General features: G+C 72.2%; 91 protein-coding genes. 38 read left to right on the top strand and 53 right to left on the bottom strand.

Annotated features, from left to right (window positions below):
* Positions 1 to 451: 451 nt before the first annotated feature.
* A complete protein-coding gene (locus AC5L35_RS30660) occupies positions 452 to 790 on the bottom strand; it encodes an ABC transporter permease subunit (RefSeq protein ID WP_495063255.1) in 339 nt (112 codons plus the stop codon).
* A 56-nt stretch (positions 791 to 846) separates the two neighbouring features.
* Here AC5L35_RS30660 and AC5L35_RS30655 point away from each other — a divergent pair, with 56 nt between their 5' ends.
* Both AC5L35_RS30655 and AC5L35_RS30650 read left to right on the top strand, forming a co-directional pair.
* Positions 847 to 1,200: an SDR family NAD(P)-dependent oxidoreductase gene (locus tag AC5L35_RS30655; protein ID WP_495063211.1), complete on the top strand. Its 354-nt coding sequence runs from the start codon at positions 847 to 849 to the stop codon at positions 1,198 to 1,200.
* Positions 1,161 to 1,601, top strand: a complete 441-nt coding sequence (locus tag AC5L35_RS30650) for an SDR family NAD(P)-dependent oxidoreductase (RefSeq protein WP_495063210.1) — start codon at positions 1,161 to 1,163, stop codon at positions 1,599 to 1,601. The genes AC5L35_RS30655 and AC5L35_RS30650 overlap by 40 nt, the downstream gene beginning before the upstream one ends.
* Before the next feature lie 15 nt (positions 1,602 to 1,616).
* Here the strand turns inward: AC5L35_RS30650 and AC5L35_RS30645 are convergent, their stop codons facing one another.
* Complete coding sequence (locus AC5L35_RS30645; protein ID WP_495063209.1) at positions 1,617 to 3,302, bottom strand: bifunctional metallophosphatase/5'-nucleotidase; 1,686 nt, start codon at positions 3,300 to 3,302, stop codon at positions 1,617 to 1,619.
* A 254-nt stretch (positions 3,303 to 3,556) separates the two neighbouring features.
* Between AC5L35_RS30645 and AC5L35_RS30640 the strand changes: the two genes are divergently transcribed.
* Complete coding sequence (locus tag AC5L35_RS30640; protein WP_495063208.1) at positions 3,557 to 4,183, top strand: superoxide dismutase; 627 nt, start codon at positions 3,557 to 3,559, stop codon at positions 4,181 to 4,183.
* A gap of 43 nt (positions 4,184 to 4,226) precedes the next feature.
* On the opposite strand, the gene AC5L35_RS30635 is transcribed toward AC5L35_RS30640, so the two are convergent.
* The 5 genes from AC5L35_RS30635 to AC5L35_RS30615 all read right to left on the bottom strand — a co-directional run bounded on the left by AC5L35_RS30635 (position 4,227) and on the right by AC5L35_RS30615 (position 9,164).
* A complete protein-coding gene (locus AC5L35_RS30635) occupies positions 4,227 to 5,540 on the bottom strand; it encodes a hypothetical protein (protein ID WP_495063207.1) in 1,314 nt (437 codons plus the stop codon).
* Positions 5,541 to 5,575: 35 nt separating this feature from the next.
* Complete coding sequence (locus tag AC5L35_RS30630) at positions 5,576 to 7,111, bottom strand: S8 family peptidase (protein WP_495063206.1); 1,536 nt, start codon at positions 7,109 to 7,111, stop codon at positions 5,576 to 5,578.
* A gap of 12 nt (positions 7,112 to 7,123) precedes the next feature.
* On the bottom strand, positions 7,124 to 7,453 hold the full coding sequence (locus tag AC5L35_RS30625) for a hypothetical protein (RefSeq protein WP_495063205.1): 330 nt from the start codon (positions 7,451 to 7,453) through the stop codon (positions 7,124 to 7,126).
* 68 nt (positions 7,454 to 7,521) lie between these two features.
* Positions 7,522 to 8,121 carry a hypothetical protein gene (locus AC5L35_RS30620; protein ID WP_495063204.1) on the bottom strand — a complete coding sequence of 200 codons (600 nt, stop codon included), beginning with the start codon at positions 8,119 to 8,121 and terminating at the stop codon, positions 7,522 to 7,524.
* A gap of 68 nt (positions 8,122 to 8,189) precedes the next feature.
* The gene (locus AC5L35_RS30615) at positions 8,190 to 9,164 is read right to left on the bottom strand and encodes a caspase family protein (protein ID WP_495063203.1); all 975 of its coding nucleotides are present in this window, start codon (positions 9,162 to 9,164) and stop codon (positions 8,190 to 8,192) included.
* A gap of 403 nt (positions 9,165 to 9,567) precedes the next feature.
* Here AC5L35_RS30615 and AC5L35_RS30610 point away from each other — a divergent pair, with 403 nt between their 5' ends.
* On the top strand, positions 9,568 to 10,287 hold the full coding sequence (locus tag AC5L35_RS30610) for an AfsR/SARP family transcriptional regulator (RefSeq protein ID WP_495063202.1): 720 nt from the start codon (positions 9,568 to 9,570) through the stop codon (positions 10,285 to 10,287).
* A gap of 39 nt (positions 10,288 to 10,326) precedes the next feature.
* Here AC5L35_RS30610 and nicT read toward each other — a convergent pair whose 3' ends face one another.
* Positions 10,327 to 11,427: a Nickel transporter NicT gene (nicT, locus tag AC5L35_RS30605; protein WP_495063201.1), complete on the bottom strand. Its 1,101-nt coding sequence runs from the start codon at positions 11,425 to 11,427 to the stop codon at positions 10,327 to 10,329.
* 213 nt (positions 11,428 to 11,640) lie between these two features.
* Here nicT and AC5L35_RS30600 point away from each other — a divergent pair, with 213 nt between their 5' ends.
* The 7 genes from AC5L35_RS30600 to fdhD all read left to right on the top strand — a co-directional run bounded on the left by AC5L35_RS30600 (position 11,641) and on the right by fdhD (position 19,861).
* Positions 11,641 to 12,576, top strand: coding sequence for a LysR family transcriptional regulator (locus tag AC5L35_RS30600; protein ID WP_495063200.1), 936 nt, complete (start codon positions 11,641 to 11,643; stop codon positions 12,574 to 12,576).
* Positions 12,577 to 12,644: 68 nt separating this feature from the next.
* Positions 12,645 to 13,127 carry a formate dehydrogenase subunit gamma gene (locus AC5L35_RS30595; protein ID WP_495063199.1) on the top strand — a complete coding sequence of 161 codons (483 nt, stop codon included), beginning with the start codon at positions 12,645 to 12,647 and terminating at the stop codon, positions 13,125 to 13,127.
* Between the two features lie 74 nt (positions 13,128 to 13,201).
* Positions 13,202 to 14,758 (top strand): formate dehydrogenase beta subunit, encoded by a 1,557-nt coding sequence (locus tag AC5L35_RS30590; protein WP_495063198.1) that lies wholly within the window; start codon positions 13,202 to 13,204, stop codon positions 14,756 to 14,758.
* Positions 14,755 to 17,580, top strand: a complete 2,826-nt coding sequence (fdhF, locus tag AC5L35_RS30585) for a formate dehydrogenase subunit alpha (RefSeq protein ID WP_495063197.1) — start codon at positions 14,755 to 14,757, stop codon at positions 17,578 to 17,580. Before AC5L35_RS30590 ends, fdhF begins: the two co-directional genes overlap by 4 nt.
* A 3-nt stretch (positions 17,581 to 17,583) precedes the next feature.
* Positions 17,584 to 17,808: a formate dehydrogenase subunit delta gene (locus AC5L35_RS30580; protein WP_495063196.1), complete on the top strand. Its 225-nt coding sequence runs from the start codon at positions 17,584 to 17,586 to the stop codon at positions 17,806 to 17,808.
* Complete coding sequence (locus AC5L35_RS30575; protein WP_495063195.1) at positions 17,808 to 19,001, top strand: molybdopterin molybdotransferase MoeA; 1,194 nt, start codon at positions 17,808 to 17,810, stop codon at positions 18,999 to 19,001. Before AC5L35_RS30580 ends, AC5L35_RS30575 begins: the two co-directional genes overlap by 1 nt.
* Complete coding sequence (fdhD, locus tag AC5L35_RS30570; RefSeq protein ID WP_495063194.1) at positions 18,989 to 19,861, top strand: formate dehydrogenase accessory sulfurtransferase FdhD; 873 nt, start codon at positions 18,989 to 18,991, stop codon at positions 19,859 to 19,861. Before AC5L35_RS30575 ends, fdhD begins: the two co-directional genes overlap by 13 nt.
* 20 nt (positions 19,862 to 19,881) lie before the next feature.
* On the opposite strand, the gene AC5L35_RS30565 is transcribed toward fdhD, so the two are convergent.
* The 4 genes from AC5L35_RS30565 to AC5L35_RS30550 form a co-directional block, all read right to left on the bottom strand.
* A complete protein-coding gene (locus tag AC5L35_RS30565) occupies positions 19,882 to 21,336 on the bottom strand; it encodes an MFS transporter (RefSeq protein WP_495063193.1) in 1,455 nt (484 codons plus the stop codon).
* Between the two features lie 81 nt (positions 21,337 to 21,417).
* The gene (locus AC5L35_RS30560) at positions 21,418 to 23,142 is read right to left on the bottom strand and encodes an alpha-keto acid decarboxylase family protein (RefSeq protein WP_495063192.1); all 1,725 of its coding nucleotides are present in this window, start codon (positions 23,140 to 23,142) and stop codon (positions 21,418 to 21,420) included.
* 211 nt (positions 23,143 to 23,353) lie between these two features.
* A complete protein-coding gene (locus tag AC5L35_RS30555; protein ID WP_495063254.1) occupies positions 23,354 to 24,544 on the bottom strand; it encodes an FAD-dependent oxidoreductase in 1,191 nt (396 codons plus the stop codon).
* A 33-nt stretch (positions 24,545 to 24,577) separates the two neighbouring features.
* Positions 24,578 to 25,528, bottom strand: coding sequence for a hydroxymethylglutaryl-CoA lyase (locus AC5L35_RS30550; protein WP_495063191.1), 951 nt, complete (start codon positions 25,526 to 25,528; stop codon positions 24,578 to 24,580).
* A gap of 183 nt (positions 25,529 to 25,711) precedes the next feature.
* On the opposite strand from AC5L35_RS30550, the gene AC5L35_RS30545 reads away from it, so the two are divergent.
* The 6 genes from AC5L35_RS30545 to AC5L35_RS30520 all read left to right on the top strand — a co-directional run bounded on the left by AC5L35_RS30545 (position 25,712) and on the right by AC5L35_RS30520 (position 32,102).
* Complete coding sequence (locus AC5L35_RS30545; RefSeq protein ID WP_495063190.1) at positions 25,712 to 26,524, top strand: IclR family transcriptional regulator; 813 nt, start codon at positions 25,712 to 25,714, stop codon at positions 26,522 to 26,524.
* A gap of 242 nt (positions 26,525 to 26,766) precedes the next feature.
* A complete protein-coding gene (locus AC5L35_RS30540) occupies positions 26,767 to 28,185 on the top strand; it encodes an MFS transporter (RefSeq protein ID WP_495063189.1) in 1,419 nt (472 codons plus the stop codon).
* Positions 28,186 to 28,320: 135 nt separating this feature from the next.
* Complete coding sequence (locus AC5L35_RS30535; RefSeq protein WP_495063188.1) at positions 28,321 to 29,553, top strand: MFS transporter; 1,233 nt, start codon at positions 28,321 to 28,323, stop codon at positions 29,551 to 29,553.
* 32 nt (positions 29,554 to 29,585) lie between these two features.
* A complete protein-coding gene (locus AC5L35_RS30530) occupies positions 29,586 to 30,578 on the top strand; it encodes an aldo/keto reductase (RefSeq protein WP_495063187.1) in 993 nt (330 codons plus the stop codon).
* A gap of 76 nt (positions 30,579 to 30,654) precedes the next feature.
* Entirely contained in the window at positions 30,655 to 31,572 is a 918-nt protein-coding gene (locus AC5L35_RS30525; protein ID WP_495063186.1) for a helix-turn-helix transcriptional regulator, read from the top strand.
* A gap of 8 nt (positions 31,573 to 31,580) precedes the next feature.
* A complete protein-coding gene (locus tag AC5L35_RS30520; RefSeq protein WP_495063185.1) occupies positions 31,581 to 32,102 on the top strand; it encodes a hypothetical protein in 522 nt (173 codons plus the stop codon).
* Between the two features lie 19 nt (positions 32,103 to 32,121).
* On the opposite strand, the gene AC5L35_RS30515 is transcribed toward AC5L35_RS30520, so the two are convergent.
* Positions 32,122 to 33,219, bottom strand: a complete 1,098-nt coding sequence (locus tag AC5L35_RS30515) for an LLM class flavin-dependent oxidoreductase (protein WP_495063184.1) — start codon at positions 33,217 to 33,219, stop codon at positions 32,122 to 32,124.
* A 150-nt stretch (positions 33,220 to 33,369) separates the two neighbouring features.
* Here AC5L35_RS30515 and AC5L35_RS30510 point away from each other — a divergent pair, with 150 nt between their 5' ends.
* Positions 33,370 to 33,900 carry a hemerythrin domain-containing protein gene (locus AC5L35_RS30510; protein WP_495063183.1) on the top strand — a complete coding sequence of 177 codons (531 nt, stop codon included), beginning with the start codon at positions 33,370 to 33,372 and terminating at the stop codon, positions 33,898 to 33,900.
* Here AC5L35_RS30510 and AC5L35_RS30505 read toward each other — a convergent pair.
* Positions 33,820 to 34,377 (bottom strand): GNAT family N-acetyltransferase, encoded by a 558-nt coding sequence (locus AC5L35_RS30505; RefSeq protein WP_495063182.1) that lies wholly within the window; start codon positions 34,375 to 34,377, stop codon positions 33,820 to 33,822. The genes AC5L35_RS30510 and AC5L35_RS30505 overlap by 81 nt on opposite strands.
* 257 nt (positions 34,378 to 34,634) lie before the next feature.
* Entirely contained in the window at positions 34,635 to 35,777 is a 1,143-nt protein-coding gene (locus AC5L35_RS30500) for a glycerol dehydrogenase (protein WP_495063181.1), read from the bottom strand.
* A 172-nt stretch (positions 35,778 to 35,949) separates the two neighbouring features.
* Here AC5L35_RS30500 and AC5L35_RS30495 point away from each other — a divergent pair, with 172 nt between their 5' ends.
* A complete protein-coding gene (locus tag AC5L35_RS30495) occupies positions 35,950 to 36,780 on the top strand; it encodes a class II glutamine amidotransferase (RefSeq protein WP_495063180.1) in 831 nt (276 codons plus the stop codon).
* A gap of 16 nt (positions 36,781 to 36,796) precedes the next feature.
* On the opposite strand, the gene AC5L35_RS30490 is transcribed toward AC5L35_RS30495, so the two are convergent.
* Positions 36,797 to 37,465 carry a maleylpyruvate isomerase family mycothiol-dependent enzyme gene (locus AC5L35_RS30490; RefSeq protein ID WP_495063179.1) on the bottom strand — a complete coding sequence of 223 codons (669 nt, stop codon included), beginning with the start codon at positions 37,463 to 37,465 and terminating at the stop codon, positions 36,797 to 36,799.
* Positions 37,466 to 37,566: 101 nt separating this feature from the next.
* Between AC5L35_RS30490 and AC5L35_RS30485 the strand changes: the two genes are divergently transcribed.
* Both AC5L35_RS30485 and AC5L35_RS30480 read left to right on the top strand, forming a co-directional pair.
* Positions 37,567 to 39,336, top strand: coding sequence for an ABC transporter ATP-binding protein (locus AC5L35_RS30485; RefSeq protein WP_495063178.1), 1,770 nt, complete (start codon positions 37,567 to 37,569; stop codon positions 39,334 to 39,336).
* Positions 39,333 to 41,033, top strand: a complete 1,701-nt coding sequence (locus tag AC5L35_RS30480) for an ABC transporter ATP-binding protein (protein ID WP_495063177.1) — start codon at positions 39,333 to 39,335, stop codon at positions 41,031 to 41,033. Before AC5L35_RS30485 ends, AC5L35_RS30480 begins: the two co-directional genes overlap by 4 nt.
* Here the strand turns inward: AC5L35_RS30480 and AC5L35_RS30475 are convergent.
* The 10 genes from AC5L35_RS30475 to AC5L35_RS30430 form a co-directional block, all read right to left on the bottom strand.
* Positions 41,009 to 41,836, bottom strand: a complete 828-nt coding sequence (locus AC5L35_RS30475; protein WP_495063176.1) for an alpha/beta fold hydrolase — start codon at positions 41,834 to 41,836, stop codon at positions 41,009 to 41,011. The genes AC5L35_RS30480 and AC5L35_RS30475 overlap by 25 nt on opposite strands.
* Before the next feature lie 7 nt (positions 41,837 to 41,843).
* Positions 41,844 to 42,944: an iron-siderophore ABC transporter substrate-binding protein gene (locus tag AC5L35_RS30470; protein WP_495063175.1), complete on the bottom strand. Its 1,101-nt coding sequence runs from the start codon at positions 42,942 to 42,944 to the stop codon at positions 41,844 to 41,846.
* A 7-nt stretch (positions 42,945 to 42,951) separates the two neighbouring features.
* Complete coding sequence (locus AC5L35_RS30465) at positions 42,952 to 64,362, bottom strand: non-ribosomal peptide synthase/polyketide synthase (protein WP_495063174.1); 21,411 nt, start codon at positions 64,360 to 64,362, stop codon at positions 42,952 to 42,954.
* A gap of 46 nt (positions 64,363 to 64,408) precedes the next feature.
* The gene (locus tag AC5L35_RS30460; protein WP_495063173.1) at positions 64,409 to 66,052 is read right to left on the bottom strand and encodes a (2,3-dihydroxybenzoyl)adenylate synthase; all 1,644 of its coding nucleotides are present in this window, start codon (positions 66,050 to 66,052) and stop codon (positions 64,409 to 64,411) included.
* Entirely contained in the window at positions 66,049 to 69,549 is a 3,501-nt protein-coding gene (locus AC5L35_RS30455; RefSeq protein ID WP_495063172.1) for a non-ribosomal peptide synthetase, read from the bottom strand. Before AC5L35_RS30455 ends, AC5L35_RS30460 begins: the two co-directional genes overlap by 4 nt.
* On the bottom strand, positions 69,546 to 70,931 hold the full coding sequence (locus AC5L35_RS30450) for a salicylate synthase (RefSeq protein WP_495063171.1): 1,386 nt from the start codon (positions 70,929 to 70,931) through the stop codon (positions 69,546 to 69,548). The genes AC5L35_RS30455 and AC5L35_RS30450 overlap by 4 nt, the downstream gene beginning before the upstream one ends.
* Positions 70,924 to 71,160, bottom strand: coding sequence for an MbtH family protein (locus tag AC5L35_RS30445; RefSeq protein WP_495063170.1), 237 nt, complete (start codon positions 71,158 to 71,160; stop codon positions 70,924 to 70,926). Before AC5L35_RS30445 ends, AC5L35_RS30450 begins: the two co-directional genes overlap by 8 nt.
* A gap of 40 nt (positions 71,161 to 71,200) precedes the next feature.
* Positions 71,201 to 72,517, bottom strand: coding sequence for a lysine N(6)-hydroxylase/L-ornithine N(5)-oxygenase family protein (locus tag AC5L35_RS30440; protein WP_495063169.1), 1,317 nt, complete (start codon positions 72,515 to 72,517; stop codon positions 71,201 to 71,203).
* A gap of 195 nt (positions 72,518 to 72,712) precedes the next feature.
* Positions 72,713 to 74,833, bottom strand: a complete 2,121-nt coding sequence (locus AC5L35_RS30435; protein WP_495063168.1) for an amylo-alpha-1,6-glucosidase — start codon at positions 74,831 to 74,833, stop codon at positions 72,713 to 72,715.
* On the bottom strand, positions 74,830 to 75,963 hold the full coding sequence (locus AC5L35_RS30430; protein ID WP_495063167.1) for a glycosyltransferase: 1,134 nt from the start codon (positions 75,961 to 75,963) through the stop codon (positions 74,830 to 74,832). Before AC5L35_RS30430 ends, AC5L35_RS30435 begins: the two co-directional genes overlap by 4 nt.
* A 414-nt stretch (positions 75,964 to 76,377) precedes the next feature.
* Here AC5L35_RS30430 and hpf point away from each other — a divergent pair, with 414 nt between their 5' ends.
* From hpf to AC5L35_RS30415, 3 genes are read left to right on the top strand one after another with little or no spacing between them, the layout of a single operon-like run.
* Entirely contained in the window at positions 76,378 to 76,740 is a 363-nt protein-coding gene (gene hpf, locus AC5L35_RS30425; RefSeq protein WP_495063166.1) for a ribosome hibernation-promoting factor, HPF/YfiA family, read from the top strand.
* Positions 76,737 to 76,940, top strand: coding sequence for a hypothetical protein (locus tag AC5L35_RS30420; RefSeq protein WP_495063165.1), 204 nt, complete (start codon positions 76,737 to 76,739; stop codon positions 76,938 to 76,940). The genes hpf and AC5L35_RS30420 overlap by 4 nt, the downstream gene beginning before the upstream one ends.
* 35 nt (positions 76,941 to 76,975) lie before the next feature.
* The gene (locus AC5L35_RS30415; RefSeq protein ID WP_495063164.1) at positions 76,976 to 77,152 is read left to right on the top strand and encodes a hypothetical protein; all 177 of its coding nucleotides are present in this window, start codon (positions 76,976 to 76,978) and stop codon (positions 77,150 to 77,152) included.
* 11 nt (positions 77,153 to 77,163) lie between these two features.
* Here the strand turns inward: AC5L35_RS30415 and AC5L35_RS30410 are convergent, their stop codons facing one another.
* The 7 genes from AC5L35_RS30410 to AC5L35_RS30380 all read right to left on the bottom strand — a co-directional run bounded on the left by AC5L35_RS30410 (position 77,164) and on the right by AC5L35_RS30380 (position 81,750).
* Positions 77,164 to 77,412 (bottom strand): DUF6307 family protein, encoded by a 249-nt coding sequence (locus AC5L35_RS30410; RefSeq protein WP_495063163.1) that lies wholly within the window; start codon positions 77,410 to 77,412, stop codon positions 77,164 to 77,166.
* A gap of 232 nt (positions 77,413 to 77,644) precedes the next feature.
* Positions 77,645 to 77,947, bottom strand: a complete 303-nt coding sequence (locus tag AC5L35_RS30405; RefSeq protein WP_495063162.1) for an RGCVC family protein — start codon at positions 77,945 to 77,947, stop codon at positions 77,645 to 77,647.
* 161 nt (positions 77,948 to 78,108) lie between these two features.
* Positions 78,109 to 78,627, bottom strand: a complete 519-nt coding sequence (locus tag AC5L35_RS30400; protein WP_495063161.1) for a hypothetical protein — start codon at positions 78,625 to 78,627, stop codon at positions 78,109 to 78,111.
* A gap of 14 nt (positions 78,628 to 78,641) precedes the next feature.
* Positions 78,642 to 79,811, bottom strand: a complete 1,170-nt coding sequence (locus tag AC5L35_RS30395; protein WP_495063160.1) for an alpha/beta hydrolase fold domain-containing protein — start codon at positions 79,809 to 79,811, stop codon at positions 78,642 to 78,644.
* Between the two features lie 128 nt (positions 79,812 to 79,939).
* Positions 79,940 to 81,067, bottom strand: a complete 1,128-nt coding sequence (locus tag AC5L35_RS30390) for an NAD(P)-dependent alcohol dehydrogenase (protein WP_495063159.1) — start codon at positions 81,065 to 81,067, stop codon at positions 79,940 to 79,942.
* On the bottom strand, positions 81,067 to 81,615 hold the full coding sequence (locus tag AC5L35_RS30385) for a YceI family protein (RefSeq protein WP_495063158.1): 549 nt from the start codon (positions 81,613 to 81,615) through the stop codon (positions 81,067 to 81,069). Before AC5L35_RS30385 ends, AC5L35_RS30390 begins: the two co-directional genes overlap by 1 nt.
* A gap of 12 nt (positions 81,616 to 81,627) precedes the next feature.
* Entirely contained in the window at positions 81,628 to 81,750 is a 123-nt protein-coding gene (locus AC5L35_RS30380; RefSeq protein WP_495063157.1) for a hypothetical protein, read from the bottom strand.
* 255 nt (positions 81,751 to 82,005) lie between these two features.
* Here AC5L35_RS30380 and AC5L35_RS30375 point away from each other — a divergent pair, with 255 nt between their 5' ends.
* Complete coding sequence (locus tag AC5L35_RS30375; RefSeq protein WP_495063156.1) at positions 82,006 to 82,809, top strand: MIP/aquaporin family protein; 804 nt, start codon at positions 82,006 to 82,008, stop codon at positions 82,807 to 82,809.
* Here the strand turns inward: AC5L35_RS30375 and AC5L35_RS30370 are convergent.
* The 3 genes from AC5L35_RS30370 to AC5L35_RS30360 form a co-directional block, all read right to left on the bottom strand.
* Complete coding sequence (locus tag AC5L35_RS30370) at positions 82,772 to 83,191, bottom strand: SRPBCC family protein (protein ID WP_495063155.1); 420 nt, start codon at positions 83,189 to 83,191, stop codon at positions 82,772 to 82,774. The two genes, AC5L35_RS30375 and AC5L35_RS30370, sit on opposite strands and share 38 nt — an antisense overlap.
* Before the next feature lie 126 nt (positions 83,192 to 83,317).
* The gene (locus AC5L35_RS30365) at positions 83,318 to 86,080 is read right to left on the bottom strand and encodes a helix-turn-helix transcriptional regulator (RefSeq protein WP_495063154.1); all 2,763 of its coding nucleotides are present in this window, start codon (positions 86,078 to 86,080) and stop codon (positions 83,318 to 83,320) included.
* Positions 86,081 to 86,359: 279 nt separating this feature from the next.
* A complete protein-coding gene (locus AC5L35_RS30360; RefSeq protein ID WP_495063153.1) occupies positions 86,360 to 86,566 on the bottom strand; it encodes a hypothetical protein in 207 nt (68 codons plus the stop codon).
* Between the two features lie 327 nt (positions 86,567 to 86,893).
* Between AC5L35_RS30360 and cynS the strand changes: the two genes are divergently transcribed.
* Positions 86,894 to 87,358 (top strand): cyanase, encoded by a 465-nt coding sequence (gene cynS, locus AC5L35_RS30355; protein WP_495063152.1) that lies wholly within the window; start codon positions 86,894 to 86,896, stop codon positions 87,356 to 87,358.
* Positions 87,359 to 87,368: 10 nt separating this feature from the next.
* On the opposite strand, the gene AC5L35_RS30350 is transcribed toward cynS, so the two are convergent.
* The 5 genes from AC5L35_RS30350 to AC5L35_RS30330 form a co-directional block, all read right to left on the bottom strand.
* Entirely contained in the window at positions 87,369 to 87,578 is a 210-nt protein-coding gene (locus tag AC5L35_RS30350) for a TrmO family methyltransferase domain-containing protein (protein ID WP_495063151.1), read from the bottom strand.
* A gap of 197 nt (positions 87,579 to 87,775) precedes the next feature.
* Complete coding sequence (locus AC5L35_RS30345) at positions 87,776 to 90,226, bottom strand: hypothetical protein (RefSeq protein ID WP_495063150.1); 2,451 nt, start codon at positions 90,224 to 90,226, stop codon at positions 87,776 to 87,778.
* Positions 90,223 to 91,713: a hypothetical protein gene (locus AC5L35_RS30340; RefSeq protein WP_495063149.1), complete on the bottom strand. Its 1,491-nt coding sequence runs from the start codon at positions 91,711 to 91,713 to the stop codon at positions 90,223 to 90,225. Before AC5L35_RS30340 ends, AC5L35_RS30345 begins: the two co-directional genes overlap by 4 nt.
* Positions 91,714 to 91,814: 101 nt before the next feature.
* Complete coding sequence (locus AC5L35_RS30335; protein WP_495063148.1) at positions 91,815 to 92,285, bottom strand: NUDIX domain-containing protein; 471 nt, start codon at positions 92,283 to 92,285, stop codon at positions 91,815 to 91,817.
* Between the two features lie 272 nt (positions 92,286 to 92,557).
* Positions 92,558 to 92,899: a gamma-glutamylcyclotransferase family protein gene (locus AC5L35_RS30330; protein WP_495063147.1), complete on the bottom strand. Its 342-nt coding sequence runs from the start codon at positions 92,897 to 92,899 to the stop codon at positions 92,558 to 92,560.
* A gap of 128 nt (positions 92,900 to 93,027) precedes the next feature.
* Here AC5L35_RS30330 and AC5L35_RS30325 point away from each other — a divergent pair, with 128 nt between their 5' ends.
* From AC5L35_RS30325 to AC5L35_RS30295, 7 genes are all read left to right on the top strand, one after another.
* Complete coding sequence (locus tag AC5L35_RS30325) at positions 93,028 to 93,285, top strand: twin-arginine translocase TatA/TatE family subunit (protein ID WP_495063146.1); 258 nt, start codon at positions 93,028 to 93,030, stop codon at positions 93,283 to 93,285.
* Positions 93,282 to 94,283, top strand: a complete 1,002-nt coding sequence (tatC, locus tag AC5L35_RS30320; RefSeq protein ID WP_495063145.1) for a twin-arginine translocase subunit TatC — start codon at positions 93,282 to 93,284, stop codon at positions 94,281 to 94,283. Before AC5L35_RS30325 ends, tatC begins: the two co-directional genes overlap by 4 nt.
* 56 nt (positions 94,284 to 94,339) lie before the next feature.
* The gene (locus AC5L35_RS30315) at positions 94,340 to 94,957 is read left to right on the top strand and encodes a TetR/AcrR family transcriptional regulator (protein ID WP_495063144.1); all 618 of its coding nucleotides are present in this window, start codon (positions 94,340 to 94,342) and stop codon (positions 94,955 to 94,957) included.
* A 74-nt stretch (positions 94,958 to 95,031) separates the two neighbouring features.
* The gene (locus AC5L35_RS30310) at positions 95,032 to 95,700 is read left to right on the top strand and encodes a biliverdin-producing heme oxygenase (protein WP_495063143.1); all 669 of its coding nucleotides are present in this window, start codon (positions 95,032 to 95,034) and stop codon (positions 95,698 to 95,700) included.
* Between the two features lie 342 nt (positions 95,701 to 96,042).
* Entirely contained in the window at positions 96,043 to 96,492 is a 450-nt protein-coding gene (locus tag AC5L35_RS30305) for a hypothetical protein (protein WP_495063142.1), read from the top strand.
* The gene (locus AC5L35_RS30300; RefSeq protein ID WP_495063141.1) at positions 96,489 to 97,121 is read left to right on the top strand and encodes a TetR/AcrR family transcriptional regulator; all 633 of its coding nucleotides are present in this window, start codon (positions 96,489 to 96,491) and stop codon (positions 97,119 to 97,121) included. Before AC5L35_RS30305 ends, AC5L35_RS30300 begins: the two co-directional genes overlap by 4 nt.
* Positions 97,118 to 97,558, top strand: coding sequence for an anthrone oxygenase family protein (locus tag AC5L35_RS30295; RefSeq protein ID WP_495063140.1), 441 nt, complete (start codon positions 97,118 to 97,120; stop codon positions 97,556 to 97,558). Before AC5L35_RS30300 ends, AC5L35_RS30295 begins: the two co-directional genes overlap by 4 nt.
* Positions 97,559 to 97,575: 17 nt before the next feature.
* Here AC5L35_RS30295 and AC5L35_RS30290 read toward each other — a convergent pair whose 3' ends face one another.
* The 4 genes from AC5L35_RS30290 to AC5L35_RS30275 form a co-directional block, all read right to left on the bottom strand.
* Positions 97,576 to 99,885: a glycosyl hydrolase family 95 catalytic domain-containing protein gene (locus tag AC5L35_RS30290; RefSeq protein WP_495063139.1), complete on the bottom strand. Its 2,310-nt coding sequence runs from the start codon at positions 99,883 to 99,885 to the stop codon at positions 97,576 to 97,578.
* A complete protein-coding gene (locus AC5L35_RS30285; protein ID WP_495063138.1) occupies positions 99,882 to 100,787 on the bottom strand; it encodes a carbohydrate ABC transporter permease in 906 nt (301 codons plus the stop codon). Before AC5L35_RS30285 ends, AC5L35_RS30290 begins: the two co-directional genes overlap by 4 nt.
* Positions 100,788 to 100,860: 73 nt before the next feature.
* Positions 100,861 to 101,820, bottom strand: a complete 960-nt coding sequence (locus AC5L35_RS30280; RefSeq protein WP_495063137.1) for a carbohydrate ABC transporter permease — start codon at positions 101,818 to 101,820, stop codon at positions 100,861 to 100,863.
* 31 nt (positions 101,821 to 101,851) lie between these two features.
* Entirely contained in the window at positions 101,852 to 103,123 is a 1,272-nt protein-coding gene (locus AC5L35_RS30275; protein ID WP_495063136.1) for an ABC transporter substrate-binding protein, read from the bottom strand.
* 213 nt (positions 103,124 to 103,336) lie between these two features.
* On the opposite strand from AC5L35_RS30275, the gene AC5L35_RS30270 reads away from it, so the two are divergent.
* Entirely contained in the window at positions 103,337 to 104,875 is a 1,539-nt protein-coding gene (locus tag AC5L35_RS30270; protein ID WP_495063135.1) for an alpha-N-arabinofuranosidase, read from the top strand.
* A gap of 3 nt (positions 104,876 to 104,878) precedes the next feature.
* Here AC5L35_RS30270 and AC5L35_RS30265 read toward each other — a convergent pair whose 3' ends face one another.
* The 5 genes from AC5L35_RS30265 to AC5L35_RS30245 all read right to left on the bottom strand — a co-directional run bounded on the left by AC5L35_RS30265 (position 104,879) and on the right by AC5L35_RS30245 (position 110,603).
* The gene (locus AC5L35_RS30265; protein WP_495063134.1) at positions 104,879 to 105,883 is read right to left on the bottom strand and encodes a LacI family DNA-binding transcriptional regulator; all 1,005 of its coding nucleotides are present in this window, start codon (positions 105,881 to 105,883) and stop codon (positions 104,879 to 104,881) included.
* Positions 105,884 to 106,041: 158 nt separating this feature from the next.
* Positions 106,042 to 107,037: a galactofuranose ABC transporter, permease protein YjfF gene (gene yjfF / locus AC5L35_RS30260; RefSeq protein WP_495063133.1), complete on the bottom strand. Its 996-nt coding sequence runs from the start codon at positions 107,035 to 107,037 to the stop codon at positions 106,042 to 106,044.
* A complete protein-coding gene (locus AC5L35_RS30255; protein WP_495063253.1) occupies positions 107,034 to 108,071 on the bottom strand; it encodes an ABC transporter permease in 1,038 nt (345 codons plus the stop codon). The genes yjfF and AC5L35_RS30255 overlap by 4 nt, the downstream gene beginning before the upstream one ends.
* 1 nt (position 108,072) lies before the next feature.
* Positions 108,073 to 109,593, bottom strand: coding sequence for a sugar ABC transporter ATP-binding protein (locus tag AC5L35_RS30250; protein WP_495063132.1), 1,521 nt, complete (start codon positions 109,591 to 109,593; stop codon positions 108,073 to 108,075).
* Positions 109,593 to 110,603 carry an ABC transporter substrate-binding protein gene (locus AC5L35_RS30245; protein WP_495063131.1) on the bottom strand — a complete coding sequence of 337 codons (1,011 nt, stop codon included), beginning with the start codon at positions 110,601 to 110,603 and terminating at the stop codon, positions 109,593 to 109,595. Before AC5L35_RS30245 ends, AC5L35_RS30250 begins: the two co-directional genes overlap by 1 nt.
* A 385-nt stretch (positions 110,604 to 110,988) precedes the next feature.
* Here AC5L35_RS30245 and AC5L35_RS30240 point away from each other — a divergent pair, with 385 nt between their 5' ends.
* Together AC5L35_RS30240 and AC5L35_RS30235 are read left to right on the top strand one after the other, a co-directional pair.
* On the top strand, positions 110,989 to 111,594 hold the full coding sequence (locus AC5L35_RS30240) for a TetR/AcrR family transcriptional regulator (RefSeq protein ID WP_495063130.1): 606 nt from the start codon (positions 110,989 to 110,991) through the stop codon (positions 111,592 to 111,594).
* Positions 111,591 to 112,190: a GNAT family N-acetyltransferase gene (locus AC5L35_RS30235; protein WP_495063129.1), complete on the top strand. Its 600-nt coding sequence runs from the start codon at positions 111,591 to 111,593 to the stop codon at positions 112,188 to 112,190. The genes AC5L35_RS30240 and AC5L35_RS30235 overlap by 4 nt, the downstream gene beginning before the upstream one ends.
* Positions 112,191 to 112,537: 347 nt before the next feature.
* Here the strand turns inward: AC5L35_RS30235 and AC5L35_RS30230 are convergent, their stop codons facing one another.
* From AC5L35_RS30230 to AC5L35_RS30220, 3 genes are all read right to left on the bottom strand, one after another.
* Entirely contained in the window at positions 112,538 to 113,104 is a 567-nt protein-coding gene (locus AC5L35_RS30230) for a CHRD domain-containing protein (protein ID WP_495063128.1), read from the bottom strand.
* A 194-nt stretch (positions 113,105 to 113,298) separates the two neighbouring features.
* Positions 113,299 to 113,520: a hypothetical protein gene (locus AC5L35_RS30225; RefSeq protein WP_495063127.1), complete on the bottom strand. Its 222-nt coding sequence runs from the start codon at positions 113,518 to 113,520 to the stop codon at positions 113,299 to 113,301.
* Positions 113,521 to 113,539: 19 nt separating this feature from the next.
* Positions 113,540 to 114,424: an alpha/beta fold hydrolase gene (locus AC5L35_RS30220; protein WP_495063126.1), complete on the bottom strand. Its 885-nt coding sequence runs from the start codon at positions 114,422 to 114,424 to the stop codon at positions 113,540 to 113,542.
* A 114-nt stretch (positions 114,425 to 114,538) separates the two neighbouring features.
* On the opposite strand from AC5L35_RS30220, the gene AC5L35_RS30215 reads away from it, so the two are divergent.
* Positions 114,539 to 114,826, top strand: a complete 288-nt coding sequence (locus AC5L35_RS30215; RefSeq protein WP_495063125.1) for an ABATE domain-containing protein — start codon at positions 114,539 to 114,541, stop codon at positions 114,824 to 114,826.
* 242 nt (positions 114,827 to 115,068) lie between these two features.
* Entirely contained in the window at positions 115,069 to 115,206 is a 138-nt protein-coding gene (locus tag AC5L35_RS30210; protein WP_495063124.1) for a hypothetical protein, read from the top strand.
* Positions 115,207 to 115,343: the final 137 nt, after the last annotated feature.

Below are 115,343 nucleotides of genomic sequence, written 5' to 3'. Positions count from 1 at the left end.
AGAACGGGGACTCCGACAGAGCCGACGTCCTCACCTCCCGGACCGGCGGCCACGCTGCTCGCCGAACCCAGGTCGATCACTCCGCCAGTGAAGCTGCTGGTCAGAGCCCTATCGGGGCGTCGGTCCGGCCGGCGGACCGACGACGTCGATCGGCTCTGCCACTCCGGCGAGCACCCCCTCTGCCCCTGACGTCGTCGCTGCGGCGCCGACCGGGAAGCCTGACAACTGTCCAGGGTTCCCGCAGGGCGCGGTTAACGGTTCGACGCCGTCCCGCGAGCCCTGAGAGAACCGCTCGGCGCCAATCCCCCCGGGAGCCGAGCGGCCAGTCACGGTCCCGCTGGACTTCGGTCCGGCGGGACCGTGGCGCATCAGCCGCCGCAGCAGTTGCAGCAAAGCCACTTTCACGCAACCTGCTGGCATGAACGTGGCTTTGCTGCAACGCGCCCGGCGGTCACGCCATCGTCGGCGGCGCGGCTCCGGCGGGTTCGGCGCGGGCGGCGTTGCGGCGCACCCGGGTGCCGAGCCTGCGTTCCAGCCACACGGCCAGCCGCGACAGGGCCACGTTCACCACGACGTAGATCGCGGCGACGATGAGGTAGGTCTGGATCAGCAGGTGGGTGTAGACGGTGAGGTTGTTGCCCTGCTTCATCAGCTCCGGGTAGCTGACGACGTAGCCGAGCGTGGAGTCCTTCAGCAGCGCGACGAGCTGGGTGACCAGCGTGGGGACCACCAGCCGGACGGCCTGCGGGAGGATCACCGTGCGCATGGCGGTGCCGTCGCGCAGCCCGATCGCACGTCGTACCGTCGAGGTCCGGTGGCTCGACAGGACGACCCGGGAGGAAGCACGTGGCCGACAGCGGCATCGACACGGTTCTGCGCGACCGCGTGGCCGTGGTCACCGGAGCGTCCGGCGGCATCGGCCAGGAGCTCGCCCGGCGGCTCGCCGAGAGCGGCACCGATCTCCTGCTCACCTACAGCGGACACGCCGCGGAGGCCGAGGAGGCGGCGGACCACGCGCGCACGATCGGCCGCCGTACCGAGGTGGTGCAAGCCGACTTCGCCGACCCCGACGCACCTGCCCGAGTCGTCGACGCGGCCACCGAACGGCTGGGCGGCGTCGACGTACTGGTCGCCGCGGCAGGGGCCGGCACCCAGACGTCGTGGAGGACGTCGACGGCCCGCTGTGGGACGAGACCATGACCGTCAACGTCCGGGCGCCGTTCTTCCTCGCCCAGCGGGTGCTGCCCCGGATGATCGAGCGCGGGTTCGGCCGGATCCTGCTGTTCTCCTCGGTGGCCGCACTGACCGGCGGGGTGATCGGGCCGCACTACGCCGCGAGCAAGGCGGCGCTGCACGGCCTCACCCACCATCTCGCGGCGCGCGTCGCCGGTTCCGGGGTGACCGTCAACGCGATCGCCCCGGCCCTGATCGCCGGCACGCGGATGCTGCCGTTCGGGCCGGACGACCCGGTGCCCCCGAACATCCGGGTCGGCCGCCTGGGCACCACCGAGGAGGTGGCCGACCTCTCGCTCGCCATGCTCCGCAACGGCTACCTGACCAGCAAGGTCATCGCTCTCGACGGCGGGTCGTACCCGACCTGAGGTGCCTCCCCGGCATCAGGCGACCGTGATCCGGTCGGTGGCGGGCGGCGCCACCGGGCTCACCTCGGTGAGGTAGTCGGCGAAGCCGTCGATGTCGAGGCCGCCGACCACCCGGTTCGTGCCCTGGGTGAGCACCGAGAAGCCGTCGCCGCCGTCGGCGAGGAAGCTGTTCACGGTGATCCGGTAGGTGGCCGCGGGGTCGACCGGCGTGCCGCCGATGCCGAGGGCGCCGACGCGGGTGCCCGAGCAGGGGTCGGCCGCGGTGCCCACCGCGCCGTTCGGGTCGACCGTGTACGCCACCGACGCCGAGGGCTGCAGCGTGCGCCCGGCGACGAACTGCTGCTCCAGCAGGCAGTCGAACTGGGCCCCGGTGAGGTCCACCGTGGTCAGGTAGTTGTTGAACGGCTGGACGGTGAAGGCTTCCTCGTAGGTGACCGGGCCGGCGTCCAGGTCGGCGCGTACCCCTCCGGGGTTCATGAACGCGGCCACCGCGCCCTGCTCCTGGTCGGTGGCGGCGAGCTGGGCGTCGGCGATGAGGTTGCCGAGCGACGACTCCCCGGACGGCGCCGCGGCGCGGGTGACGGCTGCGGTGGTCTCGCCGACCTGCCGCGAGGCGATCGGGCCGAGCAGCGTGCGGTAGCGCGCGATCAGCGCGGTCTCGGCCGGCTCGGCTGCCACGTCGCGCCCGACCACGACGTTGGTGGCCGTCGCGGCGAGCACGTTGCCGGTGGCGGGGTCGATCTGCAGGTCGATGTCGGTGACCAGACGGCCGAACGAGCTGGCGCTGGTGACGACCTTGCCGCCGATCACGCAGTTGTAGGCCTGGTGGGTGTGGCCGCTGACGACCACGTCGACGGCCGGGGAGAAGCCCTCGGCGATGGGCACGATCGGGCCCTGCAGGCCGGTGCAGTCGTTGATCCCGGCGTTCGCGGCCTGTGTGCCGCCCTCGTGCAGGAGCACCACGATCGCCTCGACGCCCTGCTTCTGCAGCTCGGCCGCGTACCGGTTGCCCGTCTCGATCTCGTCGCGGAACTCGAGTCCGGCCACGCCGGACTGCGTCACGATGTCGGGGGTGCCCTCCAGGGTCATCCCGATGAACCCGATGCGCACACCCGCCACCTCCTTGATCGCGTACGGCGCCAGCAGCGGCTCTCCGGTGTCGGTGACGAACGCGTTGGCCGAGAGGTACTGGAACTCGGCGCCCTTGTAGGGCTGGTCCGGGTCGGCGCAGCCGTCGGCGTGGCAGCCGCCGTTCTGGATGCGCAGCAGCTCGTCGGCACCCTCGTCGAACTCGTGGTTGCCCACGCTCGCGAGATCGAGCCCGGCCAGCCCGAGCGCCTCGATCGACGGCTCGTCGTGGAACGCGGCCGACAGCAGAGGGGACGCGCCGATCAGGTCGCCCGCGGCCACCGTGATCGTGTTCTCCCGCTGCACCTGGCCTGCGAGCTGCGCGAGCTGGGTGGCGAGGTACTCGACGCCACCGGCGGGCGCCCCGGCGATCGTCCCGCTGGATCCCGACGGCGGTTCGAGGTTGCCGTGGAAGTCGTTGAGCGCCAACAGCTGGACCGCGACCGGCCGGCCGGCAGTGCCGTCCCCCGGGCCGTCACCCCCACCGGTGGTGGCGGCGGTCAGGGTGACGGCGAGCACGACGCTCGCCCCCACGAGGACTGTCCGCCGGACCGGAGCGGAAGTGCGAGGCATGCGAGGTCCTCCCCCTGTCGTCCACAGATGCGACGGAACGCCACAAGAGGATCATGCTCGCACGATCGGATGAACGGCACAGAAAGATCGGGTCACGGCTACTCGCGGGGCCCGACACACCCGGCGTCGGGCCCCGCGGCCGATCCCGATGTCGAGCTGCCAGAACGACCACCGGAACGGAGAACCTCACACTGCCACCAGGACCTCTCTGTTGCAAGATACTGGCGACTGCACATCATCAGCGGAGGAGAACCATGGCCGAGTACACGCTTCCCGACCTCCCCTACGACTACGGCGCCTTGGCGCCCCACATCGCGGGCGAGATCATGGAGCTGCACCACAGCAAGCACCACCAGACCTACGTCAACGGGCTGAACGACACCCTGGAGAAGCTCGCCGCGGCCCGTGAGTCCGGCGACTTCGGCGCGATCGTGGGGCTGGAGAAGTCGCTCGCGTTCAACCTCGGCGGCCACATCAACCACTCGGTCTTCTGGCACAACCTGTCCCCCGACGGCGGCGGCAAGCCCACCGGGGTGCTGGCCGCCGCCATCGACGAGCAGTTCGGCTCGTTCGACGGGTTCCAGGCCCAGTTCACCGCCACGGCCACCACGATCCAGGGGTCCGGCTGGGGCGTCCTCGCCTGGGACGCGCTCGGCAGCCGGCTGCACATCGTCCAGCTGTACGACCAGCAGGGCAACGTGCCGATCGGGCTCATCCCCGTGGTCATGCTCGACATGTGGGAGCACGCGTTCTACCTGCAGTACAAGAACGTGAAGCCGGAGTACGTCAAGGCCTGGTGGAACGTCGTGAACTGGGCGGACGCCCAGGCCCGCTTCGACGCGGCCCGCACACAGACCGCCGGGTTGATCGTCCCGGCCTGAACACCCGGCTGCTCCGTGTCGCACCGCACGGAGCAGCCCCGGGTCAGCCGTCCGCGAGCCCGGCCGCGGTGACGGCGGCCCAGGCGATCTCGGGCTTGCGGATGTCGCTGTGGGCTCCTGCGAACCACGACAGCTGCCGGTTCACGACGTGCGTCGCGTCAAGGCGGTAGAACGTGCCGGCCTTCCACCCGTAGGGCGTGCCGGGCGGTTCGAGGCGCTGGTCGACGGTACGGGCCTGCTGGAAGGCGTCGAATCCCATCCCGCCCCACCGGTAGCCGGGGACGTCGGCAGCCTGGTCGTCCTCCCGCGAGAGGCGGCTGGCGTTCGGGTACCACCAGCCGACGGCGCGGTCGGCTGCCGTGAAGGTGGCGAGCAGCGGTCCGTCCACGCGATCGGCGACGCCGGCCAGCGCACCGCGTCGGGCGCCGTCGATCGGCATCGGATCGGCGAAGGAGAAGTGGCTGAACGCACCCTGCACGAGTAGCAGCGACCGAACCGGAGTCGCCGGCGCGGCAGGCAACCCGAGCAGGGAGAACGCCACCAGCCGGGCGCCGAAGCTGTGCCCGACCAGGTGCACCCGGAGATCCGGCCGAAGCCCCTGCAGCCGGGCCAGAAGCGGGCCGAGGCCCCGCCGGCCGATCGTTCCCGCGCGGTTCTTCATCTCGTAGTAGCTGAGCACGCGCACCAGCTCCCGGGCGCCGTCCCAGAGCGTGTCGAACACCCCGAGGCCCTGCGCGTCCCCGGCGCGCGGGGCGAGCCCGGCCATGGCGTCCAGCACCACCGAGGTCGGCGCGCCGCATGCCGCTACCTCCCCGGCGTCCTCCGGCGCGTCGTTCGGGGTGGTGACGAGCCCGGTGGCCAGGCGGTGCAGCTCCGCCAGCCGCCCGGCGTCCTGCGGCCGCTCGTCGAGGAGCTGCCCGATCCGGGCCAGCTCCGAGTGTCGGCCGGGGAACGCGGGCGACAGGGCGACCGCGAGTTCGGCCCCGGTGGACGGCTCGCCGGACGGGGGGCGGATCGGCGGCGGGCCCTCGGCGCCCTGCGCGTCTCCAGGGTTCGTGATGACAGGACCGTCGGCGGCAGGCTCGTCCTCGGGGAAGAGCAGCGACGGCCACAGGACCGTGACGAGGCCGGTGGAGAGCCGCCGCGAGGGTGCGAGCTCGGCGACGGCCATCTCGAACAGGCCGTTGCCGAGGTCCCGGGCACTGCTCTCCGAGGTGTTCCACCCGTGGCTGAACACCACCACGTCGGTGACCGGCCCCGGACCGATCTCGGCGGCGAGGCCGTCGTCGGTGAGCGCACGGCCGTCCTTCTCGAACCTGATCTCCCAGTGCCGGCAACCGCCGATCGGACTGGCCATCTGCGTGTCCTTTCAGATCTTGTCTCGGATCCGGGTCAGATCCGCGCGAGCGCACCCATGAGGTCGACGAGCCCGTGCCCCTCGAAGAACCGGTCGCGGCCCAGCGAGATCGCGCTGGTCGTGATGAGCTCCTTGACGTCGTCGGGCCGGCCGACGAACTCGGGACGCACCGACAGCAGGGCGGCGATGGCACCCGACACGTGCGGTGCAGCCATGGAGGTACCGCTGTCCTCCGCGTAGCAGGCCGTATCCCGACCGGCGGGCAGTGCCGGGATGGCCGCCCGGAACCGGCCGCTGGCGCACGAGGTGATCCGCTCCCCCGGCGCCAGCACGTCGGGCTTGAGGCGGCCGTCCAGCGTGGGGCCCTTCGAGGACAGGTAGGACACCCCGTACGTATGGGGCTTGTCCCGGTGCGTGGCGCCGACCGTGATCACGCGGTCGGCGTTGCCGGGATCGGTGATGCTCGACAGCACCCCGTGCGGCCCGCCGCCCCGCTCGCTTCCGTACCCGCCGTTGCCGGCGCTGACGACTGCCACCACACCCGTACCGACCAGCAGGTCCAGCTCGCGGCACAGGGGGCTCTGGCCGGCGGCGTAGTCGCGGAAGAACCACGGGCAGCCGATGCTGAGGTTCACGCCGTGGATCCGCAGCAGCCGGCCGCCCGCGTTCACCGTGCGCACGTACTCGAGCGCCTCGATCACCGCGCTGGACGTGGTCCGCGCAGCGCCGCCCGCGCTGTCGAGGACCTTCAGGCTGACCAGGCGGGCGAGCGGCGCCATCCCGCTGACGGCGCGGCCCGGCTCGAGCCCCCGGACGGTCCACCGCGGCAGGTCGCCGTCGTCACCCGTCGTGGGCGCCAGCACAGCCAGGTGGGGCGGCCGATCCGGGGGTGCAGCGCCGGCGATGATGCCCGCGACGTGCGTGCCGTGGCCGTGCTCGTCGATCAGCGCCGTTCCGGGGGCCGCCGCGGGCGGGGACGGATCGTCGCGGACGAGCCATGTGAAGTCCCGGTGCAGGTCCCGCACCGAGGGGTCGGTGAGTGTCCCGCACGAGAAGTGCGGATGCTCGGCGTCCACGCCGCTGTCGAGCACCGCCCAGACGATGCCCGCCCCCGTCGTGCCGTACGTCCGCGCCGCGGCGTCGGCCTTGATCGTGCTGATCGAACGGTCCATCTGCGCGTGCATCACGTAGTCGGGCCAGATTCGGAAGATCGTGCGTGGCGTCCGGGAGTCGTCGACGCGCAGGAGGTTCCGGATCTCGGTGCGGGTGAGCAGGCACCGGACGTACGCGGCGGCGACGGGGCGCGGGGTGGGCCGTGCCGACGAGGGCGCGTCCAGCACCTCGGCGTGCCGGACCAGGAACCGTTCCAGCGTCTCGTCCGGCACTGCTCCGGCGGTCAGGTTGAGCTCGACCAGCACTCCCAGCAGCTCACCCTCGTCCGAGGAACGGGTCTCGACGACGTCGCGCACGATCTCGCCGGGGACGTCGTCGTCGACCAGGAGAGGGCTCGCCGACCAGCACCGACCGGCGCCCGGACCCGCGGAGGCACCCCGATACGTACGCGCGCTCATCTGACTCACCCGTCACTGGTCGGTCCGTGGAGGGACGAAGAGGAACTGCGGACTCCCCCGGCCGATGATCAGCAACCGCGCGGTGAACAGCCCCACCAACCGCTGGTAGATCGCTCCGAACTCCTTGCTCCGAAAGCCGAACTCCGTCATGTCGGCGTCCTCGAGCCTCGTCATCGCCCCGCTCAGCTCGTGGATCCGGGCGCGCAGCCGCCCCAGTCCCTCGCCCGCCTGCCCGCCGTCCCCGAGCACGGAGGTCATCGCCACCCACACCCGTGGCTCGGGGAACGCCGTCAGGTCCGGCTGGACGAGACCGGCCAGGGCCCGGGCCGCCGATTCGAGCACCGGATCGGGGTCCGGACCGGTGCTCGAACCGGCGGGTGTGGGGGGCGGGCTCTCCGGCACAGGCGCAGCTAGAGGAGGCTCATGATGATCGGCAGCGCGATCGGGGCCGCGTCGCTGACGAAATCGCAGACGTCGTCGAACCAGCCCTTGTCCATCCCCGGCGGCGGCTGCGGGATCGGGATCTGCGTGTTCGGGTCGCGGAAGTCCTTCTGACCCGACATGGCCTGCACGGTCGCCTGTCCGAGGTTGAGCAGGACCGAGGTGGCGTAGTCCACGAAGCCCGGGTCGTTGCGCCGCTCCGCGGGCAACGCCTGGATGATGCTCGCCAGCTGCGGCGGCTGGGCCGTGTAGTCCTTGTTCACCGCGTTGATGACGACCGGCGCGACGGTCTGGATGACGTCGAGCACGGTGTTCCACCAGGCCTTGTCCTGCAGCTGCGCCGGGTCGGCCAGACGGACGTGCGGCGTGAACGCCTTGCTCCGGAACGCCTTCGCCGGGTTCACTTCCGCGGCCGTGTGGTACGCGGCGAGCATCGCGCAGGCCATCGACGAGGCGTCGTGCACGGCGATGCCCGGCGCGTAGTCCTTCCCCGGTAGGGGGGCGCCGGCGAATGCGCCCTCGATCTGCTTCTTGACCTGCTCCAACTTCGGGTCGAGTACCGCGGTCATGGTTCCTCCTGTGAGATCCGGCCGGACCGGCGCCGGCCTGCGAGACGAGATCGGTGGGTCGTCGGGGGTCAGGCGGGGATGCCGAGCTGGGCGCGGAGCCACGCGTCCGGGTCGAAGCCGTTCACGACCGGCGCGACAGGGCCCGCGTTGCCGTCGGTCGGCGGCCCCGTGGGCTGCTGCATCGTGATGAAGGTTTCGGTCAGTAGCTCCGGGTGCAGCGCAGGCGCCTCCACGGTGGGCGTCTGGCTCATGTTGAGTCGCGCCAGGCGGGCTCCGACCCGAAGGTTGAGCTCGGCGAGCGAGATCGCCGGGTTCAGCTCCTGCACCAGCCCGTAGGTGAAGGCGGACAGGTTCTGCGTCGGCGCGCTGCCCGCGGCGGCGGTCTGGTCGGCGAGACAGGCGGCGAACATCGCACCGTTGAGGTCGACCGCGCCCTGGCCGATGTCCTTCCTCGGAGCGACCCCGACCGGGTCGAGCAGGAGGTTCTTCGCGACCGCTCCGCTGTCGGCCGTGGAGCGGCGGCCGAAGAACTTGAAGTTGGTGACCTGGGCGTAGAGCTGGGCGTCCCGCTCCGCCTCCTCGGCGCTGGGCTGCCACACCTTGGCCCGCGCCACCTGGACGTCGCCTGCCGGGAAGAAGAGCTTGTTCATGCCCCCGGAGTGGCAGGAGTCGAGCACCACCGTCAGGACGTCCGGTGGCAGGGTCTGCGTGCGTCCGGCGAACTCGGTGTCCTTGAGGAACCCGTCGTAGAGGCACAGGACCTCGACCATCGTGTTGCCCTCGGGGTAGCGGTAGCCGTGGGACGACTGGAAGAACACGATCTGGTCCCCGGCCTGCACGTCCGCGAACAGGGCGTCGAGCCCCGCCCGGACCTTCGCCAACGTCGCGTCCTGGTTGTGCAGGAGCTGGACCGCTGCCGAGTCGAACCCGTACGTCTGCAGCAGCAACGACCGGAACGCCAGCGTGTCCTCCACGCAGGAGTTGAGATTGTTGCGTGGATCCGGATAGTTGTTGATCCCCACCAGAAGAGCACGCCTGGTCATTCGTTGATCCCTTCTCCGGGTGTGTGCCGACCTGGCACGGGGCCGGCGGCGAATGATCACCATTGGCGCCACTACCTTCAGCTGTTCACTGCGGAGAGCGTCGGCGAGCCGCGTTCCGCGCAGGTGGTGCCGGTGTGCACAGAACGTCGCCGGCCCATTCACCTGGTCGCGCCCGGGGGCGGGGCGCCATCCGCCCCACCCATCGCGCTCCCACCCTCTGACCTGGGCCGTAGGCGGTTCAGAGATGACTCGGAGACGCAACAGCGTCCGTTGGGGGTGGGCCGCGTGGGCTATGCGGTGACGACTCGGTCACCGTGTGGTGGATGTGCTCCCGACATCAATTGGGCAGGATCGAACGGGTTCGGGTCGGGGGCTCACGAAAGACCCGCTCAAGGGGGCAAGTTTGCAGGACAACGCATTGCGGCTCTCCCTGCTCGGAGGATTGGAGATCGGCCGTGACCACGCACGCCTGAACCTTCCGCTCGGCGCCCAGCGACTGCTGGCGCTGCTCGCCCTCCAGGACGGCTGGATACACCGGTCCACCGCGGCCGAACGACTCTGGCCCGACAGTCTCCGCAACCGCGCGCCGGCCAATCTCCGCTCGGCGTTGTGGAAGGCGAGCCGGATCGGCGACGTCGTGGCCATCGAGTCCACCGGGGCCCGGCTGCGGCTGGAGCCGGGCATCGAGGTGGACCTGCGCTCGATCCTGGAGAAGATCCGGCACATCGGTGACGGCGGCGGCCTCGGCGCCCTCTCCGACGAGGCCGAGACGATCATCGCGGCGCTGTCGCGCGAGCTGCTACCGGACTGGTCCGATGAGTGGCTCCGCCTCGAGCGCGAGCGCTGGGACCAGGTACGGACGCACACCCTGGAGAGCCTCGCCCAGCAGTTGATGGCGACGGGCCAGTACCTCCTCGCACTGGAGGCGGCCTCGGCCGCGGTCGCTGTCGAGCCCGTCCGGGAGAGCGCCCACCGCGCCGTGATCGAGGTCTACATCGCCGAGGGCAACGGCGCCTGCGCGCTCAAGCACTACCAGCGCTACCGCGGGCTGGTGCAGCGCGAGCTCGGCGTCACGCCGTCGCAGCGCATGAACCGGCTGATCCAGCCACTGACGGCTCGGTAGAGGGGCGACTCGCGCACCAGAAACGGGCGACTCGCGGGGTCAGGGAGTTTCGCGGGCGTCCGGGGTCGGGGTCGGGGTTGGGGTCGACCACCGCTGCTCGACGTGCCCGAACTTCCAGATGGCGAACGCGACCAGCCAGGCGAGGGCGAAGAGTGCGACGATGCCGTAGCCCGCGTAGTCCAGGGGGATCGCGGCGACGGCCGCGAGCGGGCCGGAGGTGATCCCCGCCTGCTCCGTGATCACCGACAGCAGCTCGATCGTCCCGATGACCAGGGCGACCGCGACGGACAGCGCGGTGATGGTGATGTTGTAGAAGACCTTGCGGACCGGGCGGGCGAACGCCCAGCCGTAGGCGAAGTTCATGAAGATGCCGTCGATCGTGTCGAGCAGGCTCATTCCGGCGGCGAACAGGATCGGCAGCACCAGAATCGCGTAGAACGGCAGGCTGAATGCCGCGGCGCCGCCCGCCAGCACCAGCAGACCCACCTCGCTGGCGGTATCGAAACCGAGCCCGAAGAGCACCCCCACCGGGTAGATGTGCCACGGTTTCGTGATCGACCGGGTGAGGCCGCCGAGAAATCGGTTCATGAAGCCCCGCTTGTCGAGCTGCTGCTCGAGTTCCTGCTCGTCGTACTCCCCGGTGCGCATCCTCCGGAAGATCCGGACGATGCCGATCAGCACGACGAGATTGAGGATCCCGAGGATCCACAGGAACGCCCCCGAGACCGTGGCGCCGAGGATCCCCGTGATCGAGTGCAGCTGCGAGTCCTCGTTCTCGACCGGTCCCACCAGCGCCTTCACCCCGACCGCGAGCAGGAACGCCAGCCCGAACACGACGGTGGAGTGCCCGAGGGAGAACCAGAACCCGACCGACAGCGGGCGCCGGCCGCCCTCGGCGATGAGCTTGCGGGTGGTGGTGTCGATCGCGGCGATGTGGTCGGCGTCGAACGCGTGCCGCATCCCGAGCGTGTAGGCCAGCACGCCGACGCCCAGTCCGTACGTGCCGGTGGTGCCGAGATCGTAGTGAGCGGGCACCACGAAGGCGATCAACACGACGACACCGACAAGGTGCAGAAGCAGTACGAATCCGAACATCCCGCCTATTGCGGACCGATCCGCGGGAGTAAGCGCCGAACGCATGGTCGTCCACCGAGAGGGCGCGGCAGAAACGGTCCGGGAGGTCATGGCACACCTTTCAGGGGAAGCGCTCCTGCAACATATCGGCAATTGCCGCGCTCCTGCCGGTGGCACATGTCACCACGACCCGGACCGGCTCGGCTGCGACGCCCGGGCATCGCCACGGAGCGCGCAGCGCTGTTTGCGCTCCGGGGCCGGCGCCGGTATCCCTGTCCGGTGCTCCTGCGCCAGCTCGAATACCTCAGTGCTCTGGCGCGGGAGCGGCATTTCGCACGGGCGGCTGCCGCCTGCCACGTGTCGCAGCCCGCTCTGTCAGCGGCGATCCGGCGGCTGGAGTCCGACCTCGGAGTGCAGATCGTGCGGCGGGAGCGCCGCTTCGGCGGGTTCACGCCGGAGGGCGAGCGGGTCGTCGTCTGGGCCCATCGGATGCTCGCCGACCAGGACGCGATGCGCCAGGACCTCGACCGGATGGCGGGCGGCCTCACCGGCAAGCTCCGCATCGGCGCCATCCCGACGGCGCTCACCGCGGCACCGCTGCTCACCTCGCCGTTCAGCGAGCAGCACGGGCGGGTGCGGATCTCCTTCGAGTCGCTGTCCTCTCGCCAGATCGTGCGCAAGCTGGCGGAGTACGAGCTCGACGTGGGCATGACCTACGTCGACGGGGAGCCGCTCGGCGGCTCGGTGCGGACCGTGCCGCTCTACCGGGAGCGCTACCTGCTGCTCACGCCCGAGGACTCGCCGTTCGCCGAGCGGAGCTCCGCCCCGTGGGACGACGTCGCCACCCTCCCGCTGTGCCTGCTGTCCCCGGTCATGGAGAACCGGCGGATCATCGACCGCGCCTTCGCCGCGGTGGGGGTGGCGGTGGAGCCGATGCTGGAGGCCGACGCGGTGTCGGTGCTGTACGCGCACGTGGCCACCCACCGCTGGTCCACGATCATCGCCCACGCCTGGCTGCACCTGTTCGGGGTGCCCGACGGGATGCGCATCGTGCCGATGGTCGCGCCGGCGCAGAGCCACCGCATCGGCCTGGTGCTGCCCGACCGCGTCCCCGAGCCGATGCTCGCGCGGGCCGTGCTCGACGTGGCGGCGCAGGTCGACATGCGGGCCGAGCTGGACCGGCTGCTGCGCCGGCACGTCCGACATCGCTCATAACCGGCGGTTATCACGGGATAGCCATGATTGCTTTGACCTGAGTCACCTCAGACCGCGACAGTCTCCCTATGACGACGGACGTCACGGATCTCGCGGCGGTGCGTGCCGAGCACGTGCGGCACATCGCTACCACGCTGCGCGACGTGCGCGGCCCCCTCATCCCGATTCTCCACGCGGTGCAGGAGGACCTCGGCCACGTCGATCAGGCGGACGTCCCGGTGATCGCCGACGTGCTCAACCTCTCGGTCGCCGAGGTCCACGGGGTCGTCACCTTCTACCGCGACTTCCGGCGCGCCCCGGGCGGCCGCACCACGGTGCGGGTGTGCCAGGCGGAGGCCTGCCAGGCGGTCGGCGCGCAGGCGCTCGGCGAGCACGCCAAGCGGCGCACGGGCGTCGGTTTCGGTGAGACCACCTCCGACGGCGCCGTCACGCTCGACGAGGTCTTCTGCCTCGGCAACTGCGCCCTCGGTCCGGCCGTGCAGGTGGGCGACCGGCTCCACGGCCGGGTCACCCCCGCCCGCCTCGACGCACTGCTGGGAGAGGCCCGATGAGTGAGCTCGCGAACGAATCATCGACACAGCGTGAGCTCGCGAACGAATCATCGACACCGCGTGAGCTTGTTCGTGTGTTCGTCCCCCGCGACGCGGCGGCCCGGTCCGTCAGTGCCGACGAGGTGGCCGAGCGGATCGTCTCGGCCGCCGCCACCGCCGGACGCGCGGTCGAGGTGGTGCGCACCGGATCTCGCGGGATGCTCTGGCTGGAGCCGCTGGTCGAGGTCGAGACGGCCGCGGGCCGGGTCGGGTACGGGCCGGTTGCGCCCGAGGACGTCGACGGGCTCGTCGCCGCCGGTCTGCTGGACACCACCCCGGAGGGTCTCGGGCTCGTCGAGGACCTGCCGTGGATGCGCCGCCAGCAGCGGCTGACGTTCGCGCGCGTCGGGGTCGTCGACCCGCTCTCCGCCGACGACTTCGAGGCGCACGGCGGCTACGCCGGGCTGCGGGCCGCGCTCGCGATGGAGCCTGCCGCCGTGGTCGAGGAGGTCGTGTCCTCCGGGCTGCGCGGGCGCGGCGGCGCCGGTTTCCCCACCGGGATCAAGTGGCGCACGGTGCTCGGCGCCACCGCGGACATCAAGTTCGTGTGCTGCAACGCCGACGAGGGCGACTCCGGCACGTTCGCCGACCGGATGCTCATCGAGGGCGACCCGTTCACGCTGATCGAGGGCATGACGATCGCGGCCCACGCGGTCGGCGCCACCGAGGGTTACGTCTACCTGCGCTCGGAGTACCCCGAGGCCGTCGAGACGCTGACCGCCGCGATCGAGATCGCCCGCGGCAGGGGCTGGCTCGGCGAGCGGGTCCTCGGCTCCGACCTGACGTTCGACCTCCACGTGCGGGTGGGCGCCGGCGCCTACATCTGCGGCGAGGAGACCTCGATGCTCGAGAGCCTCGAGGGCAAGCGCGGCACGGTGCGGGCCAAGCCGCCGATCCCGGCCCTGGAAGGGCTCTTCGGCCGGCCCACCGTGGTCAACAACGTGCTCTCGCTGGCCACGGTGCCCACGATCCTCGCGGGCGGCGCTGCCGCCTACGCGGCCTACGGCATGGGCCGCTCGCTCGGCACCAACGTCTTCCAGCTCGGCGGCAACATCGCCCGCGGGGGGATCGTCGAGACGGCCTTCGGCATCACCCTCGGCGAGCTCGTGGAGGACCTCGGCGGCGGAGCGGCATCCGGACGCCCGGTCCGGGCCGTGCAGGTGGGCGGCCCGCTGGGGGCCTACGTGCCCACCACGCAGTTCGACCTGCCGATGGACTACGAGTCGTTCGCCGCGGCCGGGGCGATGGTCGGCCACGGCGGGATCGTCGTCTTCGACGACACCGTCGACATGTCCACGATGGCCCGCTTCGCCTTCTCGTTCTGCGCCGAGGAGTCCTGCGGCAAGTGCACCCCGTGCCGGGTGGGTGCTGTGCGCGGCGTCGAGACGATCGACCGCATCCGTGCGGGCGAGGACCGCTCGAAGAACCTCGTCCTGCTCGACGACCTGTGCGAGCTGATGACCGACGGCTCGCTCTGCGCCATGGGCGGCCTCACCCCGTTGCCGGTGCGCAGCGCGCTGCGCCACTTCGGCGAGGACTTCGGCGTCCCGGCAACCACCATTACAGGATCAACCGACGGGGGCACGGCATGACGCTGCTCAAGGAGCCCGACTTCGGCACGCCCGCCCGCGAGGGTGCAGCCACTGTCGAGGTGACCATCGACGGGGTGGCCGTGACGGTGCCACCGGGCACGTCGGTCATGCGCGCGGCCAAGGAGGCCGGGCTCGACATCCCCAAGCTCTGCGCCACCGACAGCCTGGAGGCGTTCGGGTCCTGCCGGCTGTGCGTCGTGGAGATCGACGGCGCCCGCGGCACACCCGCCTCCTGCACCACGCCCGTCGCGCCCGGCATGGTCGTACGCACGCAGACCGAGAAGCTCGGGAAGCTGCGCCGCGGGGTCATGGAGCTCTACATCTCCGACCACCCGCTGGACTGCCTGACGTGCTCGGCCAACGGCGACTGCGAGCTGCAGGACATGGCCGGCGTCACCGGCCTGCGCGAGGTCCGCTACGGGTCGGGTGTCGAGGCCGGCGCCAACCACATGGACCTGCTCAAGGACACGTCCAACCCCTACTTCGACTTCGACGCCTCCAAGTGCATCGCGTGCTCGCGCTGCGTCCGCGCCTGTGACGAGGTGCAGGGCACCCTGGCCCTCACCATCGAGGGCCGCGGGTTCGACTCGAAGGTCGCCGCGGGCGCCGGCGTGTCGTTCATGGAGTCCGACTGCGTCTCCTGCGGCGCGTGCGTGCAGGCCTGCCCCACGGCCACGCTGCAGGAGAAGTCGGTGGTGACGCTGGGCATGCCCACCCGCTCGGTGGTCACCACCTGCGCCTACTGCGGTGTCGGCTGCTCCTTCAAGGCCGAGCTGCGCGGCGACGAGCTGGTGCGGATGGTGCCCTACAAGGACGGTGGCGCCAACGAGGGCCACTCGTGCGTCAAGGGCCGGTTCGCGTTCGGCTACGCCAGCCACCCCGACCGCGCGATGGCCCCGATGCTGCGCGAGTCGATCACCGACCCGTGGCGCGAGGTCTCCTGGGACGAGGCCATCCAGTTCACGGCACGGCGGCTGCGCGAGATCCAGGCCGAGTACGGCCCGGGCTCGATCGGCGCGATCACCTCGTCGCGGACGACGAACGAAGAGGTCTACGTCGTCCAGAAGATGGTGCGCGCGGTGTTCGGCAACAACAACGTCGACACCTGCGCCCGCGTCTGCCACTCCCCCACCGGCTACGGCCTCAAGCAGACCTTCGGCACGTCCGCGGGCACGCAGGACTTCAAGTCCGTCGCCAAGGCCGACGTGATCCTGGTGATCGGCGCCAACCCCACCGACGGCCACCCGGTGTTCGCGTCGCGCATGAAGCGGCGGCTGCGCCAGGGCGCCAAGCTGATCGTCATCGACCCGCGGCGCATCGACCTCGTCCGCTCGCCCCACATCGAAGCCGAGCACCACCTGCAGCTCGCTCCCGGCACGAACGTGGCGATCATCAACGCGATCGCGCACGTCATCGTCACCGAGGGGCTCGCCGACCGCGAGTTCATGCGGGAGCGCTGCGAGGGCGTCGAGGAGTGGGAGACGTTCATCGCCCGCCCGGAGAACAGCCCCGAGGCCGTCGCGGACATCACCGGGGTCCCCGCCGCCGAGGTCCGGGCCGCGGCCCGCCTCTACGCGACCGCGGGCAACGGCGCGATCTACTACGGCCTCGGCGTCACCGAGCACAGCCAGGGCTCCACCACGGTCATGGGCATGGCCAACCTCGCGATGGCCACCGGCAACATCGGCCGCGACGGCGTGGGCGTCAACCCGCTCCGCGGGCAGAACAACGTGCAGGGCTCCTGCGACATGGGCTCCTTCCCGCACGAGCTGCCCGGCTACCGGCACGTCTCCGACGACGGCGCCCGTGACGTCTACGAGCAGCTCTGGGGCGTGCCGCTGCTCGAGGAGCCCGGCCTGCGCATCCCCAACATGTTCGACTCGGCCATCGACGGCTCGTTCCGGGCGCTGTTCGTGCAGGGCGAGGACATCGCCCAGTCCGACCCCAACACCACCCACGTCCACGCCGCGCTCGCCGCGCTCGACCTCGTCGTCGTCCAGGACCTCTTCGAGAACGAGACGGCGAAGTTCGCCCACGTGCTGCTGCCCGGCACGTCGTTCCTCGAGAAGGACGGCACGTTCACCAACGCCGAGCGCCGGATCAACCGGGTGCGCCCGGTGATGGCTCCGAAGACGGGCAAGCAGGAGTGGGAGATCATCTGCGAGATCTCGCAGGCGATGGGCTACCCGATGCACTACGACTCGTCCGCCCAGATCATGGACGAGATCGCGATGACCACCCCGACGTTCGCCGGCGTCTCGTTCGCCCACCTCGACAAGGTCGGCAGTGTGCAGTGGCCGTGCAACGACGCGGCTCCCGATGGCACGCCGATCATGCACGAGAACGGCTTCGTGCGCGGCAAGGGCCGGCTCGTCGAGACGGTCTACGTGCCCACCCAGGAGCGCAGCACGCGCAAGTTCCCGCTGATCCTCACCACCGGCCGGATCCTGTCGCAGTACAACGTGGGCGCGCAGACCCGGCGCACGGCCAACTCCGCCTGGCACCCCGAGGACCTCCTCGAGCTGCACCCGCACGACGCGGAGGTGCGGGGGATCACCGACGGCGACATGGTCGCGCTGTCCAGCAGGGTCGGTCGGACCACGCTGCGGGCGGTAGTGTCGGAACGGATGCCTGTCGGTGTGTGTTACACGACCTTCCACCATCCGGTCACCGGAGCCAACGTGATCACCACGGACAACTCCGACTGGGCCACCAACTGTCCCGAGTACAAGGTCACCGCCGTGCAGGTGGCGCTCTCGTCGGCGCAGGTCGCCGTCCGCGAAGAGCTGGCACAGCGCCCGGTCGTCACGGCAGGGGACTGATCGATGTCCACCACCACCGTCCCCCCGCACGTGCGGCTGGCCAACGAGGTCGCCGTGCAGTTCGCCCACCAGCCGTTCGAGGTTGCGGCTGCCGCGGTGGCCACGCACCTGCGCGACTTCTGGGAGCCGCGGATGAGGGCGGCGCTCCTGGCTCACGTCGCGGCCGGCGGCGAGGGGCTCGACCCGATGGCCGTGCGGGCGGCGGAGCTCCTCCGCCCGGCGGCCTGATGAGCACCGCGTTCGCACCGCCCGTGACGTCCCTGTCCTGGGACGGCGCGCGCGAGCGGGCCCACGCGGCCGCACGGCCGCTGCCCGTGCGGACGGTCCCGATCGCCGAGGCCGAGGGGGCGGTGCTGGCCGCTCCGGTGGCAGCGCCGGCCGACGTGCCGCCGGTGGACCGATCGGCGATGGACGGCTACGCGGTCCGCGGTGCGGCGCCGTGGACGCTCGTCGGCCGGGTCGGCGTCGCCACCTCCGCGCCCGCTCAGCTGCGTGACGGCGAAGCGTTCGCCGTGGTCACCGGGGCGGCCGTGCCTGCAGGCACCACGGCCGTGCTGCCCGACGAGGACGCCGTCGTCGACGGCCGCCGGGTCGCCGGGTCGGTCACGCCGGGCAGGCACGTGCGCCGCGCGGGCGAGGAGTGCTCGGCGGGTGAGGAACTGCTGCCGGCAGGCATCGTGGGGCACCCCGCCGTGCTCGGGCTCGTCGCCACGCTGGGCCTCGACCGGCTGCCGGTGCATCCGCACCCGCGGGTGGCCGCGCTGGTCACCGGCGACGAGCTGATCTCCGAGGGGCCCTCGGGGCCGGGCCGGGTGCGCGACGCCATCGGTCCCATGCTGCCCGGGCTGCTGGCGGGCGCCGGTGCCCGGGCGGTGGCCACCGCCACGCTGCCCGACTCCCGCGCCCTGCTCCTCGACGCCCTCGCCGACGCCGACGCCGACCTGGTGCTCGTCTCCGGCTCCTCGGCCTCCGGCCCCGCCGACCACCTGCGTCCGGCGCTCGCCGCTCTCGACGCCGACCTCCTCGTCGACGGCGTGACCTGCCGTCCCGGCCACCCGCAGGCCCTGGCCCGGCTGCGCGACGGACGGCTGGTGGTGGGCCTGCCCGGCAACCCGTTCGCCGCGCTCGTCGCGTTCCTGACCCTCGCGGTCCCCGTCATCAGCGGGCTGCGCGGAGAGCCGCTGCCCGCGCTGGTGGCGGCACCGGTTCCGGGCGGCCTGCCCCGCCACGCCGCAAGCACCCGGCTGGTCCCGGTGCGCGTCGGTCCCCACGGCGTTGAGCCGGTGGGCCACCACGGGCCGGCGATGCTCCGGTGGGCCGCGGTCGCCGACGCGCTCGCCGTGGTCGACCCCGGACCGGCGGCGGCGATCGCAGCGCGCCTCCTGCCCTTCAACCAGGGAGCACGACCATGGGGCGTCTGATCGCACGACGCGCGGTACTGCGCGTCACCCCGAACGGTGCCACCCGGCGGCCCGACTCCATCGCCGTCGAGGAGCCGCTGGAGCTGCGGGTCGGCGGCAAGCCACTGGCCGTCACGATGCGCACCCCGGGTCACGACGTCGAGCTGGCCCACGGCTTCCTGCTCACGGAGGGCGTGATCGGCAGCGCCGAGGACATCAGCACCGCGCGCTACTGCGACTCCGTCGACGCCGAAGGTCGCAACACCTACAACGTGCTCGACGTCGGCCTCGCGCCAGGCGTGCCCGCCCCGGACCCTGGCGTGGAGCGCAACTTCTACACCACCTCCTCGTGCGGGGTGTGCGGGAAGGCGTCGCTCGACGCCGTGCGCCTGAAGTCGCAGCACTCCCCCGACGCCGACGCCACGCAGGTGTCCGCGGAGGTGCTCGTCGGCCTGCCCGACGCGCTGCGGCGGCGCCAGCAGGTCTTCGACCGCACCGGCGGGCTGCACGCGGCCGGCCTGTTCACCGCCGACGGCGACCTGCTGGTCGTGCGCGAGGACGTCGGTCGGCACAACGCGGTCGACAAGGTCCTCGGGTGGGCGCTGCTGCAGGGCCGGATCCCGGCGAGCGGCTGTGTTCTCGCCGTCTCCGGCCGCACGTCCTTCGAGCTGGCCCAGAAGGCCGTCATGGCCGGGGTGCCCGTGATCGCCGCGGTCTCGGCGCCGTCGTCGCTCGCGGTCGAGCTGGCCGAGGAGTGCGGTCTCACCATGGCGGGCTTCATCCGCGACGGCTCGATGAACGTCTACACGCGCACCGACCGGATCCTGCTGCCCGACGGCGCGTCTGCCGCGCCGCGCGACCCGGCCCTCGCCACGCCCTGACGGGCGCCGGGGCGGCTCGGCTACCTCGCCCGGGCGGCCACCGTGGTGGTGCCGGCCGGCCGGTCGGCGGGCTCGTCGTCGAACACCTGGGCGGTACGCAGGGCCCACTTGCTCGTGGTCACCAGCCCGATCACGAACATTGCCACACCGATCACGGTCATGATCAGCCAACCGAGATGTGCCGCGGTCACGAAACCGGTGGACAGCGGCCCGACGATCCGGGCGGTCACCACCGAGCCGAGCACCGCCACCCCGAGCGTCGCGCCCACCTGCCTGCTCGTGGACGCCACCGCCGCCGCCACCCCGGCCCGCGCCATCGGCATCCCCGAGACGGCGGCGCTGGTGATCGGCGGGTTGATGAAGCCGAACCCCACCCCGAAGACGGCGTAGGCGAGCACCACCATCAGCAGCGAGGTCTGTGCGGTGAGCCCGGAGAGCAGGAACGAGCCCACCGCGATCGCCAGTCCACCCGCCACCAGCGGAAGCCGTGGGCCACGCGTTCCGACGAGGCGTCCCGAGATCGGCGACAGCACCGCCGTCAGGACGGCCATCGGCAGCGTGAGCAGGCCGGCGTGCAGCGGCGTGAACCCGCGCACCTCCTGCAGGTACAGGGCATTGAGGAAGAGGAACCCCGCCATCACGCCGAACGAGCCGACGGCGATGAGCGTGGCGCCCGTGAACGGGGCGCTCCTGAAGAACTTGATGTCCAGCAGAGGCTGGTCGGTGCGCTGCTCGTAGCGGACGAAGGCGATCGCGGAGACGATCGTCACGACCACACAGCCGATGATCCACGGCGACCGGATGCCGAGGCCGGGCGCCTCGATGATCGCGTAGGTCAGCGTGGCCAGCAGCACGATCAGCAGCACCTGCCCGACCGGGTCGAGCGGCCGCGGCCGCGCGGCCCGGGAGTTCGGCACGAACCGGGCCACGAGCAGCACGGCGGCGATCCCGATCGGCACATTGATCCAGAAGACCGACCGCCAGCCGATGCTGTCCACCAGCACGCCACCGAACAGCGGTCCGAGTGCCCAGCTCAGCCCGACGACCGAACCCCAGACGCCGATGGCCCTGGCCCGCTCGCGGCGTTCGGTGAACGTGTTCGTGATGATCGACAAGGCGACCGGGTTCAACATCGAGCCACCCACGGCCTGCAGCATCCGGAACACGATCAGCAGCCCGATGCCGGGGGCGACGCTGCACAGCAGTGACCCGAGGCTGAACAGGATCAGGCCGATCTGGAACACGCGCTTGCGACCGAACCGGTCGCCCGTCGAACCCGCCAGCATGAGCAGGCTCGCCAGCACGACCGTGTAGGCGTCGATCACCCACTGCAGGCTCGACACCGAAGCCTGGAGCTCGCGGCCGATCGAAGGCAGGGCCAGGTTCACGATCGTGTTGTCCAGCCCGACGATGAACAGGCCCATGCAACAGATCCACAGGATCGCCGTCTTGTGGCGCCGGTCAAGTTCGGGCATGTCCACCCCAAGAAGCTCGCTAGGTAGTTAGCACGCTACAACGACCTGGTCGGCGAGGAGCATTTCCGAATGGGACATCGGTCACCCGGCGGGCGGCGGCGCCCCGTTCGCCCGCGCGGCACCGCGGCCCAGCTCGACGAGGAGCTCAGGGGCGTCGGAGGGGTCGAAGACCGCCTCGATGAGCACCAGCCGGTCGGTGCACTCCCGGGCCTGCGCGAGAGCCGCGGCGAGCGCGTCCCGGGTGCGGACCGTGGTGGTGAGCACCGGCACACCGGGGGCGAGCACGGACGGCAGGCCAGCCCAGTCCCAGCTGGTGATGTCCTGGTAGACCGCGTGCGGGCTCTGGATGGCCCGCTCGATCGTGTACCCGGCGTTGTTGATGAGCACGATGATCGGCGTGTGCCCACCGTGCAGGATCGTGGCCAGCTCCTGGATGGTCAGCTGCGCGGCGCCGTCGCCGATGAACAGCACGCTGCGGTGCTCCGGCACGGCGAGGGAGATCCCGAGGGTGGCGGGCAGCGTGTACCCGATCGACGACCAGACGGGTTGGGCGAGCAGGTCGGAGTTGTGCGGCATGTGCAGGGCCAGTGCCCCGAACAGGGCGGTACCGGCGTCGGCGATCGCGGTCACGCCCTCGGGCATCCACTGCTGGACCTCGGCCCAGAACTGGCCCTGCGTCAGCACGTCGGAGTCCGGCGCGTCCGGGACCCCGGGCCGCGGCTCCAAAGGCAGCGGTGGCAGCGGCGGGAAGGCCCGCTCGGCCACCACCTCGTGCAGGATCCGCAGGGAGTCGTCCATGTGCAGGCCGTGGAAGAGGGACGCGCCGATCCGCGCGCTCTCGAACCCCAGCTCGACGGCGTCCTCCGGCGAGAACCGGTGGGTGAACAGTCCCGTGAGCACGTCGCTCAGCGTGGTGCCGGCCAGCACGAGCAGCGGCGCGCCGTCGACGGCGTCCCGGGTGGCCGCAGACCTGGTCATGGCGCCCATGTACGTGCCGAGGCTCGCGGGGTGGCGCTCGTCGAGCAGGGCCTTGGCGCCCGCCTGCGTTGCGATGCGGATGCCCGGAAGATCGGCCAGCTTCGCCAGCTCGCCCTCCAGGCGCCGCCGGTGCACCCGCGGCCCCGCGAGAACGGTCAGCGAGGGCCTCTCCGCGAGCAGGGCCACCAGCGCGGCACGGAACTGCTGGATCGACGTCGGGTCGCTCGGCGAGCGGCGCAAGGGAAGCGCCAGGTTCGCGGCTGGCACGCGCGCGACCGCCACGTCGGCGGGGATGCCCAGGTAGACGGGCTTGCCCTCGTTGATCGCGGTGAGCAGCAGCCGGTCGATCTGTCCCACCGCCGTCGCGGCACGCAGGACGGTGCCTGCTGCGGTCACCTCGCGGTAGGCACGGACGAAGTGGTCGTGGTCACCGTCCACCAGCGTGTGGTGAAGCAGGAGACCCTCCGCCCGGGCCTTCGTGGGAGGCATCCCGCTCACCAGCACGACCGGGACGTCCTCGGCATAGCTGCCGGCGATGCCGTTCATGGCCGACAGCTCGCCCACCCCGTAGGTGGTGACCACCGCCGCCAGGCCGCGGCGGCCGCGGGCGTACGCGTCGGCGGCGTAGGTCGCGTTCAGCTCGTTGGTACAGCCGACCCACTCGATGCCGGGGACGGCGAGCATCTCGTCGAGCAGGCCGAGGCTGAAGTCGCCCGGAAGGCCGAAGACGTGGGGACCGTCCAGCTGACGCAGGCGGGTGGCGAGGTAGGCACCGACGGTGACAGTGGCGTCCGGGGTGGCGAGGACGTCTGAAGTGGGGGCGGACATGGTTCCTCTCGGGTCAACGAGGGCTGCCGAAGGCTGCGGTGGAACGAGCCTTGCGGGAACCGTGGCTCCTGTCGCCGGTCCGTGACGACGATCGCAATCCGGGTGCGGGCGGACGGAGACCCCGGCGGCCCGTCCGGGTACAGCCATGACGCTACGGGCCCGGGCAACACGCAGGTCAGGCGAGACCGGCGTGGGGTCGTGGAGCAGACCGTCAGCCGCGGCCGTAGTCGGGGAGTGCGAACTGCCCGACCCGGCCCAGCTGCCGGGCCAGCAGGCCACGCAACGGGCGGCTGGTGGCGCAGCGGATCGATGCGGCCTGCAGCCGGATCACGCCCGCACCGGTGGGCGCGAAGCCGTGCATGCCCAACGGCAGGCTCTGTCCCCTCCTGACGTACGGCCGCAGCACCTGCTCGTAGCGGGCGAACCCGACGCGGTGGTCGCCGCCGGCCGCCGCGAGCTCGCCTGCGAGCACGTAGGCCCCGACGATGGCGAGACTGGTCCCCAGCCCGGTGAGCAGCGTCGGGCAGTAGCCCGCGTCGCCGAGGAGTCCGACCCGGCCCCGTGACCACCGGGCGAGGCGGACCTGGCTGATCGAGTCGAACCGGAAGTCGGACGCCTCCCGCATCGCCTCGAGCAGGGCCGGGGCCTTCCACCCGGCTCCGGCGAACCGGCGGGCGACGATGTCCTGCTGCGCGGCGACGTCGTGCCGGTCGTGCTCCGCCTGCGCCGAGGTGAAGCTCAGCCGGGCTTTCGTCTCACCGGGCGAGCGCCCGGATCGCAGCGAGGTGGCGCGGCCGCCGGGCGCATTGTGCGTGACGAACCAGCCGTCGAGATCACCGTCGGCCGGAGCGGTGAACCACGCTGTGTACCCGCCGACGGGACGGACGCACCGCGCCTCCGGGCCGAAGACCAGGCGACGCACCACGGAGTGCACGCCGTCGGCCCCGAGCACCAGGCCGAACCGGCGCCGTCCCGCCTTCCGGAACGAGACGGTCACGCCGCCGCCGTCCTGCTCGATGGCGGAGATCGTGTCGCCGAACAGGTACTCCACCGCGGGGACGCCGGCGTCGTGGAGTACCTGGACGAGGTCACCCCTCAGCACCTCGACCTTGGACGTCCGCCCCGGACCCCCGAAGAGCTCCGCCGGGATTCGGGCGGTGACCCGCCCCACCGCATCGACCCACGCGAAACCGCGATGGTCGAGGCTCACCTCGCCCACCCGGTCGAGCAACCCCATCCGCTCGACCACGGCGTATCCCGCCCCGCGGAGGTCCACGGACTGCCCGCCGGCCCGGAGCGCGGGTGCCCGCTCGACCACGGTGGTGGGAAACCCGCGCTCGCTCAGCCAGTAGGCGAGCGTGAGACCGGCGATCCCGGCGCCGCAGACCAGCACGTCGGGCATTCCCACGCCTCGAGCTTACGAGCGTCCCGATCTTCACCGGACCGGCGGCGCGCCGCACCGGGCCGGGTCCCGTCCGGTCGCTCCGCGCACGTCCGGAGGAACAGGCGGCGGTGCCGAGAGGGGCGCATGACCGACGACGACCGAGAGCTCGTCGCGGACACGGCGCAGCTTCTCCAGGTCGATTCCCGTCCGGATACCCTCGCGGTGGAACATCTGGACGAGGTCCTCGGTGGCGATGTTGCCCGCTGAGCCGGGGGCGAACGGACAGCCACCGAGGCCGCCGAGGGCGGCGTCGAAGCGAATGATGCCGAGTTGGAAGGCGGTCCACGCGTTGGCCCAGGCCATCCCGTGGGTGTCGTGCAGGTGCAGACCGAGTGGCACGTCGGGCACCGCGTCGCGGACCGCGGCGACCGTGCGGGTGACGGCGTCGGGCAGCGCCGCCCCGACCGTGTCGGCGAGGTGCACCACCACGGCGCCCATCTCGACCAGCCGCCGTGCCGTTGCCGCCGCCCGCTCCGGCGGGATGCTGCCGTCGAACGCACACACGAAGGCCGGCGCGACGCACGCCTCGACGGTCACGCCCGCGGCCAGCAACACCCCGACGGCCGGGTGGATGCGATCGAGCGCCTCCACGCTGGAGACACCGACAGAGGCGCGGCTGTGGTTGTCGGAGGCGGAGACGACGATCCGCGCCGAGCGGGCACCGGCCTCGACGGCCTGCTGGGCACCGAACTCGGTGAAGACGAGGGTCTGCAGCGTGGCGGTGCTCTCGGCGACGAGAGTGCGCAGCACCGCGTCCGACCCGGCCATCTGCGGCACCCGGCGCAGGCTGGCGAACGCACCGACCTCCAGCGAGACCAGGCCCGCGTCGAGTAGCCGACGGGCGAGGCGGACGCGGTCCGCCGGCGCGACGGAGATGGGCTCGTCCTGCAGGCCGTCCCGGAGCACGACGTCCGTGATCAGAACGTCTCGCTCGGCATCCATCTCAGACTCCTTCTGCGCGCTGCTGCCATGCGACGTCGCGTCTTGCAGCCCTCAGGATTGTCATGCAGTCATCCCCCCGCCCCCACGATATGACTTCGACACCTAGCATGTGGTTCGAAAAGGGGAGCGTCAAGACAGAGATCGATACGATGCGCCATCTCACAGCGGGACAGGGGTCACGGCATGCCGGAGGATGACGGCCGCACGTCGGTCGTGCCCGTTCTGGTGCTGCGCAAGATCACACAGATCCTGCGGTCCTTCAGCATCGAGCAGCCGGAGCAGACCCTCCAGCAGATCATCCGGACGACCGGGCTGCCTCCGAGCACCTGCCAGCGACTGGTCCGCAACCTCGTGGTCGAAGGCTTCCTCGACCGCGACGACGACCGCTACCGGATCGGCCTGGACTTCGTGCAATGGGCCGCTCCTGGCACGTTCGGCCTCGACCTCGTCCGGCTCACCCGTCCCGCGCTGCAGGCGCTGCGCGACCGGACGGGCGAGACGGCGTGCCTCTACGTCCGGCACGGCCCCTTCCGCACGGTCGTCTCACTCGCGGAGTCCCGGCATCCGGTGATCCGGCTGTTCGTGGTGGGGATGGTCATGCCGCTGCACGCGGGATCCGCGGGCAAGGTGCTTCTCGCCTGGGATCCGACCGCGCGCCAGGAAGCGGTCCGGCACGGTCTGGGCAGGTTCACCGAGCACACGACCGTCGACATCGACGAGCTCACGGGGCAGCTCGCCTCGATCCGGCGCGCCGGCTACGCGGCCAGCTTCGAGGAGCGCGACGCCGGCGCCGCCTCCATCAGCGCACCGGTGTTCGGGCTCACCGGAGAGCTCGTCGCCGCCCTCGGCATCGGCGCCCCGCTCCAGCGGCTGGGCCCGGCCGAGGCGCAGCGATGGGCCCCGACCGTGATGGAACTCGCTCGCGACGCATCGCGACGCATCGGTTTCCGCGCCGAGATGCGTGCCGACACCAGGGCGACCGCCACCGGCGACTGACCCGGCCGGCGATCCTCCGCCGTCCGCCCACCCACCTCCCGACGCCGCTCACGACGCCGCGGGAGCCGGACTCGGGGGTGGTCCTCACCGGCTCGTCCGGTGTGTCCCATCCGGCTCTCACAACGCCGCGCACGGGTTCTTGACGGTCTCATCTCGCAGACGCAGCATGGTGAGTCGACGTTCACATCGTGGGTCTACCTACCACCAATGTGTCCGACTGTCCGACCGTTCAAGGAGGATCGATGTCCGAGACACGTGGGGCACGGAGGCCGCTCGACCGGCCCCCGCGCGACAAGCCCGGAGGGGTCGGCGAGCGGATCGACCGGCTACCGGTCACCCGCACCCAGCGGCGGGCCACCGTCGCCGTGGGTCTCGGCCTGTTCTTCGAGTTCTACGAGGTCTTCCTCACCGGCGTGCTCAGCAGCGTGCTGGTGGGCGAGTTCGGGCTCTCCAAGGCCCAGCTCCCGCTGGTCCTCTCCTCCACGTTCATCGGGATGTTCGTCGGCGCGCTGGTGCTGGGACGGCTCGCCGACCGCCTCGGGCGGCGCCGCGCCTTCCTGCTGAACCTCGCCGTCTACTCGCTGTTCTCCCTGCTCGGCGGGTTCAGCATGAGCGCCGCGTGGCTCGTGGTCACGAGGTTCCTCGCCGGGGTCGGGCTCGGGGCCGAACTGCCGCTCGCGGACACCTACCTCACCGACCTGTTGCCGGCGCGCCGCCGCGGCCGGTACATCGCCTGGGCCTACACGCTCGGCTTCATCGGGGTGCCGGTGCTCGGCTTCCTCGCCCACTCGCTCGCGATGACGACGTGGCTGGGTGTCGCGGGCTGGCGGTGGATGTTCGTCATCGGCGCACTCGGTGCTTTCGTCGTGTTCCTCCTGCGCCGCGGACTTCCGGAGTCACCGCGATGGCTCGAGTCCGTGGGGCGCGCCGAGGAGGCCGACCGGGTGGTCACCCAGCTCGAGAACGAGGCGCGCGGCCTGAAGCTCGTCGAGCCCGCCCCGACGGGCCCCACCACCACGCCGGACGCGGCGCGTCCCCGTACCCGGCCCGTGCCCACCGGCGCGCGGGCCCTGCTGGCGCCGCCGTACAACAAGCGGACCGGCATGATGCTCGTCTTCCACATCTTCCAGACCATCGGCTACTACGGATTCGGCACGATGGTTCCGCTGGTGCTCACCGCGAAGGGCTATCCGATATCGGAGTCCCTGCTGTTCACCGGGGTCACCTACCTGGGCTATCCGATCGGGTCGGCACTGTCGCTGCCCGTCGTGGAGCGGGTCGAACGCAAGTACCTGGTGGTCGGGGCCGGGCTCATGATGGCCGTCTTCGGGCTGGCCTTCGGCTTCTCGAACTCGATGCTCGCGATCCTCGTGTTCGGTTTCCTCTACACGGCGGTCAGCAACGTCTTCTCGAACGCCTACCACATCTACCAGGCCGAGATCTTCCCGACGCATCTGCGATCGACGGCATCGAGCGGGACGTACGCGCTGTCCCGCCTCGCGACCGCTGCGATGCCGTTCGTCCTCGTCCCCGTGCTCGACGACGCCGGTGTCGGCGCGCTCTTCGCGATCGTGTGCGCCGCGATGGTCGTGGTGGCCGTGGACATCGGCGTCCTGGGTCCGCGCACCACGGGCCGGCGGCTCGAGGCCGTCAACGAGTAACTCGGCGGCGACGGAGGCCACTCATCGGGGGTGCGGTTCACCCCCCCACCGGCTCTTTCCGGCTCCTACCGTGGAATCGACGGATCGGTCAGCGGCGATCGCCCATCCTCGATTCGCTCACGAGGAGCTATTGACGTGAAGTGTGTGGGCACGGCCCCGGCCCAGCAGGCCGGGGCCGCCGCCGTGGAACGGGCGCCGCTCTCCCGGGGGCTGGTGCTGCTGCTGGCCGTGGCCAGCGGAGCCGCGGTGGGCAACCTCTACTACGCCCAGCCGCTGCTGGACGTGATCGCCCGGGACCTGCACGTCGGGCAGGGCACCGCGGGTCTGCTGGTGACCGCCACCCAGATCGGTTACGCGCTGGGGATCATGTTCATCGTCCCGCTCGGCGACATCCGCAGCCGGCGGCGGCTGGCGCCGTTGATGATGATGCTCTCGGCGGTGTGCCTGGCCGCCTGCGCGGTCGCCCCCGGCCTCGCCATCCTGGTACTTGCGCTGGTCGCGGTGGGCGTCACCACGATCGCGGGGCAGATCCTGATCCCGTTCGCCGGTGATCTCGCGGCCGACACCGACCGCGGCCGGGTGGTCGGCATCGTGCTCAGCGGAGCGCTCACCGGCATCCTGGCCGCCCGGGTCGTCAGCGGGCTCATCGCCGGCGCACTGGGCTGGCGGGCCGTCTTCGTGATCGCCGCGGTGCTCATGCTGATCCTCGGGCTGGTGCTGGCCCGGACGATCCCCCACGACATCCCGCGCCGGAGGCAGCCGTACGGCGCGTTGCTGCGCTCGATACCCGTGCTGGTCCGCGGCGACACCACCCTGCAGATCGTGCTGGTCCACGGCGTGCTCAGCTTCGGCTCGTTCTCGGTCTTCTGGACGGGGCTGACCTTCCTGCTCAGCGGGCCCCCGTACGGCTACTCGACCTTCGTGATCGGGCTGTTCGGCCTGGCCGGGCTCGTCGGTGCCGTCGCGGCGCAGGGTTCCGGACGGTTGCACGACCGCGGCTGGTCCGTGCGCGCCACCGGCCTGTCCTGGCTGCTCGCCATCGTGGCCTGGGCGGTCTGCGACATCGGGAAGTTCTCCGTGCCCTGGCTGCTGGTCGGGATCGTGCTCCTCGATGTGGCCACCCAGTCGCAGCGCATCCTGAACCAGGCCCAGATCTTCGACGTCTCGCCGCAGGCCCGCAGCCGCGTCAACACGGCCTACGTCACCGGCAACTTCATCGGCGGTGCCGCCGGCTCCGTCGCCGCCTCGGCCCTGTGGACAGCGGGGGGATGGAACGCGGTCTGCCTCGTGGGAGGCGCGATGTGCGCAGCGTCCCTCGTGCTCTGGCTGGTGACCACCGTCCGCGCCCGGGCCGTTCGAACCGCCTGATCCGCAACCACTCGACCAGAAAGGGACGACCCATGAGGAACGCATCGCTGGGCAACCTGACCGTCTCGGCACTCGGTCTCGGGTGCATGGGCATGTCGGGCGCCTACACCGGCGCCGGCACCGACGACACCGAGTCGATCCGCACCATCCACCGGGCCCTCGATCTCGGCATCACGCTCATCGACACCGCCGACGTCTACGGCCCCTTCGTGAACGAGGAGCTCGTCGGCCGCGCGCTCGCGGACCGCCGGGACGAGGCGGTGCTCGCCACGAAGTTCGGCCAGCTCACCTATCGCGACGCGCAGGCGGCCGGTGGCTCCGGGGCGGTGCGCCGGTTCGACAGCACGCCGGAGAACATCAGGATCGCGGTGGAGGGTTCGCTGAAGCGGCTCGGCACCGACCACTTCGACCTCTACTACCAGCACCGCGTCGACCCGACCACGCCGATCGAGGAGACCGTCGGCGCACTGGCCGAGCTCGTGGCAGAGGGCAAGGTCCGGTACATCGGCCTGTCCGAGGCCGGGCCCGACACCATCCGGCGGGCGCACGCCGTGCACCCGATCACCGCGCTGCAGAACGAGTACTCCCTGTGGACGCGCGACCCGGAAGCCGAGATCCTCCCGCTCGCGCGCGAGCTCGGCATCGGGCTCGTGGCCTACTCGCCGCTCGGGCGGGGGTTCCTCACCGGTCAGATCCGGTCGCTCGACCAGTTCGCCGACGACGACTTCCGCCGGACCAGCCCGCGCTTCGCCGAGGACGCCCTCGCCCAGAACCTCCGGATCGTCGACGAGGTCGAGGCGGTCGCGAAGGAGGTGGCCGCCACGCCCGCGCAGGTGGCACTCGCCTGGCTGCTGGCCCAGGGCGACGACATCGCCCCGATCCCCGGCACGAAGAAGGTGAGCCGGCTCGAGGAGAACGCCGCGGCGGCCGGCATCCGGCTGAGCACGGAGCAGCTGACCCGCCTCCGCTCCCTGCAGCCGCCCGTCGGTGCCCGCTACCCGGACATGACCCCGATCGGCCGCTGATCCCGCGCCCGTGGAGGTGTCGGAGGTCCCCCCGGAGCCACCCGCTCCGGGGGCGACCCCGACCTACCATGGCCGGATGGACAAGGCGAACCGGCTGGGAGAGTTCCTGAGGGCCCGCCGGGCGCAGGTCCGGCCCGGCGAGGCCGGGCTCCCCGAGGGCGGCACCCGACGCGTGCCCGGGCTCCGGCGCGAGGAGGTGGCCTCGCTCGCCGGGCTCAGCCTCGACTACTACACCCGGCTCGAGCAGGGCCGCGAGCAGCACCCGTCCGCCGGCGTGCTCAATGCCCTCGCACGGGCGCTGCGGCTCGGGCACGACGCCCAGCGCTACCTCTTCGCCGTCGCCATCCCGGGCCCCGCCCCGGCCGCCGCGCGGGCCCAGCGGGAGGTCGGTGCCCACCTGTTGGCGCTCATGGCCGACTGGAACGACCATCCCGCGGTGCTGCTGGACCGCTGCACCACGATCGTCGGCGCCAACCATCTCGGGCGCGCGGTCTACGCCGGGCACCGCCACAGCGACAACCTGGCCCGTCTCCTCTTCGTCGACGAGGACGCCCGCACCTTCTTCCGCGACTGGAACAAGGTCGCCACCGGCTGCGTCGCCGGCCTGCGCGCGTCCGCCGTCCTCGACCCGGACGACGCGGACCTCACGGCCCTCGTCGGCGAGCTCTGCGTGCGAAGCACCGAGTTCGCGCGGCTCTGGGCGAAGGCGGAGGTCAAGGACAAGACGTCCGGCACGTCCCAGCTCCGCCATCCGCTGGTGGGAGACCTCGATCTCGTCTTCGAGTCACTGCGCCCGAACGGCTCGCCCGAGGTGGTGCTGAAGATCTACCGCGCCGAACCCGGATCGCCCACGGCCGAGGCACTGGCCGTGCTCGGCAGCCTCACCGCCGATCAGGGCGCCGACCGTGGCAGGCACCTGATCGCGCTGCGATACACACCACTACCAGGGGTTTCAGCAGCGATCGTCCCTGATCGACGGGCCGCAGGGACTTAAATGGCCTGATGACGACAACGGCACCGTCCACGTCGACAGCCGAGAACTTCTCCCCCGTCGACGAACTGCGCACCGGTTTCCACGAGGACCTCGGCCCGGGAGAACGGGCCACGCTGGTGTCCTGGCTGGCGTTCACCGCCACCTTCGCGGCGGTCCGCCTGGTCACCTACAGCATCCGTGCCAAGAAGGGCCCGTTCCGCAACGTCAGCGTCGGTGGGGCACACATCCACCACTACATGTGGGGCATCGGCCTGGTCAGCGGGGTCGGGGCCGTGGCCGTCCGCGGCGACGACCGCGTACGCCGGCACCCGCTCGTTGCGGGGTCGTACGGCTCCGGCCTCGCTCTGATCGTCGACGAGTTCGCGCTGCTGCTCGATCTGGAAGACGTGTACTGGGCCAGACAGGGCCGGGTCTCGGTGGACCTCGGCGTCGGGGCGGTGGCGCTGGGAGGCGTCGGCTTCGCCGCACTGCCGCTGCTGCGGCGCCTGGCGCGGCATCGCAGCGCGCACCGGGGCCGGTCCGCCGCCTGACGCGGGCGGGCAGCGGGGGTCAGCTCGGCAGGCGGATCCCCTTCGCCTCGAGCCGGGGCAGTACCTCCTGCGCGAAGTAGCCGAGCTCCTCGATGTAGTCCACGAACGACAGCGTCATCCCGCCGAACCCGGCCCGGTGGAAGCGCTCGATCTCGTCGGCGACGTCGTCCGGCGTGCCGACGAGCGGGCAGCTGCCGTGGCCCGCGGCGAAGCGGGACCGGAAGGTCTGCAGCATCTCGGGCGTGAACGACTGGGCGTGCAGTCCCTGCAGCGCCATCAGGTTGTCGACCGCATCCCAGTCGGCCCGCTCACCCGCGTAGTCGTGCAGGAACTCCTCGGCCTCCGCCCGGGTCGGACGGCACACCACGTGCCCGAGAGTGAACACCCCGACGCTTCGGTCGTGGCCGCGGGCCGCCGCCTGCACCGTGCGGACGACCTCGGCGCCGTCCTCGGGCCCACCGACGATCGTGAACGCGAAGTTCGCGTTGCGTGCGGCGAAGTCGCGGCCCTGCCGCGACGATCCGGCGTTGAGCACCGGCACCGGACCGTCATACGGCTTCGGCATGCCCTCCACGTGACGGAGGTGGAAGAACGGGCCGTCGTGGTCGAACTGCCCCGGGGTGCTCCAGATCTTCCCGATGACGTCCCACCACTCCTGCGCGAGCGCGTACCGCTCGTCGTGGTCCCCCGGCAGGTCGACGCCGAACGCGTCGTACTCGGGCTTGTTCCAGCCGGCGACGATGTTGATGCCGGCCCGGCCCCGGCCGATCTGGTCGACCGTCGCCAGTTGCTTCGCCACGACGATCGGATGGTTGAACGCGGTGTGGACCGTCGCGAAGACCGTGATGCGGCGCGTGTGCGCGAGCAGGCCCGCAGCCCACACCGTCGGGTCCAGTACGCCCTCGTGGAAGTTCGTCTCACCGCCGTAGCCGATCCACCGCGCGATGGGGAGCAGGAAGTCGATCCCGACCTCGTCGGCGAGCTGCGCGAGCCGCAGGTTGTCATCCCAGCTCCCCGACCACCGGTCGGGCACCGTCGTGACGGCCAGGCCAGAGGAGCAGTTGGCGGAGAAGAGGCCGAGCTTGAACGACGTGCCGTCCAGGATCGCCTTCGTCATGGTGGGCCTCCTCGAAGCCGGCGGGGGTCTCCCCGATCCTGTCAGGCGCTTGACGACAACGGCGGGGGGCTGATCAGATCACCGGCAGCGTCGCGTGCACCCGGCTCGGAGACCGTCGTGGGCATGGAGGCGCCGGACCCTCGGACGACCATGAACACATCCCCGAGCCGCAACGACCGTCTCATGTCGTTCGGCACCCAGCTGATCGACATGCACGCCTGGCTCCGCGAGGAGCTACTCCTGCTGCGTGAGGACGTCGACTCCTACCTGGACGGCCACGGCACCCGGCCACGCGATCTGCGGGCGCACTGCCTGACCTTCTGCTCGGCGCTGACCGAGCACCACACGGGTGAGGACAGCGGCGCCTTCCCCGTCCTCGCGGCCGACGTTCCCGAGCTCGCACCGGTGCTCGAGAAGCTGACCCAGGACCACCACGTCGTGACCACCATCCTGCACAACCTGCAGAACCTGGTCGACCGCTGCACCGCCACGCCCGACCCGGCCGAGGCCCGGCGCCTCCGCACCGAGCTGGAAGGGCTGGCCGCCGTCCTGGAGACCCACTTCACCTACGAGGAGAAACAGCTCGTGGCCGCCCTCAACTCACTGACCACGCGAGCTGGGGCGGCGGCCGCCGACGCGATCAGCCGCGCGGTCACCCTGGGAGGCCGCGAGCTCGCGTAGCGGCTCACCGTCCAGCCGCAGCACCTCGATCTCCTCGAGCCCACGCGCGTGCAGCCGACGGTAGAAGCGCAGGGCACGCTCGTTGGTGCGCAACACCCACCACTCGAGGCGGGCGCATCCCCGTCGCACCGCCAGGTCCGCGAGATGACCGAGCAACGCCTGGCCCAGTCCGCTCCCCCGGTACTCGGGGCGGACGTACAGGTCCTCCAGATGGATGCCGGGCCGACCGACGATCGTGCTGTAGGTGGGATAGAACAGAGCGAACCCGACAGCCTCCCCATCGATCGTCGCCACCACGGCCTCGGCCACGGGGCGCTCGCCGAACAGCGCCTCCGCCACGTCCCGGGGCTGCGCCAGCACCGGACCGGGAAACTGCTCCGCCTCCGCGAGCTCGACGATGAACCGGTGCACGACCTCCGCATCACCCGGTTCCGCCGGCCGGATCACCGGCTGTGCGAGTGCCTTCAGCTCGTCCACACGACGATCATGACGGACGGCTGACACACCTCCACGCCCGCAGCGCAAGCAGCGCCCGCGAGTCGCCCGCTCCGCGCCCGCGAGTCGCCCGCTCCGCGCCCGCGAGTCGCCCGCTTTGCGCCCGCGAGTCGCCCGGTATGCGTGCGCGAGTCGCCCGGTTCCTGCAGCGACCGGCCCGTGGCAGCGTCGTGGTCCCGTGTCGCTGTGCGGACGGGGCCCGGAACCGCGACATGTGTCCATGTCGCGGTGGGGCGGGGTCAGTGGGCTTCGTAGCGGACCGGGGCCGGGAGACCGGCTTCCTCGCGCGTCCTGGTCGCGAACCGCTCGATGGAGACGAGCGCGCTCACGACGTCGTCGCTGCGCACCTCGAACGGCATCGAGTGGATCGTCTCGCCCTCGACCGTCGCGGCGTCCGCCACGGTCCGCAGCGCGTCGGTGTCGTCGGCGCTGAGCCCGACCTCCGTCAGGGTGGTGGGCAGCCCGACCCGCGTGGTGAACTCGACGAACTCCCGGATGTCGCTCGTCGGCGCCCCCTCCAGGACGAGCTGGGTGAGCGAGCCGATGTTCACCTTCTCCCCGTGCGCGAGCCCGTGCGTGGCGGCCACCGCCGTCAGCCCGTTGTGGATGGCGTGGGCGGCGGCCAGGCCGCCGGACTCGAACCCCAGCCCGGACAGAAGCGTGTTCGCCTCGATGACCTTCTCGACGGCCGGGGTGACCTGGTGGTCCCGGACGGCGTCCACTGCGGGCAACGCGTTCTCCCAGAGCACGTCCCAGCTCAGCTGGGCCAGCGCGGTGCCCGTGAGCGTCGGTAGGCCGCCCGCCATGGTGTGCGAGCTCGACCGGGCGGTGGCGCGCGCCTCGAGCCACGTTGCCAGCGCGTCGCCCACGCCGGCGACCAGCATCGACGCCGGCGCGTTGGCGACGATCTGGGAGTCGACGAGCACCAGGTCCGGGTTCCTCGGGAAGAACCGGTACTCCTCGAACTCGCCGGTCTCGGTGTAGATCACCGACAGCGCACTGCACGGCGCGTCGGTGGAGGCCACCGTCGGGCAGTTCGCCCAGCGGATGCCCGCGAGGTGGCCTGCGGCCTTCACCACGTCGATGGTGCTGCCGCCCCCGGCCGCCACAGCCACGTCCGCCCCGGTCTCCTTGATGACCCCGACGACCCGGTCGACCTCGTGCGCACTGGGGACACCCCCGAACCCCGTCCGGTTCACGGGGAGGTCCGCCGCCTTCAGCGACGCCTCGATGTCGTGGCCGACCAGACCCCACACCAGGTCGTCCGCGACGATCAACGGCGTCGAGCCGATCTGCTTCAGGTACTCCCCGAGCAGCCGGATCGCGCCCTTCCCCTGGACGTACCGGCCGGGACTGATCACTGTGCGCACCGCGGATGCCATCGTCGGTCCTCCTCCGGAAACGTCCGTGGAGCTGACGGTAGACAGCCCGGCGTCGAGAATCGGGATCCGGCGCCGTCTCAATCTGAGACACGACGGACGCGTGCCGCGCCCCGGGCAGGAGTAGCCGGTCGGGTCGTAGCGCTCGTCCGCGGCACCTGCGAGAGTCGGGCGCATGTGCCGTTGGCTGGGCTACATCGGCGATCCGATCCGCCCCGAGGAGCTGCTCTACCAGCCCGCGCGCTCGCTGATCGAGCAGAGCAAGAGCCATGCCCCCGACGTCGCGATCGCCAACGGCGACGGCTACGGCCTCGGCTGGTACGGCACGGCGGACGGGCCGGGCCTGTTCCGCAGCGCGTCACCGGCGTGGGGTGACTACAACCTCCGTGAGCTCAGCGCGCAGATCCGCTCGCCGCTGTTCCTGGCTCACGTCCGCGCCGCGACCGGCACCCCCGTGCAGCAGTCCAACTGCCACCCGTTCCGGTACGGCCACTGGATGTTCGTCCACAACGGGATGATCGACGCCTTCCCCCGTGTGCGACGCGACCTGCTCATGCAGGTCGACCCGGAGCTCTTCCCCGCCGTCGAGGGCTCCACCGACTCGGAGCTGATGTTCTACCTCGCGCTGACGTTCGGGCTGGCCGAGGACCCGGTCGGCGGCCTCGAGCGCATGGCGGGGTGCATCGAGGCCGCCGGCCGGCGGATCGGTTCCGACCATCCGCTGCAGATGACCGTCGGGGTCACTGACGGGGTGCGCCTCGTCGCCGCCCGGTACGCGAGCGACACGGAGGCGAACACGCTCCATGTCAGCTCGTCGGTGCGTGACCTGCGCCTGCTCTATCCCGAGAACGAGCGCTTCCAACACTTCTCCGACGAGGCCAGGGTGATCGTCTCCGAGCCCCTCGTCGACCTGCCGGGGATGTGGCGGGAGGTACCGGCGGGCACAGCCCTGGTGGTGCAGGGCGGCGAGGAGCTCGAAGTGCCCTTCCGGCCTTACGCGGCGTAGCCGGCGCACGGGTGGCTCAACGCGGGATGCGCAGGGTCTCGACGCCGTCGCCGGTGAGCTCGTCGCAGTAGACCGCGCGTCCGGCGGTCGCCATTGTGATCGCCAGGGTCGTGCCGGACACGAGTGGGCCCGTGCCCGTTGTGAAGGGGCCGTCCGTCGCGACGAGGCGCAGGCCGGCCACCCGGGTCTTGCCGGGGAACATGAGATCGGAGTGGGTGTAGAACTCGGCGAGCCGGGTGAGGACCTCGGTCGGATGGTCGCGCCCGATCCCCAGGGGACGCCGGATGTCCTCGCCGTGGACGACGACCTCACCGAGCAGCGCGACCCTCGGCAACGGCGGAGCCGTGGTGCTGGTGACGGCACCGCGGAACCTGGCGAGTGTCTCGGCCGGGGTGTCGCCCAGCTGCTCGGCCAGGCGCCTGGCCACCTGATCGTCGAAGTCGAACCGGCTGCGGACCACGCCGGCGAACCACCGCACCGGGCTCAGGCTCCCCGCCGCGGTCAGGTGGGCGAGGACCTCACGCACCGACAGGCCGGAGCACAGCGACGGCGTCGCCCACTGCTCGTCGGTCAGCTCCGCGAGGTCGGCGGCCAGGGCCGCCCGCTCGGCGTGGACAGCGGCCCACAGGTCTCTGCCTGCTGTCAGGCCGGTCGGGAGGGCGTCACGATCTCTGAACAAGGGCATGAGGGGTAGACGTCGGGCGGGCGGCAGAATCATCGCCGGGAGCGGGACGAACGGGACGGCGGCAGCATTTGCCTCTGGCGAGGTAAGGGTAACCTCACGACGTGAGTGTGACGATCACCGGTCCGGCGCGCGCCCTGCTCCCCGTCTCCCCGGCCGCGCGCACCCGCGCCGTTCTCGCCGAGCTGCTCCGCCCGCGCCGGGCGGCCGCTGCGCTCGCACTGGCCACGCTGGTCGCCGACGCCGCGGTCGGCCTGTTGGTGGCCCCGTTGCTGGGTGCCGTCGTGGATCTCGTGGTGACGGGCGGCCCGGCCTCGGCCGTCACCGGGCCGGTGCTCCTGCTCGTCGGCGTGGCGCTGGCACAGGGCCTGCTGACCCTGGTCGGGATCCGGCTCGTCACCCGGGTCGGCGAGAGCATGCTCGCCGACCTGCGGGAGCGGTTCGTCGCCCGCGCCCTGGGCCAGCCGCTCGAGCGGATCGAGGCCGCCGGAGCGGGTGATCTCACGGCGCGGGTCACCAGCGACATGTCCGTGGTCGGCGAGCTCGTCCGCGTGTCGGCCCCGCAGTTCGCCCGGTCGGCGCTCGTGATCATGCTGACCCTCGTGGGGCTCGCCGTCCTCGACTGGCGGTTCCTGGTGGCCGCACTGCTGGCCGTGCCGATCCAGGTCCTCACGGCACGCTGGTACCTGCGGCGCTCCGGCCCGATCTACGCTGAGCAGCGCACGGTCGGGGGCGCCCAGCAGCAGCAACTGCTCGACACGATCGGCGGGACGGCCACGGTGCGCGCCTTCCGGCTGCAGCGCGAGCACGCCGAGCGGGTGCGCGTCCGGTCCCAGGCGGTGGTCGACCTCACCATGTCCGTCACGCGGCTGCAGACCTCCTTCTTCGGCCGGCTCAACGCCGCCGAGTACATCGGGGTGGCGGCGGTCCTCACCACGGGCTTCCTCCTGGTCCGCGCCGACGCGGTCTCGATCGGCACGGCGAGCGCGGCGGCGCTCTACTTCATCAACCTGTTCGGCCCGATCAACCAGATGCTGTTCCTGCTGGACTCGGTGCAGTCCGCGGCGGCGAGCCTCGCCCGGATCATCGGCGTGGCCGACCTGCCGGAGGAGCGCGGGCCGGAGGTGCCGGTCCACCCGGTCGACGCCACGGTGCGCACGAAGGGGCTCGGCTACGCCTACGTCGAGGGCCACGACGCGCTCGACGACATCGACCTGGAGATCGGAGCCGGCACCCGCGTCGCGCTGGTCGGGGCGAGCGGAGCGGGGAAGACCACGCTCGCGAAGCTCATCGCCGGTGTGCACCGGCCCGACCGCGGCACCATCGACATCGGGGGTGTCCCGCTCGACGAGCAGGGGCCTGCGGTCCTGCGGGCCACCGTCGCGCTCGTCACCCAGGAGGTGCACGTCTTCGCCGGCCCGCTCGCCGAGGACCTGCGCCTGGCGCGGCCCGACGCCACCGACCACGAACTGCACGCCGCCCTCGACCTCGTCGGCGCCCGGGCCTGGGTCGACGCGCTCCCCGACGGTCTGCAGACCGTCGTCGGAGCCGGTGGGCACGGGCTCACCGTCGTCCAGGCCCAACAGCTCGCGCTCGCCCGGCTGGTCCTCGCGGACCCGCCGGTCGCGATCCTCGACGAGGCCACCGCCGAGGCGGGCAGTGCTGGAGCACGACTCCTGGAGCAGGCCGCGCAACGGGCGCTGGCCGGCCGGACCGGCCTGCTGGTGGCCCACCGGCTCACCCAGGCAACCACGGCGGACCACGTGGTGGTCCTGGAGGACGGACGAGTGGTCGAGCACGGCACGCACGACGAACTGGTCGCCGCGGGCGGCCGGTACGCCACGCTCTGGGCCGCCTGGTCGGAGGCCCGATGACCACGGGAGGCCCCCTGACCACGGCCCGGTCGGTGCTGCGCGCGTCGGTGTCCGGCCAGCGCCGCAGGCTCGGGCTCGCGGCGCTGCTGCTGTCCGGCCACCAGATCGGTGAGGCGCTGGTCCCGGTGCTCGTCGGCGTGGCGATCGACGCCGCGGTCCGCACCGGGAACGGCACCGCACTGCTGGCCGTGCTCGCGGCGCTCGCCGTCGACTTCGCCGTGCTCTCCTTCTGCTACCGCGCGGGGGCCCGGGTCACCTGGCTGGCGGAGGCCAGCGCCGACCAGCAGGCGCGGCTGTGGGTGGTGGAGCGGATGCTCCACCCCGGAGGGGGCGCCGAAGCCGGCAAGCCGGCCGGCAGCCTGGTGAGCGTCGCCGTGGCCGACGCCAAGCGGATCGCCTCGATCCACCTCGCGCTGCCCTACGGCGCCGCCGCGCTCGCCGCACTCGCGGTGGCGGCGGTGGCGTTGCTGCGCAGCTCGATCCCGCTCGGGCTGCTCGTGCTGCTCGGCACCCCACCCCTGCTGTTCCTGCTGCACCTGCTCGGCAAGCCGCTGGAGCGGCGCAGCGGGCCGGAGCAGGAACGCGCCGCGCAGGCGTCCGGCGTGGCGGCGGACCTCGTGGCGGGCGTCCGCGTCCTGAAGGGGATCGGCGCCGAGGGCACCGCGGTGCAGCGCTACACAGCCACCAGCCGCGCCGCCCTCGCGGCCACGCTGCGCGCCACCGGTGCGCAGGCCGTCTACCAAGGCGCGGTGCTCGTGGTCAACGGGCTGTTCCTGGCGCTCATCGCGCTGGTCGGTGGCCGGCTCGCGATCGCGGGCGAGATCAGCGTCGGACAGCTCGTCGCCGCCGTCGGTCTGGCCCAGTTCCTCCTCGAGCCGCTGGACGTCTTCGGGCGCGTCAACGCCGCGATGGCGCAGGCCAGGGCGTCGGCGAAACGGGTCGCCGCGCTCCTGGGTACGCCGCACGCCGTCAGCGGTGGCACCGCGGCGCCCCGGTCCCCCGTCCGCGGCGGGATGCGGATCCGGGGGCTCGTCAGCGGCCCGCTCGCCGGGGTCGACCTGGACGTCGCGCCCGGGGAGCTGCTCGGCGTGGTGGTCAGCGACCCGGCCGCCGCCACGGAGCTGCTCGACTGCCTGGGCCGCGAGCACGACCCGGCCGCCGGCTCCATCGAGCTCGACGGCGTGCCGCTCGCCGACCTGGACCCCGACGAGCTGCGCGGCGCGGTCCTCGTGGCGGCGCACGACGCGGAGCTGTTCGCGGGCACCCTGCACCAGACCATCACCACCGGTGCGCCCGAGGACGCCGACATGGACGCCGCGATCCGCGCCTCCCAGGCCGACCAGGTGATCACCGTCCTGCCGGACGGGACGAGCACCGCCGTGTCCGAGCAGGGCCGCTCGTTGTCGGGCGGACAGCGCCAGCGGGTCGCGCTCGCCAGGGCGCTGCTGCGCGACACACCCGTGCTCGTGCTGCACGACCCGACCACCGCGCTGGACACCGTCACCGAGGCGAGGATCGCCGCCGGGCTGCGGGCCGCACGCCGCGGCCGGACGACGATCCTGGCCACCACCAGCCCGGCGCTGCTGGCCGTGGTCGACCGGGTGGTCACCGTGGAGGGCGGCCGGATCACCGCCGAGGGGTCACACGCGGAGCTGGCGGCGCGCGACGCCGCCTACCGGGCGCTCGTGCTGTCCTGAGCGTCGGCCAGGAAGCGGACGAGCAGCGCGTTCACCTCGTCCGGCCGTTCGAGGTAGCCGAAATGGCCGCAGTCGGCGACCTCGGCGTACTCGGCGCCGGGGATCGCGGCGGCGAGCTCGCGGCAGAGGTAGGCCGGGATCATCTGGTCGTCGGCGAACCCGACCACCAGCGTCGGCACGGTGATCGCCCGGTAGGCAGGAACCCGATCTTCGAAGTCGGCCAGTGCGAGCTGGGCCCGCACCCCCGGCCCGGCCGCGGGGCCCGACATCTCGAACAGGTCGAGCCAGTCCCGCACCGCAACCGGGTCGGCCCGCGTGCGCGGGGAGAGGTTGTGCAGCGCGGTGACGGCCGCGCGGTACCGCGGAGGGAGTGCGATGCCGGCGTCGTGCAGTGCGCACTCCCCCGCCGACAGCGCCTGCTGCGTGGCGTCGAGCCTGCCGTGCCCGGCCAGCACAACGGCACGCGACACCAGGTCGGGCCGGACGAGCAGCAACTCCTGCACCACCCGGGCCCCGAGCGAGGTGCCGACCACGGTGGCCGGACCGCCACCCAGGTACTCCACCAGGGCGGCGGTGTCGGCCACCATGTCGTCGATGGTCATCCCCGGCGGCCCGGGCCCGGACGCCCCGATCCCGCGGTTGTCGAACGTGGCCACCCGGTACCCGGCCTGCAGAAGCGCCGGGACCTGGTGCAGCTGCCACACCCGGCCGGGGCTGCCGAGCCCCATCACCAGCACGACGAGCGGGCCGGAGCCCCGGACGTCGTAGCCGATGCGGATTCCGTTGAGCTCTTCGACCGGCACTGAACTCCTAGCCGGCCGCCCCGGCGGCGACCTTCTCCAGCGTCGGGGTGATCTGCTCGAGCTGCCACGGGATGTTCAGCAGCGTCGGGTTGTTGAAGGTCTGGGCGGTGAAGGCGTCGGCTTCGTAGGCGCGGCCGGCCTGGACGGCGGGAATCGCCTGGTAGGCCGGGGTGGCCTCGAGCGAGCTCTTCAGCTCGGGGGTGGCGAAGCCGATGGACATGAAGTCGGCGTCCAACGACCCGATCTGCTCCATGCTCAGCGAGCGGTCCTTGACGGTGGAGGTGACCGCCGGGGACAGGACGAGCCCGAGCTGGGTGTAGAGCGCCACCGAGATCGTGGCGGGGTCGTCGATCACGGCGAAGGGCTGGCCGGGGTCGTAGTAGAAGCTGGAGCTGAAGGTCTTGCCCTTCAGCCCAGGCAGCCGCGCGGCGAGGGCGCTGATGTCGCCCTCCGTGGCGGCGATCGCCTGCTCGGTCTGGGCGCTGCGCCCGACGGCCTTGCCGATCATCCGGCTGATGGTCTGCCAGCTGGAGGTGCCCGCCTCCTCGGGGTAGCCGACCGTGGGGGCGATCTGGCTCAGCTGGCTGTAGTAGTTCTCCAGCCCGTAGTAGTTCGTGGCCAGGATCAGGTCGGGCTTGAGGCCGGCGATCTGCTCCAGGCTCGGCGTGGTGAACACGTTCTTCAGCTCCGTGGAGCCGGAGAGGTCGATCTTGCCCGCCAGCCAGGGGTACTTCCCGCCGGGCAGGTAGTCGTTGGAGCCGTAGGCGATCGGGGTGATCCCGAGCGCGCCGAGGGTGTCCTCCTCGTAGCTGAGGGCGATGATCCGCTTCGGCTCCGCCGGGATGGTGGTGGTGCCCAGCTTGTGCTGGATCGTCACCGGGAACTGGTCGGTGGCTCCGGCCGGGGCGGGCGGCGCAGCGTCGGGCGCTGGGGAGCCGCCTTGGCCTGCGGTTCCACCGCAGGCCGCCAACATGGCGGCGACCACCACTGTCGCTGCTGCGGCCAGCAGTGGCCTCGTTCTCCTGGGCACCCGGACCTCCAGGTCGTGCGGGGAGCGGAAGACACGGACCGAGCGGCCCGCGCCGGACGTGCGGAGTATGGCAATCAAGATTAAGTTAGGCAAACCTTTGCTCCAGGTCGTCCAGGATGCGTGACCACTCCGTGACGAGCTCCTCCAGCTCCGCCCCGGAGGGGCCGTCCGGGGCCGCGATCCAGCGCGCGGTGAGGACCGGCCCGTCCGGCCGGTCCGCCACCCGGACCAGCACGCTCAGCGGGAACTCCGCGGGCCGGTCGTCCCCCCAGTCGGCGAAGAGTGCGTCGTTCTCGACGACCGTGGCCCAGTCCGTCGCCTCGGCCCGGGTGAACCGGCCCTCGTAGTTCAGGTACACCTCGGGCAGTGCCGTCCCGGCGAGCAGCGCTGCGGTGCGGGGGTTGAGGTAGCGCAGGCCGCCGTACCCGGCGCCGCCGTCGGGCAGTGCCGCCCGGTCGTCACGGACCCGGGCCACCGCCGCGGCGAGCGCGTCCGGTTCCACCGCACCCGGGTCCACCCGGACCGGCACGACGTCGGCGAGCCAGCCGACCGTGCGGGTCAGGTCGGCGCCCTCGTCGGCCGCGTCTCCGGAGTGCCGGACCTGCTCCGGGCGCCTGCCGTGCCCCTGCAGGGCGATCTGCAGCCCGGTGCCCTGCGGTCCGGCGTCGTGGCCGGTCCACCGTGCACGGCAGCGCGCCACCGCCACCGCGAGCGCGGTGACGAGCACGTCGTCGATGCCCGCCTGCATGGCGACGGGCACTGCGGACAGCAGGCCGGCCGCCGGCCTGCTTCGCTCGACCGCTGCCTGGGCGGTGCCGGGCGGGCGGGACGCGAACGGCGGTGTGGGCGCGCCCAGCAGCCCGGTCCACAGCGGTAGCTCCGCCTCGCGCTGCGGGCTCGTGGCGTCGGCCGCGACGCGGGCGGCCCATTCGCGGTAAGGCACCGGAACAGGCGCCGGACGACCCGCTCCGGACGCAGCGACCGCGAGGTCCTCCAGCAGGATCCGCCAGCCCACGCCGTCGACGACGAGGTGGTGCAGCACGAGCAGCAGGCGTCCCGGCCGGTCGGCGCCCGCGTCGAACCAGACGGCCCGGAGCATCCGTCCCGCCTCGGCGTCGAGCCGCTCGTTCGCGGCGCGGGCGTGCGCCAGCACCTCGGCGGCCACCGGTTCCGTGGCCTCGACCCGGAGGATGACGTCCGCCGCGCGGACACTCCCCCGCGGCGCGACGTCCAGGTACCACTGCCCGTCCGCGGGACGCACCAGCCGGGAGCGCAGGGCCTCGTGCGCGTCGAGGACGGCCTGCAGGGCAGCGGCGAGCCGGTCCGCGGACAGGCCCGCGGGCACCGCCAGCAGCACCGGCGAGCCGAGGCCTGCGACCGGCAGCCCGGAGTCACGCAACGCCGCCAGCGCCGGAGTGGGGGCGGTGGGGCCGGAGTCGTCGGTGTCCGCTGCACCCGTCGTGGTGGCGAGGTCGGGCAGGGCGGGCACCTCGATCGGCGCGGCGCGGATGTCGGGTCGGGCGTCCCCGTCGAGCACCGCGGCCAGCGCGGCCGGGGTGCGGTGGGTGAACAGCTGCCGGGGCGAGATCTGCAGCCCGGCCGCGCGGATCCGCCCGACCAGGGCGATGGCGACGATGCTGTCGCCGCCGAGGGCGAAGAAGTCGTCATCGGCACCCACGGCCGGCAGGTTCAGCGCCTCCGCAACCAGGCCGCACAACAGTTCCTCGCGGGCGGTCGACGGCCCGCGACCGGTGGCGGCGCCGAGGTCGGGCTCCGGGAGGGCGCGCCGGTCGAGCTTGCCGTTCGGGGTCAACGGCAACCGGTCGGCCAGCACCGTCACCACGGCCGGGACCATGTACTCCGGAAGCCGCTGCGCCACGCCGTCGCGCAGGGCGCGGGAGTCCAGGTCGGCCCCGGGCGCCGCCACGGCGTAACCGACCAGCCGGGCGGTCCGGGCTGCGCCGTGCACGACGACCGCAGCCTGCGCCACGCCGGGCTGCTCGCCGAGCACGGCGGCCACCTCGCCCGGCTCGATCCGGAAGCCCCGGATCTTGACCTGGTCGTCGGCGCGGCCGAGGTGTTCGAGCAGGCCGTCGGCGCTCCAGCGGGCGCGGTCCCCGGTGCGGTACATCCGCTCCCCCGGCGCGCCGAACGGCGAGGCGACGAACCGCGCCGCGCTCTGGCCGGGGCGGCCGAGGTAGCCGCGAGCGAGCCCGCGACCGGCCACGTACAGCTCCCCGACCACGCCGGGCGGCACCGGCTGCAGCCGCGCGTCGAGCACGTAGGCGCGCGTGTTGGGATCGGGCACGCCGATCGGCACGGGTCCGGGCCGGGCCGGGTCGGCCCGCCAGAGCGTGGAGTTGACGGTGGCCTCGGTCAGCCCGTACGCGGCGAAGAGCCGCACCTTCCCGGCCCACCGCGGCACCAGGTCGGGCGGCACGGTCTCGGTACCGACCAGCACCACCGCGTCGGCCGGCAGCTCGCACTCCGGCGGGAGCGCCGAGACCAGCGACGGCGGCAGCACCATGTGCGTGATCCGCTGCGCGGCCAGGAAGTCGGTCAGGGTGTGGTCGGCGGTGCGCACCTCCTCCGGCGCCAGCACCAGCGTGGCGCCGGTGCACAGCGCCATCGCCAGCTCGAACGCGGCCACGTCGAACCCGACCGAGGCGAACTGCAGCACCCGCGACCCGGCGTCCACGCCCATCCGCTCGACCGCGGTGGCGACGAGGCTCGCGATCCCGTCGTGCGGGACGGCGACGCCCTTCGGACGCCCGGTCGAGCCGGACGTGAAGATCACGTAGGCGGTGTGGTCGAGCCCGGCGGGCTCGCCGGGCAGCCGGTCGTCGGCGGCCGGGGCCACGAGCTGCGCGGCGACCGCGGGCTCGTCGAGGAGCACCGTCGGCACCCCGTCGACCACCGGCAGGTCGTCGGCCACGGCGACGGTCGCCACCACGAGCGCCGCGCCGGAGTCCTCGACGAGTGCGCGCAGCCGCTCCGCCGGGTGCTTGAGGTCGAGCGGGAGCCACGCGGCCCCCAGCCGGACCGCGGCCAACACGGTGGCGACCATGTCGGCGGTGCGCGGCACGGCCACGCCGACCACGTCCTCCACCCCGACGCCGTGCTCGCGCAGCAGCAACGCGATGCGCCGCGACCGCGCGTCGAGCTCCGCGTATCCGACCTCCCGGTCGCCGTCGACCACGGCCACCGCGTCCGGGCGCGCGGCCACCTGGTCGGCGAACAGCGCGCCGAACGTCCGCTCCGGCACCGGGTGCGCCGTGGCGTTCCAGGTGTGCAGCACGCGCTCGCGTTCCGCTGCGGTCAGCACGTCGACGGACCCGACGGGCACCTCCGGGTCGGCGGCGACGGCGGCCAGCACCGCCGTGAACCGGTCGGCGATCTGCTCGACGGACGTCCGGTCGAACAGGTCGGCGCTGTACTCGAGGGTGCCCGTCAGCCCGTCGGGCACCTCGGCCACGTTCACCGACAGGTCGAACGTCGACACCGCGCGCTGCACGGGCTCCACCTCGGCCGCCAGGCCCGGCAGCTCCGGCGCCTGCCCGGTGACGCCGCTGAGGTGCACGACCATCACCTGGAACAGCGGACGCCGGGCCAGCGAGCGTTCCGGGTCGAGCGCCTCCACGACCGCCTCGAACGGGACGTCGGCGTGGTCGAAGGCGGCGAGGTCGGCCTCGCGGACCCGGTCGAGCAGCTCCGCGAAGGTCGGGTCGCCCGACAGGTCGGTGCGTAGCACCACGGTGTTGAGGAAGAAGCCGACGAGGTCGTCGAGCGACGGTTCGCCGCGCCCGGCCACCGGGGAGCCGAGCGGGATGTCGGTGCCCGCGCCCATGCGGTGCAGCAACACCGTCACCGCGGCGTGGACCAGCATGAACATGCTGACACCTCGGCGGCGCGCCACCTCACGGAGCCGACCGGCGATCGCGGCGTCCACCGTGAACGGGACCGTCGACCCGACGTGGCTCAGCTCGACCGGCCGCGGCCGGTCGGTGGGCAGGGCCAGCTCGGTCGGGAGGCCGGCCAGTGCGCGGCGCCAGAACGCCAACTGGTCGTCGGCGACCGCGGCCAGGAGCCGCTCGTGCCAGGCCGTGTAGTCGGCGTAGCGCACCGGCAGCGGCGCCCAGCCGGGGGCCGCACCGGCCGCGCGCGCGGTGTAGGCGGCGGCGAGGTCCGCCACCAGCGGGCCCGTCGACCACTCGTCGGTCGCGATGTGGTGAACGAGCAGCAGCAGGACGTGCTCGGCGGCAGTACCGGCATCGGTCAGCCGGTAGAGCCGCGCCCGGATCGGCAGTTCCCGGTCGAGCGCGAAGCCGCGGTCCACCTCGTCGTCGACGAGCGCGCCCAGGCCGGCCCGGTCGCTCTCGACCACCGGCAACGGGACGTCCGGCGCCGGCAGGACCTGCTGGAAGGCCGTGCCCCGGCTGTCCGGGAACACCGTGCGCAGCGGCTCGTGCCGGTCGACGACATCGCGCACCGCCGCGGTGAGCGCAGCGACGTCGAGCGGGCCGCGCAGCCGCCAGGCCACCGGGACGACATAGGTCGGGTCGACGCCGCGCAGCTGGTAGTGCAGCCACATCCGGCGCTGGGACGCCGACAGCGGCAGCCGGTGCCCCTGCTGCGCCGCGGCGGTGAGCGCGGGCCGCACCGGGCCCGGCCCGGACGCCGACACAGCGCGCTCCAGCAGCTCCGCCAGCCCGGCCGGGGTGGGAGCGTCGAACACCGCCCGCGGGGCCAGCTCGACCCCGGTGGCCGCCCGGATCCGGCCGACGAGCCGCATCGCCGACAACGACGTGCCGCCTGCGCCGAAGAAGTCGTCGTGCACACCGACGGTGTCGACCTGCAGGACGTCCCCGACCAGTGCGCAGAGCACCGCCTCCCGCTCGGTGCGGGGGGCCTCGATGCTCGCGCCGGCCACGACGTCGGGAGCGGGCAGTGCGCCGCGGTCGAGCTTGCCGTTGGGGCTGAGCGGCAGCGCGTCGAGCACGACGAGAACGGCGGGCACCATGTGGGCGGGCAGCCGGTCCGCCACGTGCGCCCGCACGGTGTCGGGGTCGGCTCCCGAGCCGGTCAGGTAGCCGACGACGCGCGGCTCACCGGCGGCGGACTCGTCGAGGACGACGGCGGCCGCCGTCACGGCCGGAGCCGCGAGCAGCGCCGCCTCGATCTCCCCGGGCTCCACCCGGAAGCCCCGGATCTTGACCTGGTCGTCGGAGCGGCCGAGGAACTCCAGCTCACCACCGGGCAGTCTGCGGGCGAGGTCACCGGTGCGGTACATCCGCTCGCCGGGACGTCCGTGCGGGTCGGCGACGAACCGCGACGCGGTCAGGCCCGGTCGCGCCAGATAGCCGTGCGCGAGCTGGACGCCCGACAGGTACAGCTCACCGGCCACGCCGTCGGGCACCGGTTGCAGGTGCAGGTCGAGGACGTGCGCGTCGGTGTTCCAGATCGGCGTGCCGATGGGGACCCCGGCACCCGTCGTGCCCGGCGCGTCGGCGTACCGGGTGACGTCGACCGCCGCCTCGGTCGGGCCGTACAGGTTGTCGAGACGCACCCCGGGCAGCAGCTCGCCGAACCTCCGGGCCGTGGCGCCGGGCAACGCCTCGCCGCTGCAGACGACACGGCGCAGCCCCGTGCAGCCCGCCGCGTCCGGGTGGGCCAGGAACTCGGTGAGCATCGACGGCACGAAGTGCGCCGTGGTCACCCGCTCGCGGACGACGAGTGCGGCCAGGTAGGCGGGGTCGCGGTGGCCGTCGGGGCGCGCGACCACCAGCGCGGCGCCGGTGAGCAGGGGCCAGAAGAACTCCCACACCGAGACGTCGAAGCTCGACGGCGTCTTCTGCAGCACGCGGTCGTCCGGGGTGAGCCGGTACTCGTCCTGCATCCAGGCCAGCCGGTTGACGATGCCGGCGTGCGGGACGACCACGCCCTTCGGCCGGCCGGTCGAGCCGGACGTGTAGATCACGTACGCCGGGTCGGCCGGACCGGCGGGACAGGCCGGCCGGGGCGCCGCTCCGGTCGGGGCGAACCCGGGCTCGTCGACGGCGAGCACCGCGCCGATGCCCGCCGGCCACGGCGTAGCGGCCCGCAGCGCCATGGTGGTCAGCACTGCGGCGGGCGCGGCGTCGGCGAGCATGAACGCCAGCCGCTCGGCCGGCAGGTCGGGGTCGAGCGGGAGGTAGGCCGCCCCGGCCCGCACCACGGCGTGCAGCGCCACCACCAGCTCCGCCGAGCGGGGCAGCGCCACCGCCACCAGCGCGCCGCGGCCGATCCCGCGAGTGGCGAGCTCCCGCGCGAGGGCGTCGACCCGCCGGTCGAGCTCGGTGTAGGACAGCCGCTGCGGCTCCCCGTCGCCGTCGACGACCAGGGCGAGCGCCTCGGGGGTGCGGTCGGCCTGCTCGGCGAGCAGCTCGGGCAGGGTGGCGGCGGGGACGGCCACCGCCGGTCCGGTGCCGGCGCCGAGTGCGCCCACCCGTTCCGCGGGGGTCAGCAGGTCCAGCGCGCCCACGCGCCGGTCGGGGTCGGCGCCGACCTGCTCCAGCAGCCGCACGAGCCGGTCCAGCAGTGCGCTTGCCGCGTCGGTGCCGAGCCGGTCGGTGGCGTGCTCCAGCAGCAGGGTGACCGAGCCGTCGCCGAGCCGCTCGGTGAGCGTGACGTGCAGGTCGAACTTGGCGTGCACGGTCTCCGGGTCGTAGGGCCGCGCCGGCAGGCCCAGCAGCGTGTCCGGCTCCGGCGGCACCTGGTGGTAGCCGCTCATCACCTGGAACAGCGGGTTCCGCCCGGCCTCGCGACGCGTTCCGAGCGCGGCGACGACCCGTTCGAACGGGAGGTCGGCGTGGTCGAAAGCGGCCAGGTCGGTGGCCCGGGTGCGCGCCAGGAGGTCGGTGAACGTGGGGTCGCCGGACAGGTCCGAGCGCAACACCAGCGTGTTGACGAAGAACCCGACCGAGCCCTCCAGCGCGGCGTCGGAACGCCCGGCCACGGGCACCCCGAGCGGGATGTCGTCGCCGGAACCGAGCCGGTGCAGCAGCGCGGCGGTGGCGGCGTGGGTGAGCATCGACATGCTGGTGCCGGTGCGCGCGACGAGCGCCCGCAGGGCGGCCACCGCCGGTGCGGGCAGCTTCCGTTGGACGCGGCCCCCCGTGCCGTGGCGGACCGCGGGACGCGGGTGCTCCACCGGCAGCGGGATCTCCTCGGGCAGCCCCGCCAGCGCCTCGGTCCAGAACGCCTCCTGCTCGGCGCCGAGACTCGCGAGCAGGTCGGCCTGCCAGAGCGTGTGGTCGGCGTACTGCACCGGGAGCGGGGCGAGGTCCGGGCGCGCCCCGGCCCGGCGCGCGGCGTGGGCGGCGTCCAGGTCGGACAGCAGGGGCCGGTCGGACCACTCGTCGGTGGCGATGTGGTGCAGCACGAGCAGGAGCACGTGCTCCGGCCCGCCGTCCACGGCCAGCAGGACGGCCCGCAGGGGCAGGTCGGCGCCCAGGTCGAAGCGCCGCTCCACCACCGCGCGGACCCGCGCGGTCAGCGCGCCCGCCGCGACCGGCGAGACGTCGAGCGCGGGCGCGGCGGCCGGGTCGGTGGCCGGCAGGATGCGCTGGAAGGGCACGCCGTCGTGCTCGGCGACGACGGTGCGCAGCACCTCGTGCCGGGCCGTGACGTCGGCCAGAGCCGCCCGCAGCGCGTCGACATCGGGCGCGCCGTGCAGCCGCACCGCCAGCGGGTAGTGGTACGCCGACGCGCGCTCCGGCCCGTCGGCCAACCGGTCGAGCAGCCACAGCCGGTGCTGCGCCGACGACAAAGGCACGCGTTCGGGCCGCTGCGCCGGGACGAGCGCGGGCCGCGCCGGGCGGGCGCCGCCGACGCGTTCGGCGAGCCGGGCCACCGTCGGGGCCTCGAAGAGGTCCCGGATCGCCAGCTCAGCGCCCAGTGCAGTGCGCGCGCGGCCGATCAGGCGGGTGGCCAGCAGCGAGTGGCCGCCGAGGGCGAAGAAGTCGTCGTCTACCCCCACGCCGTGGTCGGCCCCTTCGGCGCCACGCACGTCGAGAACCTCGGCGAACAAGGCGCACAGCGTGCGCTCCACCGCGCTGGCGGGCGCGCGGCCACTGCCGCGGCGCACCACCGGTTCGGGCCCGGGCAGCGCCGTGAGGTCGAGCTTGCCGTTGGCGTTGATCGGCAGTTCGTCCAGCACGACGAACGTGGCGGGGACCATGTAGTCGGGAAGCTGCGCGCCCAGGTCGGTCCGGAGCCGGGCGGTCAGCTCGCTCGCGCTGCGCGCGGCGGTCGGGTCGTTGGCGACGCGCCCGCCGTCGGCCGGGAGGTAGTCCCCGGCCAGCGGCCCGTCGCCGGTGGCGAACACGGCGTCGACGGTGCCCGGCTGGGCAGCGCACCACGTCACGTGCAGCCGGTAGCCGAGCCGCTCGGCGAGCTCGTGCAGGTCCTCCTGCTCGATACCGCTCTGCTGGGTCAGGGCGGCGCGGGCGGCGGTCACGTCGCCGTCCCGCAGCGCCGCGACCGCGGCCAGCTCTCCGGCGAGGCGGGCGTCGGGCGCCCGGCTCACCCGCAGCAACGCGGGCCGTTGCCGCTCCAGGTGCGCGGCCAGCCCGTCGAGGTCGGCGAGCTGCACGCCCCAGATCAGCGTGGGCGCGGCGGCGAGCGACCGGACCTCCGGGGCCCGGTGCAGGACGACGTCGTAGCGGTGCCGGGTGAGCTCGTTGACGTGCCGGCCCCGGCGGGTGCGCACCGACGCGGTGGTTCCGGGCAGCTGTGCGGCCAGACCGGTGAAGAAGTCCGGTGCGAGCACCAGTTCCTTGTCCATGGTGATCGCGCGCTCGACCGCCCGCTGCCTGGCCGCGGCGTCGTCGTCGGTGCGCCCCAGCTGGACCGCCGTGTGGAAGGCGTGGAGCACCGCCAGGTTGCGCACGTCGCCGACGAAGAGGGCGCCGCCGGGCGCGAGCAGCTCCAGCGCGCCGCGCAGCACGCGCTCGAGGTAGCCCGCATCGGGGAAGTACTGGACCACCGAGTTGATCACGATGGTGTCGAAGAAGCCCGCCGGAAGGCCGTCGAGGTCGTCGGCGGGACGGCAGCGCAGCTCGACGTGGCCGAACCGCTCCTCGTCCCCGGCGAGGACCTCCCGCAGCTTCCCGATCACGGGGGCCGCGAGGTCGGTGCCCCAGTACGCCTCGCAGTCCGGGGCCAGGCGCCCCAGCAGCAGGCCGGTGCCGACCCCGATCTCCAGCACCCGGCGCGGGGCGAGCTCCCGGATCCGCTCGACGGTGCGCTCCCGCCACTCCCGCATGTCGGGCACCGGGATCGGCTCACCGTCATAGCTGGAGTCCCAGCCGGAGAAGTCCTCGTCGACCACGGCGGTGGGGATCTCGGTGTACTCGTCGCTGTAGACCTGGTTCCACTCGCCGACCTGCTGCGCGCCCAGCTCGGCGCGCACGTCGGCGGGCAGCGCGGCGGGCACGACGTAGCCGACGAGGCGGGTCAGCCCCGCGTCCCCGGGCTCCCGCTGCGGCACGACCGCGGAGCGGGCGACGAGCGGATGCCGGTCGAGCACGGCGCTGACCTCCGCGGGCTCCACGCGGTAGCCGCGCACCTTCACCTGGTCGTCGGTGCGGCCGAGGAAGTCGAGGATCCCGTCGGGGCGACGGCGCACGAGGTCGCCCGTGCGGTACATCCGCCCGCCCGCCCGGTGCGGGTCGGCGACGAACCGTTCCGCGGTGAGCTCCGCCCGGTTCAGGTAGCCGCGGGCGAGGCCGTCCCCGGCGATGTAGAGCTCGCCGGGCACGCAGTCCGGCACGGGACGCAGCCAGCCGTCGAGCACGTACCCGGCCGTGTTGCGGATCGGCCGCCCGACGGTGGGGGTCGCGCTGTCCGTGGTGCCCCCGCCGAGGGTGTTGATCGTGTACTCGGTGGGGCCGTAGAGGTTGTAGCCCGCCGTGTCGTCGGTGTCGCGCAGCCGGTTCCAGACGGTCTCGGACACCGCCTCGCCGCCGAGCATCACCAGCGCCGGACGGTGGCGGCGCTCGTCGCGTTCCAGCAGGCCCTCCGCGAGGAGGTGCTGGGCGTAGGTCGGGGTCACGTTCACCACGTCGATGCGGTGGGTGTCGCAGTAGGCCACCAGCGCCTGCGCGTCCCGGCGCAGCGTCTCGTCGCAGACGTGCACCTCGTGCCCCTCGACGAGCCAGAGCAGCTCCTCCCACGACATGTCGAAGGCGAACGACACCGTGTGCGCGATCCGCAGCCGCCGCCCGCCCGCCGCCGCCACCGTGGGCGCGAAGATCTCGGTGCGGTGGTTGTGCATCATGTTCGTCAGGCCGCGGTACGGCGTGACCACGCCCTTGGGGCGGCCCGTCGAGCCCGACGTGTAGATCACGTACGCCGGGTGCAGCAGTCGTCCCGCCCGGTCCCGGGAGAACGCGCCGAGGTCGGCGTCGTCGATCACCGTGGGAGCGAGGGTGGCCAGCTCGGTCCGCGCCGCGAGGGTGTCGATCAGGAGCAGCGGTGCGGTGCCGGCGAAGCGGTCGCTCACCCCGCTGGTGGTGACCAGCAGCAGCGGGTCGGCGTCGGCGAGGATCGCGGCCAGCCGGTCGGTGGGGTGGTCGAGCTCCAGCGGTAGGTAGGCCGCGCCCGTGCGCAGCACCGCGAACAGCGCGACGACGGTGTCGACGGAGCGCGGCACGCCGATGGCCACCACCCGCTCCGGCCCGGCACCGTGGGCGAGCAGGAGCCGCGCCAGCCGGTTGACCCGGCCGTCCAGTTCCGCGTAGGTGAGCCGCTGGTCCCCGCACACCAGCGCGAGCGCGTCCGGCGTGGCCGCCGCCTGGACGGCGAGCAGGTCGGCGACGGTGTCGACGTCCTGGGGGCCCTGCGGCCCGGCGGCCATACGCTCGATCGCGGCGCGTTCGTCCCCGCGCAGCACCGGCACCGCGCCGACGCGGGTGTGCTCGGCGGTGGTGGTGAGCGTGTCCAGCAGGCCGACGAACCGGGCGAGCAGCGCCTCGGCGTACTCGTCGTCGACGACGTCGGACCGGTACTCGAGCCGGACGCCGATCTGCTCCCCCGGCGCCACCACCAGCGTCAGCGGGTAGTGGGTGTGGTCGAGGCTGCTGCCGCCGGTGATCCCGAACTCGGACTGCGAGCGGGTGCTCGCCGTCTCGTCGATGAAGTTCTGCAGGACGAAGAGCACGTCGAACAGCTGCGCCTGGCCTGCGGCCCGCTGCACGGCACCCAGGCCGAGGTGCTCGTGGTCCATGAGGTCCAGCCGCTCGTCCTGGGCGCGGCGCAGCAGCTGGGCCAGGGTCTCGCGCGGGTCGAGCGTGACCCGCACCGGCACCGTGTTGAGGAAGAGCCCGACCACCTCGTCGAGACCGGGCACCTCCGGCGGGCGACCGGCGACGGTGGTGCCGAATACCACGTCGGAGCCGCCGGTGACGGCGCCGAGAACCAGCGCGAGCGCGCCGGTCAGCACGGTGTTGAGGGTGACGCCGTTGCGGCGCGCGAGGTCACGGACGGCCCGGGCCGAGGCGTCGGGCAGCACGGTGGCGCGCCGCCGCGGCCCGACCGGGGCGAGGCCACGGGCCGCCGGAACCAGCACGGTCGGTTCGGTGAACCCGGCCAGCGCATCCCGCCAGGCGCGTTCCGCTGCCGGGACGTCGCGCTCGGCCAGCCAGCGCAGGAAGTCGCGGTAGTCGCCCGCCGGGACGGGCGTGGCCGCGGCGCCGTGGTGGTAGAGGCCGAGCAGCTGGTCGATCACCAGCGCGCCCGACCAGCCGTCCCACAGCAGCACCTGCCGGTTGATCACCAGCCGCGACCGGTCGGGGCCGAGGTGGATCAGCAGCAGCCGCCACAGCGGGGGGCTCGCGACGTCGAAGGGCCGGGTCCGGTCCTGCGCGGCGAGCTCCGCCGCCCCGGCGATGCGCTCGGGCTCGGCCAGGTCGCCGAGGTCGACCTCGGTGAGCGGCGCGTCGAGCGCCGCGGCCACGAACTGCACCGGCGAGCGCAGCCCACCGTCGGTGAACCCGGCACGCAGGGTGGGGTTGCGTGCCATGAACTCGACGGCCGCCGCGCGCAGCCGGGCGGCGTCGAGGCGGTGGTCGAGGTCGAGGGAGAACTGTGCCGTGTAGGCGTCGCTGCCGGAGTCCAGCGCGGCGTGGAAGAACAGGCCTTCCTGCAACGGGGACAGCGGCCACACCTGCTCCAGCCCACCGGGACACAGCGCGCGGACCCGCTCGAGCTCGCCGTCCGGCAGGTCGACCAGGTCCACCAGGTCGGCCCGGTCCGCCGCATCCGCGGGCGCCGCCGCGTCGGCGGAACCGGCCACCAGCTCGTCCAGGGCGGCCACGAGGTCCGCGCCCAGCCGGGAGACCTCGGCCGCAGGCAGCACGTCGACCAGGTGGGTGAGGCGGATCCGCAGCCGGGGGCCGTCGCCGGTGTCCTGGCACACCGCGTTGACCATGAGGGCGTACGGGACGCCGAGGTCGTCGTCGGGGCGGTCGTCGAGCAGATCCGACTCCGGCGCCACCGTCCACGGCCCGGGGCGCGCGTCGACCCGGCCGAGGTAGTTGAACAGCACCTGCGCCGGTGCGGTGGCGGCCAGCAGCGGGGCGGTGCGGGCGTTCGCGTACCGCAGGAGGCCGTACCCGAAGCCCCCGTCCGGCGCGGCGGCCAGCGCCTCGGTGGCGCTCGCGAGTGCGACGGCCGGGTCCGGGTCGGCGGTGAGCCGGACGGGCGCGACGGAGGTGAACCAGCCGACCGTGCGGGAGAGGTCGGTCTCGGCGGTCAGGGGCTCGCGGCCGTGGCGCTCGAGGTCGACGAGCAGCGCACCGGGCCCGCGACGGCGACCCACCGCGGCCGCGAGTGCGGCCGCGAGCACCTCGGTGACCCCCGTGCCCGCGGTGGCAGGCACGACGGTCAGCAGGGGTGCGGTGGCGGCCGGGGACAGCTCGACGACGTGGTCCGCGGTGCCTGCCGCGGTGCCCGACGCCGTCACCCCCGCCACGAGGTCGGCGCCCGGCGCGGCCGTGGCCCGCCAGTGCTCCAGCTCGCCGAGGCGGTCGTGGGCCCGTTCGGCGGCGGCCCTGGCGAAGGCACGCAACGAGGTCCCGACCGGAGCCGGCGTGCCACCGGCGAACGCGACGGCCAGATCCTCCAGCAGGATCCGCCAGGACACCCCGTCGACGGCGAGGTGGTGGGCCACCAGCAGCAGCCGCCCGGGTTCGGCGGTCCCGGCGTCGAACCACACGGCCTGCAGCACGGCACCGGAGTCGGGGTCGAGCCGCCCGGCCGCGGCGGTGGAGGCCTCGGCGATCGCGGCGCGCAGCGCGTCGGGAGCCGGCCCGGTGACCTCGACCCGGCGCAGCACATCGGCCGCGGACACGGCGCCGGGCTCCCGGACGTGCAGGTCCCACAGCCCGGGCGCGTGCCGGGTGAGGCGCAGGCGCAGCGCGTCGTGGGTGTCGAGCAGAGCGGCCAGTGCGGCTTCGAGGCGGTCGAGCGTCGCCTCGGCGGGCACGGTGACCAGCATCGACTGCCGGAACCGGCCGATCGGGCCGCCCCACGAGGCGAACCGCTCCACGATCGGCAGCGGCGGCACCGCCCCCACCCCGTCGGAGCCCACCCCCCTCCCCGCGAGTCGCCCGTTCTGGGCGTGCGAGTCGCCCGACCCGGCCGCACCAACGCCCGCGAGTCGCCCGTTTTGGTCGGCCGAGTCGCCCGGTTCGGGCAGCAGCTTCGCCAGTGCCGCGGGCGTGCGGTGACGCAGGACGTCGGCCGGGCTGACCCGCAGCCCGGCCCGGCGCAGCCGGTTGACCAGCCCGATCGCGAGGATGCTGTCGCCCCCGACGGCCAGGAAGTCGTCGCCGGGCCCCACCCGGGGCAGGTTCAGCACGTCGGCGAACGCCGTGCAGAGCAGCTCTTCCTGGGCGGAGGCCGGCGCCGTGCCGGTCCCGGTCCGGGTGCCGGACTCCGCGGCGGGAGTGGCGGCGAAGTCGGGCGCCGGCAGCGCGATGCGGTCCAGCTTCCCGTTCGCGGTCAGCGGCACCGACCCGATCGCCACCACGGCCGCGGGCACCATGTGCTCGGGCAGCCGCGCGCTCGCGTGGCCGCGCAGCGCGCTGCCGTCGACGCCACCGGCCACCCGCGGGACGACGTACGCGACGAGCCGTGCCGTGCCCCCGTCGCGTCGCGCCACCACCACGGCGTGCGCGACGTCGGGATGCTCGGCCAGCACGGCCGCGATCTCGCCCGGTTCGATGCGGAACCCGCGGATCTTGACCTGCTCGTCGGAGCGTCCGAGGTACTCCAGCAGGCCGTCGGCCGACCAGCGGGCGAGGTCACCGCTGCGGTAGAGCCGCGCTCCCGGAGGCCCGTACGGGTCGGCGACGAACCGGGACGCGGTCAGCGCCGCCTCGTGGAGGTAGCCGCGGGCGAGCTGGCCGCCGCCGACGTACATCTCTCCGACGACGCCGGGCGGCACCGGCTGCAGGTGCCGGTCGAGTACGAGCACGCGCAGGCCGGGGATCCCGCGCCCGATCACGCTCCCGGCCCGGGCGGCCACCAGCTCCTCGTGGACCACCTGGGCGGTGACGTGCACTGTCGTCTCGGTGATCCCGTACATGTTGACCAGCTGCGGCGAGCCGGCCGGGTGCCGGGCGAACCACGCCGGGAGCTGCGTCATGTCCAGTGCCTCGCCACCGAAGACGACGCACCGCAGGGCGAGGGCGGAACCCGGCGCGGCCGGCCCTGCAGAACTGGGCGACTCGCGTGGTGGAAACGGGCGACTCGCGGGAGTGAGCGCCGCGGCGAGCTGCGCGAACGCCGACGGGGTCTGGTTCAGCACCGTGACGCGCTCGCGCACCAGCAGGTCGCGGAACTGTTCCGGCGAGCGCGACACGGCATGGTCGACGATGACGAGGCGGCCGCCGGTGCACAGCGGGCCCCACATCTCCCACACCGCGAAGTCGAACGACGCCGAGTGGAACATCGTCCACACGTCGTGGTCGTCGAAGCGGAACAGGCGATCGGTCTGTCCGAGCAGCTGCACCACGTTCTCGTGCGGCACCAGCACGCCCTTGGGACGCCCGGTCGAGCCGGACGTGTAGATCACGTAGGCGGGGTGGGCGGGCAGCAGCGTGGCCGGCACGTCCAGCGGCTCGGCCGCGGCGAGCGCGCGGACGGTGGCGGGGTCGTCCAGCGCGAGCTGGGGCACCCGCGAACCGGGCGGGAGCTGGGCCCGGACCGACGAGGTCGTCAGCACGCAGGCGGGCGCGGCGTCGGCGAGGGTGCGGGCGAGCCGCTCGGGCGGGTACCCCGGGTCGAGCGGCACCGCCGCACCGCCGGCCCGGCTCACCGCGAGCAGGGCCACCACCAGGTCGGCCGAGCGCGGCAGGGCCACGCCGACCAGGGTCTCCGGCCCGACGCCACGCTCGGCGAGCAGGCGGGCCATCCGCCCCACCCGGTCGTCCAGGGCGGCATAGGTCAGGGTCGTGTCCCCGTGGGTGAGCGCGACCGCGTCGGGACGGCGGCGCGCCTGCGCCGCGAACAGCGCGGGCAACGTCGACGGCTCGACGTCGGCCGGTTCCTCGACGGTGCCGGTGAGCAGCCGGTTCCGTTCCTCGGCGGTGAGCACTTCCACCTGCGCCACGGGCGTGTCCGGCCCGGACGCCACGGCGTCGAGCACGCGCACCAGGCGGTCCAGCAGGACGTCGGCGGCCAGGTCGGGCGCGCCGCGGACCTGCAGCCGCAGCCGTAGCGCCTCGCCCGGCACCACGACCAGCGTCACCGGGTAGTGGGTGGCGTCGTGGCCCGACAGGCCGGTGACCTCGAGACCGCCGCGCCGGGCGGCAGCGGCGAGCGCATCGGCGTCGAGCGGGTAGGACTCGACGACGACCAGCGAGTCGAAGAGGTCTCCCTGTCCGGCGGCTACCTGGATATCGGCCAGCCCCAGGTGTTCGTGGTCCAGCAGCCCGGTCCGGCGGTCCTGCAGGTCCCTGGCGAGGTCGGCGAGCGGCTGCGCCGGGTAGAGACGGGCTCGCACCGGGACCGTGGTGATGGCCGGCCCGACCAGCGTCTCGACGGCGTCGAGCTCGGGGGGCCGGACGGCCGCGGTGGTGCCGAACACGACGTCGTCGCGGCCGGTGAGCCGACCGAGGACCACCGCCCACGCGGCCTGCAGCAGGGTGCTCGTGGTGAGCCCGCGGGCGCGCCCGAGGCTCTCCAGCGCGGCAGTGACGGTGCCCGGGACCTCGATCTCCGCCTGCTCGGGCTCCTCTGCGGTGGCTGCCGGCACCAGCAACGTCGGCCCCTCGACGCCGGCGAGCGCCTGTGCCCACTCGGCGCGCGCCGCTGCCGTGTCACGCTCGGCGAACCAGCGCAGCAGCGCGGTGAAGGGCACAACCGGCTCGGACGCTTGCTCGTCGAGGGCGGCGAGCAGTTCCCGCAGCAGTACCGGCATCGACCACCCGTCGAGCAGCAGGTGGTGGGCGGTGACCGCCAGCCGGGCGGTCCGTCCGGTGCGGACCAGCAGGATGCGCAGCAGCGGCGGCGCGGCCAGGTCGAACGGCACCCGCCGCTCGGTGGCGAGCAACCGGTCGGCCTCGTCGCGGTCGGCGGCGTCGACGACGGTGACCGGCGGGGTCACGCCGTCGACGACGATCTGTGCGGGGGTGTCGGAGTCGGCGACGAACGCGCAGCGCAGGTTCGCGTACCGCGCCACGAGCGTGGCCGCGGCCGCTCGCAGCCGCTGCGGGTCAAGCTCGCCGGCCAGGTCGACCACGTACTGGAGGGAGTAGACGTCCTCGGTGCCGTCGGCGGCCGCGGCCAGCGCGTGGAACAGCAGACCGCGCTGCAGCGGGGTGAGGGGCCAGACGTCGGACAGCGTGGGGTACGCGCGCTCCCAGCGTTCGACGTCGCTCTGCGCGGCGACGGCCAGCGTCAGGTCGGACGGGGTGCGACCGCCGCCGTCGGACGCCGCGATCTCGATGAGCGCCTGCTGCCACAGCTGCGCGAGCCGGGCCACCTCCGCATCCTCGAGCAGCCCGCTCGGGAAGGACCAGTGCGCCACCAGCCGCGGGCCGTCCGGCCCGTCCTTGGCGACGGCGTTGACGTCCAGCACCGCCGCGGCGGGCATGCCGGGCTCGGCGGTGGCGGCGAAACCGCCGGGGACCGGTGACCACGGCGCGCTGCCGCCGGAGAGCCTGCCGAGGTAGTTGAAGGCGAGCTGCGGGGCCGGCAGCTCACGCAGCACGGCGGCGGTGGCAGGGACCAGGTGGCGCAGCAGCCCGAAGCCGGCGCCGCGGGCGGGCAGCTCGCGCAGCCGCTCCTTCGTGTGCTTCACGGCGGCGGCGGCCGAGCCCGCCTCGGCCAGGTCGATCCGCACCGGGAAGCGGGTGGTGAACCAGCCGACCGTCCGGGACAGCTCGGCCCCGGGCACGAGGGTCTCCTCCCGCCCGTGTCCCTCCACCGACACGAGCACGGACGGCGCATCCACCTCGGCGCGCCAGGCCACCACGGCCTGGGCCAGCCCGGCGAGCAGCACGTCGCCGGTGGTGGCGTGGAACGCCGACGGCACCCGGACGAGCAGGGCCTCGGTCAGCTCGGGGGGCAGCTCCGTGCGGACCTCGGCCACCGTGGCCACGACGTCACGGGCGGGGTCGAGAGCCCGGGCGCCGATCAGCGGATCGGGCCCGCGCAGGATCGTGGTCCACCGGTCGAGCTCGTCCGCCCGGTCCGGCGCGTGTGCGTGCAGCCCGGTCGCCCAGCTCCGCAGCGAGGTGCCGACGGGACCCAGCACCGGCTCGCGGCCGTCTCGCAGCGCGGCCCAGGCAGCAGCGAGGTCGGCGGCGACGATCCGCCACGACACGCCGTCGACCACGAGGTGGTGGACGACCAGCAGCACGGACCCGTCGAGCAGCACGGCCTGCAGGACCACCCCCGAACCCGGATCGAGCCGCGCGGCGGCGGCCCGGCGCTCCTCCTCCACCGGGCGGGCGCCGACGTGGACGAGCGGCTCGGCGTCCCCCTGGGCCTCCACCTCCAGCGCCGCACCGGGACGGGCGACGAGACGGGCGCGCAGGGCGTCGTGCCGGTCGAGCAGCGCCTGCACCACGCGGACGAGGCCGGCCCGGTCGAGCCCGTCGGGCGCGGTGAGCAGCAGCGACTGCGCGTAGCCCGCGATCGGGGCGACGTGCCCCAGCAGTTCCGCGACGATCGGGGTGTCGGGCACCGCGCCGACGGCGGGGACGACCTCCGTCTGCGCGGTGTCCGCCCGGCCCGCCACGGCCGCGAGCGCGGCGACGGTGCGGCGCTCGAAGACGTCGCGCGTGGACAACGCCAGGCCGTGGGCCCGGGCCCGGCCCACCAGCTGGAGGGACACGATGCTGTCCCCGCCGAGTACGAAGAAGGAGTCGTCGGCCCCGACCCCGGCCACGCCCAGGACCTCGGCGAACAGGGCCGCGAGCCGTTCCTCCACCGGCCCGGCGGGCGCCCGCCCCGCACGGGGGCCTCGGTCGGGTGCGGGCAGGGCGCGCCGGTCGAGCTTGCCGTTGGGGGTGCTCGGCAGGGCGTCGAGTACGACCACCGCCGACGGCACCAGGTGCGCGGGCAGCCGCGCGCCGAGCGCGTCACGCAACCCCTCCGGGTCGGCGCCGGGCCCCACCACGTATGCCACGAGCTGTGGGCCCGTCGGGCCGTCGGTACGGGCGACCACCGCCGCCTGCCGGACCTCCGGCCGGGCCAGCAGCGCCGCCTCGACCTCGCCCGGCTCGATCCGGAACCCGCGGATCTTCACCTGCTCGTCGGTGCGGCCGAGGTGCACGACGGTGCCGTCCTCGCCGCGCCGCACCAGGTCGCCGGTGCGGTAGAGGCGCGCCCCTGCCGGTCCGAACGGGTCGGCGACGAACCGTGACGCCGTCAGCCCCGGCCGTCCCCGGTAGCCGCGGGCCAGCTGCCCGCCCCCGATGTAGAGCTCCCCCACGACCCCCACCGGCACCGGGTTGAGCGCGCCGTCGAGGACGTGGAAGCGCGTGTCGTACGCCGGCTCGCCGATCGGCACCGGACCGGTTCCCTCGCCCACGACGGTGGCACTGCTGTACACGCACGTCTCGGTGGGCCCGAACGCGTTGACGACCTCGTGGCCCGCGGCGCGCAGCCGGTCGGCGAGCGGGCGGGGCAACGTCTCCCCGCCCAGCACGATCGTCGGCGGGAGCGCGCGGGAACCGTCGGCGACGAGCGCGGCCAGCGCGGACGGCACCGCCGAGAGCAGCGTCGGAGTGCCGGACCCCGGCGCCACGGGTGCGGAGACCGCGGGATCGAGCACGTCGTCCACCACCCGCAGCACGCCGCCGCAGGCCAGTGGGGGGAACAGCTCGAGCACCGAGACGTCGAAGCTCAGCGAGGTGGACAGCACGGTGCGGGCCAGGCGCTCGGGGCCGAGCTGCGCGACCGCCCACTCCGTGAAGGTGGCAACGGCACCGTGCGGGACGAGGACGGCCTTGGGTGTGCCGGTCGAGCCGGAGGTGTAGATCAGGTGAGCCGGGTGGGCGGGGCGGCGGCGCCGGACGCGCTCCGCGTCGGTGAGGGGTGCGCCGCCGAACGCCGCGACGGTGGCAGGGTCGTCGAGGATGAGCGGGGTGGGTCCACCGCTCGGCAGCCGCACGCCGGCGGTGGTGAGCACCGCGGTGGGAGCGGCGTCGGTGAGCAGGAACGCGATCCGCTCGGCGGGGTAGGCGGGGTCCACGGGCAGGTAGGCCGCACCGGCCTTGTGCACCCCGAGCACGGCGACCACGAGATCCGCGGTGCGCTCGACCGCCAGCGCGACGACGTCCTCTCCGCCGATGCCGTCGGCGACGAGCCGGCGTGCCACGCGGTTGGCCCGCGCGTCGAGCTCGGCGTAGCTCAGTACCTCGCCGCCGCCCACGACGGCAGGCGCGTGCGGGGTGCGGCGGGCCTGCGCCTCCACCAGTTCCACCGCGCTGCCGACGGTGGCGGCGCCAGGCGTGGCGTTCCCGGACGTGGCCGCGCGCTCGGACTCGGTGAGCAGGTCGAGCCGGTCCAGCCGGGTGTCGGGCGCGGCGAGCGCCAGGTCCAGCAGCCGGACGAAACCGGTGAGCAGCCGGTGCGTCGCCGGTCCGCTCAGCGCGTCGAACCTGTGGACGGCCTCGACGAGCCCACCGGTCTCGGCCAGCTCCACGACAACGCTCAGCGGCAGCTGCGCCGTGCCGTTGTGCAGCGGTCTGCGGGTGGCGGTGCACTCACCGTCGCCGTCCGGATCGGGGAGGACCAGCGCCGACTCGGCGGCCGTGCGCACCCCGAACAGGACGTCGAACAGCCCGGTCACGCCGTCGGCGCCGGCGGCGCCCAGCTCACCCACCACCCGGCGCAGGTCGACGTCGGCGTGTGCGAACGCGTCCCGGCACGTCTCCACCGAGGCCGCGACGAGCCGGCGGAACGTGTCGGCTCCGCGCACCGCGGCGCGCAGCACGACGGTGTTGCCGAAGTAGCCGACCAGCGCCGCCGCCTCCGGCCGGTCGCGGTTGACCACCGGCGCGCCGACCACGACGTCCTCGGCGCCGGTGAAGCGGTGCAGCACCGCGGTGAAGGCGGCGTGCAGCACCATGAACGGGCTCGCACCCACCTCGCCCGCGAAGGCGCGCACCCGCTCGACCAGCGCGGTGTCCAGGGGCACGACGCACTGCCCGCCGTCGCCCGGCCGGGAACCGTCGGCCTCCGCGCGGGCGCCCGGCAGCGGCATCGGCTCGGGCAGGGGCGTCAGCCGCTCCCGCCAGTGGGCGAGCCCCTCGGGGCCCGGTTCGGGCGTGACGGCGTCGAGGTACTGGGGACCGTCGGTCGCCGGCGCAGGCTCGCCGCTCAGCGCGGCCCGGTACCGCGCGACCAGCTCGCCGAAGAACACCGCCCAGGACGCGTCGTCCCAGGCGATGTGCTGGGCGACCAGCACCAACACGTGCTCGCGCTCGCCCGTGCGCAGCAGCCCGATCCGCAGCGGCGCCTCGGTGGCGAGGTCGAAGACCCGGCCCGCCAGCTCCTGCGCGACCTCCTCGGTGCGGGCCGCCCGCTCGGCAGGCGACAGCGTCCGCAGGTCCTCCTCCGCCCACCCGGGGGCGAGCTGCGCGTGCACCACCTGCTCCGGCGTGCCGTTCGGGCGCCGCCGGTAGGTGGTGCGCAGCACCTCGTGCCGGGCCACCACCCCGTCGAGCGCCGTGCGCAGCGCCACCGCGTCGAGCGCCCCGTCGAGGGTGAAGGCCGTGGCCACGGAGTGGGCGGCGCGGCCCGACTCGGCGTCGAGCTGGGCGAGGAACCACATGCGCTGCTGCGCCGCCGTGAGCGGCTGCGGCGCGCCCGGTTCGCGCCGGACGCCTGCGGTGGGCTCCGCGGCCGGCAGCTCGTCGGCCAGCCTGCGGCGCAGGAGCTCCCTACGCAGCGCCCGCCGCGTGCTCGCGTCGGTCGGACCGTCCGAAGTCGCCTTCACGTGGGCTCCCTGCTTGTTCTGCGCTGGTTCTGCTCCGGCGGCGGGGTCATGCCTGCGCGGCACGAAGCCGCTGCACCAGAGCGCGTTTGTCGATCTTGCCGACGCCTGTGAGCGGCAGCCGGTCGGTGACGGTGAGCCGGTCGGGGTACATGAACCGCGCCAGCCCGCGTTCGGCGAGGAACGCCCGCAGCTGCCGCGGTTTCGGTGCCGTCGCCCCGGCCGCGAGCACCACGACCGCGCACACCGCCTCGCCGAGGTTCTCGTCCGGGAGGCCCACGACCGCGGCCGCCGCGATCGCCGGGTGCGCCAGCAGGTTCTCCTCCAGCGCCGAGGCCGAGACGTTCTCGCCGCCCCGGTTGATCACGTCCTTGACCCGGCCCTCGACGACGAGATGCCCGGTCGGCAGCCGCCGGACCAGGTCTCCCGTGCGGTAGAAGCCGTCGGGCGTGAACGCGGTGGCGTTGTGCTCGGCCGCCCGGTAGTAGCCCCGGATCGTGTACGGGCCGCGGGTCCACAGCTCCCCGACCGTCCCCGCCGCGACGTCGGCGCCGTCCCGGTCGACCACCCGCAGCTCGTCGTCCGGCGACAGCGGGCGGCCCTGGGTACCGGCGACGATGTCGTCGGGGTCGTCGAGGCGGGTGTAGTTGAGCAGGCCCTCGGCCATGCCGAACACCTGCTGCAACGCACACCCCAGCGCGGGACGGACCCGGCGGGCGAGCACCTCGTCCAGCTTCGCGCCGCCGACCTGCAGCAGCCGCAGGCTGGAGCGGTCGCGGGTGTCCCACTCGGCCGCGTCCACCCACAGCCGGGCCAGCGGCGGAACCAGCGCGGTGACGGTGACGCGCTCCCGCTCGACCAGCGCGAACGCCACGTCAGGGCTCGGTACCGGCGCCATCACCACGCGCGCGCCGACCTCCAGCGCCCCGAGCAGGCCCGGGCAGGCCAGCGGGAAGTTGTGGGCGATCGGCAGGCAGGCCAGGTAGACGTCGTCCGCGGTGAGCCCGCAGACCTCGACGCTGGCCCTGGCGTTGTAGGCGTAGTCGCGGTGGGTGCGCGGGATCAGCTTCGGCTTGCCGGTGGTGCCACCGGAGATCAGCAGCACCGCGACGTCGCCGGGATCGACCGTGGGCAGCGGCGCGGAGTTCCCCGGCGGGAGCGCGGCGAGCGCGGTGAACGGCCCCGGCTCCCCCGCCACGATGACGTGGCGCAGCGCGGGCACCGCCGCGGCCACCTGCGCGGCCAGCTCCCGGTGGTCGAACCCGTCGTGGCGGTCCGGAACCACGTAGGCCACGGCGTCGGCCAGCGCCGCGAAGTGCTCGATCTCGGTGCGCCGGTGCGCCGGCAGCGCCAGCACCGGCACCGCGGCCAGGCGCAGCAGCGCGAACAGCACCACCACGAACTCCGCGGTGTTGGGCAGGTGCACGACGACGCGGTCGCCCGGAGCGATCCCGAGCGCACGCAGCCCGGCCGCGGTCTCGTCGGCCCGCCGGTCGAGCTCGACGAAGCTCAGCCGCTGCTCGCCCGCCACGATCGCGGTGGCCGTGCCGTAGCGGGCGGCCCAGCCGCCCAGCCGCTCCCCGAGGGTCTCGTCGCGCCAGTGGCCCGCCGCCACGTACCGGGCCACGAGCTCGTCCGGCCAGTACTCGACGCCGTCGAGGCGTCCGGCGCCGGTCATGTCGGCGCCGGTCATAGCCGGCTCGCCAGCTGTGCGGCGACCTCGGCGTCGGACAGCTCGGCGAGCTCGCAGAAGATCTCCGCGGCCCGCCCCAGCCGCTCGGGCTCCGGATCGTCGGCGAGCAGCCGCGCGGCCAGCCGGGTCACGGTGGGCGCGGCGAGCAGCGTCCGCACGGAGGCGGTGGCGGCGCCGAGGTCGGCCCGCAGGTCGGCGACGATCTCCGTGGCGATCAGGGAGTCCCCGCCGAGCGCGAAGAACTCCTCGGTGGTGCCGACCGGCTCGGACCGCCCGAGCGCCTCGGCCCAGATCGTCGCGATCGCCCACTCCACCGGTCCGGACGGGGCGACTCGGCCGGTGCCGCCCGCCCCCGCCTGCTCGACCAGCTGCCGGACCGCCCGCCGGTCGACCTTCCCGTTGGCGGTGAGCGGCAGCGCGGACAGTCCGACCACACGCTCGGGGACCATGTGTGGCGGCAGCAGTCCGCGCACCGCGGCCCGCAGTGCCTCGGGGGCCGCCGTCCCGCCCGCCGTCCGGTCCGCGGTGGCCGGCAGGACGCCCGCGGCGAGCGTGCCGTCCACCACCACGGCCACCGCCGCCGCGGCACCCACGGCCACCAGCGCCGCCTCGACCTCGCCCAGCTCGATCCGGAAGCCGCGGATCTTGACCTGGTCGTCGCGGCGGCCGAGGAACTCGACCGTGCCGTCCGGCCGGTAGCACGCGAGGTCACCGGTGCGGTACCAGCGCCCGTCGTCGCCGGTGAGGAAGCGGTCGGCGGTGCGGACGGGGTCGCCGCGGTAGCCGTGGGCCACCCCGGCTCCACCGATCCACAGCTCGCCGGGCACCCAGTCCGGGACGTCGCGGCCCTGGCCGTCGACCACCCGCATCCGGACGCCGCGCAGCGGCCTGCCGTAGGGCACCGACTGCCAGTCCGGGGGCACGACGGCGTCGACCACCTCGCAGACCGTGGAGTGGATCGCGGTCTCGGTGGTGCCGCCGAGGCCGACGAACCGGCAGCCGGGCACCTGCTCGCGCAGCCGTCCCGGCAGGTCGACGCCCACGCGGTCGCCACCGAGCAGGACCACCCGCAGGCTGTCGCCGAGCCGCTCACCGGAGCGCAGCAGCATGTCGAGCAGCGGCGGGACGCAGTTGAGCACGGTCACCCGGTGCTCGCGCACCAGCCGGGCCCACGCGTGCGCCTCGCGCCGTGCGTCCTCCCCGACCGTGACGACGGCGCCGCCCACGGACAGGGGCGCCGCGATGTCGAACACGGAGAGGTCGAAGTCCAGCGCGGAGATGGCGAGCGTGCGGTCGGCCGGGCCGAGCGCGTAGCGGTCCACCAGGTCCTCGACGGTGTTCATCGCCGCTCGGTGCGGTACCTCCACGCCCTTCGGCTCTCCGGTCGAGCCGGAGGTGAACAGCACGTAGGCGATCTGTTCGGGATCACTCGGCACCGCAGCGGCGAGTGGCTCCGCCGCGGCCGCGGCGGCCAGCGTGTCGCCGTCGAGCACGACGTCGAAGCCCGCGACGGACGCGATCAGCTCCGCACGCGCCTGCGGCTGTTCGACCCCGACCGGGACGTACCCGGCGCCCGCCGCCAGCACCCCGAGCACCGCGACCACCTGGTCGGAGCCCTTGGGCAGCGTCACGCCGACCAGGTCGCCCGGGCGGACGCCGCGGGCGACGAGCCACCGGGCGGTGCGGAGCGCGCGGTCGGCGAGCTCGCCGTAGGTCAGCGCGGCGTGGTCACCGACCACCGCGGGTGAGTCCGGGCGCTGCGCGGCCACGGCGAAGAAGCCCTCGTGCAGCAGTCGCCGCGACGGCTGCCATCCCGGGTCGGTGGCCGCGTCGTTGATCGCGGCGCGCACGGCGAGCTGACCGGCCGGCACCAGTCCCCCGGCCGGCACCTCCCAGGCCGCGCGCTCGGTGCCCAGCCGGCGCACGAGATCGGCGAACGCGGCGAACATCGCGTCCACCACGCCGGGGGCGAACTCCCGCACCCGCACGTCCCAGTTCACGAGCAGGCCGCCGTGCAGCTCGGTGACCTGGGCGTCGAGCAGCACCTGCGGCCCCTGGGAGATGATCCAGACGGCCTCGCCGAACGTCTCGTGCACGATCTCGCCGAACAGCTCGCCGAGGTTGAGCGCGCTGGTGAACACCACCGGGGCGAGCACCTGCTCGCCCCGGGCCCTGGTGAGGTCGCGCAGCACCTCGACGCCGGAGTGGGCGGCGTGAGCGGTGTCGGCGTGCAGCCTGGCCCGGACCGCCCGGGCCCGGTCGGCGAACGGGATCGGTTCGGTGAGGCCGACGGCGAGCAGCACGGAGCTGGTGAAGTCGCCCACCAACCGCTCGACGTCCGCGTGCAGGGGGGCGCGGTCGAACAGCGGCACGTTGAGCAGGAACCGCGGCTGGGCGCTCCAGGCCCCGAGTACCTCGGCGAAGGCGGTGGCGACCGCCGCCGCGAGGGTGACGCCGTGGCGCCGCGCCCCCTCGGCCAGCGCCACGCGCTCCGCCTCGTCGAGCAGCAGGTGCCTGCGGACGACGCGGGCCGGTCCGGGCACCGGGTGGTCGGCCGCGAGCGGCAGGTCGGGCGCGCCGGGCAGCTCAGCCAGCCGTTCGCGCCAGTGCCCGGCCGCCCGGTCGCCCTCGTCGCGACCCTGTGCCCGCCGGGCGGCCAGGTAGTCGCGGTAGGTCAGACCGATCGGCGGCAGCACGGCGTCGGGATCGCGGTAGAGCCTGGCCAGCTCGGCGAGCAGGATCCGGTAGCTCACCGCGTCGGCCGCCACCATGTCCACGTCGAGGTGCAGGCGGGTGCGCCCGCCGGGGAGCAGGGTCAGCGCCGCGGTGAGCACCTCGCCGCCCGCGATGTCCAACTGCTGGTGCGACAGCGCGTCGCGGGTGGCGGCCAGCGCCGCCTCCACCCCGGTGTCCGGGAGCCCGCGCAGGTCGTGGACGGTGAGCCGGCGGCGGCCCTCGTCCGGGGCCACCGGGCCGATCTCCTGGCGTCCGTCGTCGGAGATGTGCACCCGCAGCATGTCGTGCCGGGCGACCAGGGCACCCAGCGCCGCGGCGAGCCGCTCCGGGTCGACGCCGGGCCCTGAGCTGTCGGACACTGGGCTGTCGAACTCGGTGTAGAGGTGCGCCGCGACCCCGCCGAGCGGCTGCCCCTCGGTGCGCCCGACCCAGTAGGCGTGCTGCATCAGGGCCAGGTCGAAGGCCGGATCGGCAGGCGGCGACGCCGGTGACTGCGCCACCGCCGGTGCCGCGGCGCCCGGGGAGCCGCCCGTGAGCAGCGCGGACCACGCGGACACCGTGGGGTGCTCCGCGAGCCGGGCGAAGTCGACGTCCAGCCCGGCCCGGCGCCAGCCGTTGGCCAGCTGCATCAGCGTGATCGAGTCCAGGCCGAGCTCGAACAGCGAGACGTCGTCGGTGATGTCCTCGACGTCCTCGCCGGTGAGCTCGGCGAGCGTGGCGCGCAGCCCGTCGGGCGTCAGGTCGGGGGCCGGCGCGCTCACGAGGCGACCGCCGCGGCCGGATCCGCCCCCGAGCGGACCGCACCGGCCGCTGCCGCAGGCACCAGGTACCGGCTGACGCTGTGCAGCTTCTCCTGCGTCTCCTCGAACTCCCGCTCGGGCGTCGACTGACCCACCACCCCGGCCCCCGCGCGGAGCCAGGTGCGCCCGTGCTGCTGGAAGACGGTGCGCAGCACGAGTGCCGCGTCCAGGCTGCCGTCGGCGTCCGCGACGACGACCGCGCCGCTGTAGAGCCCCCGCTGCTCGGTCTCGTGGTCGCGGATGGCCGCGCAGGCCGCGGACTTCGGCAGCCCCGATGCGGTGACGGCCGGGAAGAGCCCAGCGAACGCGTCCCAGCAGGTGCGCCCCTCCTGGAGCCGGCCGGTCACCCTCGACGCGAGGTGCTGCACGCTGCCCCGCTCGCTGACCTGCATGAACCCGTCGACGTGCACCGATCCGGGACGGCACAGCGCGGCGATCTCGTCGTGCGCGCCCTGCACGGACACCGCGTGCTCGAAGACCTCCTTCGGGTCGGTCAGCAGCTCCCGGCGCAGCTTCAGGTCGATCGCGGCGTCGCCGGACAGCGCGCGGGTGCCGGCCAGCGGCTGGGTGGACACCGTGCCGTCGGCGGCGACCTCGACGATCGTCTCCGGGCTGAACCCGGCGGCGCAGAGGTCCCCGAGCCGCAGCAGGAACGACCGCGCCGGGGTGTTGCCCCGGCGGCCGGCCTCGTAGGTGGCCGCGAGGTCGAGTTCCTCGGCCACCGGGACCACCCGGGAGAGGATCACCTTCTGCAGCCGCTCGGCGCGGATGTCCGCGACCGCGTCGGCCACCGCACGCCGGTAGTCGGCGCCCCCCGCGGTGTCGTCGACCGTCGCGCGGGCCGTGGGCAGTGCCGATCCGTCCACCTCGGCGAGCCGGGTGGCGAGCTCGGTCAGGCCTTCGGGCCGCACGTCCCGCAGTTCGGTGGCGTCGGTCGACAGTCGCGCCTCCTGCTCGGGGACGACCAGGTGCAGCAGCGGGCCCGCACCCACTGCATCGGGCATGCCGTGGAGCAGGTAGCTCAGCTCGAACGCGATCCAGCCGTACGCGCGCCAGCCCTCGATCCCGGTGCCGGCGAGCACTTCGGCGACACGGTCGAGCGGCCGGTCGCCCGCAGGCACCAGGGATGTGGTCGGGCCCTGGCGGAAGTGGATGCCCTCGCGGTCCAGCAGCACCTCGACGAGCGCGCCCGCCCCGTAGGACACCTCGTCGGGGCGCTCGTAGAGCACGTAGGGGCCCGGGCTGGAGCGCGCGAGCCGGAGCGCCGCCGAGAGCGGGTCGACGCCGGTGGGCCCCGGGGTCCGGCAGTACTGCGGCGCGCGACGAGTCGTGAGCTCAGGCACGGGTGCGGCCCGCCGCGTCGGCGTCCATCTGGGCGATGAGGCTCGCCGGGCGCATGTCGGTCCAGGTCTCCTCGATGCGGTCGAGGCACTTCTGCCGGGCAGCGGGCCCGTGCGCGACCGTCCAGCCCTCGGGCACGGGCACGAACGTCGGCCACAGGGAGTACTGGCCCTCGGCGTTCACCAGTGCGTAGAACGTGCCGCTGTCGTCGTCGAAGGGGTTGGTGGACATCGGTCCTCCTGGTGCTCGTGGGTGGCTGTCGAGGCCCCGGTCACCGGGACGTCGCGGAGGCGGGTAAGCCATCCGCACGACGGTCCACGGTGGAGGCGGCCGAGCGGGCCGCGATGGACGTGACGATCTCGCCGCTGCGCACCGCCGTGGTGGACAGCAACGTCGAGGAGAGGCCGTGGGTGTGCTCGGTGGGCCCCTGCAGGTAGACGCCTGCGGTGACCTCCGGGTCGGTGACCACCCGGTAGTCGCGGTGGACGGCCAGCAGGCCCGCCGCGTCGCGGCGGCAGTAGGCGCCGAACGGGCCGAGCACCTCCAGCGGGTCGCACGGGCGGTAACCGGTGGCGAAGACGACGAGATCGGCGTCGAGCACGTCCCGCGTGCCGTCGAGCAACGACTCGATCGCGAGCTCGACCTTGTCCCCCACCTGCACGGCGCCGGCCGCCCGGGTGACGTTGAGGAAGCGCAACCGCTCGCGGCCCGCCACGCGCTCGTGGTAGTGCCTGCGGTAGAGCGTCTTGATCAGCTCGGGGTCGACCACGGAGTAGTTCGTGTTGGCGTGGTAGCCCAGAAGCAGGCGCTTGGCCTCGTCGGGTTCGGAGTAGAAGTCGTCGACGGCACCGGGGTCGAAGATCCGGTTCGCGAACGACGTGTCGTCGGCCGGGCTGTAGCCGTAGCGGGTGAAGACGGCGCAGACCTGGGCGTCGGGGAACGTCCGGTGCAGGTGGTCGACGTTCTCGGCGGCGCTCTGCCCGGCACCGACGACCGCGACCCGGGCAGGCGGGCCGCCGCCCAGCTCACCGAGCCGGGTGAGTAGCTCGCTGCTGTGCCAGATGCGCTCCCCCAGCACCGCGCCGGACGGGAGGTGGGGCCGCAGCCCGGTGGCGAGCACGACGTTGCGAGCCGGCTGGCGGACGGTGCGCCCGGCGGAGTCGCGGACCTCGACGACCAGGTGGTCGACGCTCCCGTCGGCACCGACGGCGGGCTCGATCGCGACGACCTCGCAGCCGTAGTCGACCTGGCCGGCGAAGCGCGCAGCGGCCCACTCCAGGTAGTCGTGGAACTCCAGCCGGGTGGGGAACACGCTGCCGTAGTTGATGAAGTCGACCAGCCGGTCGTGGCGCTTGAGGTAGGCCAGGAAGCTGAACGGGCTGGTGGGGTTGCGCAGTGTGACCAGGTCCTTCAGGAAGGAGACCTGCATCGTCGCGTCCTCGAGCAGCATGCCGCGGTGCCAGCCGAACCGGGCCTGCTTCTCGACGAACCGGCACGACAGCCGCTGGGGCGCGGTGGCGTTGTGCTCCGCGATGGCGATCGCGAGACCGAGGTTGGACGGGCCGAAACCGACCCCGACGACGTCCACGATCTCCGTCCTGACCGAAGCGCAGTGTCCACGCCGGGGGTGCACCATCGTCGTCCTTCCGGCCGGGGGAGCCCTGGATAGGCTTACCTTACAAGTACCGGTCAACATCGCCCCCCTTGTCCCAAATCCGTGATTCTTATTACGTACGGGTTGCCTCCGATGACGTTCCGTGTGAGGTCCGGCAGCGGTGACGACTCAGCCGAACCCGACCCGCAGCCCGGCGGGGGTGCTGATCAGCGTGGTGCCGTCGCCGTCGTGGACGACGGAGAGCTCACCCCCGGCGAGGTTGATCCCGAGAGCCTCGAACCGGCTCAGCCCTCGGGGAAGCACGGGGTCGAGCGACAGGGTCCCGGCCGGCACATCGGGATCGAGGCCGAGACACAGCGCGACGATCGCCAGCGGCACGCCTGCTGCCCAGGCCTGCGGACGGCAGGCGGTCGGGTAGGGCACCGGGAAGTCGCCCGGCTCACGACGGTGTCCCCCGAAGAGCTCCGGTAGTCGGTCGTCGAAGACCGCCAGCGCGTCGAGCAGGTCACCGGCGAGCTGCATCGCGGGCTCGTCGAGCCCGTACCGGCGCAGACCCTCGCAGGCCAGCACCGTGTCGTGCGGCCAGACCGAGCCCACGTGGTACGAGATCGGGTTGAAGCCCGCCATCTCGCCGGAGAGCGTGCGCAGCCCCCATCCGCTGGCCATCGCCGGGCTCACCAGGTGTGCCGCGACCTGCTCGGCCTCGTCCTGGGACGGGACGCCGCACCACAGCAGGTGCGCCATGTTCGAGCTGATCGCGTCGACCTGTTGTTTGTCGCCGTCCAGGGCGAAGGCGAACGAGCCGGGCGCACCGCCCGAGCCCGGCCGCCAGTACCGGCGCCGGATCAGCTCCCGCAGCTCGTCCGCCTCCGCCATCAGGTCAGCGGCCTCCGCGGGGTGGCCGAGGTGAGCCAGCACGGCCGCGAGCTCGCGCCGGGCGCGGTACGCGTAGCCCTGCACCTCGACGAGCGCGACCGGCGGCCGGGCGAGCCGGCCGTCGGCGAACTGCACCCCGTTCTCGGAGTCCTTCCAGCCCTGGTTGGCCAACGACCGCGATCCGGTGGGGCTGTACTCGACCAGGCCGTCACCGTCGAGGTCGCCGGGACCGCGGAGCCATCCCAGGGCCGCCCGGGCAGCGGGCAGCAGACCCTCGATCGCCTCCCGCGGGGCGCCCCACCGCATCGCCTGGCCCAGGACGATCAGGAAGAGTGGGGTGGAGTCGACGCTGCCGAAGTACGGCTTCGCTCCGCCGACCGTGCCCTCCCCCAGCCACGGGCGGTCGCCGAAGCGCACCTCGTGCAGGATCTTCCCCGGCTGCTCCTCGTTGCCCGGGTCGTCGACCCGGCCCTGGCGGGCGGCCAGCGCCGTCACGGCGTCCAGCATCAGTTCCGGCCGGAAGGCGCGGGCCTGGTAGCTGGAGATCAGCACGTCCCGGCCGAACAGCGCCACGAACCACGGGATCCCGGCGGCGAGCAGCCGCCGCGAGCTGTCCTGGTCGTCGGGGATGCTCAGCGCGTCGAGATCGACGAGCGAACGCCGGCAACCCCGGGCGAGGTGCTCGGGTCGGCTCTGCACCACCGGATCCGGCACTGCCGCGGCACCGACCCGCTGGGGCAGCGTCGCCCGCTCCTCGTTGCCCTGGCCACGCAACGCCCGTACCTCGATCCGCAGCACCCACGGCCGGTCGCGGTGCAGCACCGCGTCCCACACCGCCTCACCATCGGCCAGCACATCAGGCGCCGGATCGAGGCACACCGCCGTCGTGCGCGGCGTCCCGGCGGCCTCGAAGCTCAGCAGTCCCGATGACTGCTGTACGGCAACGCTGGACGAGGGCACGCCGGGATCCCCGCCGAGCCTGCGCACCTCGAAGATGTCGGCGAAGTCGGAGTCCATCCGGATCGACAGGCGCAACCGCACCGGCTCGGGCGTCCAGCAGCGCAGGGTGAGGGTCTCCGCCATTCCCCCCGCCGTGACGTGGCGCCGGCGCTCGCACTCGACCGGCGCGTCCGGCAGCCGATCCTGCAGGGTGGCGTAGCTGCGGAACCGGGCCACGTCCGGACTGATCAGGCCCGATCCCAGATGCCGCAACGGTTCGCCGTCCACCGACACCTGCAGCCGGGACAGGTGGCGGGTGTCGTCGGTGATCAGGCCGAACGGGCCGGGCGCGATGTCGCCGCGCTCGTCCGAGATCACGACGGTCAGCCCGGCGATGGCGGTGATCGTCCCGGGACCGGCGAGCACACCCTGGGTCGGGCCCTCGTCCCGTACGGGCTCGACACCGGCGGTCATCCGGTCGCCTGCACGGGGGTGCGGCCGGCCGGGAGCGCTCCCCGACCGGTGTGGACGGGAACGACGGGCGGCCGGATGACCGACGTGCCCACCTCGAGCGGGTCGAGCCGAGCGGCGAGCGGGACCAGCAACCGCTCGGAGCCTTCGACCAGCGCAGCCTGCGAGAAGTGCTCAGCGACGTGGCGACGGCACGCGGCGCGGTCGATCTCGCCCAGCCGGTCGATCAGCGGGCCGAGCTCGGCGGCGGTGTCACGGACGAACCCCGTCACCCCGTCGCGCACGATCTCGCGGACCGCACCGCGGTCGGTCGCGAGCACCGGCGTACCGCAGGCCATGGCCTCGACGAGCACCATGCCGAACGGCTCACGCCACGAGATCGGGAACAGCAGGGCGGCCGCCCGGGACAGGAACTCGTAGGTCGCCTCCCGGCCGAGCTCGCCGAGGAACACCACGTCGGGGCCGAGGTGCGGTGCGACCTCGCGATCGAAGTACGCCTGCTCCGCCGGTTCCCGGCACTTGGCGGCGATGAGCAGCGGCCGCCCGGCTTCGCGCGCCAGCACGATCGCCTCCGCGGCGCCCTTCTCGGGCGCCATCCGGCCGAGAAAGGCCAGGTACGGCTGCGCGGTGGCCCCGAAAGGCACCGTGTCCACGTCAATCGCGTTGTGGCACACGCCGGCGAACGGCAGGTGCGGCGCCGCCAGCCGCTGGGAGCGGCTGATGGCCGTGAGCCGCAGGCGCGGCGCGCGAGCGACGAGCCCCTCGTAGATGCCGAGCAGCTCGCCCTCGAGGGTGCCGTGCACCACGTGCATCGACGGGACGCGGCCCTGGGCGGAGAGCAACGCCCCCAGCGGACCGGAGTGGTCGACGAGCACATCGACGTCGGCGAGCGCGTCCAACGCACCGAGAACGTGCTGCCACTCGTCGGTGGCCATGCCGATCTGGACCGGCAGGTGGTCGAGCGGTTCGATCACGCGGACGCCCTCGACCGCCGATCCGGGCGCCGCGCACAACGTCACGTCGTGGCCGGCGGCGGCGAGCCCCGCTGCCTGCACCGCGACCACCCGCTCGATGCCGCCGTAGGCGGGCGGCGGGATGGGGATCCAGGGTGGGGCCACGAGACCAATGCGCACGGTTCTTCTTCCGGTTGACGACGGATCCCAGCCACCCGGCGGACCCGCAGGCGCGGCGTCGGAGAAACACTGGCGATCGTCGGGCTCTACGCGTCCTGTACGACCGGCGCTGGGTCGTATCCGGAGAGCACCCGACCGGCTCGATGGCCGTTCACGTCAAGGGCACAGGAACGATCTCCTGTTCCAGTGAGCGTCGCGGCGGCACCTGCCGTCAACTTTCCGGCGTCGGAGGAGATCCAGATCACTCCGGCGGTGCTGGACACCGGCCCGCGCCGGCCGAGATTTTTGATCGCCACGGCCGCTGGCCCCGCAATACAGGAGTAGAGTGGGACTACTGAGGGTATTTCTCAGCGAACATTCAGGCCTGCCGATCCCGTCGTGCGCATCCGGAAAGTCAGCAGACCCAGGAAGGCCATGATGGAGTCTCTCGCGGAGATCGTCGTGACAGGTCGCAACGTCGACGTATCGGACCATTACCGGTCTCATATCGCCGACAAACTGGCACACCTCGAACATCTCAACCAGCGCATCGTCCGCTTCGACGTCGAGCTGAGCCACGAGCAGAACCCGCGGCAGTCGAAGTCGGCGCAGCGGGTCGTGATCACCGGTCACGGCAAGGGGTCCACCGTGCGCGCCGAGGCGTGCGGCGCCGACGCCCATGCCGCGCTTGATGCCGCGGTCAGCCGGCTGGAGTCCCAGCTCCGGCGCAGCCACGACCGCCATCGGGTCCACCACTACCGGCAGCAGCGGGCGACGAGCACCCCGGTCCAGGCATGAGGACGGGCCGCGCGTTCGAACTCGACGACCTGACGGTGCTGTTCGGGCTCGATCTGGCCGAACCGGCCGACCAGGGTGACATCGAGGCCATCGAAGGCATCCTGGTGCGTCTCCGCGCCGCCAACAACATGGTGCCCGACGACGGCCGGTGGAACCCGGTTCGACCCGCGCTCCGCCTGGTCCCCCGCGCCTCGTCCTGACCACCCGACATCACCACAGAAAAAGGAGCACCAGGATGATCACTTTTCTCGGGGCGATCATCTTCATGACCGTCATCGCGATCGGCGCAGCCGATTGGCACAGCGGCCTGGGCCTCTTCCAGAAGTACACGCCGGTGTGGCGGGACACGGGCGACCCACGAGTTGCCTCGGGGTCCCCGCGCCGCCGTCAGCGCCGCAATCTCGAATCCTGATCGGCGCCGTTCTACCGCACTTTCTCCGGAATGTGGTCAATGGCGTACAGGACGTGCGTGGCGAGTTCGACGGCCTCTTTCTCGCCGAGCTTCGAGTTCTCCCGCAGCGCGCGGACGACGAGTTGTATGCGCTGGTCGTAGAGCGATACGTACATGCTGCTGGTGGTCATGATCAGGCCCCTTCCGGGCTGTGAAGGGTCGCCATCGGGAGCGATGCGCGTGACGCTGCGGCTGGCAGGGGTGATGCGGACCGACGTCATGCCGGTGCTCCGTCCCCGGACGACGACCAGTCGTCCGCGTGGACTCTCGCCGGGGACGACAGGGGCTCGAACGCCCGTGCACGGAATGTGCCCGACACGCGGAGATTACACCCCGTTGCTCTGCGTAGGGAGCCGACGAGCGGTGTTCCGAGATTCCGAGGCCGGAACGTCACCCGCGATCACCGGGGCAGGCAGAACACCCGGCCAGTCCGGCCTGAAGACTGGTGCTGGATCAGGCCGGAAGCCGGCAGACACAGCCGCGGGCCGTGCCGCCGCCCGCGATCGTGGCGGTGCAGTACCGCGTGCTGATCGCGTCGTGTGCATCCCACGGGTGCACGCAGGCCTGGCAGGCCACCTCGGTGGCGTCCGGGTCAGAGGTGCCGCGGGGCGCGGTGAGGGTGGATGTGGTGCTCTGGGTGCTGGGTGCCGACGTGATGTCGGTGCTCCCGTCCCCGAACGGCAGGATCCGTCCGGTGTGGGCATTCGTCGAGGACGACGCGAGCTTGGCCGCCCACGTGCGAGATGCTCCCGACACCCTCGACGCTACGCCACGAGGGGTCGGGCAGTCGATTCGAAGACGCGCGCCGAGGGTCAGCGGCGGGTGAGTTCGCGCCCGAGGTCCTTCCGGAGGTGGACCTCGATGAAGACGCGCAGGTAGGGGTCATTCGCCAGCTGGTCGAAGGCGTCCACCAGAGATTAGTCCGGTTCGGCGGTGAGGTGAACGATGCACCAGAGGTTGAGCGGGGCATCCTCCAGGCCGCCCACCGAGTGCTCGACGTGGAAGATCGGCTGTCCGGCTCCAGCGGTGAAGACACGGCCGTCGGGCGCCTCGAAACGGTCCGCGCCGAGGAAGTACGCGCGCCGGTTCTCGTGGTCGAGACGCACGTGCTCGATGATTCTCGTGTAGCGGTCGACGTCGGCCCACAGGCGCTGGTCGGACACGCGCGTGAAGTCCTCGAGCGGGCCGTGGTGCACGCTCGGGAACTTCTCGGCGCTGCCCCGCCGCACCACGGTGGGGATGTAGATGTCCGGCGCGGCGGCCTTGCGCACCTCCATGTCCCACAGCTGGGCGCCGGTGTAGGCGAACGGTGGGCGCACGTCGTAGCGCTCGCGCAGCACGTCGTTCACCGACACCGGCGGCAGCTCCACCGATGTGGTGCCTGAGGCGGCCCACGCCTCTTCGAAGATCGCTTCGTGGTCGAGCTCTTCGGTCATGTTCTCCCCCAGGTTCACTTGTGGTTGGTGAAGGCTTCGTGGATCCAGTCGGTGACGGTTGGCCAGACGGGGTGGCTCGGGTCGACCACGTCGAAGTGGGTGCCGCCCTCGACCTCTACGTAGCGGGCGGTACCGCCTTCGGCGTTCACCTTCTCGACGTAGCGCCGGCTCCACTCGGCGGGAACGGCCTCGTCGGCGGTGCCGTGAATGGCGAGGACCGGGACGCCGGCGCCTGCCAGCTCCAGCGGGGAAGCCCAGGCGTAGTGCTCAGGCTGCTCGGCGACGTGGCCACCCAGCAGGAGCTTCACGATCCCCTCGCCGACTGCCTCCGCGACCACCGGCCACGCTTCCGGCCGCGCCGGCTCGGGAGCGTTCTTCGGGGGCTCGGCGTCGGGGTCGGCGAGGACGGCGCCGAAGTCGGTGGCGTCGGCAGTCAGGAGGTCGAGCGCGCCGGCGAGTTCGACCAGGCCGATCGGGGTGATCGTGGGACGGGCACCCGGAGCCTCCGGCGGAAGCACCCCGCGGTGGGCGGCCCATGTGGCCAGGTGGCCGCCTGCGGAGTGACCGAGGATCACCACGCGGCTGAGGTCGAGCGCCGGGTTCATACCGTCGAGGGCATCGACAGCAGCGGCGACGTCGAGAAAGGTGCCGGGCCAGCCGCCGCCCGGTTCGCCGACCCGGCGGTACTCGATGTTCCACACCGCATACCCGCGGGCGACGAGGTCGTCCACGACGTCGGTGATCTGGCGGCGATCCCAGATCGCCGTCCAGTAGCCACCGTGGACGACGGTCACGACCGGGAAGGGGCCGTCGCCATCGGGCAGGTACAGCTCGCCCACCTGCGAGGGCTCGGGGCCGTAGGCGACGGTGCGGACCTTGCGGGCGCCGTCCTGGACGTCGTCGTAGCGCACGCCGCGCTCGGCGCCGACCACCGTGTCGATCGTGCCGAAGAAGGCCGCGATCGCCGGCACGTTCGCTCCCTTGGCCGTCGACTCGTCCCACGCGGCGTCGTCGGCCCACTCGACGAAATCGAGCCACCTGTTCTCACCGACGCGAACCAGGCGGGCCGATAGGAACCCGCGCCGGTCGGTTCGGAACGCCTCCACCATGTCGGGACGTGCGTCCAGCATCGCCTGCGTGTTCTCCGGGGCCACCGTGAAGGTGGTCATCTCGATCACGGCCATCGTCTGCTCCTCGCCTCGGTCCGGCCTGCTGGTCCAGAAATATGACAGTCACTGATACTGACTAAGTTGGCTGTGTATTCCCGCCGGGGAGCAGGCGGCCGCTCCGGTGACCTCGGGGCCGAGGGAGGTCATGCGTCCTGCCCGGGCAGCAGCACCGGTTTGGTGGCGGTGCCGTTCCGCATCATGTCGGCAGCGCGTTCGACCTCGCCCAGCGCGAACGTGGTGACGAGCTTCTCGACCGGCAGGCGGCCGGTGGCGACGAGCGCGGCAAGGTCGGGCAGGAAGGTGGGCGGGTTGCTGCGGCCTTCCACGACCCCGAATATTCGCTTGCTGTTGTTGACCACGTCGGCCACGTCGATGGGTGCGGTGGTGCCGAACGGTGGCACCCCGACCACCGCGGCCGACCCGCCGACGCGCAGGCTCGTGATGGCCTGGACCAGCACCGCCGGCACCCCGCTGCTCTCGACGACGTGCCCGGCTCCGCCGCCGGTGAGGTCTCTGATCGCCTCGACCGGGTCGGCGGTGCGGGAGTTGACGACGCTGGTCGCGCCGAGCTCACGAGCCAGCTCGAGCCGGGAGTCCAGAACGTCGACCACGACCAGCTGCTCGATCGGCAGCAACGCGGCGGCCATCACCGCGGACAGTCCGACCACCCCGGCGCCGAAGACCGCCACGGTGGAGGCCGCTTCCGGCCGCAGCACGTTCAACACCGCACCGGCGCCGGTCTGGATGCCACAGCCGAGCGGTGCGAGCACGGACGACGGGACGCCGGAGGCGATCGCGGATACCGGGATGGTGTTGCGTTCGCTGGTCAGGGCATAGGTGGCGAACGAGGATTGGCCGAAGAAGTTGCCGTGCACCACCTCGGCGCCGTCGCGCAGGGTGGGGCTTCCGTCGGGGCGGGCGCCGTTGGTGAAGTTGCGGGGCAGGAACTCCTCGCACTGCGAGGGGACCCCCGAACCGCACGCTCGGCAGAGCCCGCACGAGTCGAAGGTGAGCATCACCCGGTCGCCCGGGTGCACCGTGGTCACGCCCGAGCCGACCTGCTCGACGATCCCGGCGCCTTCGTGCCCGGCCACGCCCGGTAGCGGGAAGGGGAACTCGCCCGCGCGCACCGCGAGGTCGGCGTGACACATGCCCACCGCCTCGACCCGCACCAGCACCTCGTCCGGGCGAGGGTCGTCGAGCACCAGCGCGCGGCGGGTGAACGGCGCCCCGGCCGACGCGACGGTCATCGCGGAGACGGACGTGGGCATCAGGCGGCCTCGACGGCGGCCGCGATGGCCTGGATCTCCATCGTGAGGTCGGTGGCGTCGCCCATCAGCAGCGGCCCGCCCGGCTGCGACACGTTGCCGGCGACACCGAACGCGGACCGCGACACCCGGGTGGCGGCCCGGAAGCCGAGCCGGAAGTTGCCGTAGTGGTCCTCGCCGTCGCCGGTGAAGTACATGTCCAGCTGGACCGGGCGCGTCGTGCCGCGGATGGTGAGGTCACCCCGCAGGGTGTAGCGGTCGCCGTCGGCCTCGATGCCGGTGGAGGTGAACGTCGCCTCGGGGTGGTGGGCGACATCGAAGTAGTCCTCGCCGCGCAGGTGCTCGTCCCGCTGGGCGGTTCCGGTGTGGACGGACGAGGCGTCGATCGTCGCCTGCACCGACGACTTCAGCAGGTCGTCGGCGACCTCGACCGTTCCGGAGAACGCGAGGAACCTGCCGCGCACCCGCGCGGCGACGAACCGGGTCGAGAAGCCGATCGTGGAGTGCACCGGGTCGATCTCGTACCGGCCGGGCTTGATTTCGATGCTCATCGTGGGCATTCCTCACGTCGGTCGAAAGCTGATCAGGTGGATCGGCTGAAGGCGCGCCGCCGCCGGGTGTCCACCGGGCAGCGGTGTGGAGGTCGGCATCTCGTTCGCGCTGCCGGGAACCAGGATCGGCGTCACGGTCGCAGGTCAGCGTCCGTCAGATGACCGGAATACCGACGGTCACGGACGACCGGTGACCGATGGGGTTGCCTGACCGACGCCGGGTGCCCAGGTCGGACCTTCGTGTTGGCGTCTCCGTCCTGCGCGGGCCGCGAACACCACGGGCACTCACGACGCCGGCCCAGTCATCTGACGGTTACTGGCCACGGACGTCCCGCCCAGCATGGCTTCGGTCGGATGTGGATGACCCCTATGGCGGAAAGGGCTCGGATCATGGAACTCGATACGACCGGCGATCGTCCCGACGCCGAGGAAACCGCGGTGAGCGTGCCGGGGCCCGACCGGCGTTCCGGCGTCACGGCCGGCGACGCCGTTCGCGAGTTCGCCTTGACCGCCATCGCGCTGATGACGACGGTGGTGATGGTCGCGTTGGTGTTCGGGAGCAGCTGGGTAGTCCCGCAGAGCCCGGTCCGCATCGGAATGTTGATCATCGCCGTTGTCATCGCGGCCCTCCTGATCACGCTGATCCGCTCACCGTGGGGCCGGCGGTCCGGCGGTCACATGAACCCGATGGTGACGCTCGGTCTGTGGCTGATGGGCGCTTTCCCCGGTCGTCACGTGCTGCCCTACGTGGTCGCCCAGGGCCTCGGCTCGGTTGCCGGCACGGCACTGGCCGCGCTCGCGCTCGGGCCACTCGCGGGTCGCGTCGAGTTCGGGACGGTGACCGCGGCACCGACGTGGAACGCGGGCGCGGTGTTCGCCTGTGAGGTGATGGGCGGGATCGCGATGACACTGCTGGCGGGCTACTTCCTTGCTCACCCCCGGTACGCGCCGCTGTTGCCGTTCGCGATCGCGGGCTCGGTCGCCGCGTTGATCGTCGGTCTGGGGCCGCTCAGTGGCGGGGTGGTCAACCCCGCCCGGCAGCTCGGGCCTGCGGTGTTTTCCGGAACGGGGCACTTCCTGTGGATCTATCTGCTCGCTCCTGCGGTCGGAGCGGTGCTCGGCGCCGCCGCGCATCGGCTGCTGGTCCGGCGCTCTCTCAGCACTCACCGGCTTTGTGGGGTCGATCCGGCGTGATCACGTGTGCCGGATCGTCGTCCAGCGGCAGGGTGTCGACCCAGCCGCGCGTCACGTCGGACCGGTCGGCTGTCGTCAACAACGCCGACCGTCCGCGGGCGGCTTCGTGAAACACCGTGCGGGTGCCCCCGCCGGGTTCGTCCAGCAGGAGCCACGACTGGTAGAAGCTCAGCCCGTCACTGACGGCAGCCCAGCCGAACCGGCTCGGCCATTCGAGCTCGCCGACGATCCCGTCGAAGGTGTGGGGCGCCGCGAGAACCACGAACCGACTGCGGACGGCGATCTCCTCGAGCACGTCGATGCGGTCGACGCCGCGCTGCCACGTCGGCCACTCCGCGACCGCCACGAGGTGAGCGAAGACCGCGCCTGCCGAAGCCGCCATGCGGCGCTCGTGGCTGACGAAGCTGTCACAACGGTCCGGACCCCAGCCGGGGGGCCAATGGACGTCAGGGTGCGGTCCTGCGCTCATACCGCTCAGCGTGGCCGCCTGCGCACCCGCGAGCACCCGTCACATGACTGGAGCGTCCGCTCCGCTTTGCTGGTCGTAGGTGGTGAGAGCGTCGCGCAGGGCCGCCCGCGACGCGATGTCGAGCTTGGGGAAGATCCTGTAGAGGTGGTCGCCGACCGTCCGGTGGGAGATGAACAGCTTCTGCCCGATCTGCTTGTTGGTCAGGCCGGCGCCGGCCAGTTCGGCGATCTCCCGCTCCTTGGACGTCAGCGACGCCTGAGCGTCCAGCGTCGACTGCCGGGTCATTCCTGTTGCCCGCAGTTCGTTCGCGGCACGATCGCGCCACGGCGCGGCCCCCAGAGCGGCCAGGACGTCGTACGCGAGAGTGAGTTGTTCGCGCGCCGCGCTGGTGTCTCGCCTCCGGCGCAGACGTTCGCCGTAGGCGAGGCGGATACGGGCCAGGTCGAACGGCCAATGCTCCAGATCCGGCTCGGACAGGGCGGTCTCGAACTGTTCCCTGGCGCGGTCGTCGTCGGAGGTCAGGGCAGTCGCGGCGAGGCTCATCAGGTTCAGACGTGGCGACAGGAGGCCCAGGCGGGCGTCGCGCAGGGCGGTCGCATGCATTGCCGCGTCGGTGCGGCGGCCGGTGTGCAGGGCGGCTTCGACGAGGTCCAGGCCGACCCACAGCGCGGTCGGCCGGTACCGCACGAGCTCGCCCGGCGGGCTGATCAGCGTCGCGTGCTGGTACGCGGCCTCGTGGTCGCCGGCGCCGATGTCGTTGAGCACCCGCGCCTGCCACGCGAAGTAGGTGACACCGGCGGCCTGGTGGGCACCGGCCCACGCTGTCATGTCATCGGTCAGCCGTCGGCCGGCCGCCACTTCGCCACGTCCGGCCGCGACGAGCGCATGCACCCAGTGGAAGTACCAGTGGGAGAAACGGAATCCGTGCTCGGTGCAGATTGCGATGCCCTCGTCGGCGTACTGCAGCGCCTCGTCCCAGCGACCGGAGAGGAAGCCGTCGACTCCCAGGTGCTTGAGCGCGCCCATATGACGTCGGGCCGGCCCCTTGCCCGTTCGGCGCGACCGAGCGAGCTGCTTCTCCGGCCCGCGCAGCAGCGGCAGCCGGTCGGCGAAGAGCGCGGCCGTGCCGATCCTGATGAGCCGGGTCGGGTCCTCGCCGGTGGTCACGGTGTCGATCAGCGCGTCGAGCACGGCGAGCTCACCGGCGGACGCGCGGGCCGGGTCGGAGAACACCGACGCGACGACCCGCAGGAGCGGCGGCGCTCCCGGCGTCAGCCGGCTGACGAGGTCGTGGAAGGTCCGCCACGCCTGTTCGGTACCCATGTACCAGGTGATCAACAGCAGGTTGAACAAGGCCTCGGCCAGTACGGGGTCCTCGCCGTCGAACCCGTGGTCCCCGGCCTCGATCGCGCCTGCCAGCAGCCGATGAGCAGTGGTGAGGTCACCGTCGGAGTTGATCAGCAGGTGTGCGGCCGCGGCCGCGCCGAGCAGCGAGTTCCTGTCCAGGGACCCGGACCGGCGCGCGTCGCCCAGCAGCCGGCTCGCGGTCACAAGCTCCCCGCCGGCCTCCGCCCCGACGTACGCGGCCTCGGCGAGACGCCGGCTCCGGTCCGCGGGGTCGGGACTGAGCTCCGCGGCGCGGATCAGGGCCGCGATGGCGCCGAGCGCGTCACCCTGACGCAGCAGAGCCTGTGCCGCTGCTTCGAGCTGCCCGGCGATGTCCGCGTCCGGGCCGATCGCGGACCCGGCGAGGTGCCGGACCCGGCGCTCCGGAGCGTCGACGACGCCCGCCAGCGCGGAATGGGCCCAGCGCCGTTCCCGTTCCGAGGACGCCTCGACGACCGCCGGCCCGACCAGGGGGTGGCGGAACGTCAGCCGGGTGGCGCTCACCTGGGCCAGCCGGGCGTCCTCAGCAGGGGGCAGGTCGTCGAGGTCGCACGTGCTGCCGCCGGCCATCCGAAGGCGGGGCACCTCGACGGTGCTGCCGAGGGCGCCGAGCAGCAGCATCAGCCGGCACCGCTCGGGCAGTCCCCGTACCCGGGAGGTGAACAGCGCCTGCAGCCGTTCCGACAGCGGCAGAACCTCCGGCAGGGTGGTGAAGTCGGCGCGCTGGTCGCCATCGAGGGCAGACGGCAGTTCGAGCAGTGCGAGCGGGTTGCCCGACGCCGCGGTGAGCAGCCGCTGCCGCACCGCGGGCGCCAGCTCCGGAAAGCTCCGATCCACCAGCATCCGAGCGGCGGAGGTCGGCAACGGCGGCAGCACGACCTCGGCCAACCCGCTGGTCTGGAAGAACCCGCGCTCGGCCGACCTGCAGGCGGCGAGGAAGTCGATCGGACTGCCCACCAGTCGGCGGGCGACGAAGCTGAGCACCTCCGCGCTGGCCCGGTCCACCCAATGCAGATCGTCGATCACCACGAGGACCGGGACGTCGGCTGCGGCGGCCCGGAGCCACAGCAGCGCCGCGTTCGACACCACGAGCCGGTCGGGAACCGGGCCGATCTCGAGCCCGAGCGCACACCGCAGCGCTGTGCGATGAGCCGCGCCGAGCGTGGCCATGTCGTCACCGAGTGGGATCAACAACTGGTTGAGCGCGGAGTAGTTCACGTCCGCCTCGAACTGCACACCTGCGGCCCGCAGAACCCGCGTACCCCGCGCGGCTTCGCCTGCCGCGAACTCGTCCAGCACCGCGCTCTTGCCGACTCCGGCCTCGCCGACGACGAGCAGCGAACCACCGCGCACACCGGTGTCGGCGAAGTACGCCCGGATCGAGCTGATGTCGCCCTCGCGTCCGATCAGCGCCACGACCCGCTCCGCCCGAGACGCGGCGGTATGCGCGGGTCACGCCCGCGCCGGGAGCGAGCGGCTTGCTGGGAGAACCAGGCCGGCGCACGGGGCACCGAACGGTCGGTCGCGGTGCGGTTCACCATGCCCTCATTTCTCGTCGGATTGGACCAATATCGGTGTGAGCCCGATGGGCCCGTCGTCATCGGTCGACGTTGATCTAGGTATGTGGTGGGCGGGCTGGACGAGGTGCCGTGCCGCCTCGCGTCCGCAGGCCGCTGCGTCGTGACCCAAGTCGAGTCATGGTGGAACCGAGGCGGCGGCGAATGCACCGACCACCCCCGTGCGATAGTCAGAATACATGACTAAGTCGGGGAACGTCCCGAACACCGATCCGCCCGGCTCGGCCTGACGCTCCGTGCCGACGCCTGACGCGAGCGTTCGAGTGCGGTTGGCCCGTTGGCGCAGCGCGACACCGGTCGAGCCGTTGATCGTTGCGAGATCCACGTGTCGGGCCCCCTGAGGGGCGGAAAACCGGATCTCGCGGCCATCAACCGGGGCCACCCCCGCGAGTCGCCCGTTTCGGGCGCGCGAGTCGCCCGGTCCGGTCAGTCGCGCGGGTCGTACACCCGCCCGCGCGGGGGCCGTTGATCGGTGCGAGACCCGCGTTTTGGCCGTCTCAAGGGCGAAAGCGCGGATCTCGCGACGATCAGTCGGAGCCGCCCCCGCGAGTCGCCCCGTTCGCGGAGCTCGTGGCCTATCAAGGCTGTGCAGTCGGTCTACCTTCAGGCGTGACTGTTGCCGTCACAGGCCCTTCGACGTGAGGATCTCCCGATGAGCAACATCCCCGTACCGCCCTTCGACCGACGGCAGGCTGCCGCGCCCGTGCTTGCCGCGAAGAAGCGCACCGGTGTGCGCTGGGTCGACCTCGGCAAGTCGATCGGCATGTCCACCGAGTGGACCACCGCCGCTCTTCTCGGCCAGCACCCGCTCACCGATGAGCAGGCCCGCACCCTCGGCTCCGTCCTGGAGCTCGACCCCGCCGTCGTCGAGGCGCTGACCCTGCCGCCCGTCCGCGGCAAGGACGCCGCCGACACGTCCGAGCCGCTGGTCTACCGGCTGCAGGAGATGGTCCAGGTCTACGGCAGCACGATCCACGAGCTCGTCCGTGAGGAGTTCGGGGACGGGATCGTCAGCGCCATCGACTTCGAGCTCGAACTCGAGCGGGTGCCCGACCCGAAGGGCGACCGCGTCCGGATCACGCTGAACGGGAAGTTCCTGCCCTACCGCACCTGGTGACGATCGCCGGTCACGGACGCGGGAACATCTGGCCCGCGTCCGCGACCCCTGTCGACTCGTACCAGCCGCCGCGGATCCGCCGCACCTGCTCCCAGCCCTGTGCGTACTCGGGCACATCGAGGTTCTGCTGCCATGGCTTGATGTCGAGCACCGGCGTGCCGTGACAGACGTCGAGCCCGCGGAACGTGACACCCGAGCCGTCCACCTCGACGACGTTCACGACGCTGAGCCCCAAGGGGTTGGGCCGCGACGGAGTCGGGGCCGCACCCATCCGCGACGAGTACCTCATCGTCGACGCCGGCAAGCTCGCCGGCACCGGAGCGCACTCCTACAGCACCCGCAGCTGACCACAGCACTTCGGAGCCGTAGTGCTGTGGGGAGGTGGCTCACGACAGCACTACGGCTCCGAAACGCGGCTTACACGGCTACGGCCCGCGACAACCTGCGGGCTTCGACGACCAAGCGGCTCCGGTCCCGTCGGCCGGCCACCTCGGCCAAGCCGGGTACGGCCCGGCGCGTAGTGCCGGCGGCGGCGGTGCCGGCGGCCAGTGCGAGCAGGTCGGGGACACCCGCGGGACGCGGCAGCGGCATCCCGAGCAGGGCCGGGAGCGCGCCTGCGGCGATGTCCCACACGGCGGCGTCGACCCCGGTCGCCAGGGTGAGAGCGTCGACGGCGCGCCGCAGCACGATCACCCGCCGTGATGCCAGGTCGCCGAGCACCCGGCCCGTCAGGTCACCGTCGAAATCGTCGCTACCGGCCAGAGTCACGAGGGCGTCGACGGCGTAGAGCCGGTCGGCGCTCCTGCTGGCGGCGAGGCCGTAGACGAGGCAGCCGGCCATGTCGGCTCCGAACGGCCCCCCGCACCGGGCCAGCATCGGGAGCACCCTGCAGGGATCGCCGTTGCGGTCGGGCTCGATCGAGGGCAGCACGTGCGGCCGGAGGTAGCTCGCCACGACCTCCCGGTGTGAGGGCAGGACACCCGGCCACAACGGCGCCGGCCAGCCCCATGAGCTGCGGCCCTCCTCGTCCCAGCTCCGGCTGGTGCCGGCGCGGGCGAGCAGTTCCGCGAGGCCCGGCTCCTCCGTAGGGGCGGTGCGGGCGCCTGGTGCGGTGTCGAGCCAGTGGTGCAGGCGCCGCCCCGCGGGTGAGGTGAGGGCGGCGGCGCGCGCCGTGAATGCTGGATCGGGGTCACGGGGAAGCCGGAGCAGTGCCTGGGTCAGGTCGGCATCGCCCGGTTGCCAGCCGTCGCGCTCGGCGGCCGCGAGTAGCTGGAGCATCCGATCCGGATCGACGTGCCCGTCGGTGGTGGCCGGGGTGGCCAGCAACTCCGGCGGGGCGGTGTCGGCCCGGAACTGATCGGCCAGTTCGACCAGCCTGCGGGTGAACAACGTATTCAGCGACTCTTCCCGGACGTGGTGGTACGACGGCCGCGGCGGCGATGGGGGTTCGTCCACGCCCGCCGCCGCGCGCATCAGGCTCTGGTACCAGCCCCCGGGCCATGGCGAGATGTGCGGCGCCAGCGCCGTGGAGAGCCCGTGCCGGTCGGCGCGGAACCCGCGGACCAGCCCGTCCAGCACCCGCTCCACGAGCGGTACGTCGACGGTGCCCCGCAGCAGCCTGCTCAGCTCGCCCACGAGTTCGCCGACCGAGGCGGTGGGCTGCAGCGGCGGCGCGACATAGGGCGACGCCGGGCCCGGCACCACGACGGGGCCTGCTGCGGGCACGGTCTCCCCCAACAGAGCATGGGCCTGGCGGGCGAGGTCGCCGGTGAGCTCGGCCGCCGCTGCGCGCATCGCATCCCGACCCGCGGTGCCGGCCGCCGACAGATGCCGCGCCACAACCGTCAGCACCTGCTCGGCCAGGTCGACGGCCGCGTTACCCAACCCGCTTGCCAGCGTGGGCACCAGGACGGGCAGGTGAGCGGGGTCGCGCCGGGCCACCGCGTCCAGCCAGCGCAGCTGGGCCCGGACGAGCTTCTTCTCCGGGCGCAGCAGGACCACCTCGCCGGCCTCGGCCAGCACCGACACCGGCAGCCGGCCCGCGTCGTCCAAGGCGCGGAGAGCAAGCTGGGCCGCCTCTGCGACACCGGTCTGAGGGCTGGACAGCAGGCCGAGGTACTCCTGGCTGTGGGCGGCCACCTCGTCGGGAGTGGGCCCGAGGTCGGCGTGCAGGGACAGCACGTCCCGCATCGGAGCGATGCGGTCGCCGGCCCGCATCCGGTACAGGCAGCCGGTGAGCAGCGCGTCCCGACTGACCCGCCCCTGGCGGCACAGCTCCCGCAGGAGTGGCATGCCGCCCCGGCGCATGTCGGCGACGGCGCCGTCGACCTCGAACAGGTGGGGCAGCATCACCGGCAACCACGTGTCCGACGAGAACACGTACGGCTCGCTCGGCGAGCCCAGGACGTAGCGCGCCCAGCCCCGCACCATGCCATCGGTCACCACCGGACCGACGCCGGCGGCGCCGAGCAGCGCGTAGGCCAGCGGCCAGTGCAGATCGACGCTGCCCGGCCGTACGCGCTCGGCCAGCCGGCGCGCCACGGAGGCGATCGCCGGCCGCCCCGGGGCAGCGAGCACCCGTGCGACGTGAACGGCCACCGTCGGGTCGGCGCTGCGGAGCAGCTCCCTGCGGCGCAGCCACAGCACCACCCCGGCAACCGTCGGTAGGCATGCGGCGCCGGCAACCAGCAGAGCGGGCACGTGGGGATGCGGCCGGCCCGGACCGGGGTCCACCTCGTCGCGGTGGGCGCGGACCGTGTCGGCCAGAGCGCGGCGGGCCGGCTCGTCGAGCTCGAGCAACACGTCCGCGACCGCACCGGGGCCGGCGGTCGAGAGCAGGGCACGCAGCCCGTCGCCGTCGAGGCTCATCGGGTCTCCTCCAGGATGGACGGGGCCACCACGGACCGAGCGGAGCAGGGCAGGGCAAGCGGCGGCACCGCGAAGGACGGCTCACTGATCGACACCGCGAGTGCGTGTTTGCACGGGCCGCGACCACCTTGGTGGTCGGCCCACCACGTGCAGGTGCAGCCCAGCCGACCGTCCGACGTGCGGTGCACCAGGTAGCGCCGCTCCCCCGACAGGACCTCGACGTCCTCGCCCACCCGGCGGATGGCGTCGGCACCGGCCAGTGCCCGGGCTCCGGCCAGGCGCGGATGAAGCGCGGCAAGGCGTTCCGGCGCGTAAGGCAACTCCCGGTGGAAGTAGGCGGCCTCCGCGCAGTCGTAGCCGACCAGCCCCGACCCGGCCAGCACCGCGAGCGCGCTGCGGACGCGATCGCGGGAGATCCCTCCGCGCGCCGCCACCGCCTCGATGTCGAGCACCGACGCCCCGACCGACAGCCCCGCGATCAGGTCGGCGTCGGTGACCGCCCGACTCGCCCCGCGTGCTCTCCCGGCATCGGGGCCTTCGGCGGTGGCGGACGAGGCGAGCACCAGGTCGTCGAGCAGCCGACCTTCGCCGGAGAAGCCCCGGTCGACGGCCGGGGACAGCATCAACCAGAACCGCATGCTGCCCAGGTCGAGCTCCCAGCCGCTGCACGTCGCCGGGACACCCGCAGCCACCTGCGGGCCGTAGAGCCGCAGGGATCGCGCAAACCTGAGCAGCGGGCGGAGCGGGGCGAGCCGGTGCGCCGCGGGCAGGCACACGGCTCCGGGCGCCGATGCGGTGGAGGCACGCAGCGATCGGCCGGCCGGCAGCAGCCAGCGCACAGCCGGACCCGCCTGGAGGCGCTGAAAGAACGCGCGCGCGTCGGCGGCCCCCAGCTGCGCACGCGGCTCGAACCCCGCGGCCACCGCCGGTACCTCGGCCAGCCCGCGCAGCCACCTCTCCGGCAGCGGCACCCGCTTCTCCACGAGTGCACCGTCCAGGGTCGCGACGGTCAGGTCGTCGGGGCCGACCGACAGCCGCAGCGGATCACCGGCACCGACCCTGGTCAGCGCCGTGTACAGCGCCGGGTTGATGTCGACATTGGTGGTGCCCTCGTCGAACCACTCGCCGTCCAGCCCGGGCGCGAGCACGTCCAGCCGCGCGTACACCCCGCAGCAGCCCGACAGCGACTCGAAGCGCAGCCGCTCGCCGTCCCCGGTGACCACCGGGTCGCGGTAGGCACTTCCCACCCCGCCCCTTCCCGCCCCGTCCGACATGCGGCCGGTCCGGCGGAAGTCGGTTCGCGCGAGATCCGCAAGCGCAACGAGTGCGGCCGCGGCCACGGCCGGGGCGGTAGCGAACCCGGTGAAGAACCGCGGATGTGCCGACGGCCCCCGCGCCGTGCGGCCGCCTGCCGTATGCAGCACCAGCTTCCGATCCACCAGCGTGGAGGCGGCCCGATAGCCACTCGTGTGCGTCTCGCTACCCATGGTGGTGGAAGGTAGGGCGACCCACCGACACTTCCGGGTGAACGCGTCCACCGGGCTCGATCTCGGTCGAGCGCGCGCCCGCTGCACAACAGCGGCGGCTCTCAGCCCAGGTACGGCTGAGCGTCGGCCCGCAACCCGTCGTCGATCCGCACCCGCATGCGTGGATGGATGTCGAGCCCGTCGAGCGCCTGCGGCTCCACCCAGCGCACCTGTGTCGACTCGTCGCTGGTCGTCAACTCGCCCCCGACCTGCCGCGCCCGGAAGCAGATGGAGAACTCCTGCCGCACCTCGCCGTCCTCGTACGCGATGACGTGCCCGGGGTGCGAGTAGATGCCGACGAGGTCGACGATCTCGACCTCGACGCCCGTCTCCTCCAGCGCCTCCCGCACCGCCGCGGACGGCGTGGACTCCCCCACCTCCTGCCCGCCGCCGGGCAGAGCCCACTGACCGTTGTCGGCACGCTCGATCATCAGCACCCGGCCGGCCTCGTCCTGGACGAACGTGGTCACACCGACGACGAGGCTGTTGGGCTTCGGCGCTGACGGGTCGTCGAGGTAGTCGATCTTCGGCACGCAACCTTGCTACCACCCCGGCGGCTCGGTGGTAACCCGGACGCGCACGCCACCGCCCGCGAGTCGCCCACTTCCCGCCCGCGAGTCGCCCGATCCGTGCCCGCGAGTCGCCCACTTCCCGCGCGCGAGTCGCCCCATCCTGCGGGCATCTCGCGAAGATCGCTCCGAGATCAGCCGATCCGCCCTCCGCAGGGCCAACAGCCGGATCTCGGACCCGATTACACTGATGATCAAGAGAGATGGTCTGAGACCCGAGCCGGGCCGGCGAAGAATCAACTTCGCAACACATACACCCACGCCGAAGCACCGGAGCGCAGCGGCGCGCGGACGCGTTCGTAGTCGTCCACCTCGTAGCGGTCGGCCGCGACGATCTCGTCCTCCGTCAGCTCGAACACCGTGCCCGCAACCTCCGCCGCAGGTTCCACCGACCGGCGCAGAGCCGGATGCCGGTCGCTCCCGCTCGCGGCGATCACCGCCGGGTCGGTGATCACGAGCGTGCCCACCTCGAAACCCACGATCGCGTCCCGCCGACCCGCCAGCTCGCGGCCGAACGTGGCGACCTGCACCTCCCGCTGCTGCAGAGTGCCGTAGGAGAACAGGGCGTGCGCTTGCATGAAGGACCTCTCAGAACGGGAAGGAAGCTCGGTACGGGAAGCGGTTGGCCGGCGCCCAGTATTGCGCGGCGGCACGGTCGCAAGTGCCACTACAGTCTCGTGGCGGCCGTGATCGAAGTGGGGATGTCATGCCAGGTGGTTGGGAATGGCTCACCGTGGCGGGAGTCCTGCTCTCACTCTTCGGGGCTCAGCGGCACCTGGGCATGGTGCGCTTTGTGGGGCAGTCGGCCCGGGTGTTCAGGAGTGCGATGAAGGACCCCGGGGAAGAGAGCGACAAGGCGGCCCGGATTCCCGTCGAGTCGGCTATCGAGCTGCCGCAGTCGATGACTTCAGGCGGGACGGCGACACCGGCCACGCAGCCGCCGCGGAGTAACGGCGTCCGATGATGGCGAAGTTCTCACTGCGTCGATCCGGCCGGAAACCGGCGAACCCCGACGGCGCGATGTCACTCGTCGAGCACCTGTACGAGCTACGGTCGCGGCTGACGATCGCTCTGGTGGCCATCGCCGTCACGACGATCTTCGGCTACATCTGGTACGAGGTCGAGATCTTCGGTCTGGCGAGCCTCGGTGCCTGGTTGAAGGGCCCGTACTGCGAGCTACCGGCGACGTCTCGGGGGCAGTTCACCACGGACGGCGCGTGCACCCTCCTGGCCACAGGCCCGTTCGAGGCGTTCAACCTTCGGCTCAAGGTCGCCATGACGGCGGGCGTCGTGCTGGCCTGTCCGGTCTGGCTGTACCAGGTGTGGGGGTTCATCACCCCCGCGCTGCACGTCAAGGAGCGCCGCTACGCCCTGAGCTTCGTGTCGGTGGCCACGGTCCTGTTCGTCGTGGGAGCACTTCTGGCCTACCTGGTTGTGAGCCAGGGGCTGTACTTCCTGCTCACCATCGGCAACGAAGTACAGACCACAGCCCTGTCCGGTGACGGGTACTTCTCGTTCTTCATCGGCCTGCTGGTGATCTTCGGAGTCAGCTTCGAGATCCCGCTGCTGGTCGTCATGCTCAACATCGCGGGCATCGTCTCCTACGCACGACTCAAAGCCTGGCGCCGAGGGTTGACGTTCGGGCTTTTCGCCTTCGCGGCGATCGCCACTCCCGGCCAGGACCCTCAGTCGATGCTGGCGCTCGCGGTGGCACTGGTCCTGCTGTTCGAGCTCGCGATCCAGGTGACCCGTCTCAATGACCGACGCCGGGACAAGCGGCGGGCTGCAGAGGGCCGGGACGACTGGGACCCCGACGCACCATCGCCGATCGACACCAGCCCGAGCGGGATCGACACCACACCGAGCACGATCGAGGCGCCGGTTCCGCTCGATCCGCAGGCCGGCTTGGTCACGCCACCCACGGCAGAGTCGACACCTGGCCGCCTCGACGATGTGCCATAGCTCGAGGCGCGTCCCCTAAGTTGGCCATTACAGGCACGGGCGGAGAGAGGTGCGCGATGCCGAAGATCATCGGAGGCTCGCTGCATGCCCACCGCCAGCAGGTGCGGGCGCGGGTCTTCGAGGTGCTGCGCACCCAGCTCTACGAGCGGGGGTTCGACGCCGTCACACTCGCCGGGGTCGCGGCGGAGGCCGGCCTCGGTCGTACCGCCATGTACAACCACTTCCCCGACAAGGAAAGCCTGCTCGTCGCCTTCGTCGAGGCCGAGGCGGCCCACTACGTCGACCGGCTGCGCGAGGCCGTCGACGCGGTTCCCGACCCGGTGGCCAAACTCGCCACGTTCGTGCGGCTGCAGCTACGCGTGCTCGCCGAGTACCACCTCCCGCCGGGCACTGCGCTGACGTCCGCGCTCGCCCCGGCCGCGTACCGGCGGATCAGTGCGCACGCCGACCCGATCACCGAGCAGTTGCGCGAGATCCTCGACGCCGGCCGGCGCGCAGGGTGGCTGCCGGACGAGGATCCGGACATCCTGCTCCCGATGATCACTGCGGCGCTGGCCAGCCGCCAGGTTGTCGACGTGCCGCCTGAGCAGCTGGATCGGGCCGTCGAGGCCGCCGTCCGGTTCGTGTTGCGAGCGGTCGGAGCGAGCGAGGTCGACGAGACGGCAGCGAAATAAGGCTCGCCTTACTCGCGGCGATGACCTATGGTCTTTCTGACAAGGTGTCAGATCGTTGCCCCGAGGAGACGCCCATGCCGGTGACCACGGACCTCGTCTCGGCCCCGTTCTCCGCGACGCTTCGCGCCTCCACCAGAGCCGTTCACGAGCGCGCCAACCACTCCGGCTACATGAACGCATTGTTGGGCAACAAGCTCACGCTGGCCGGCTACACGCAGCTCGCGATCCAGTACTACTTCATCTACCAGGCGATCGAGCAGGTCAGCGACACCATGGCCGGCGACGACACCGGTCGCGAGTTCGTCTTCGACGAGCTCCGCAGGCTGCCGAAGCTCGAAGCCGACATGGCGTTCCTCGTCGGGCCGGACTGGCGAGAGACGATCCGCCCGCTCCCCGCCACCGAGTCCTACGTGCGACGCATTCACGAGGCGTCGGTGTGGGCAGGCGGCTTTGTCGCCCACCACTACACCCGGTACCTCGGCGACATCGCGGGCGGCCAGATCATCCGCCGGCTGCTGGCCACGAACTACGGCCTCCTCGACAAGGGCGCACTGTTCTACCACTTCGACGAGATCGGCAGCGCCCCGGCGTTCCGCGACCGCTACCGCGCCAAGCTCGACGCCGCCCCGTGGAACGAGACCGACCGAACCAGGGTCGTCGACGAGACGCTCATCGCGTTCGAGTGCAACGTCGCGGTGTTCGCCGAGCTCGCCGAGGACATACACCGGTACCAGGCGGCGTAAGGCCGCCACGCTGCCGGCCGTACGTCGACGCAACTCGTAGGCGACGGTCGGCCACTCTTTCTCCCGTGACCCTGCGCGCTACTGCACTGTCACCGGACTGCTCGCACTCCGGCCCATCCCGACTCACCGTGCGCAGGGACAGAGGCGGACTTCCCCTCCCTCACGCCTCCTCCACGTATGCTAACGTCCGTTATAGTAACGGACGTTAGCCTATGCGGGAGTAACCATGCTGCAGCAGCTGGGGCAGGCACTCGACGCCCAGGACGCCACCGCGTTGACCAAGGCGCCGGTCGGCGAGACGGGTCGGCGGCTGGGCGGCCCCAGGCCGGGCAGCGGCGTGTGATGGCCAGGACCTCGCTGATCAACCGGGTCCCTGCCGCCGTCCTGTCGTCGCCGCTACACCCGCTGATGAGCACCCGGAGGCTGGTTCTGACGTTCGTCGGCCTCCGCAGTGGCGTGCGGTATGCCACCCCGGTGAACTACCTGCAACGCGGCCGTGAGCTGCTCATCACCACCAACAGCAGGTGGTGGCGCAACCTCGCCGGTGGTGTACCGGTTGAGCTGCGGCTGCGGGGACGCAGGGTCGGCGCCCGTGCCGAGGTCGTGCGCGAGCCCGATGCCGTTGCCGAGGCGCTCACCGCGCTCGTGCGCGACCACCGCCCTTACGGGCGATGGGCACACGTCCGGGTCCGTGCCGACGGCACCCCGGACGCTGCCGACGTGCGAGCGGAGGTCGAGCTCGGCCGGGTCCTGGTGCGGGTGCAGCTCCCCGACGACACGATCGCCCCGTGACCGCGAGCCACCGCCGTCGCCGCGGCACCGGGCATGAACTACGCGACCTCGTGGTTCGCGTCGCGACCGACCTGCTCGCGCAACTGGGCGACGTCGACGCGGTCACGATGCGCAGCGTTGCCACCGCAGCCGGAGTCACGACACCCTCGGTGTACCGCCACTTCCCCGACAAACAAGCGCTGCTCCGCGTGGTGATCGCCGAGCGATTCGCCGCCTTCACCGACGAGCTCCGGACCGCCGCCGACTCGGCAGGCGAGGCGCCCTTGCTTCGCCTCGCGGCGATGTCGCGCGCCTACGTGCGGTCCGGCCTGCGCCAGCCGGGGCACTACCGCGTCCTGTTCAGCGCCACGAACGCAGGCCCGGCAGGCCTGGGCCTCGATCCCGACACCGAACACCCCGGCGCGGCATCTCACCGGGCCCTGCTCGACGCCGTCGCCGCCTGCCTTCATGCCGGGCGACACGACGCGGCGCCCCTGCTGGCGACCGAGCTGTGGGCCTCCCTGCACGGCATCGTCGATCTGCGCATCACCAAACCCGACATGCCATGGCCCGACCCTGACGCCCTGATCGACGCGGCCCTGACCGCCGTCCGTGCCGCCGCAGCACCGCGACCCCAGGAGGCACCGTGAACCTGCTGACCCTCGCCACGTTGCTCGTCACCGGATTCATCTCCTGCGCGGAGTTCGGCTCCTACGCCTTCGTCCACCCAGTGCTGCGCCGCCTCCCCGCCACCGAGCGCATCACCGTCGAGCAGGGCCTGCTCGCGACCTTCGGACGTGTCATGCCCATCGGGATGACCCTGTGCGTCGTCCTCGCCATCGCCGTCGCGGCCGATGGGTCGGCCCCCGCGCCGCTGTCCTGGGCCGCAGCCGCCGCGTTCGCCGTAGCTGTGGCGTCCACCGTCGTCGTCAACGTCCCGATCAACGCCGCCACCGGACGGTGGGACGCCGCGAACCCACCCGCCGACTGGGAGCGAACCCGCCGCCGCTGGGAATCGTTCCAAGGCGTGCGCTCCTGGCTGATGCTCCTCGGATTCGTGCTGACCTGCGCAGCCGCCACCGCCTGACCGACCGCCGTCCTCGCTCAGCAGGCGACCTCAGCCTCCAGCTCCAGCTCCAGGCGAACCGGCTCACCGGCGCCCACCGACACCGGCTCGCCCTGCCGGATCGGCCCGCGAGCCCGCGAGCACCGCACCGACACCGTCACGTCGGCATCAGATATCAGAACGGCACGTGCCGTCGATCGCCCCAGGTCCCATTCCAGCTCGGCGACGGTGACCCGGTTCCGGCACCGGACCCCCCTGATCCGCCCGCGCGCCCATCGCAGAGGTAGCGCGGGGAGCAGCTCGACCACCCCGGGGCGGGAGTCGACCAGCGCCTCGACGATCACTGCGGGGATCGCGTGTGCGCCGTCGGCGTTGTAGGTCTGCAACCCGGGGTTGTGCGAGGTCATCAAGGACCGGAACACCATGTCGTTGCCGACGATCTTGGCCAGGTTCACCTCGACGAGGTCGGGGGCCTTCAGCCGGGCCGCACACAGTGCGCGGTGCAGGCTCCCGTGTGCCGAGAGGTTCTCGTCGCCGCGCCGGACGAGCGCGCGGAGCGCGGCCGCTGCCAGCTCGGGCGTGCCATCCGGGGTGATCTCGTGCAGTGGCCAGACCGGGTACAGGTGGCTGACGTGGCGGTGATCGTCCGGGGTGCGGAGCCCCGGCCACGCCCACTCGGCGAGCGCGCCGTGTTCGTCGACCACGTATTCCGGCAGCCGCTTCAGCAGGCTCCGCCAGCGCTCCACGGCCGGCTCCTCGATGTCGAGCCGGGCGCACGCCTCGGCGGCCGCGGACAGCGCGTGCCGGGCGGCCGCGATGTCCATCGTGGCGTTCACCCCGGCCACCCCGGTGCACCCGGCCGGTCCCACCTCCGGCGAGTAGGACGGGACGAGCACCAGTGAGCCGTGGTCGTCTTCGCGCGCCAGGAAGTCCTCGAAGAACAGCGCCGCTTCCACCAGCCACGGCGCCAGCGGATCGGCCAGGAACTCGTCGTCGCCGGTGACCTGCCAGTGCTCCAGCAGCGGGTACAGCAGCCAGTCGGCGCCCGCGACCCACATCGCCCACGGCCACTCGGCGTCCAGGTGGAACAGGCGCCCGTGCTCGCCGTCCGTCCGGCTGGGTGCGAGCACGCCACGCGCTCCGAACACGGCCCTGGCGTTCTCGCGCCAGTCGTCGATCTGGCCCTCGATCAACGCTCGTAGGCTCTCCACCACCTCGGGCAGCGCAGTGGTGCCGGCGCCGGCCAGCTGCAGGTTCAGATTGGCGTCGGTGGTGAAGTCCCCCGACCAGGCCGCACCCCACTCCCCCAGCCACAGCCCGGTGAGCCGCGGCGGCAGCACACCGCTGGAGCTGATCAGTGTGTAGCGCCCGGCATGGAACATGGCCTCGAGCAGGGCCGGGTTCGCACCCGGATCCCGGCCCTGCGCCGCCAGCAGTTCCCCCACCGGCTTCGCTCGCTCCGTCGGCGAGACGCCGAGGTCCAGCTCCACGCGGTCGTACATCGCGGTGTGCAGAGCGGTGTGCCGACTCAGCAGCTGCTCGTACCCGGCCGGGAGCACGTGCAACCGTTCCCGCAGGAGCCGCTCGTCCGGCGGCCCCTCCTCCCGGTCCAGCACCGTCACCAGCAGGAGCCGGGACGCTCCGCGCACGACAGCGCGGTCGCCGTCCCCGCCGACCGGCCCATCGACCGTGACGATCCGGGTGACACCGGTGAACCCGTGCGCCCCGAGACCGGCCGGGTAGGCACCCCGGAGCGTGATCAGGGCCTCTCGTGCGTCTCCGACCTCGACCACGGAGGAGTACCCGACACCGGCAGGCCGCCCGGGCAGGTCACCCGAGAGCCGCACCGCCACGTCGAGCGCGGGCCCGGCGAGCTCGTACACCAGCACCCGGTCCGCGCGGGAGACGAAGGCCCGGCTCCGCCACGCACCTGCGATGTCCGTCCAGGCGGCGCGCACCTCGCCCGTGCGGAAGTCGGTCTCCCTCCGGTAGCCCTGCGCCGGAGCCGGGTTCGCCCGGTCCAGCTCGACCACGAAGCCGGGGTGGAAGGGCTGGGTCCAGGCCAACCGCCTGCCGTCGGAGAAGGCTCGCTGCGCAGCCTTCGCCTCGCCTGCGAGCACGAGGTCCCGCACCTCGTCGAGCCGGTCGGCGACGGCAGGCGGCGACATCTGGCGCGACCCGTTCGGGAGCACGAGCCGGTGGTGGTTGACGATCAGCCGCTCGCTGAAGGGATCACCGAGTGCAATCAGGCCGCACTCCCCGTTCCCGGAGAGGAATCCGTCCTCCCAACGCGCCGCGGGGGCCGTGTCGTGGATCCCGTGGCGGGGCCCCGTCCCGGGCGGGATCACCCCTTGAAGGCCCCGTCCAGGATGCCGTTGACCATCTTGCGCCCGACGAACACGAACAGCACCAGCAGCGGGAGCGTGGCCAGGAACGAGCCGGCCATGGCCAGGCCGAGGTCGATGTCGAAGCTGTTCTGAAGCGCCTTGATGGCGATCTGGGCGGTGAACCGCTCCGGCGACTTCAGCACGATGAACGGCCAGAGGAAGTCGTTCCAGGCCTCCACGAAGCCGAACAGGCCGAGCACGAACGCCGCCGGTCGCACGATCGGGAACGCGATGCGCCAGAAGATCTGCCAGGTGCTCGCGCCGTCGATGCGCGCGGCCTGGATCAGCTCGTCGTTGAGGGTCGTCACGATGTGCTGGCGCATCCAGAAGATGCCGAACGCGCTGGCCAGCCCCGGCACAGCCACCGCCTGCAGCGTGTCGACCCACCCCAGCCAGGAGACGATCATGTACTTCGGGATGACGGCGAGCTGCGTCGGCACCGTCATCGTGAGCACGACGACGAGGAACAGCGCGTCCCTGCCGCGGAAGCGCAGCTTCGCGAACGCGAAGCCGCCCAGCGCGCAGAGCACCGCCTGCCCGACGCCGATCGTGGTGGCGATGACCAGGCTGTTGATGATCGATTGCAGGAACGGGACCGTGTCGAAGACGAGGCCGGCCAGCCGGAAGAAGTTCTCGCCGGGCAGGATCTCCGGCGGCATCTGCGTGGCGGTGGCCGAGTCGGTCGACGCGACGATGAACATCCAGTACAGCGGGAACAGCGAACCGAACGCGGCGACGCCCAGCAGCAGGTAGGTCCACCACCGCACTCGGCCGAGGCGACCCCCCGCCCGGCTGCTCCTGGCCGCGGGCGGCGCGCCGGTCAGCGTGGCGCCGATCGTCGTCGCGGCCGTCGTGTCGCTCATCGCCGCCCTCGCTGGCGCTCGGGCGACCGCTTCGCGGACGCGCTGCGCCCATGACTCGCTCGCTGCCGCTCGCTCATCGTCCCTCTCCTCGGATCCGGCTGGAGAGCAGGTAGTTGACCGCGGCGATCAGGATGATCATCACGAACAGCGCGACGCCGATCGCCGAGCCGTAGCCGAACTCGTACCGGCCGAAGCCCTGCTCGTAGAGGAACAGCGTGAGCGTCTGGCACTGCCGGACGGCCCCGCACGTGAGGTTCGTCGTACGGGCGACCAGCAGCGGCTCGGTGAAGACCTGCAGCCCGCCGATCGTCGAGGTGACGATCGTGAAGATGATGATCGGTCGCAGCGCCGGGACGGTGATGTGGCGGAACTGCTTCCACCCGCCGGCGCCGTCGATCGACGCCGCCTCGTAGACGTCGCGCGGCACCGCCTGCAGCGCCGCCAGGTACAGCAGGGTGTTGTAGCCGCACCAGCGCCACGCGACCATCACGGCGATCATGAGGTGGCTGCCCCACACGGTCTGCACGAAGTCGATCGAGGAGATCCCGACCAGGCCGAGCAGCCAGTTCAGCAGGCCGTAGTCGCGGTCGAACATCTGCGCGAAGACGATCGCGGTGGCCGCCACCGAGGTGATGAAGGGGACCAGGATCGACATCCGGAAGAACACCGCGGCCCGCAGCCGGGCGTGGTTGAGCACGTGCGCCAATACCAGCGCGATCGCCAGCTGAGGGATGGTCGACAGCAGCCAGATCCTGATCGTGTTGCTCGTCGCGTTCCAGAACCGCGGGTCGGCAAGCATCCGGGTGAAGTTGTCGACGCCGGTGAAGGTCTGGTCGCCGATCGGGTTCCACTCGAACAACGCGATGTAGAACGTGGCCAGGAACGGGATGAGCCCGAACACCCCGAAGATCACGAAGAACGGCGCGATGTAGGCGTACGGCGCGATCCGCTCGCGGAACGGGAGGGTCCACCCCCCGACGCGCTTGGGCGCGCCGGGGGACGGAACCTGCTTGGCCGGCAGGGTCGCGGTCACGAGACCCACCCACGGTGGCGGCGCATCGTGGTTATTTCCCGACAGCCGTGCGGATGTTGTTCACGGCGTCGTCCCAGGCCGTGGCCGGGTTGCCCGAACCCTGCTCGACGTTGGTGAGGGCGTTGAGGAACTCCGAACCGATGGTGGCGGTATCGGGCCCCATGTGGAACGGCTTGATCCCCAGCACGGCCTGGGTGTAGATCTGCCCGGTCGGCGCGCCGGAGAAGAACGGGTCGGCCTGGTCGGTGAGCTTCGGGTCGTCGTAGACGGCGGGCGTGGTCGGCAGGGACCCGACGTCGAGGAAGTGCTCGAGCTGGCGCTGCGGCGACTGCATCTCCTTGATGTAGTTCCAGGCCGCCTCGGGGTTCTCGGCCCTGGCCGGGATCGCCAGGTAGCTGCCGCCCCAGTTGCCCGCGCCGCCGGGGATCGTCGCGACGTCCCACTTGCCGCTCGTGTCGGGCGCCGCCCGGCGGATCTGGTCCAGCATCCACGCCGGCGCGGACACGACCGCGAAGTCGCCGCGGGGCAGCGCGGCATTCCAGGCGTCGGCGCCGAAGGAGATCTTGGCCGAGATGCCGGCCTCGAGCGCCTTGAGCGTGGTGTCGAACGCCGCCTTGACCTCCGGGTTCCTGTCGTAGATCAGGTTGCCCGCGTCGTCGTAGTACTTCTGCGAGACCTGGTTGACGGCCTGGTAGAACACGCTGGTAGGCGCGTTGTCGACGAACGGCTTGCCGGTCGCGGCCACATACTTCTTGCCGGTCTCGATGAACGCGTCCCACGTCGGCCACAGCTTGGAGACCGACTCCCGGTCGGTGGGCAGGCCGGCCGCGGCGAACAGATCCGTGCGGTAGACGACGGCCATGCCGCCGACATCGGTGGGAATCCCGATGATCTGTCCGTCTTCCGCCGTCGCCTGCTCCATCACCCAGTCCAGGTAGTCGCCCTTCATCTGGTCGGCGCCGCGCTCGCGCAGGTCGAGGAAGTTCTGCGGCTGCTGCACGAACTTGGGCATGTCGTCGCCCTGGATGAGCACCAGGTCGGGCACCTTCCCGCCGGCGAGGGCCGTGGTCAGCGCCTGCGCGGTCTCCGTCGTGCTGCCGACCTCGGTCAGCTCGACCTTGATGTCGGGGTGGCTGCGTTGGTAGATGTCGACGTCGTGCTGCTGGTCGATCCCGCTGAACGACCAGAACTCGAACGACTTCGGATCGCCACCGCCACCGGATGCGGAGCCCGGTGAACAGGCCGCGCTCGCTGCGAGCGCGGCCGCAGCGAGCAGTACCAATGAGCTGGAGCGGAGTCTCACGACGATGTGCCTCCGGTCGAAAGTTTCGGATCGGGAGAGGAAGAGGCGTTGCGCTCGATGCGTGGCGTGACTGTAATGAGCGACACAGTATAACGTCAAACCTACCCAGACGAGACCCTCGGATTGGCCGGGCTTTTCCGAAAGTTTCGGCGAATCTCCGCGCGCATCCCGCTATCCCTGCCGCTCGCATCGCCGACCACGTGAGGAATGTTCATGCCAACGTCGACCGCCCGCGCCGTGATCGACCTCGACGTCACGGGTCCGACCATCAGCAGGCACCTGTACGGCCACTTCGCCGAGCACCTCGGCCGCTGCATCTACGGCGGGTTCTGGGTGGGCGAGGACTCACCGATCCCCAACGAGAGCGGCCTGCGGCTCGACGTCGTCGAAGCCCTGCGCGCGCTGGAGATTCCCAACCTGCGCTGGCCGGGGGGTTGCTTCGCCGACGCCTACCACTGGCGCGACGGCGTCGGCCCGAAACAGGATCGCCCGGTCATGGTCAACTCCTTGTGGGGCGACGTCGAGGAGAACAACCACTTCGGCACCCACGAGTTCCTGGCGCTGTGCGATCTCCTCGGCGCCGAGCCCTACGTCAACGGCAACGTCGGCTCGGGGACCGTTCAGGAGATGAGCGAGTGGGTCGAGTACCTCACCCGCGACGGCGACTCACCGATGGTCCGGCTGCGCAAGGCCAACGGCCGCGAGAAGCCGTGGAAGGTCCCGTTCTGGGGCATCGGCAACGAGGCGTGGGGCTGCGGCGGGCACATGCGCGCGGACACCTACGCCGACCTCGCGAGTCGCTACGCGACGTTCCTGCACAACCACGACGGCAACGAGCTGTACCGGATCGCCGCCGGTGCCGCGGACGACGACCTCGCGTGGACCGAGGCCCTGATGAAGGTCGTGAGCTGCCTCGGCTGCACGAGCCGACCTCGCGGCATCTTCGAAGCCATCTCGTTCCACTACTACTCGTTCGCCGGCGACGGGATCTCGAAGGGCTCGGCCACCGAGTTCACCGATGAGCAGTACTACCGGACGATGCTCAAGGCATCCGACATCGATCGCGTGATCGCCGGCCACAGCGCGGTGATGGACGCCTACGACCCACAACGGCGGGTCGGGCTGGTCTGCGACGAGTGGGGCACCTGGTGGGAGGCCGAGCCGGGAACCAACCCGCGCTTCCTGTACCAGCAGAACACCCTGCGCGACGCCCTCGTCGCGAGCCTGCACTTCGACATCTTCCACAAGCACGCCGCCCGGCTCCGGATGGCGAACATCGCCCAGACCGTCAACGTGCTGCAGGCGATGATCCTCACCGACGACGACGGCGGCCTCGTGCTCACCCCGACCTACCACGTGTTCGCGATGAACAAGGGCCACCAGGACGCCGCATCGGTACCGGTGCACCTGGTCGAGAAGCCGGCTGCGGTGACGATGGGCGACGACGAACTCGACCCCCTGTCGGTCTCCGCCAGCACGAAGGACGGCAAGGTGCTGGTCTCGCTGAGCAACCTCACGCTCGACACCGACACGACCGTGCGGCTCGACCTGCGCGGCCGGGTGGTGACGGCCGCCCGGGCCCGGATCCTCACGGCCGACAAGCCACAGGGCCACAACTCGGCGACCGCGCCGGACACCGTGGCCCCGGCCGACCTCGACGTCACGCTGCGACCCGGAGCGCTCGGGGCGGCGGAGCTGATCGCGGTGCTGGCGCCGCACTCGTTCGCCACGGTCGAGCTGTACCTGGAATGACGGTCAGGGACGTCGGGTGGTTTCCCGCTCCACGATCCGTGGTTCCGGCATGACCACCCGGGCCGCCCCGCCGACCGGCGGTGCTTCGATCCGCTCCATCAGCAGCGCACAGATCGCGTCCGCCATCTCGTCGTTCCCGGGCTCGACGGTGCTGAGCCCGGGAACGGTGAACCTGCTGTCGTCGAGGTTGTCGAACCCGATCACCTGGACGTCCTCAGGGACCCTGCGGCGAGCCTCGGTCAGAGCGCGCAGCGCACCGACCGCCGCCGAGTCGGTCAGAGCGAAGACCGCATCGAACACGACATCTCGACCGACCAGATCCCGCACCGCTGCGTGGCCGTCGTGAACGCCGAACCCGCAGGAGACGATCAGCTCCTCGCAAACCGCCGTACCGGTGGCTGCGTGCGCGTCCCGATATCCGCGTGTCCGCAAGCCCGGCATCGTCTCCTCCGGCACCCCGACGACGCCGCCGAGCAACGCGATCCGCCGCGCGCCGGAGCGGATCAGGCGCTCGGTCGCCATCCGTGCGCCTCCGACGTTGTCCATGATCACGTGGTCGAACCGTGCCGGAACCGCCTTCTCGCCGAGCAGGACGACCGGCGTGTCGAGGCTGAGCCGATCGAGGTCGGCTACCTCGCCCGCGACGACGCTGAGCACGAACCCGTCGTAGCCGGTCAACCGCGGCGCGGTGAGGGCGTCCAGCTCAGCCACCCGACTTGCGCCCGTCTTCTCCACCGCCAGCCGCATCCCGTGAGCCGCGAACCGATCCGCCAGCCGCTCCGCGAGTTGGGCGTAGTAACCGGGCGCGAAGCTCGGCACGGCCAACCCGATCGCCCCGGTCCGGCCCATCCGCAGGTTCCGGGCGGTCCGGTTGACCTGATAGCCGAGCTCGGCGATCACCGCCAACACCCGCCGCCTCGTCGACTCGCTCACCCGCTGCGACCGCCCGTTGATCACATTCGAGACGGTCATCGTGGAGACTCCCGCGCGGCGGGCGACGTCGGTCATGGTCACACCGCTCCACCGACGTCCTGCGGCTCCGTTCACTCTCCACCTTCTCGCCCGACCGTCCGGCAGAGACTACGCATCCCCACCGGCGCCGGTGCGCCGTCTCTTCCCCCTCCTCCGTTCGGCATCTCGAGCGATCCCTGCACTCCTGGCAGCCGTCAGCCGAAGCCGCGTCTCGCCAGCACCCGCTGCAAGACCACGAAGACCAGCAACAGGAGACCGATCACTATCCGCGACCACCAGGAGCTGAGGGTCCCCTCGAACGAGAGGATCGTCTGAATGGTGCCGAGCACCAGCACGCCCAGCACCGAGCCGAGCACGAACCCGGAACCTCCGGTTAGCAGCGTGCCCCCGATGACGACGGCGGCGATCGCATCGAGCTCCATTCCCACGGCGTGCAGGCTGTAGCCCGAGAGCATGTAGAAGGTGAACAGCAGCCCGGCGAGCGCCGAGCAGGCCCCGCTGATCACGTACACGCCGACGCGTGCCTGTGCCACTTTCAGCCCCATCAGCATCGCCGACTGCGGGTTGCCGCCGACGGCGTAGACGGTCCGCCCGAACCGGGTCAGGTGCAGCACGTACACCGCGATCACGACCACGACGATCGCGACGAGCACGCTCGGGCTGACGAACAGCTCGTCACCCAGCGGCACCGCGGTCTGGGCGACCGTGCGGAACAGCGGGTCGTCGATCGGGATCGACTCGACGTCGATCACGTAGCACAGGCCGCGGGCCAGGAACATCCCGGCGAGCGTGACGATGAAGGGCTGGATCTCCAGGTAGTGGATCACCGCGCCCATCGCGAGCCCGAAGACGGCCCCGCCTGCCAGCACCAGGAGCATGACGAGGGCCGGCGACCAGCCGGCGCGCAGCAGCGCGGCGACCACCATCGTCGAGAGGGCGACGACCGACCCGACCGACAGGTCGATGCCCCCGGTGAGGATCACGAACGTCATCCCGACGGCGAGCACCACCAGGAACGAGTTGTCGATCAGCAGGTTGAGCAGCACCTGCCCGGACGCGAAGGACTCGTAGCGCAGCCCTCCCCCGGCGAACATCAGCACGAACAGCGCGAACGTCACCACCACGGGCAGGAAGCGGGTGGGCACCCGGCGCCCGGCCGCGTGCCGCACCCGCTCGGCGAGCGCGGTCACCGCCCGCTCCCCGCGGTCTCCGCCGGGACAGCTGGCACTGCCGGCGGCGGGGCGTCGTCGCGGCGGCGGCGCCGTCGCAGCAGCGCGCGGACCTTCGGTGCCTGCGCCAGGAACACGAGGATCACGACGAGCGCCTTGAACACCAGCGACACCTCCGGCGGGATGCCGACCGAGTAGATCGTGGTGGTCAGCGTCTGGATCGTGAGCGCGCCCAGCAGCGTGCCGGCGATCGAGTACCGCCCGCCGGCGAGCGACGTGCCGCCGATGACTACGGCGAGGATCGCGTCGAGCTCCAGCCACAGGCCGGCGTTGTTGGCGTCGGCGGCGTTGACGTTCGAGCTGATCATCAGACCGGCCACGGCCGCGCACAGCGCCGCGAAGACGTAGACCGTCCAGACGATGCTCTGCGAGCGCACGCCTGCCAGCCGGCTGGCCTCGGGGTTGATTCCGACGGCCTCGACGAGCGTCCCCAGTGCCGTGCGCCGGGTCACGAGCGCTACCAGTGCGTACACCGCGGCGGCGACGACCACCGTCAGCGGCACGGCGAGCAGCGCGCTGCCGCTGATCCCCGCGAAGAACCCGTTGTTCACGGTGATGATCTGCCCGTCCGTGACGAGCTGGGCGAGCCCGCGGCCTGCCGTCATCAGCACGAGCGTCGCGATGATCGGTTGGATGCCGAGCCGGGCGACGAGGAACCCGTTCCACGCGCCGAGGGCCGCCGCCAGCGCGAGGGCGAGCCCGATCCCGGCGAGCGCGGTGGCGGGGCTCGCCGGGTCCGGGCTGCTCGCGATCCACGTGCAGGCCACGGCGCCGGAGATCGCGACGACCGTGCCGACGGACAGGTCGATGCCGCGCGTCGCGATCACCAGCGTCATGCCCAGTGCGGCCAGCGCCAGCGGGGCGCCGTTGTGCAGGATGTCGATCAGGCTGCCGTAGAGCCGGCCGTCCTGCAGGCGCACGGCGAAGAAGCTCGGCGTCACCGCCAGGTTGAGCAGCAACAACGCGACGAGCGGCCATATCGGTCTGCGCAGCAGGTCACGCACGGGCGCCTCCCCCGGTGGCGATCAGCTCCATGACCCGATCCAGTTCGACGTCCTCCCCTGCCAGCTGCGCGACGGGCCGGCGATCGCGCAGCACCAGCACCCGGTCGGACAGGCGCACCACCTCGTCCAGTTCCGCGGAGATGAACACGACGGCGGTGCCCTGGCGCGCCTGCTCGGCCACGAGGGCCTGGATCTGGGCCTTCGCGCCGACGTCGATGCCCCGGGTGGGCTCGTCGAGGATGAACAGCCGGGGCTGTGTGATCAGCCACCGCGCCAGCAGCACCTTCTGCTGGTTGCCGCCCGACAGGTTGCCCAGGAGGGCATCGGGGTCGGCAGGGCGGATGTCGAGCAGCTCGATCCAGCGCCGCGCGAGGTCGTCCTGCTTGCGTCGCGGGATGCGGCGCATCCAGCCGCGGGAGGCCTGCATGGCGAGCACGATGTTCGCCCGTACCGACAGGTCCGCCACCACGCCCTCGGCCTTGCGGTCCTCCGGGCTGAAGGCGATCCCGGCGTCGATGGCGGCCCGCGGCGTGCGCAGCCGCACCGGGCGCCCGCCGACCCTGAGCTCACCGGTGTCGGCGCGGTCGGCGCCGAACAGCAGCCGGGCGAGCTCGGTGCGCCCCGAGCCGAGCAGTCCGGCCAGGCCGACGACCTCCCCCGGCCGCACCGCAAGGTCGACCGGCTCGACGGCGCCCCGGCGCCCGAGCCCTGTGGCCGCGAGGACCGGGGGCTCGGTGTCGGCGGCCGGTTCGGCGGGGGCTCGGTCCAACTGCTCGAGCACCTCCAACTCGCGCCCCACCATCGCCGAGACCAGCTGCCTCCGGGAGATGTCCGCCGTGGCGTACTCGCCGACCAACCGGCCGTTGCGCAGCACGGTCATCCGGTCGGAGATCTCGAAGACCTGCTCGATGAAGTGGGAGACGAACAGGATCGCGACGCCCGACTCTCGCAGCCGACGCACCACTCGGAAGAGCTCCGCCACCTCGGTCGCGTCCAGGCTCGAGGTGGGCTCGTCGAGCACCAGCACCCGTGCCTCCACCTCGACCGCTCGGGCGATCGCGACGAGTTGCGCCACGGCGATGGAGTGGGCTCCGAGCGGCGAGGACGGGTCGACGTCCAGGTGCAGCCGGCCCAGAACCTCGGCGGACCGCCGCCGCACGCGGCGCCAGTCGATGCGACCGGCGCGGCGCGGCTCGCGTCCCAGGAGCAGGTTCTCGCCCACCGAGAGGTTCGGGCAGAGGTTCACCTCCTGGTAGACCGTGCTGATCCCGGCCGCCTGGGCCGCGGCGGGCCCGGCGAAAGCCACCTGCTCGCCCCGCACCCGGATCTCCCCGGCGTCGACCGGGTGCACGCCGGTGAGGGTCTTGATCAGCGTCGACTTGCCGGCGCCGTTCTCACCCATGAGGGCGTGCACCTCGCCCGGGTGCAGCCGCAGGTCCACCGACTGCAGCGCCTGCACCGGCCCGAACGCCACGGAGATGCCGGTCATCTCCACCAGGGGACTGCGCTCCATCAGTACTGCCGGCTCGGCAGCGCAGCCTTCGCGGCCTCGGCGTCGAAGGTGGTCTCCTCGGTGACGACGCGCTGCGGCACCTCCTCGCCGGCGGCGACCTTCTTCACCAGGTCCATCAGCTGCGGGCCGAGCAGCGGGTTGCACTCGACGATGTAGTTGATCTTCCCGTCGGCCAGCGCCTGCATGCCGTCCTTGACGGCATCCACCGTGATGATCTTGATGTCGGTGCCCGGCGCCTTGCCTGCGGCCTCGATCGCCTCGATCGCCCCCAGGCCCATGTCGTCGTTGTGGGCGTAGAGGACGTCGATGTCCGGGTGCGTCTTGAGGAACGCCTCCATCACCTGCCGCCCGCCGGACCGCGTGAAGTCACCGGTCTGCGACGCGATCACCTTCAGGTTCGGGTTCTGCGCGATCGTCTCGGCGAAGCCCTGCTGGCGGTCGATCGCCGGCGCCGACCCCGTGGTGCCCTGCAGTTCCACGATGTTGACCGGCCCGCTCGCGCCCGCGGCGTCCTCGATCAGCCACTGCCCGGCCTTGCGGCCCTCCTCCACGAAGTCCGAGCCGAGGAAGGTCTTGTAGAACGTGGTGTCGGTCGAGTCGACGGACCGGTCGGTGAGGATCACCGGGATGTTCGCGCGCTTCGCCTCCATCAGCACGGTGTCCCACCCGGACTCGACGACCGGGCTGAAGGCGATCACGTCGACGCGCTGCTGGATGAACGAGCGAATCGCCTTGATCTGGTTCTCCTGCTTCTGCTGGGCGTCGGAGAATCGCAGATCGATCCCGGCTGCCGCCGAGGCATCCTGGATCGACTTCGTGTTCGCCGTCCGCCAGCCGCTCTCGGCCCCCACCTGGGAGAAGCCCAACGTGAGAGGCTCCCCGCCGGCGCCGGCGCCGGGGGCGGTAGCGGCTCCCCCGCCACCCCCGCCGCCGCAGGCGGCGAGTACGAGCGCGGCAGCCGCGAGAGCGGCCAACTTCCCGAGTGCGGGCAACGTCGTCCGCGTGCGCACAGTGTGCCTCCCAGGCGTCGTCTTCAGTGTGACGTACATCCCATCGGCGGCCACTGTGAGCGCTAACATGGCTCGGCGTCAAGGCTCCGCCGGTCACGACCCGGCAACCGTCGTTCACGCTCCGGCGCGGTCGGCGGCCCTTCCGGTGCGACGGCGAACTCGAGCGAAGCGACGGCGACGTGCGGGCGTCCGGCGAGCGGGCGCGGCCCGGCCCGAGCCTCCTGGTGCGGGTCAGCAGTCCCAAGTCCACGCCGCTCGAGGCGCTCGCACGGATGATCCGGCCGCGGTCGGCCGCGGTCCGCTCCCGTCATGACAGCCCGCACGGCCGACTGGAGCAATCCTCAGGGTATAGTGAACATCCGTTCATTCTATTGAGGTGGGGTCTATGGCCAGATCGACGGAGCAGAACGAGGCGATGCGGACCGCCACCCGCACCCGCATCGAGGTCGCCGCGACCACCCTGTTCGCCACCAACGGCTTCGCCGCCACCAGCGTCCGTGACATCGCGGTGGCGGCAGGCATCAGCACCGGCCTGCTCTACCGGCACTATGCGAGCAAGGACGAGCTCTTCGAGTCCCTCGTCGGCCAGGCCGCGACCGGCCTCGGTCTCCAGGCCGAGCGGTTCGCCGCCGGCACGGATCCGGCAGCCACGCTGACCGAGTTCACCGCCGAGTTCCTGACCGGCCTGGCCGGCGAAGGCGCGTTCGCGGAGTTCTTCCTGCTGATGGGCCAGTGGTACGTGCGGCCTGCCCTCCCGGCCGGTGCCGGGCTGCTCCGCGATCGGCATGCAGCCATGTTCGCGGCGGCCAGGGACCTGGTCGAACGGGGCCAGCAGCTCGGCCAGTTCCGGGCCGACGATCCGAACGAGCTGACCACCTGCTACTTCGCCGCCCTCAGCGGTCTCGCGACCATGCGCGCGACCCTCGACGAGAACTTCACCCTCCCCCGACCCGGCACCGTGATCCGCCTGGTGCTCAAGGAGTCCCCATGATCGACATCGTGCCCGCCACCGATCTGGGCGAGCCGTACCGGCGCGCGATAGCCGATGTCTTCGCCGACGGGTTCGGTCACGATTTCCGCCGCCTGTCCCGCAACCGCGAGCGGCTTGCCGACGCCTTCGCCCACATGCTCAACCTCGACGTCTTCTGGGTTGCGGTGGTGGAGGGCGAGCCGGCAGGCATCACGGCGCTCACCGACGGCGCGCAGTTGGCCGTCCGAGCCGATCGCGCGGAACTGCGCCGCCACCTCGGCCTGATCAAGGGCACCATCGCCGACCGGGTCTTCAGTACCGAGTTCTCGCAGACCATGCCGGAACCGCTGGCGGACGACCGGGCATCGCTCGAGTTCGTCGCCACCGCGGTGAGGTTCCAGGGCCGCGGCGTCGGCACGGCCCTGCTGTCCTATCTGCTCGCCCTGCCGCAGTACCACGGATACCTCATCGAGTCCGTGGCCGACACCAATGCCGCAGCGCTGCACCTCTATCGCAAACTGGGCTTCACCGAGTACAAGCGCGTCCCGGTCCGGCACACCTGGATGACCGGCATCAATGCCTACGTCTCTCTGGAGCTCGTCCAACCGTCGAACTGATCGGCGCCGTTCGAGACCCTCGCATGGCCGGCCACCGCCGGAGACAGCTCGATCGACCACCCCGTTCGGCGGCGCATCAGCGCCGGACGGTGGACGCACTGCTACGACTGTTGACCGAGGAGCGGTAGCTCCCGAGTTCCCCCGAACCGGTCCGGCCCGAGTTCGCCCGCCACACGGACACTTTGCTCACCACAATCACCACGTTCGCCGGGGCACGACAGACCGCTGAGTGAGTTCTACAGACGCGATGCTTCCTTCAATGGCGCAGATGCATTGTGCCCCGCAGGGTCCGGGCCCTGCGGGGCACAATGCATCTGAGAGGAAGTTCCCTGCCGCTGGTATTACAACTAGAGCTGGCCGCGGATGGCGCCGCCGGGGAACTCGGCGGTGTGCAGGTTCACGTAGAACTCGTTGGGGTGGGTCTCGATCTGCCGCAGGAGGGCCTGGTTGGTCACCCTCACCGAGCCGGTCACGGTGCTGCGCCCGGCGGGCACCTTCTTCATGAAGAACGGAACCACGACGGGGCCGTCCTTGCCGACCGGACCCTGGTGGATGTGACCCTCGGTCGGCGCGCTGATGCCCTTCCAGGAGAAGAAGTACGTGACCACGTCACCCTGGATGCTCACCCGGGCGGTTCCGCTGCCGTTCCTGTCACCGGCCTTCTTGGGGCCACTCGCGACCCGCACCTCGTTCGTACCCTTCATCACGGTCGAGAAGTGCCACGCCCTGGCCGCGTCGTTCCGCGAACCGCTGGTCAAAGCCGTCGGCACGACCGCCGCGGTGCTGACCGTCGTCGCGGCGGCCGCCGGTTGTGCGGCCGCAGACGTTCCGGTGAACCCTGCGAGGGCCAATCCGGCGACCGCGACGGTGGCGGCCGTCCCGACCAGGACACGTCGGGTCAGGCTGCGAATCATGTGGATCCTCCTGTTGATGAAGCGATGCCCGGCGCACGGGCTCGCATGCCCAACACGCGCCGAGGTATCGCCGCGTTCATCAGGAAAAAGAGACAAGGGTCATGCTGCACGAGTCGGTCGGCCGTGTATTGTCGCCAATTCTGTTCAAGAACCAGACGAATGGACGGTAACCCATGAAAGGGTCGCTGACGCACTCAGCGGCGCAACCCGGGCCGATCATCGAGAATCGCCACCAGCAATAGTCGTGCCGGCGAGCTTCCGGACAGATGATCTGAAATCAGGCGGTGCATCAGCCCGGCGTGGCGACGGGTGACCGAGCGCCCTGCTTGGCCGAGGCCACGTTCTCCGACCATGATCTGAATCGGCACGTCGAGCTGTTCTTCGCGCTGGTCGACCCGGTTGACCTGATGGAACACCGAGTTGATGCCGTCGTCCTCAGCCGAGCTTGCGCTCGAGGAAGTCGAGGATCAGCGGGAACACCTCGTCGGCGCGGTCCTCGAGCAGGAAGTGTCCGCTGTCGAAGACATGGAACTGGATGTCGTTCAGGTCCCGCTTGTACGGGTGCGCGCCGGCTTCGGGGAAGATGACGTCCTTCGAGCCCCACACGATGAGCGCGGGCGGCTGCTTCGCCCGCAGCCACTCCTGCACGGCGGGGTAGAGGCGCGGGTTCGTGCCGTAGTCGAGGAAGTAGTCGAGCTGGATCTCGTCGTTGCCCGGTCGGTCCATGAGCGCCTGGTCGATGATCCAGTTGTCGGGCGAAATGCGCGAGAGGTTCGCCATGCCGTCGGTGTACTGGAACTTGGTGGTGTCGATCGTGAGCAGACCGCGCAGCGCATCGCGGTTCTCGTCGATCTGATCGGCCCAGTAGCGCTTGATGGGCGCCCAGAAGTCGTTGTCGAGGCCCTCGTCGTAGGCGTTGCCGTTCTGGATGATGAGCGCCGTGACCGCATCCGGGTCGGCCAGAGCCAGACGCCATGCCGTCGGCGCGCCGTAGTCGAACACGTTGACCGCGTACCGGGTGACCCCGAGGCGCGTGAGGAGCTTCTGCACGTAGAGCGCGGCGTTGTCGAAGGTGTAGTCGAACTCCGTGTGTGCCGGCGCCGAGCTCTGACCGTAGCCCGGGAGATCCGGGGCGATCACGTGGAAGCGGTCGGCAAGGTACGGGATCAGGTCGCGGAACATGTGCGACGAGGTGGGGAAGCCATGCAGCAGCAAGACAACCGGCGCGTCCTTCGGCCCGGCCTCGCGATAGAAGACGTTGAAGTCGTCGAAGTCCTCCGACTTGTACTCGACGACGGGAACGGGCGGTGACGTGGTCATGGTGACTCTCCTTGTGATGTTGACGAAGATGCTCACCGCGTCAACTATCTAAACGCAAGTGAACGGCAAGAACCGTAAGTATCGATTATCTTACCTGTCTGGTATGATCTGTGATTGCTCGAACGACTGCTCGTCGGGGAGCCGCCCTCCCTCGACCTGGTGAACATGGAACGGGTCGATCACGGCAGGAGTGTCGATTTCCTCGACGATCCCGACGCCGCCGACCCCTGGTTCCGGGGGGTACGGCTTCATCCCGATCAGGAAGATCTCGATGCGCCCAGGAGTGCGCGCGCGGCGATCAGGCGATGCCTGGATGCCCCGGACCCGGCAGCCGATGACGACCTGAACGCCGTCCTCGTGCTCGGCTACGACCGAACCAGCATGACCATCACATCAGTGTGAATGCACGTACGGTTTCGTGAATCGCGCAGCCGGCCTTTCCATCGCGCTTGCGGGTGCCGAGGGGCATGACGCGGGCCGGGAACTCGCCCCGAGCGACGAGCTCGCGTCCATGGCTGCGCGAGATCCCAGCGCGGCGCACGCCTGCGGGACAGGAAGCGCGACCGCAATCACAGGTCCAGAGTGGGTCAGCTCTGGTACCCGCCTGCGTCGCGGAAGACGGCAAGCCCCCGGCGCGCAAGCTGGTGAAGGCCCGGCTCCTGCCGGACCTGCACGACCGGCTCACTGCCTACGCGGAGAAGACCCACAGGTCCCTCAGCTCGGCGGCCGAGCACCTCATCGCGCTAGGCCTCGATTCCGAGGACCGCAAGACCGACTCGTGAGATTTCGTGAGATCCGGGCCTGCCGGAAAGCAGTCAGAGCCCTGATCCACCGAAGTGAATTGAACCGCCCCGGCTTGTCGGGAGACCTACGGGGTTGAGTGGCCGGCCTCGGCGAGGGCGGCGTGTTGACGGTAGTG

It is taken from the genome of Pseudonocardia sp. OZ21 (genome assembly GCF_059359135.1).
The sequence above is the reverse complement of the archived record's forward strand: the minus strand, read 5'-3'. Positions and strand labels throughout refer to the sequence as shown.

Bases quoted from the DNA above. Each gene is read 5' to 3' on its own strand.
- AC5L35_RS30310 (WP_495063143.1), top strand. From the start codon at position 95,032: ATGCCGGTGACCACGGACCTCGTCTCGGCCCCGTTCTCCGCGACGCTT.
- AC5L35_RS30340 (WP_495063149.1), bottom strand. From the start codon at position 91,713: ATGGGTAGCGAGACGCACACGAGTGGCTATCGGGCCGCCTCCACGCTG.
- AC5L35_RS30305 (WP_495063142.1), top strand. From the start codon at position 96,043: ATGGCCAGGACCTCGCTGATCAACCGGGTCCCTGCCGCCGTCCTGTCG.
- AC5L35_RS30445 (WP_495063170.1), bottom strand. From the start codon at position 71,160: ATGTCCACCAACCCCTTCGACGACGACAGCGGCACGTTCTACGCACTG.
- AC5L35_RS30495 (WP_495063180.1), top strand. From the start codon at position 35,950: ATGTGCCGTTGGCTGGGCTACATCGGCGATCCGATCCGCCCCGAGGAG.
- AC5L35_RS30480 (WP_495063177.1), top strand. From the start codon at position 39,333: ATGACCACGGGAGGCCCCCTGACCACGGCCCGGTCGGTGCTGCGCGCG.
- AC5L35_RS30540 (WP_495063189.1), top strand. From the start codon at position 26,767: ATGTCCGAGACACGTGGGGCACGGAGGCCGCTCGACCGGCCCCCGCGC.
- tatC (WP_495063145.1), top strand. From the start codon at position 93,282: ATGATGGCGAAGTTCTCACTGCGTCGATCCGGCCGGAAACCGGCGAAC.
- AC5L35_RS30640 (WP_495063208.1), top strand. From the start codon at position 3,557: ATGGCCGAGTACACGCTTCCCGACCTCCCCTACGACTACGGCGCCTTG.
- AC5L35_RS30525 (WP_495063186.1), top strand. From the start codon at position 30,655: ATGGACAAGGCGAACCGGCTGGGAGAGTTCCTGAGGGCCCGCCGGGCG.
- fdhD (WP_495063194.1), top strand. From the start codon at position 18,989: ATGGGGCGTCTGATCGCACGACGCGCGGTACTGCGCGTCACCCCGAAC.
- AC5L35_RS30615 (WP_495063203.1), bottom strand. From the start codon at position 9,164: ATGACCAGGCGTGCTCTTCTGGTGGGGATCAACAACTATCCGGATCCA.
- AC5L35_RS30330 (WP_495063147.1), bottom strand. From the start codon at position 92,899: ATGCAAGCGCACGCCCTGTTCTCCTACGGCACTCTGCAGCAGCGGGAG.
- AC5L35_RS30390 (WP_495063159.1), bottom strand. From the start codon at position 81,067: ATGCCCACGTCCGTCTCCGCGATGACCGTCGCGTCGGCCGGGGCGCCG.
- AC5L35_RS30560 (WP_495063192.1), bottom strand. From the start codon at position 23,142: ATGTCCGCCCCCACTTCAGACGTCCTCGCCACCCCGGACGCCACTGTC.
- cynS (WP_495063152.1), top strand. From the start codon at position 86,894: ATGAGCAACATCCCCGTACCGCCCTTCGACCGACGGCAGGCTGCCGCG.
- AC5L35_RS30595 (WP_495063199.1), top strand. From the start codon at position 12,645: ATGACGACGGACGTCACGGATCTCGCGGCGGTGCGTGCCGAGCACGTG.
- AC5L35_RS30520 (WP_495063185.1), top strand. From the start codon at position 31,581: ATGACGACAACGGCACCGTCCACGTCGACAGCCGAGAACTTCTCCCCC.
- AC5L35_RS30490 (WP_495063179.1), bottom strand. From the start codon at position 37,465: ATGCCCTTGTTCAGAGATCGTGACGCCCTCCCGACCGGCCTGACAGCA.
- AC5L35_RS30400 (WP_495063161.1), bottom strand. From the start codon at position 78,627: ATGACCGAAGAGCTCGACCACGAAGCGATCTTCGAAGAGGCGTGGGCC.
- AC5L35_RS30285 (WP_495063138.1), bottom strand. From the start codon at position 100,787: ATGAGCGACACGACGGCCGCGACGACGATCGGCGCCACGCTGACCGGC.
- AC5L35_RS30410 (WP_495063163.1), bottom strand. From the start codon at position 77,412: ATGACGTCGGTCCGCATCACCCCTGCCAGCCGCAGCGTCACGCGCATC.
- AC5L35_RS30415 (WP_495063164.1), top strand. From the start codon at position 76,976: ATGATCACTTTTCTCGGGGCGATCATCTTCATGACCGTCATCGCGATC.
- AC5L35_RS30270 (WP_495063135.1), top strand. From the start codon at position 103,337: ATGCCAACGTCGACCGCCCGCGCCGTGATCGACCTCGACGTCACGGGT.
- AC5L35_RS30395 (WP_495063160.1), bottom strand. From the start codon at position 79,811: ATGGCCGTGATCGAGATGACCACCTTCACGGTGGCCCCGGAGAACACG.
- AC5L35_RS30550 (WP_495063191.1), bottom strand. From the start codon at position 25,528: ATGGATGCCGAGCGAGACGTTCTGATCACGGACGTCGTGCTCCGGGAC.
- AC5L35_RS30385 (WP_495063158.1), bottom strand. From the start codon at position 81,615: ATGAGCATCGAAATCAAGCCCGGCCGGTACGAGATCGACCCGGTGCAC.
- AC5L35_RS30645 (WP_495063209.1), bottom strand. From the start codon at position 3,302: ATGCCTCGCACTTCCGCTCCGGTCCGGCGGACAGTCCTCGTGGGGGCG.
- AC5L35_RS30460 (WP_495063173.1), bottom strand. From the start codon at position 66,052: ATGACCGGCGCCGACATGACCGGCGCCGGACGCCTCGACGGCGTCGAG.
- AC5L35_RS30555 (WP_495063254.1), bottom strand. From the start codon at position 24,544: ATGCCCGACGTGCTGGTCTGCGGCGCCGGGATCGCCGGTCTCACGCTC.
- AC5L35_RS30515 (WP_495063184.1), bottom strand. From the start codon at position 33,219: ATGACGAAGGCGATCCTGGACGGCACGTCGTTCAAGCTCGGCCTCTTC.
- AC5L35_RS30545 (WP_495063190.1), top strand. From the start codon at position 25,712: ATGCCGGAGGATGACGGCCGCACGTCGGTCGTGCCCGTTCTGGTGCTG.
- AC5L35_RS30580 (WP_495063196.1), top strand. From the start codon at position 17,584: ATGTCCACCACCACCGTCCCCCCGCACGTGCGGCTGGCCAACGAGGTC.
- AC5L35_RS30370 (WP_495063155.1), bottom strand. From the start codon at position 83,191: ATGGCGGCTTCGGCAGGCGCGGTCTTCGCTCACCTCGTGGCGGTCGCG.
- AC5L35_RS30325 (WP_495063146.1), top strand. From the start codon at position 93,028: ATGCCAGGTGGTTGGGAATGGCTCACCGTGGCGGGAGTCCTGCTCTCA.
- AC5L35_RS30345 (WP_495063150.1), bottom strand. From the start codon at position 90,226: ATGAGCCTCGACGGCGACGGGCTGCGTGCCCTGCTCTCGACCGCCGGC.
- AC5L35_RS30435 (WP_495063168.1), bottom strand. From the start codon at position 74,833: ATGACCGCCGGTGTCGAGCCCGTACGGGACGAGGGCCCGACCCAGGGT.
- AC5L35_RS30565 (WP_495063193.1), bottom strand. From the start codon at position 21,336: ATGCCCGAACTTGACCGGCGCCACAAGACGGCGATCCTGTGGATCTGT.
- AC5L35_RS30420 (WP_495063165.1), top strand. From the start codon at position 76,737: ATGAGGACGGGCCGCGCGTTCGAACTCGACGACCTGACGGTGCTGTTC.
- AC5L35_RS30510 (WP_495063183.1), top strand. From the start codon at position 33,370: ATGAACACATCCCCGAGCCGCAACGACCGTCTCATGTCGTTCGGCACC.
- AC5L35_RS30250 (WP_495063132.1), bottom strand. From the start codon at position 109,593: ATGGAGCGCAGTCCCCTGGTGGAGATGACCGGCATCTCCGTGGCGTTC.
- nicT (WP_495063201.1), bottom strand. From the start codon at position 11,427: ATGCGTTCGGCGCTTACTCCCGCGGATCGGTCCGCAATAGGCGGGATG.
- AC5L35_RS30575 (WP_495063195.1), top strand. From the start codon at position 17,808: ATGAGCACCGCGTTCGCACCGCCCGTGACGTCCCTGTCCTGGGACGGC.
- AC5L35_RS30630 (WP_495063206.1), bottom strand. From the start codon at position 7,111: ATGAGCGCGCGTACGTATCGGGGTGCCTCCGCGGGTCCGGGCGCCGGT.
- AC5L35_RS30500 (WP_495063181.1), bottom strand. From the start codon at position 35,777: ATGGCATCCGCGGTGCGCACAGTGATCAGTCCCGGCCGGTACGTCCAG.
- fdhF (WP_495063197.1), top strand. From the start codon at position 14,755: ATGACGCTGCTCAAGGAGCCCGACTTCGGCACGCCCGCCCGCGAGGGT.
- AC5L35_RS30620 (WP_495063204.1), bottom strand. From the start codon at position 8,121: ATGACCGCGGTACTCGACCCGAAGTTGGAGCAGGTCAAGAAGCAGATC.
- AC5L35_RS30530 (WP_495063187.1), top strand. From the start codon at position 29,586: ATGAGGAACGCATCGCTGGGCAACCTGACCGTCTCGGCACTCGGTCTC.
- AC5L35_RS30235 (WP_495063129.1), top strand. From the start codon at position 111,591: ATGATCGACATCGTGCCCGCCACCGATCTGGGCGAGCCGTACCGGCGC.
- AC5L35_RS30240 (WP_495063130.1), top strand. From the start codon at position 110,989: ATGGCCAGATCGACGGAGCAGAACGAGGCGATGCGGACCGCCACCCGC.
- AC5L35_RS30315 (WP_495063144.1), top strand. From the start codon at position 94,340: ATGCCGAAGATCATCGGAGGCTCGCTGCATGCCCACCGCCAGCAGGTG.
- AC5L35_RS30230 (WP_495063128.1), bottom strand. From the start codon at position 113,104: ATGATTCGCAGCCTGACCCGACGTGTCCTGGTCGGGACGGCCGCCACC.
- AC5L35_RS30220 (WP_495063126.1), bottom strand. From the start codon at position 114,424: ATGACCACGTCACCGCCCGTTCCCGTCGTCGAGTACAAGTCGGAGGAC.
- AC5L35_RS30635 (WP_495063207.1), bottom strand. From the start codon at position 5,540: ATGGCCAGTCCGATCGGCGGTTGCCGGCACTGGGAGATCAGGTTCGAG.
- hpf (WP_495063166.1), top strand. From the start codon at position 76,378: ATGATGGAGTCTCTCGCGGAGATCGTCGTGACAGGTCGCAACGTCGAC.
- AC5L35_RS30265 (WP_495063134.1), bottom strand. From the start codon at position 105,883: ATGACCGACGTCGCCCGCCGCGCGGGAGTCTCCACGATGACCGTCTCG.
- AC5L35_RS30375 (WP_495063156.1), top strand. From the start codon at position 82,006: ATGGAACTCGATACGACCGGCGATCGTCCCGACGCCGAGGAAACCGCG.